Below are 115343 nucleotides of genomic sequence, written 5' to 3'. Positions count from 1 at the left end.
CGAAGTCGAACCGCTCGGCATCCGAGTCATGACCGTGCAACCCAGCGCGTTTCGCACCGAGTGGGCCGGCTCGGCAGCCGAGGTAAGCGAGCCGATCGATGACTATGACGCCACCGCAGGCGCCGCACGCCGCGCTTATCACGCCTCGGTCGGCAGGCAGGAAGGCGACCCGGCGCGTGCGGCCGCGGCGATCTATACCGCGGTCAATGCCGAGCAGCCGCCTCAGCGGTTGCTATTGGGCAATCGCGCGTTCGAAGTGGCGATGGCCAAGCTGTCCGCCATGCAGGAAGAGTTTCGCGCGTGGGAGGCCACGGCGCGTGGAGCTGATTTTCCTGGTCTGGAGCGCTGATAGCCCGACCGGTGTCCGTTGTACCGGGCGCCGGTCGTTCCGTTTTACAGAAGGATATCTTCGGGCCCGCGGATGGCCGCTTCAATCCGTGTTCCGGTCAAGCGTTCCTCGTTCGAGAAACCGTCGTAGTCGGCCAAATCACCAAAACGAACACCCGTCAGCGTTTCGATCTGATCAACGCTGTGTCGATAGGTCTTGAGCGCCCCGAACAGGAGCTCCAGTTTTCCCAGCTCCCGGCGTTGGTCAATCATGTAGGCGCTGGCCGAGGGCTTGCCGTCGTCGCCGAGGAATGCCACGACTTTCCAGAAGGCAGTGGGGATCTGTACGCCCCGGTAGGTCGGATCATCTTCGCGCAGCAACGGCCCGGTGAATACCGTCGCCCTGGCTTTCCAGCGGCGAGTGTTGTCGAGGATATAGTCCTCGAGCTCCAGCCAGGTTTTCTGGTTGAAGGCGGCCATCTGTGGTGAGCAGTTGGTGAAGTGGAAGGTGTCGGCGTTGGCCGTGTGCGCATCCTGGCCCCAGTTGGGGTCCTGGCGCCTGACCAGATGGCCGCGATCGAGCAGGTTGTCGGCATAGAGCTCTTCGCCGAGCTGCGCATCGCTGGGCAGTCGCCCGTCATAGGCCCAGGCATCGCGCCCGCGATCGACTTCGACACTGCTGGCGCCATCGATATTGACACCCGCCACGAGCGCCAATCGTCGACTCCGAGACAGGGTGATGGAGAAATGGGTGTAATCCAGACGATTCATGGCTGCGCCCGTCGGGTGGACGTCCTCTGCCTGGGCTGGATCCAGGGACGGCCAGGGCACGATGAAATCACCCAGGAAGTCGCTGCGATAACCCTCTCGATTTTCCAGCTGTGTTGCCGGAGTGATCCTGGGTTCCGTCTGTCTGCGCAGGGCAGCGGGAGCTGCCTGCAAGGATTGGACAAGCGGTTTGAGATCCGCAAGCCTTGGTCGGTGAGAGACGTTCGTCGCTAGTCCTGGTAACGGCATGGCGCTTCCTCGCTGGGCTCGATGCCAACTATCATGCCGTCAGCAGCATGAAGGTTTGATGATGCGGCTGTTCAGAACGGCCCCAGCTTCAGCGGGTACTGGATGACGACGTACAGCCTGTCGATGTCATCGCCGGCCTGGGCGCTGTTGGCGCGGTGGGTAACGTGGGACAGTTGCAGCGACAGGTCCTTGGCCGGCCCTGATTGCACGACGTAATGCAGGTCCAGGTCGCGCTCCCAATGGCGACCACCGTCCCCCTGCTGCGGGCTGTAGGTTCCAGTGTCGCTGTCGAACGGGTTGTAGGCACCGCCCCTTGGCGCATGGCTGCCATCTATCCCGTTGCCGGTTACGTAGCGGGCCATGAAACTCAGGCCGGGGATACCCAACGTGCCCAGGTCGAGGTCGTAACGAGCCTGCCAGGAGCGTTCGCCCGGGCCATTGAAATCGGCGTATTTGATCGAGTTGGCGAGGTAGATGGAGTCGCCACCGACGAAATCGAAAGGCGTGTCGCCGTTGATTTTCTGATACGCCAAGGTGAATGCCTGGGCTTCATGTCGATATTTGCCGGACAGGCTGAAGGCCGTGTTGTCGATGGCGCCTGCGCTGGCCTGGCCATGGTCGCGGGTGTAGTAGACGTTACCGTCGAGGAACAACTGGCCCAGCGTCGAATGCACATTGGCGTAGTACTGGCGCCAGGTGTCGCTCAGCTCGGAAGCATAGAGCGCGCCGCCCACCGTGCGGCCGCTGAACAGGTCGGCACCGATGAAGTCGATACTGCCGTGGCGGGTACTTGCCCCATAACCAGAGAAATCGCCTTTGGCGGTGGAGGCATCCTGGTTCTTGAAGGCGTTGAAATGACCCGCCTGCAAATCGACCTCAGCGAATTCCTGGCTCGACAGCAACACGCCGCTGGCGTATTCCGGTTGCAGGCGCTTGTCAGCTGTATCGAATACCGGTGTCGCGACGGTCATTTCGCCCAGCGCCAAGGTGGTTCGTGAGGTGTTGAATTTCAGCGCAGCGCCGGCGCTGGAGTATCCGTCCTCACTGCGTCCGTCGTCGTCCAGCGGCAGCAATCCCGTCCCCGAGTGGCCCTTGCCGCCGTCCAGTTTCAAACCGACGAACCCATGGGCGTCGATACCTGCACCGACGATACCGGGCGTGAAGCCGGACTCGAACGTGGCGATGAAGCCCTGGGCCCATTCCGCCTTGTAGCTCTTGCCCGCCGGGGTAGGGGACCGGTAGTCATTGTTGAGGTAGAAGTTGCGGCTCAGCACCTCAAATGACGCCCCTTGCAGGAAACCCTCGGCGGTTTGTCCCGCCAGTGCGGGTGCGCTTCCCGCGAGCAAAGCCAGCAGCCAGATCGGCTTCAGGGCGACCGGTGCTGGCCTGGGTACAATCATGTTTGTGGATGCGAGCGACATGCGACTTTTCCGTGTGAACCAAGGCCTGGACAGAGCGCCATTTTTTGGTGAGGTCGCGCGCAGCGGCGAGTTAAACGTTGTTAATTGCGTAACGCGGGCCCGACCGCACTCCAGAAAGCGCAGCCCGTGCCGATTCAAGGGAGATTGCCTATAGTTTCTGCATCACAGGGACGCCCGCTGCCGCGACGGAACACTGATATGACCGCATCTTCACCTCCTCAAACGTTCAAATCCCTTGGTTGCGCCGAGTGTCGCGACCATTCTGCATTGGGATTTGATTTCACCATGGCGTTCCAACCGATCGTCAATGTCCGCACGCGCACGGCCTTTGCCTATGAGGCACTGGTCAGAGGCGTGAACGGCGAATCGGCAGGTTATATCCTCGGGCTGGTGAATGACGGCAACCGCTACCGGTTCGACCAGGCCTGCCGGGTGAAAGCGATCGAGGAGGCTGCCAGGCTGGGTATCCTCGACATTCCCGATTGTCTGCTCAGCATCAACTTCCTGCCCAACGCCGTGTACCGGGCCGAGACCTGCATACGGGCGACATTGGAGGCTGCGCGTCAAAGCCGCTTTCCGCCGGACAGGCTCATGTTCGAGGTCACGGAAGGCGAAAGGGTGGACGATCCCGAGCACCTCAAGTCGATCTTCCTGGAGTACGAACGCCAGGGTTTCACGACCGCAATCGATGACTTCGGTTCGGGCTATTCGGGGCTCAATCTGCTGGCGCTGTTCCAGCCCCAGGTACTGAAGATCGACATGGCGTTGACCCGAGGCATCGACCAGGACCCGGTCAGGCGCGCGATTGTCGAGGGGATCATCCTGGTCGCCGGCCGGCTGGGGATTACCGTCATCGCCGAGGGCGTCGAGACGCGAGAAGAAAGCGCGACGCTGCTGGAGCTGGGCATCGAGCTGATGCAGGGGTATCTCTATGCGCGACCCGAGACGGGTCGGCTCGCGGTGGGCAGGTTCGATTAGCCAGCAGCAGGCGCCCATGATTGCAGGCCTCACACGCTATTGAAGCGGTGGGCCTGCTTGCTTGTTTCATGTACCCGCCGCGATCACGCGCGCGGATGGTCGCCAGACAACGGCGGAGTCCGCGGCGGGATCATCCGTTTCGAGCCCGTCGACTCGAATGCCGAGGCCAGCTGCAGCAGTTTCGAATCGTCATAGGCACGGCCCGCGAACGTCAGCCCGACCGGCATGCCGATGTCCGCCATGACGCCCATCGGCACGGTGACCGTAGGCACGCCGAGGTGGCGGATGGCGAGGTTGCCGTTGGCGACCCATACGCCATTGCTCCAGGCAATGTCGGCTGACGCCGGGTTGACGTCCGCGTCGGCGGGCCCGACGTCCGCCACGGTAGGGAAGATCACCGCGTCCAGGCCAAGGCGCTCCATCCAATCCTCGAGATCGATCCGGCGTGTCTGTTCGAGGCCGCGCAAGCCATCGGGCAAGGTCGGAATCTGGTCCCACGGCGTGATGCCGCGCTGGGCCATCTTCACGTATTCGTCCATGCCGGCGGCAAGATCATCCTCGCGATTGGGCAGGGTGCCCGGGTCGTGAGGAAAAATCAGCGGTCCGTCGACGTCGGCCAGGCGATTGAGTTTCGGATCGCCGTTGGCCCGCAGGAAATCGTCGAACGCCCAAGCCGACAGGTCCCAGAGTTCATGGTGCAGGAACTCCTTGGACACCAGGCCGCGGGTGAACACGGTCGGCGCGCCCGGGCGATCGCCCTCGCAGTTGGACACCAGCGGGAAATCCACCTCGATCACTTCGGCGCCCTGGGCCTCCAGCGCCTTGCGCGCGGCTTCCCAGAGGGTAATCACCGACGGCCGAGTGATGATTCGTTGCCCGGTCGGGCCGCCAATGCCTGGCTTTTCAGCGGTGCCGGCTTCGGGGTCGGCATTGATGTACATGCGCGGCACGCCGAAACGGATGCCGGCCAGCGCTTCGGGTTTGGCGGCAAGGCTCGGGTACGAGGCGGGACGGACCGAATCGACGGACGGAATCGGCACCCAGGGTTGCAGGCGCCACAGGTCGCCACGGGGGGCGGGGTCGTTCGCCACCACCACGTCCAGCACTTCCAGCAGGTCGGCCATGGTCCTGGCGTAGGGCACCACAACGTCCATCGTCGGCGTCAACGGCCAGTTACCGCGCACCGAGATCACCCCGCGCGAGGGCGTGTAGGCACACAAGCCATTGTTGGAGGCCGGGCCGCGTCCGCTGGACCAGGTTTCTTCAGCAAGGCCGAAGGCGGCGAAACTGGCAGCGGTGGCAGTGCCCGCGCCGTTCGACGAGCCCGAGGCGAAAGGCGCGGTGAGGTAATCCGCGTTATAAGGGCTTTCGGCGCGGCCATACACGCCGCGCTGCATGCCGCCGTTCGCCATCGGCGGCATATTGGTCTTGCCCAGGCAGATCGCCCCGGCGGCGCGCAGGCGTTCGATGGTGAAGGCGTCGCGATGGGCAACCAGGTCCTTGAAGGCCGGGCTTCCAGAGGCAGCGGTAAGCCCCTTCACCAGATAACTGTCCTTGGCGGTATAGGGAATGCCATCGAGGGGGCCCAGAGTCTGGCCTTTGGCCCGCCGGGCATCGGACGCCTTCGCCTCGTCCAGCGCATCGGGGTTGCGAACCACCACCGCGTTGAGGGCGGTAGGCGTGTCGGGACCGTCATAGGCGTCGATCCGGGCGAGATAGGCCTGGACCAGCTCGACCGCCGTGGTCTGGCCGGATTCCAGCGCAGCCCGGAGCTGGGCAATGGAGATTTCGGTGATTTCAATCATGCTGTTACCGCTTCGGCTGACGAAGAACATGAGGCGCGGGTATGTTCAAGTAAAATCCCCGGACGCCTGATGTCGTTCAAGTTAGGGCTGATATCGGGTGCAGACTGTACTACGAGAGCGTGAGCGGAGCACTCTCCCTTCTGAAGTAACAACGGACTCCGTGGCGAGGGAGCAAGCTCCCTCGCCACGCTCGGATGCGCCACTTTCGATTTCCTCTTGTATTCGGAAAAACATATATTCGACTGAACACAAATAGACGGCCCCTTCGAAATGACGATCAAAGTAGGTATCAACGGTTTCGGACGCATCGGTCGCCTTGCCTTGCGCGCGGCCTGGGGCTGGCCGGATTTCGAGTTCGTGCAGGTCAACGACCCGGCGGGCGACGCGGCGACCCATGCGCATCTGTTGAACTTCGATTCGGTGCACGGCCGTTGGAACCGCCAGGCCGACGCCGAGGGCGCCAGCATGATCATCGAGGGGCAGCGCATCAAGGTCACAGCCAACAAAGCGATCGCCGACACCGACTGGTCGGGCTGCGATGTGGTGATCGAGGCCAGCGGCAAGATGAAGACGGTCGCGGTGCTCCAGGCGTATCTCGATCAGGGCGTCAAGCGCGTGGTAGTCAGTGCCCCGGTGAAAGAGCAGGGCGCCTTGAATATCGTCATGGGCGTCAATCACCAGCAGTTCGAGCCGGACCGGCATCGCATCGTGACGGCGGCTTCCTGCACCACCAACTGCCTGGCGCCCGTGGTCAAGGTAATCCACGAGAAGCTCGGCATCCGTCACGGCTCGATCACCACCATTCATGACCTGACCAACACCCAGAGCATCCTCGACCAGCCGCACAAGGACCTGCGCCGCGCCCGGGCGTCGGGCATGAGCCTGATCCCCACCAGCACCGGCTCGGCCACTGCAATCGCCGAAATCTTCCCTGAGCTGCGCGGGCGCCTCAACGGCCATGCCGTGCGGGTGCCGTTGGCGAATGCGTCGCTGACCGATTGCGTGTTCGAGGTCGAGCGAGCCACCACGGTCGAGGAAGTGAACGGTTTTCTCAAGGACGCAGCCGAGCAAGAGCTCAAGGACATTCTCGGTTTCGAGGAGCGCCCTCTGGTGTCCATCGACTATCGCACCGATCCGCGCTCGTCGATCATCGATGCGCTGTCGACCCTGGTGGTCAACGGCACCCAGGTCAAGCTTTACGCCTGGTACGACAACGAATGGGGCTACGCCAACCGCACCGTCGAACTGGCCCGGATGGTTGGCCTGGCCGTCTGAGGAATTGTGATGACAGCCTTGTCAGCCTTAGCGCCGCAAGTGCGGCAGTATCTGCTCGTCACCAGTAATTACTGGGCCTTCACCCTGACCGACGGCGCCCTGCGCATGCTCGTGGTGTTGCACTTTCACGCGTTGGGCTACAGCCCGCTGCAGATTGCCGCGCTGTTCCTGTTCTACGAACTCTTCGGCGTGATCACCAACCTGTTGGGCGGCTACCTCGGTGCCCGGCTGGGCCTGAACCGGACGATGAACATCGGCCTGGGCCTGCAAGTCGTGGCGCTGCTGATGCTGACGGTTCCGTCCGCCTGGCTGACCATCGCCTGGGTGATGATGGCCCAGGCGCTTTCGGGCATCGCCAAGGACCTGAACAAGATGAGCGCCAAGAGCTCCATCAAGCTGCTGGTGCCTGACGGTGAGCAGGGCAGGCTTTATCGCTGGATAGCGATCCTCACCGGCTCGAAGAACGCGCTCAAGGGCGTCGGCTTTTTCCTCGGCGGGGCGTTGCTCGCATGGATCGGTTTCCAGGGCGCATTGTTGGCGATGGCCGTTGTGTTGGCGCTGATCTGGGGCGGTAGCCTGATCCTGCTGAAGAAGGACCTGGGCAAGGCCAAGGCCAAGCCGAGATTTCGCGACGTTCTTTCCAAGAGCCGGGCGATCAATATTTTGTCGGCCGCGCGAATGTTCCTGTTCGGCGCCCGGGATGTCTGGTTCGTGGTGGCCCTGCCGGTCTACCTGAGCAGTGTCTACGGCTGGGATTTCTCGACCGTGGGCGGATTTCTCGCCGCGTGGGTCATCGGCTACGGCATCGTGCAATCCCTGGCGCCGAACATCACCGGCAAGAAACGCGGGCAGGTGCCGGATGGCCGCGCCGCGTTCCTCTGGGCGCTGGCGTTGGCGGGCTTACCGGCGGCGATGGCCCTGGGGCTGTCACAGCAGGCAGTGCTGTTGGGCGGGCTGATGGTCTTTGGCGCGCTGTTCGCGGTGAATTCTTCCCTGCACAGCTATCTGATCGTGTCGTACGCCAAGGAGGACGGCGTGTCGCTGGACGTGGGTTTCTATTACATGTCCAACGCCATCGGCCGGCTGGCCGGGACGCTGCTTTCCGGTTGGGTCTACCAAGGGTACGGGTTGGCGGCGTGCCTATGGATTTCCAGTGCATTCGTGTTGCTCGCTGCCCTGATTTCGTTGGCTTTGCCCCGTCACGCAACGCACTGATTCGCTGCGCTTGCTGTTTCCGTTGGTCCGCAAAGCATCAGGCCCCGTCTTGACAACACTGCGGGACGAAGCAAATACTCGGCGCAAATTCATATAGATGACTAGATAACAAGGTGAATATAGTCCTATGAACGCCCTGTCAAGCGACGCCCGCCTGCCGCTTTATCAACGTTTGCGTGACCAGTTGGCGGAGCAGATCGCCAACAATCGCTGGCGTCCGGGGGAGGCGATTCCCACCGAGGCAGCGTTGTCAGCCGAATACCAGCTGTCCACCGGAACCGTGCGCAAGGCAATTGATGCCTTGGTCAGCGAGGGCATCCTGGAGCGCCAGCAAGGGCGGGGCACCTTCATTCGTCGTCCCCAGTTCCAGTCATCGTTGTTTCGTTTCTTTCGCTTTCAATCGGCGTCCGGTGAGCGTCGGGTTCCGGAGAGTCGCATCCTCTCTGTCGAGCCGGTGGCGGCGCCGTCGGCGGTCGCGCAGGCCTTGGGGTTGCCGGTCGATGCGCCGGTGATCCGCATCGTCCGGGTACGTCTGCTGGAAGTCAAGCCGGTGCTCGCCGAAGAAATCTGGCTGCCCCGCAGCCGATTCCAGTCGTTGCTGGAGATCGATCTGAGCCAGAAAGGGCCGCTGCTCTATCCCATCTACGAGGAAGTCTGCGGGCAGGTGGTTGCCTACGCGCAGGAAACCCTCACCGCCGAATCGGTCAACGAGGTGCACGCGCGCTTGTTGCAGGTTCCGGTCAACAGCCCGGTGGTGGTGATCGAGCGCCTGGCCCGTGATTACGCCGGCAACCCGCTGGAATGGCGCCGTTCGCGCGGGCATGCCGAGCATTTCCGCTACAGCGTCGAGATCCGCTGACGTTGGCGGGCTAGCGGCGTCTCGAACGCCGCTGCCCTTGCCCTGTGTGTTTTTCCTGACTGGCCCTGTAGCGGCGCGGTTCGCTCTCGGCTGCCTTTTGTTCCACTCATAAGGATAAGAATCATGTTCAGTTGGTATCGCCAGATCACTTCGCGGGAGCGCAAGACGTTTTGGGCGTGTTTTGGCGGCTGGTCGCTCGACGCGCTGGAAGTCCAGATGTTCGGCCTGGCGATACCGGCGTTGATCGCCGCGTTCGCCTTGTCCAAGGGCGATGCGGGGCTGATCAGCGGCGTTACGCTGGTGACCTCGGCCCTCGGTGGCTGGGTCGGCGGGACGCTGTCCGACCGTTATGGCCGGGTGCGCACGCTGCAATGGATGATCCTGTGGTTCTCGTTTTTCACCTTCCTGTCGGCGTTCGTCACGGGCTTCCACCAACTGTTGATCGTCAAGGCATTGCAGGGCTTTGGCATTGGCGGAGAGTGGGCGGCCGGCGCGGTGCTGATGGCCGAGACCATCAATCCGAAATACCGCGGCAAGGTCATGGGCACGGTCCAGAGCGCCTGGGCAGTGGGTTGGGGGCTGGCGGTCGGGGTCTTTACGCTGATCTACTCCCTGGTGCCGCAGGACATGGCCTGGCGGGTGATGTTCATCGTCGGCCTGCTGCCATCGTTCCTGATCATCTGGGTACGGCGCAACGTCGAGGAGCCGGACAGCTTCCAGCGCCTGCAAAAGGAACAGGCGATCCCGCAGAGCTTCTTCAAGTCCCTGGGCGGCATCTTTCGCCCGGAACTGATTCGCGTGACCCTGTTCGGCGGTTTACTGGGGTTGGGTGCCCACGGCGGTTATCACGCGGTGATGACGTGGCTGCCGACCTTCCTCAAGACCGAGCGCAACCTGTCGGTGCTCAACTCCGGCGGCTACCTGGCGGTGATCATCTTTGCCTTCTGGTGCGGTTGTGTAGTCAGTGGCTTGCTGATCGATCGCATCGGCCGGCGCAAGAACATCCTGCTGTTCGCGCTGTGCTGTGTGGTGACCGTGCAGTGCTACGTATTCCTGCCGTTGAGCAACACGCAGATGTTGTTCCTGGGCTTTCCGCTCGGCTTTTTCGCAGCCGGCATTCCGGCCAGCCTCGGGGCGTTCTTCAACGAGTTGTACCCGGCGGATGTACGCGGTGCCGGCGTCGGTTTCTGCTACAACTTCGGCCGGGTGCTGTCGGCGGTATTCCCGTTCCTGGTGGGGCACATGAGCGATTCCATGTCCCTGGGATCAGCCATCGGCATTGATGCCGGCATCGCCTACGGCGTGGCTGTGCTCGCGGCGCTTTGCCTGCCGGAAACCCGCGGCCGCAGCCTGGAAGCAACTGCGTCGCCAGCGCCTGGCGTGGCACCTGCCAGCGAGAGCGCCCGGGCCTGATCACTTCAATTTCGATAGATGAGAACCATGCTTGATTCCTGTACTACGTCGATGACCGGCATCGACTGCCATGCCCACGTGTTCAGCCGTGAGCTGGAACTGGCTGCCGTGCGGCGCTACACACCGGCCTATGACGCTACGCTTGCGCAATACCTGGACCAACTGCAGACCCATGGCTTGAGCCATGGAGTGCTGGTCCAGCCGAGCTTTCTCGGCAGCGATAACCGCTACCTGCTCGCCGCGCTGGGGCAGGCGCCGGAGCAATTGCGCGGGGTCGTGGTGGTGGAACCGGATATCAGCCGAGTCGAGCTGGAGGAGATGGCGCGGCTGGGCGTGGTCGGCGTTCGCTTGAACCTGATGGGCACGGCCTCGCCCGACTTTCGAGAAACCCTGTGGAAAGAGTTCCTTGGTCACCTTGCCGAATTGGATTGGCATGTCGAATTGCATGCCCCGGTAGAACATCTGCCGGGACTGATTCGCCAGTTGATGCCGTTCGGCGTCCGCTTGGTGGTCGACCACTTCGGTCGCCCCGATGCCCGTTCGGGCCTTGCCCAACCGGGATATCCCGAGCTGATGGCGCTGGGCGCCAGTGGCCAAGTCTGGCTGAAGGTCTCCGGCATCTACCGGCTGGCGGGCACGGATCGACAGAACCTGGCATTTGCCAGGGCCGCATTGGGCCTGCTGGAGCAGAGTTTCGGCGCCCATCGCCTGGTATGGGGGAGTGACTGGCCGCATACACAACACGAGGCAGTCGTGAGCTTCGATACGGTGATGCGCCAGTTACACGATTTGCAGATTTCTTTGCCGTTTATGCGCGCGCTTATGGTAGAAACGCCCTGCGCGTTGTTCCGGTTTTGAGACTGGCGTGCCATGCAGCCGAATTTTCCTGAACTCGCAGATTGAATAAGGATCTAGTATCCATTGCAGCTGCATGAAAAAATCCGCGCCGGCATGTAGAGGAATCATCCGGGCTGGGTTCGCCGACTCAGGAGCTACCGGGTCGTTGTGTAGCAGGCGCATTCAGCCAGGCGGATTGGGGATAGAGATGTCGACTATTGAAGCGTTTCCCAGGGAGACGCGTACACCGAGCGAATATGAAGGGCTTGTGGCGATGGGCGCAAACGCGCTCGACGCCATTCCTGGCGCGGTGTATCTGTGTGATCACAACGGCTGGCTGGTCCGCTACAACAGCGAGGCGGCCACCTTGTGGGGACGAGCGCCGATATTAGGCGAGGGCGGTGACCGTTTTTGCGGTTCCTATCGCCTGTTCCTGGCCGACGGTACGCCGTTGGCACTGGAAGATTGCCCGATGGCCTGGGCGCTGGAGTCGGGTACGGCGACGCGCAACCAGGAAGTGTTCATCGAGCGTCCTGACGGGACGCGGATCGTCGCGCTGGTGAACATCCGGGCCCTGAGAGATGAGCAGGGCACTATCCAAGGGGCGATCAACTGCTTCCAGGACGTCTCGGCGCACCACGCGATGGCCGAAGAGCTACGGCGCAAGAATGCCGACCTGGAAGACTTCTTCGAAAACAGTGCGGTGGGCCTGCACATCGTCAGCGGCGAAGGCACCATTGTGCGTGCCAACAAGGCTGAGTTGGCCTTGCTCGGTTATTCGGCGCAGGAGTACATCGGCCGCCACATCACCGAGTTCCATGTCGATGAGCCGGTCATCGGCGACATCCTGAGCAAATTGAGCAACGGCGAATGCCTGGAAGACTATCCTGCTCGCCTTCGAGCCAAGGATGGTTCGATCAAGCATGTCACCATCACCTCCAACGGGCGGTTCGAGGACGGCAAGCTTTTCAACACCCGGTGTTTCACCGTGGACGTGACCTCGGTCCATGCGGCCGAGACGGCACGCCAGGAGAGCGACGACCGGTTGTCCGCGACCTACGAGGCGGCGACTATCGGCATTGCCGAAGCCGGGGCGGATGGCCGTCTGTTGCGGGTCAACGATGCGCTCTGCAACATGCTCGGGCGCTCGCGCGAAGAACTGCTGAACATGACTTTCCTGGGGTATACCCACTCCGACAGCACCGACGAAGACGCCGCGCTGTATGCGCGCCAAGTGGCGGGCGAGCTGGATAACTACGTGCTGCGCAAACGGGCCTTCAAGCCTGACGGCGAAACCGTCTACCTGGACATCCACAGCTCATCGGTCCGGGACTCCCAAGGCGTGTTTCGTTATGGCGTGCGGGTTATCCAGGATGTCACGCAGGCGCGGCGCATGGAAAACCAGATCCTCGAAAGCGAGCGGCATATGCGCAACCTGCTCGAGGCGCTGCCCGCGGCGGTCTACACCACGGACGCGCAAGGTCGGATCAATTTTTTCAACCGGGCGGCGGTCGAGTTGTCGGGGCGTACGCCTGAACTGGGCGACCTTTGGTGCGTGACCTGGAAACTGTTCACCACCGATGGCCATTTCCTGCCCCACGACCAGTGCCCGATGGCAGTGGCCTTGAAGGAAAACCGGCCGATACGCGGGGTCGAGGCAGTCGCGGAGCGTCCCGACGGCAGCCGGGTCCCGTTCGCGCCGTATCCCACGCCGCTACACGACGCGCAGGGCAACCTGGTCGGCGCCATCAACATGCTGGTGGACATCTCCGAGCGCAAGCAGGCCGAAGACCGGCAGAAAACCCTGATCGACGAGCTCAACCACCGGGTCAAGAATACCCTGGCCACGGTGCAATCCCTGGCGGCCCAGACCGCCCGCAATGCAGTGGATGCCAAGGATGGTTACAACCGTTTCGAAGCCCGGCTTCTCGCGTTGTCCCGCGCCCACGATCTGTTGACGAGGCGGCATTGGGGCCAAACGCCCCTGGCCTCCCTGGCCCATGAAGTGCTGATGCCCATATTCGGGGCCGACCCTGGCCGTATCACCATCGAGGGTGATGCCATCGACGTCGACACTCGGGTCGCGCTCGGCCTGACCATGACCCTCAACGAACTGGCAATCAACGCCCTCAAGTACGGCGCGATGTCGGTCGAGACGGGCAGGCTTTCGCTGAACTGGAACGTCCAGCCGCAATCGAACGGCACCTTGCTGACCTTGGATTGGCGCGAGCAGGGCGGCCCTCCAGTGTTCCCGCCGGAACGTGAAGGGCTCGGTTCGCGGTTGATGAAGCGCTGCATCGAGCGCGATCTTGGCGGAATTTTTGTCCTGACTTTTGCACCTGAGGGCGTTCTCTGTCGCTTCTCGTTCATGGTCGTTGAGCAGTCGGCATGACCCCGTTTGCTGGTATCAGGGTTCTGCTTGTCGAGGACGAAGGCGCGGTCGCCATGCTGATCGAGGAAATGCTCGAAGAGCTGGGCTGCACGGTGGTGGCGTCAGTCCCACGACTCGCCCAGGCTCGAGAAAAAGCCGACACCCTCGAGGTTGACCTGGCAATCCTGGACGTCAATCTGGCTGGCGAACGGGTGTTCCCGGTGGCTGATATCCTGCGTGCTCGCAGCGTTCCTTTCCTGTTCAGCACCGGATACGGCGCCAGCGGCCTGCCCGCCGACTTCGCCCAATGTCCGGTTCTGCACAAGCCCTTTTCCGAAAACGAATTGCAGCTGAAGATAGCGCTGACGCTGAAAAGTTGAAGTATTTTGCGAGGAGCAACCATGAGCTTGTACGGCCAATACGATCCGCAGAACATCTTTGCGCTGATTCTTCGCGGCGAAGCGCCCTGTTATAAAATCTACGAAGACGCCGATGTGCTGGCCTTCCTCGATATTTTTCCGCAGTCGCGCGGTCATGTGCTCGTCATCCCGAAGGCGGTCCAGGCGCGCAACATCCTTGATGTAGACCCCGCGGTGCTGGGCAAGATGATGTTGGCGGCGCAACGCCTCACACGGATCCTCGTCGACGAGCTGCAGCCGGATGGCGTGCAGATCGCACAGTTCAACGGCGCGCCCGCCGGGCAAACGGTCTATCACATCCACGTCCACATCATTCCGCGCTGGGAAGGCGCGGCGCCTGAGGCTCATGGACGGGGCAAGGCTGATCCGCAGGAGCTTGAAGCGTTGCAGGCGCGGCTGGTGGAGCGTATTCGTTCGCAAGAGTGATGGCTTAGTTTTCCAAGGGGGCACCGAGTGTGCGCCCCACCGCAAAACCCATGACAAATCGTCACCAACCTCATCTGTCCTTGGCTGGTTCACAATCCCTATCGCAGCGGAACATAAACATCAGTCTGCCATTGATCCTGTGGCGTCTCGGGATAGGCGCTCAGGTAGTGGAAAAACAGTGGCTGGTCACGCAGCTCCTCACCGCTCGCGGGGAGCCAGTCGCGGTAGATCGGGTAGATCGTTTCGCCGATATGATCGGGCGACCCCGCATGGCGTACCACGACGTAGCGGCCGCCGGGAATGACGAGTGGGCCTACGCCGAACTCATTCGGCGTCACGTCTTCGTGAATCTCACCGCAGATCGCAAATCGGAAGGCGTGCGCAGGCGTCGTATCGGGATTGCCATAAGGAATGCCGAACGTGCGGCTTGATACCACGGGCGACTGGCCGCTGCGCATGCGCCACTCGATGAACTGGCGGACGCTCGCATTGACCAGCCCGGGCGGTCCGCGGTGCTCAAGGGCCGCTACGTTGATTTCAGGGATTTCGATGATGCGTACTTGCATGAAAAGTGTCCTGGAGAAATGAGGGATGGCAAACACCTTATTCCAGACCTGCCAGTTTGCATTCTTCCTGAACACGCTTGGCGCTGCGCCGAACGCCCGGCCAAACGCCCTGGAGAATGCCTCGGGGCTCTTGAAGCCCGCATCCAGCGCGGCGTCCAGTACCGAATAATCGGCAGACGCGACCAGGCGGTGCGCCGCGCGTCGTAGCCGCATCAGCTGGACGTAGCGCGAAACAGGCACGCCCATGTACGCCGTGAACTGGCGATGAAAGTGAAACGCCGAGAAGTTCGCCACATGACTTAACGTCGTTATCGACAGATCACCCTCCAGATTGGCATCGATATACGCCAGTACAGCGTCGAAGCGTTTTTTGCAGGCGTAATCGTTTGGTAGCTCAGACACGGGGGGGCTCTTGGAGGCGCGGTCGGCGTCAGAGTCGACTATACGCGCAGAGCATGCCTAGCCGCGTTTGCTCAAAAGCGCATAGTCAGGCGCCCTATTGGCTGCCGCTGTCGGCCCCCGGGCTGACTCTCCGATGCCAATACACCCACCGTGGCGAGGGAGCTTGCTCCCGCTCGGTGGCGCAGCCGCCGCAAAACCGAGCAATGCGGTGTGCCTGGTAAAACGGAGATGCTGGTTCAGGGCCGCTTCGCCCGAAGCGTCGGACCGGCTCAGCGGGAGCAAGCTCCCTCGCCACGGTTGATTCATTCATTCGTGTAGATAGGGCAGCCCGCCGCTCTCGTACTGGCTTATTTATGTGATTTCGATATGAGTCCTATGCCATTGCCGTGGTTTATCGATCAATGCTGCACGGGTAGTTTGCTTCTCGACGGTATCCAAAGAGAGGCAAACCCAATGAAGGCAAGCACCTTTTATCTTGCGTTATGCGCGGCGGCGCCTTTTGCCGACGCCGCCGGCCCGGAAAGCGCCAGCGAGTCGCGCAGTTCACAACAGATCAGCCGGGCGGGCAGCCAGGCTTCCGCCGCGGGACCGGCGGACTATTTCAGCGGAAAAGTGCGTGTGGACCCGCTGTTCCCAGCAACGGAAGAGATCAATGCGTCTAGCGCCTACGTCACTTTCGAACCGGGCGCGCGCTCGGCCTGGCATACCCATCCCGCCGGTCAGCGATTGGTAGTGGTCTCCGGCGTGGGCCTGACGCAGGAATGGGGCAAGCCGGTGCAGCAAATCCATCCCGGCGACGTGGTCGTTTGTCCTGCGGGCGTCAAGCATTGGCATGGCGCCGCGCCGGACACCGCCATGACTCATCTAGCCTTGACCGGCACGGTGGAGGGCAAGAATGTGCAGTGGTTGGAGAAGGTCAGCGACGAGCAATACCGCGCCGGTGGAACGCTGACATCATCGGCCAAGCCAGATGCTGCGGTGGTTTCACAAACCCTGTCGGCCAAACAGCGAGCCATTCCGCTGATCGCCGCCGCCATGGCCACGAGCAACATGCCGGCTCTCGATAGCGCCTTGAATACAGGGCTGGATGCGGGCCTCAGCGTCAGCGAGGCGAAGGAAATCCTGGTGCAGCTCTACGCCTACAGCGGGTTTCCTCGCAGCCTCAACGCGCTGGGCGAATTGATGAAAGTCGTGGAGGCCCGAAAGCAACGCGGCGTGCAGGATGCTCCGGGGCGCGAGCCGACTCGCCCGATTCCTACCGGCGATGCATTACTGGCGGCGGGCAAGGCCAACCAGACACGGATCGCCGGCGCGCCTGTCCAAGGGCCGCTGTTCGACTTCGTCCCGGTCATCAACCAATATCTGCAGACGCACCTGTTCGGCGATATTTTCGAGCGCGATAATCTCGACTGGCAAAGCCGGGAGCTGGCGACGGTCGCCGCGCTGGCCGTGACCCCAGGGGTGGAGTCACAACTGCGTTCACATATGGCTGCGAGCTTGCGGGTCGGATTGAGCGCTGCGCAATTGCGCCAATTGATCCAGCTGCTGGACGAGCAGGGCGAGGCCGCTGAGGCACTGGATGCCAGTCAGTCCTCGTAACGCAAGGCTTCGCGCAGCAGCGTGAAGGCCGGTGAAGTCTGGCGGCGACTCGGGTAGTACAGATGATAGCCGGAAAACGGCTCGCACCAATCCTCCAGAACCCGGATCAGCCGGCCTTGCGCGACAGCGTCCTGCACCAGATCTTCCGGCATGAAGGCCAGCCCCAAGCCCTGGAGCGCCGCCTCCAGGCGCATGGCAATCGTGTTGAAAACCAGTTGGCCTTCTACCCGGACTTGCAGTTCATGACCGCTTTTCTCGAATTCCCAGACATACAGGCCGCCATGGGTCGGCATGCGCAGGTTGATGCAATCGTGCGCCGTCAGGTCGTTTGGAATCAGCGGCTTGGGATGTTGGGCGAAGTACGCCGGCGAGCCGACGACCGCCATGCGCATGTCGGGGCCGATGCGCATGGCGATCATGTCCTTGGCGACCTGCGGGCCGAGCCGCACGCCGGCATCGAACCCCTCAGCGACGATGTCGGTAAAGGCGTAGTCGACGATGATCTCGATGTTCAGGTCGGGATTGTCCGGCAGCAGCTTGGCGAGAACCGGCTGGAGCACGGTGATTGCAGAATGCTCGCCAGCGGTGATGCGCAATTTACCGGCCGGTTTATCGCGAAACTCACTGAGCATCGCCATCTCCTGATCGATCTCTTCAAACCGCGGCGCAACCACCCGCAACAGCCGTTCGCCCGCTTCAGTCGGGGCAACACTTCGCGTGGTACGCGACAACAGCCGGACTCCCAGCCGTTCTTCCAGTTGTCGCATCGCCCGACTCAGTGCCGGTTGCGACATGCCAAGCCTGGCCGCCGCCCGAGTGAAACTGCGCTCCTGGGCCACGACTGAGAAGATGGCGAGTTGGTCGTAGCGTTCGGTGGTCATTGAGCCGTCTCTGGTATGAGCTGGGTGAGATTATTGCATTTGCCGGATTGATGAGTTGCGCCTTTGAAGCATGCCTCCGGGCGCGCCGTTTCAATTTTGTGGATGCTTAACCGAATCTGGAAAAGGGAATTCTGTCATCCAATTTTATAACGAGGCGTGGACATGCAATCGACCTTGGCTAGGCATGTCCTGATATTAGGAGTCAACAAACTCCTGCTCAATAATGCAGCCGATCAACCAGACCAACATTGCGGGTATGATCCAGGCCAAAATGATTATCAACAAGATAATCGCTGGCTCGAAGATATCTGATGGTTGCTTGTGGGTGCTAGAGTACATAGTTGCTGCAAACATAAAAAGCGCCAGAACCATCTCAAAAAATACAATGCCAAATGCATTGCCGTGCTCTCTAAGATGTCTATAAGAATCAATAATCCCCCCTTTGGAATAGGATCTGTTGATTGCGAGATTTCTATAGAAAAGGAATAATTTTGAACGCTGAGAATGGCATTTGTAAATTATAATAAGTTGGGCTGAAAAAATGGAGCTCGCCAAGAATATCACCAGCGCAAACCAGATTTTAAATTCCAAGTGCATAGCGCTGACAAAGAAGAATGTTAGGGGTAATATTAGGTTTAACGCCAGAAATAGTATCATTGATTTTTCAGGAGGGCGGAAAAAACGTTCATGTTTTTTTGGGATTAAAAAGCGACCCGCGTGAAATACCAGAATTGGTGCGCTTGATAAGTAAGAATAGACTAGGCCTAACCCTAAAAAAACACCAACTTGAATTAAATCAATTGGTTCTCCTGGTTTCACAAAAATTAGGCTTGATAATGATTTATTTTTTTGTACTAGGAGAAATAAAATGAGCGCGCCCAGTATGGCCCCTACGCTGTATCTGAGGGCATAGAACTCCCAGAAACGAGACGAGTGTTCTTCACCTTGTGCCATTTATATTCCTTAATGAGTTGTCGTCAGAGCGATCAAAGCTGCTAGCGGATTCGATATGATGGCATTTTGGGGCTTGTTGGTAAACCTCGACGCGCTGCGGCTCGCCGTACAACACATCTGTTCCTTCCTCGGTCGAGCAATCTTTGCAGCTAAACGTCACCATAAGCAGAATGATCAAGCGGACCATGACTGCGCAGGCGGGCGAGGACATGGCGAAACTGAAAGAAAGCATGCTCTAGTCAGGAACAAACCACAGTGGTCGCTAAGGTATCGCTATGCTGGATTGCTACGACGGCAGCGGACGATCGTTGTTTGGTCTATTCAGCAACGCAATTACAGAGTTTCGATGGTTTGGGTTGCATCGTTATTTTAGCCGTCCTACGAAAGGCACTCTCGTCACTTCAAATTGCTCTTGAAGAAACTCGTCAACTTATCGAAAGGAATCAGATCGACCCGGTCATAAAGATCGACATGCCCGGCGCCCGGAATGATGACCAGTTCCTTGGGTTGACCGGCAAGCTTGTAGGCCTCTTCGCTGAACTCCCTGGAGTGCGCGTCGGCGCCGGCGATGAACAGCATCGGATGAGGCGAGATGGTCTCGATGTCATTGAGCGGATAGAAGTTCATGAACTTGACGTTGCTGGTCAGCGTCGGGTGCGTGGTCAGGTCCCTGGAAGAGCTGGCAGGCGTGAATTCGCCGCGGGGCGTGCGGTAGAAATCGAAGAATTCACGCTGGATAGGATGGGTGTTTTCGTCCAGTTGATGCACGGTGCCGCTGGTGTAGAGCGTTTCGCCACCGGCGAACTCGACATTACGCTGCTGGGTGGCTTGGGCGATGATGGCGCGGCGTTGATCCAGCGTTTGGGAGTGCTTCAATCCGTTGCGATTGACGCCGCCCATGTCGTACATGCTCACGGTTGCGATGGCTTTCATGCGCGGGTCGATCTTGGCGGCGCTGATCACGAAGCTGCCGCTGCCACAGATGCCGAGAGCGCCAATGCGTTCCTTGTCGACAAAGGGTTGGGCACTGAGAAAGTCCACCGCCGCGCTGAAGTCCTCGGCATAGATATCCGGCGAGACTGCATTGCGCGGTCGTCCCGCGCTTTCGCCCCAGAACGACAGATCCAGGGAAAGGGTCACGAAGCCTTTTTCCGCCAGCTTGGTGGCATACAGATTGGCGCTTTGCTCCTTCACCGCTCCCATCGGATGGCCGACGACGATCGCCGGATTGCGGGTCTTGCCATTGAGCTTTTTCGGAATGAACAGGTTGCCCGCCACGTCCATCTGGTATTGGTTCTTGAAGTTGACCTTCTGTACGGTCACTTCATCACTGGTATAAAAATTGTCTGCGCCGTGGGACATATCGGCTCCTATCGCTGAGAGCGAACTGACGAGAAGGGTCAACAAAACGAGGATCTTTTTCATGGGAGGTCCTGTCGATGCGTAGGCATCAATCGTAGGAGAACGTCACTTGCACCGTCCCCTGGCCCAGCGCTTGAGCCAGTTTTGAGGTGTCGTTCACGTGGCCCAGGCGCGTGTACGCGTAGGTTGAGTTGAAGTCCTTGTAGAAGACGACCAGGGTGTCCTTGCCATACAGCATCAGGTCGCCGTTGCGGATTGTTCCCGGCCGGCTCGCCTGGACGGGCAGCGCTCGGGGGAGGGTGGCGTATTTTTCGTTGCGGTGGAGATCGCTCATCTCCAGCGTCAGCGGGGCTAACGCGGCAAGCGATTGGGCTGCGGTGGCATCGGCCAAGGTGATGGCAAAGCGTTGTTCGCCGACGGTCATCCACATGTCAGGTTTCTCCGCTGTCAAAGAGGCCGACGCGGCATCGCTCCCGGCCATACAGCTGCCAAGCATGAGCAAAGAGGCCAGCAAACCAAGGCTGGCAGAGCGCATCGGGGTTCTGTATCGGGTTCTGTTCATGGGGCCCATGGTGACGCGCGAGCACTGATGCGACTAGCTAATGAGTACTTAACAAGGCTATAAGCATGGCTAATCAATAGCTCTTGAAGTGCTTCGCCATGGTCAAACGTAATCTCAACGATCTGCTGTCTTTCGTCACCGTGGCGAGGGAAGGCAGTTTTACCCGTGCTGCCGGTGCATTAGGCGTCACCCAGTCGGCGCTGAGCCAGGCGATCAGTGGCCTGGAGGCGCGTTTGCAGATCCGCTTGCTGACGCGAACCACCCGCAGCGTATCGCCAACCATCGCCGGCGAACGGTTGCTGCAAGCCATCGGTAATCGTTTCGATGAAATAGAAACCGAGCTGGACAGGCTCACGGAAATGCGCGACAAGCCCGCTGGCACCGTGCGCATCACCTGTGGCGATCACGTATTACGCACGACCTTGCTGCCCAAGCTGACCGGATTGCTGCACGAGTACCCGGACATCAACGTCGAGTTCGATGTGTGTTACGGGTTCCGGGACATCGTCGCGGATCGCTTTGATGCGGGGGTGCGCCTGGGCGATACCATCGACAAAGACATGGTGGCCGTGCCGATAGGCCCTGCGTTGCGGATGGCGGCTGTTGCTTCACCTGAATACTTCGCCAGTTGCGCCATTCCCAGGAGCCCGCGCGACCTGCTCGGCCATCGCTGCATCAACCAGCGTATGCCGACGTCGGGTGGGCTATACGTCTGGGATTTCGAGCGGCGCGGCAAGGAAGTGAACGTCCGGGTGGACGGTCAACTGATCTTCAACACCTCGACGCACCTCGTCGAAGCCGCATTGGCCGGATTGGGGGTGGCGTACTTGCCTGAGGAGGAATTCGAACCGCATCTCCAGGCGGGCCGGCTGGTGCGCGTACTGGAGGATTGGTGCCCGCCGTTTCCCGGGTACTACCTTTACTACCCCAGCCGACGGCAACCGTCGCCCGCGTTTACATTGGTTGCCAATGCATTGCGTAACGTCAACTGACACTGGCGATTGCTGGGGACCGTCAGAAAGTCGTTGCATCGTCTATCTTGTCAGGAACGGTTTTTTCGAAAAGCAAGCTAACCAATAGTCGCTTTCAGAACACGTTTCGTCGTCCACGTGCAATCGCCGCCCCCCGGGAGTGGCAAGCTGTGAAGATGCCCCGGACCAGGTGCGCCAAAGACATCTGGCCGGAGAGCAAGAATGGCGACCGGATTGCCACGCTACCGTGACGTGGGCCGCACGCCCTAGCCAAGACTCCGGATGACTACCGCCACGCGGCGGTGTCGTTCGAGATGCCGAGGTACGTTTATGCCTGATGAGACGCTTCACCTGCCTCTGATTCACAGCGTGCTGGCGCGCAAGAAGGACACCCCCGGTGCCTTGTTGCCCATCCTTCATGCCATCCAGGAAGGTTACGGGTACGTTCCCGACGCCGCCGTCCCTGAAATCGCCCATGCCCTCAATCTCAGCCAGGCTGAAGTGCGCGGGGTAATCAGCTTCTACCATGACTTTCGCACCACGCCGCCGGCGCGCCATACCCTGCGCCTGTGCCGGGCGGAGTCGTGCCAGAGCATGGGGGCCGAAGGCCTGGCTGCGCAGTTGCGCGAACAATTGGCGCTGGACGATCACGGCACCAGTGCCGACGGGGCGATCAGCCTGCGGCCGGTCTATTGCCTGGGCGCCTGCGTGTGCTCGCCGGCCCTGGAGCTGGATGGGGAACTGCACGCACGGCTGACCCCGGAGCGCCTGCGCCAGTTGGTGAACGGTTGCCTGGAGGATGGCCCATGCTGACCCTCTGCATTCCCCGTGATTCAGTGGCCCGCGCCGTTGGTGCGGACCAGGTGGCGGATGCGCTGGTGCGCGAGGCCGAGCGTCGGCAATTGCCGCTTGAAGTGTTGCGCACCAGCTCTCGCGGGCTGTATTGGCTGGAACCCTTGGTAGAGCTTGAAACGCCCGAAGGGCGGTTGGGGTTTGGCCCGGTCACCGCGCAAGACGTGCCAGGCCTGCTCGATGCGCTTGGCCACGACCCGGGCGGCCATCCTTCGGCCTTGGGGCTGGTGGAGAACATTGCTTACCTGAAAAGCCAGCAGCGCCTGTTGTTTGCGCGTGCCGGCATCACCCGGCCCTTGTCCCTCGATGACTATCGGGCCAAAGGCGGGTTCCTCGGCCTGGCCCGGGCGATCCGGATGGACGGCGCCGAGGTGGTTGCCCAAGTACTCGATTCCGGCCTGCGCGGCCGGGGCGGCGCGGCGTTCCCGGCAGGCATCAAGTGGCGCACCGTGCGCGACGCACCGGGCCCGCAAAAATACGTGGTCTGCAATGCCGACGAAGGCGACTCCGGTACGTTCGCCGACCGCATGCTGATGGAAGGCGATCCGTTCCTGCTGATCGAAGGCATGGTTATCGCCGGGATCTCGGTGGGCGCCACCATGGGCTACATCTATGTGCGCTCGGAATACCCGGACGCCGTCAGCACGCTGAACGAAGCGCTGCACATCGCCCGCGAGGCCGGTTACCTGGGCGCCGATGTCGGCGGCAGTGGTCGCGCCTTCGAGCTGGAAGTGCGAGTCGGCGCCGGCGCTTACATCTGTGGCGAAGAAACAGCGCTGCTGGAATCTCTCGAAGGCAAGCGCGGGATGGTGCGCGCCAAGCCGCCGCTGCCGGCGTTGCAGGGCCTGTTCGGCTTGCCGACGCTGGTTCATAACGTGGTGACCCTGGCCTCGGTGCCGGTAATTCTGGAGAAGGGCGCGCAGTTCTACCGGGACTTCGGCATGGGCCGCTCACTGGGCACCATGCCGTTCCAGCTGGCCGGCAACGTTCGTCGCGGCGGGCTGGTGGAGCGGGCATTTGGCCTGAGCCTGCGCGAGTTGGTGGAAAAGTATGGCGGCGGCACCGCCAGCGGTCGTCCGTTGAAGGCCGCGCAAGTCGGCGGCCCGCTGGGCGCGTGGGTACCACCCGCGCAGTTCGACACACCGCTGGACTACGAAGCGTTCGCCGCCATGGGCGCGATGCTCGGCCACGGCGGCGTGGTGGTTGCCGACGACAGCCTGGACATGGCCCGGATGGCCCGGTTCGCCTTGCAATTCTGCGCCGAGGAGTCCTGTGGCAAATGCACGCCGTGTCGCATCGGTTCGACCCGTGGCGTCGAGGTGGTGGATCGCTTGATCGCCAGCACCGATGCCAACGCCCGCCAGGAACAGGCGGCGTTGCTGCAAGACCTTTGCGACACCCTGCAATACGGCTCGCTCTGTGCCCTCGGTGGGATGACGTCCTACCCCGTCGCCAGTGCCCTCAAGTACTTCCCCGCCGACTTCGGTCTGGCGACCACGGAGGCCGACCAATGATCAATATCTTCGATCCAGCCAGCGACATCGACCTGGGCACCCCGGCCCGGGTAAGCGACGTGCAGGTCAGCCTGACCATCGATGGCCGTGAAATCAGCGTTCCCTCTGGCACATCGGTGATGCGCGCGGCGGCCTTGCTCGGAACCACCATCCCGAAACTGTGCGCCACCGACAGCATGGAAGCCTTCGGCTCCTGCCGTATGTGCCTGGTGGAGATCGACGGCATGCGCGGTTACCCGGCCTCGTGCACCACGCCGGTGACCGACGGCATGGTGGTCCGCACCCAGACCTCAAAGCTCGCCACCCTGCGTCGCAACGTGATGGAGCTGTACATCTCCGATCACCCGCTGGACTGCCTGACATGCCCGGCCAATGGCAACTGCGAATTGCAGACCGTGGCCGGGCAGGTGGGCTTGCGCGAGGTGCGCTACGGCTACGAAGGCGCCAATCACCTGGTCGAAGCCAAGGACGTGTCCAACCCTTATTTCGACTACGACCCGAGCAAGTGCATCGTTTGCAGCCGCTGCGTGCGTGCCTGCGAGGAAATCCAGGGCACCTTCGCCCTGACCATCAGCGGACGCGGCTTTGATTCCCGTGTCGAAGCGGCCGGCGGTGACAACTTCCTCGACTCCGAATGCGTGTCCTGCGGCGCCTGCGTCCAGGCCTGCCCGACAGCGACGCTGATCGACAAGAGCGTCGTCGAAATCGGCCAGCCGGAGCGCAGCGTCGTCACCACCTGCGCCTATTGCGGCGTGGGCTGCTCGTTCCGCGCCGAGATGAAAGGCGAACAACTGGTGCGCATGGTCCCGGACAAGAACGGCCAGGCCAACCACGGCCACTCCTGCGTCAAGGGCCGCTTCGCCTGGGGCTACGCGACGCACCCGGACCGCATCACCAAGCCGATGATCCGCAAGCGCATCAGCGACCCGTGGCAGGAAGTCAGCTGGGAGGAGGCGGTCACCTACGCCGCCAGCGAACTGCGGCGCATCCAGCTCAAGTACGGGCGCGATTCCATCGGCGGTATCACCTCCAGCCGCTGCACCAACGAAGAAACCTACCTGGTGCAGAAACTGGTGCGCACGGCGTTCGGCAACAACAACGTCGACACCTGCGCGCGGGTCTGCCATTCGCCGACCGGTTATGGCCTCAAGCAAACGCTGGGCGAATCGGCCGGTACGCAGAATTTCGATTCGGTGATGAAGGCCGACGTGATCATGGTGATGGGCGCCAACCCCACCGATGCGCACCCGGTGTTCGGTTCCCAGCTCAAGCGCCGCCTGCGCCAGGGCGCGCGGTTGATTGTCATCGACCCGCGACGCATCGACCTGGTGGATTCGCCTCACGCCCGTGCCGAGCTGCATCTGCAGCTGCGCCCGGGCACCAACGTGGCGATGCTCAACGCGTTGGCCCACGTGATTGTCACCGAGGGGCTGGTCGACGAGCCTTTCGTCAAGGAGCGTTGCGAGGCGACAGATTTCGCCCGTTGGCGCGACTTCGTCAGCTTGCCGGAAAATGCCCCCGAGATCCTCGGCCCGGTGTGCGGTGTGCCGGCCGAACACATCCGCGCCGCCGCGCGGCTCTACGCCACCGGCGGCAACGCGGCCATCTACTACGGCCTCGGTGTCACCGAACACAGCCAGGGCAGCACCTCGGTGATGGGCATCGCCAACCTCGCCATGGCCACTGGCAATATCGGCCGCGAGGGCGTCGGGGTGAACCCGCTGCGTGGGCAGAACAACGTCCAGGGTTCCTGCGACATGGGCTCGTTCCCCCACGAGCTGCCCGGCTATCGGCACATCTCCAACGAAGCGGTTCGTACCCAGTTCGAGCAGGCCTGGAACGTGACGTTGCAACCCGATCCGGGCCTGCGCATCCCGAACATGTTCGAGGCGGCGCTGGACGGCACCTTCAAGGCGCTTTACTGCCAGGGCGAGGACATCGCCCAGAGCGATCCCAACACCCAGCATGTGACTGCGGCGCTGACGGCTCTGGAATGCGTGATCGTGCAGGACATCTTCCTCAACGAAACGGCCAAGTTTGCCCATGTGTTCCTGCCGGGCAGCTCGTTCCTCGAGAAGGACGGTACCTTCACCAACGCCGAACGCCGTATCTCCCGGGTTCGCAAGGTCATGGACCCGTTGGCCGGAAAGGCCGACTGGGAAGCCACCATCGCCTTGGCCGATGCCCTGGGCTACAAGATGCACTACAACCACCCTTCGGAAATCATGGATGAAATCGCCCGCCTGACGCCGACCTTCAGCCGTGTCAGCTACGCCGAACTGGAGCGTCACGGCAGCTTGCAGTGGCCGTGCAACGATGCCGCGCCGGACGGCACGCCGACCATGCACATCGACCAATTCGTGCGCGGCAAAGGGCGCTTCATGCTCACCGGCTATGTGCCCACCGAGGAGAAGGTCAATGGCCGTTATCCGCTGCTGCTGACCACCGGACGGATCCTCAGCCAGTACAACGTCGGCGCCCAGACCCGGCGCACCGACAACGTGGCGTGGCACGAGGAGGATCGCCTGGAAATCCACCCGACCGACGCTGAGAATCGCGGCATCGCCGAGGACGATTGGGTCGGTATCAGCAGTCGCGCCGGGCAGACGGTGCTGCGCGCCAGGGTCACCGAGCGGGTGGCGCCGGGGGTGGTCTACACCACCTTCCACTTTCCCGAGTCCGGGGCCAACGTGATCACCACCGACAACTCGGACTGGGCCACCAACTGCCCGGAATACAAAGTCACGGCGGTGGAAATTGTGCGGGTCAGCCAGCCTTCCGAATGGCAGAAGCGGTATCAGGCCTTCAGCGATGAACAGCGGCGCTTGCTGAAGGAACGTCGTCACGCCGAGAAAGCCGAGGTGCGCCGATGAGCTCGCAGAACCTGATCAAGATGGCCAACGAGATTGCCCGCTACTTCGCCACGGAGCCTGATCAGTCGCTGGCGGTGAGCGGCATCCGCCAGCACATCAAGAACTTCTGGACGCCGGGCATGCGCAGGGATTTGCAGGGTTGGGAGGAGAAGCATCCGGATGCGGTTTTGCATCCGTTGGTGTTGGCGGCGTTGAAGGAGCCTGAAGCCATGAACTGACATGCGGGGCCCTGTGGCGAGGGAGCTGGCGCCCGCTGCTGAGTACATATCCATTGCTTGGGTAGCGGCTACTTAGGGTTCCGCCCTTACGGCGGGTCACTTTTGGAAGAGCGCCAAAAGTAACCAAAAACGCTTTGCCCCACCACTCGGCACCTCGCCTGGGCTCGGTGTGCCTGAACGAAGGCATTGCTCCGTGGGCACGCCGCGAAGGGCCGTCCCTGGCCCAGCGCGGCTAACCCGGCATCCATGCCGGGTTGCCCACTCCACAACACCTCCGTTCAGCCAGCGTGGTTAACGGGGCGCCCGAGATCAACGTCCACCGCGAGGCGGCCTAGTAGCCGACCTGGATCTTGCTGTCGTACTCCGATCCAACTGGACTGACCCCAAACTGTGGGAGCGAGCCTGCTCGCGAAGGCGGAGTGTCAGTCGATGAAGATGCTGACTGTACTGGCCCCTTCGCGAGCAGGCTCGCTCCCACAGGGTCCTATATGTGTGCCGTGAGATCTGAGTGTCTGTCGAAAATCCAGTGTGAGCGAGCTTGCTCGCGATAGCGGTCGTTCAATGACGAAGGTGTCTGACCTGCTACCGTCATCGCGAGCAAGCTCGCTCCCACAGGTGCATGGCTCAGGCTTTGGATTGGTGAGCTGTCCAGTGTTTCATCTCTTCAGCAATGAAGTGATTGACTAGGTCGCTGTACATCTTTTCGATGACATCCGGGCTGAGGTCCTCGGCCTCGGCCCATTGCCGTCTAATCGCCAGCATCGCCTGGAAACGCTCCGGGGCACGGACCGAGGTCGCCGAAGTCTTGAACTTCGAGGCCGCCAATACGTATTGAAAGCGCTTGCCCAAGAGTTTGATGACAGTCTGGTCCAGGGCATCGATTTCGCGGCGGATGTCTTCCATGCCGGTGCATTGCGCGGGGGACAGCTGGTTGTCGACTTCCATGTAGTTAACTCCGTTTGTTGAACTCTGATGTAACTCCCGGTAGGGGCTCTTTGTGGCGAGGGGATTTATCCCCGCTGGGGTGCGAGGCACCCCTTGGATCAGACACTGCAGTGTGCCTGGCGATATTTGAGTCGCTGACTTAGGGCTGCTTCGCAGCCCAGCGGGAGCAAGCTCCCTCGCCACGGGTTTTAAGTCAACCTTCCAGACCGCGTCGTTCAATGATGCCGAACACGTCGGCCACGTCCTGCACGAGGATCCGGGCAACGTTGGTCAGGGTGTTGATATCACTGGTGGATGAGTCCCGCAGGCTGGAGCAGGCCACCAGCGTCAGGTAATCGAGCGTGGCGTGCAGGCGCTCGCTGACACAGGCGTGGAGTTCGGGCAGTGGCGCGTGAGTGTCGATCAGCAGGACCGGTAGGTGGTGGCGATCGGGGTGAGGGGGGGGTAGCGGGCAGATGCTTGATTGGCGGTCATAAGGTTACTTCCTTCAAGAAAAAAGAAATGCCACCTTTTCGCTGCGAAACAAACGGGTGGCAGCTGCGCGCGGGTTCGCAGACCGAGGAAGGAAAACCCGGCAGACCCGAAGATCTCCCGCGCGCAACCGCCATAAAATGAACGCGGGCAAGTTTGCCTGAATTTCATTCGACGGTGCATTTCCTTTGCAGTCGGGCTGCGAAACCCAGTCGCCAGCCAAAGCCAGCGACGACCCAACTATAGAAGTCGATCCCAACCCCCACAACCGACCTGTAGGACGCACACCGACCCCGTGGCGAGGGAGCTTGCTCCCGCTCGGTGGCGCAGCCGCCGTAAAACCGGGCGATGCGGTGTGCCTGACGAAATGGCGTAGCTGATTTAGGGCCGCTTCGCAGCCCAGCGGGAGCAAGCTCCCTCGCCACGGGTAGTCATTTCCCACAAGATTTGCAGACGGTCTTTTAGCTCAGCGCAAATCCCGAAAAAACGCCCGAATATCCTCCGCCAGCAACTCCGGCTGCTCCAGCGCAGCAAAATGACCACCGCGCGGCATCGGCGTCCAGCGCGTGACGTTATAGCCACGCTCCACCCAACTGCGTGGCGGCAGCGGCAGTTCCTTGGGAAACAACGCGACCCCAAGCGGCGGTTTCACCCGCTCACCGCTGGTGAACAGCAAGGGCCGCTTGCTGCCTTCCACATACGGGCGAAACGACGAACCGATGCAGTTCGTCAGCCAATAGAGCGTCACATTGGTCAGCAGCCATTCATGACTGATGGCGGGGCTCGTATCGCACCACGACAGAATCTTTTCCCCCATCCAGGCCAGCAATCCCGCCGGAGAGTCGCTGAGGCCCACGGCCAGGGTTTGCGGTTTGGTCCGTTGGATGTGCGCATAGGCGCCTTCGGCTTCGCTGAAAGCCGCGGCGCGTTGCAGGTAAGCGGTTTCTTCTTCGCTCAGAGGCGGATCGGTTTCGCCCAGGGGCGGGCGGTAGGCGCCGGGAATGTAGTTGAGGTGGATGCCGGTCAGTCGCTCGGGGAAACGCACGCCCAACCAGGTGGATACGGCCGCGCCTACATCGCCGCCCTGGGCTCCGAACCGCTCATAGCCGAGCCCCGTCATCAGCTCGCTCCACAAACCTGACACCTCGAAAGGCCCGCAACCCGCCTGTTTGAACGGCGCGGAAAAGGTGTAGCCGGGCAAGGACGGCACCACCACATCAAACGCATCGGCTGGATCACCGCCATGGCTGGCCGGATCCGCCAGCAGTTCGATGATGCGCTGCATCTCGATGAACGACCCGGGCCAGCCGTGGGTAAGCACAAGCGGCATCGGATTGGGCCCGACGCCGCGCTGATGGACGAAATGAACCTGCTGCTCGCCGAGCGTGGCGACAAATTGCGGCAGACGATTGAGCGCTGCTTCCTGCGCACGCCAGTCGAAGGTTGTGGACCACTGGAGGAGGAGTTCCCCAAGCACGTCCATGTCCATGCCTTCGCTCCAGCCCTGACCGGCCAGTGGCATCGGTAGCCGAGCGTTTTGCAGGCGATGGCGAAGGTCATCAAGTGCGCTTTCAGGAATATCGATGGAAAAAGGTCTGGCGAACATTTCTGGCTCTCAAGTGGGTGGCAACTGCCCGCCCAGTCATGGGTCTAGCGTAGGCGATTTGTCGGATTCGCGGCAATTGATCTGGCGCCTGGCCCAGCGCTCAACCTTCCTTCCTGATACAAGTGCCCCGAACGCGTTGAATTTTTACCAAGGCCAGCGAGTCTTTGAGAAGAACATGGCGGTGAATCGCAACCAACCGCTGCCGATCATGCTCGCCCCTCGACAATCGCCCCCAGCCAAGGACGCCCAATGACCTTCTTTATTTTCCTCCTCGCCTGCTGCGCTGCAGCAAGCACCGGTGTCATTTTCAAACCGGGCCAGTGGTACGAATCCCTCGTCAAACCCCGCTTCACACCCCCCAACTGGTTGTTTCCCGTGGCCTGGACAGTCATCTACCTGCTGCTTGCCTGGGCCGGATATCGCTTGAGCCTGATCCCGGGGAGCCAATTCGTATTGGCTTTATGGGCGGCGCAGATTGCGCTTAATACTCTGTGGACTCCGGTGTTTTTCGGTGCCCATCAGGTCCTGGCCGGTATGGTGGTGATCACGCTGCTCTGGCTGGTCGTGGCGGTGATGGTGGTGTTGGCGTTGCGCCTGGACGTGATCACCGGGTTGATTCTGTTCCCTTACCTGGCGTGGCTTTGCGTAGCCGCTGCCTTGAACTTCTCCATCCTGCGTAATAACCGCTGATGAGCAGTCGCCCGTTGAATACCGCAAAGCTATGGCCGGCGGACGAAGATGAGCTGGCGCAGGTGCGCAGTTTCAACAGGAAACTGGCGTGGCTGCCACGCTTTCGCATCCGCAATCGTGTCACCCCGCGGGTCATCCAAGCGCTGTTGCGTGCCAGTCAGATCAACGGCGACGGCAAGTTGGGCAAGCATGGGCTGCTGGCTGAAAAACGCCGAATAGGTATTGGCGACGTCGCGGTGCCGGTGCGGATAATCCGGCCGAAAGGAAAAGCCAAAGGCGTCGTACTGGATTTCCACGGTGGCGGCTGGGTCATCGGCAATGCCCAGATGAATGACCCGTTCAACATCGCCATGGTGGAGGAGTGCGGGATCATTGTGGTTTCGGTGGATTATCGGCTCGCGGTCAGCACACCGGTGGAAGGCCTGATGGAAGATTGCCTCTCAGCAGCACGCTGGCTGTTGGGCGAGGAGGAGTTCGCCGATCTGTCGGTGGTCGTTGTGGGTGAATCGGCTGGAGGCCACTTGGCCGTGGCTACGTTGCTGGCGCTCAGGCAATGGCCGGATTTGCTTGGGCGCATATGCGGCGCGGTGTTGTATTACGGCGTCTACGACCTGGCCGGGACCGCGAGCGTTCACGCCGCCGGTCCTGAGACGCTGGTGTTGGACGGGCCCGGTATGGTCGATGCTCTGTGCCTGCTGACGCCGGGCCTGAGCGATGAGGAGCGACGCCAGGCGCCGCTGTCGCCGCTCTACGGTGACTTCACGGGGATGCCAGCGGCGTTGCTGTTCACTGGCGAGTTGGACCCGCTCAGGGACGACACGCTTGGCCTGGCTGAGTTGTGGGGCAGGGCCGCTACGGTTGAAGCGCATCTTCTACCGTCCTGCCCCCACGGCTTCATTCATTTCCCGACGACGATCGCCGAGCGTGTGCTCAGGCACAGTCGCGACTGGATCACGGCCCGGCTCAACGCTGCTTCGACCCCCCACCAATCTGCCAGACATACGGCGGCTCCGTCCCGTTGATCTCCCAGTCGCCGATGATGCGCTCCTTGTAGATCAGCGGGTTGTGCGACGCCGCCGTCCGGGCGTTACGCCAGTGGCGGTCGAGGGCTTTGCTGGTGCTGGTGGCGGAGGCGCCGAGGGCGTTGAACAGGTCGCTGGTGGCGCGCAGTGTCAGGTCGGCGACCACCACCTGGGCCTGGGCCGATTCCAGTTCGGCGAGGAGGTTGGCGGTGTGTTCCGTCTCGGCGTCCAGGTCGAAGCGACTTAGATAGGCCCGCTGCGAGGCATCGGCGGCGCGCAGGGTGGTGGCTTCGGCGGCGTAGACCTGGGCCGAGGCCCTGCCGATCACTTGCTGGACTTGCACATCCTGGCTTACTTCGCTGGCGTTGCCGGTGCTGAATACCCGCGTGCGCTGGCGCACCTGTTCGCTGATGTCGCGGACGGCGGCGCGCCCGGCGCCGGTCTGCACGGCGAGCAACACCAGCTGGTAAAACGCGGTCTGGTATTTGAAGCGGGTGGAGAAGTCGATGAGGTTTTCGGCTTCGACCACGGCGTTCTCGAAGACTGACGTGCCGCTGCCCGTGGTCCGTTGACCAAAACCATCCCAGTCATCGCTTTGCCTGACGCCCGGTTGATGGACGCTGACGGCGGCGATCACGTCGGCGCCGGTGTCGTCGCGTTGGGCATACAGGTCGATCCAGTCGGCAAAGATGCTGCCGGTGCTGTAGTACTTGGTGCCGTTGACCACCCATTGGTCACCCCGGCGGGAAACCCGGGTGATGACCTGGCCGAGTTTCACCGCGCCGATTTCGGTCCAGGCGTTGCCCACCAGGTCACCGTCGACGAAGCGCTTGAACCAGACGTCCTGCGGGCGGGTGGCATGGGCGTTGAGGCGATCCTCGACAAAGGCGAAGTGCCCGCGCAGCGCCTGGGGCAGGTTGGAGTCGGCTTCGGCCAGTTCGATCAGAAGTTGCAACAATTGCGGCAGCGAGGCGCCAGCGCCACCATATTCGACCGGCACCCTTACGGCGCCGAAGCCGGCTTCCTTGAGCCACTTCACCTGTTCGAAAGGCAGGCTGCGGGTCTGTTCGCGTTCCAGCGCCCCGGCCTGGATACGCGCGAAAATCGGCCGAAACCGCGCGGCCAGGGCTTCGTAGTGAGCGCCGGTGGAAAGGACATGCGGCAGGTATTGTTGCTGTGCGGTCATGGCGGTGTTCCTTCTGAGGAAAAGAGGGCGGGCAAGGCCAAGGCCTGCCGTTGCCGACAGCCATTGCACGCTCCATGCCGCTGCTCCTAGCCAATGAAAACCGGGCGTACGCCGGGTTTCCCGGCATAAATGCTGTCGTCCCGCGGGCAATCTGTCCGGCGACTGTTCGGCAGGCAACAGTCCACCTTCTGCGCGGCAGTACGCCGGGTGTTGGCTGTGCAACAGCGATCCAGCAGCTTGCCTGCCGCACGACAGTCGCATAATTGAGTAGTCGAATTAACTGGCTGAAAATAAAGGGAAAATACAAGTGGCACGGTTGCTGCTCTAGCCGTTGTACAAAGGCGACCACGCCTATATCTCAACGAGCCGGGAGTACACGCAATGAGCCAGGACACGATCAAGTTTGCCTACTGGGTACCCAACGTCAGCGGCGGGCTGGTGGTCAGCAAGATCCCGCAGCGCACCGACTGGGGGATCGATTACAACCGCAAGCTGGCGCAGATCGCCGAGGATGCCGGCTTCGACTATGCCCTGACCCAGATCCGTTTTACCGCCGGTTATGGCGCCGAATACCAGCACGAATCGGTGGCGTTCAGTCACGCGTTGCTGGCCGCCACCACGCGCCTGAAGGTCATCGCGGCGGTCTTGCCAGGGCCGTGGACGCCTTCGGTGCTGGGCAAGCAGATCGCAACCATCGACCAGCTCACCGGCGGCCGCGTCGCGATCAACGTGGTGTCCGGCTGGTTCAAGGGCGAGTTCACCTCCATCGGCGAGCCCTGGCTGGAGCACGACGAACGCTATCGCCGTTCCGAGGAATTCATCACCACGCTCAAGGGCATCTGGACCACCGACAACTACACCTTCGCCGGTGATTTCTATCGCTTTCGCGACTACACCCTCAAGCCCAAGCCGCTGCAGCAGCATCCGGAAATTTTCCAGGGCGGCAGCTCACGGGCGGCGCGGGACATGGCTGCGCGGGTGTCCGACTGGTACTTCACCAACGGCAACACAGTGGAAGGGGTCAAGGCCCAGGTCGATGACCTGCGGACCAAAGCGGCGGCCAACAACCACACGGTCAAGGTCGGCGTGAACGCCTTCATCATTGCCCGCGATACCGAGGAGGAGGCCCGCGCGGTGCTGGCCCAGATCATCGACCAGGCCGACCCGGAAGCCGTCAACGCTTTTGGCGACGCGGCAAAACAGGCCGGCAAGGCCAGCCCCGAAGGCGAGGGTAACTGGGCCAAGTCCAGCTTCGAAGACCTGGTGCAATACAACGACGGTTTCAAGACCAACCTGATCGGCACGCCCCAGCAGATTGCCGAACGCATCGTCGCCTTAAAGGCAGTGGGAGTGGACCTGGTACTGGCCGCGTTCCTGCATTTCCAGGAGGAAGTCGACTATTTCGGTAAGCGGGTCCTGCCGCTGGTGCGTGAGCTGGAGCAAGGAAAAGTTACGATCAAGACAGCGGCGGTCGCTTAGGCGGGGAGGCAGCATGGGCACGCTCACTGAAACCTGCGACACGTTGCCCCATTGGCTGCATCGACAGGCGCTGGGGCACGGTACGGACGTCGCCCTGCGCCACAAGCACCTGGGTGTCTGGCAGGTGCGGACCTGGCGGCAGCTGGCCGATGAGGTGCAGCGCCTGGCGAGTGCCCTGCAAGCTCGGGGATTCTCGGTGGGCGCGACCCTGACGATCATCAGTCGCCCGACACCACAGGCGATCGTGGCGGCGCTGGCGGCGCAATGGCTGGGTGGTGCGGCGAGCCTGTTCGATCCGTTGGACGGAGTCGCGGGGCAGGTCGAACTGCTCGGTGAATTGCAGCCGGATTTTGTCCTGGCCGAGGGGTACGAAGAATTGTCGCGTCTAGGCGCGGCGCAGGTGGCCCCCCGCGTGGTGATCTATCTGGACAAGCGCGGACTGTCAGGCTCGGTCGCGTTTGATCAGGCGCTGGATTACGCCACGTTGATCGAGGCGAAGGCGTTCGATGAACGCGTCCCGCTGGCACATGCGCAGCAAACGGCGTTCGTTTTCTATCGCCGGGGGCCACAAGCCATCGAGCAACAACGCATCAGCCACGCCGAGCTGTTGCAACACGGGCAGCAACTGGTACAGCGCGAAGGACTGCGACGGCAGGAGGAAGCATTGGCGGCGCGCGGTTTCGCCTCGGGCGACCAGGCGCGGTATCTGCTCGCGCCCTGGCTGATCGCCGGTTTCCGCTTGAACTTCCCGGAAAACCTGGCGACCCGTGACCGCGACCGACGTGAGTTGGGCCCGACGCTGGTGGCCGGCACCCCGGAAACCTACGAGCGTCTGCACGGCTATGTGCTGGAGCGCCTGCCGGCACCGGGCGATGGGGCACGCAGCCTGGTGGATTGGGCCCTGGCGGCACGTCCGGGGCCGTTGCGAAGGTTCATCGGTCATTGGCTGGTGCGCCGGCCTCTGCGCGACGTGCTTGGGTTTTCACGAATCCACGCACCGTTACTGGTGGGCGATGCGCTAAAGCCTGAGACCCAGGCATTTTTTGACACCTTGGGTATCAACGTCCGCCAGTGGGAGAGTGCGGCCCATTGGGAGGTGCCGACGATTTCGTTGGTGTCCACTGCCAATGAACCGGACGAACGCCAATCACAGCGCGCCTGGAAGGAGGCGACCACATGACCCGAACGGCCGCCACGCAGCTCCTGGAGCTGGACAATATTTCGCTGTCGTTCAAAGGCGTCAAAGCGATCACCGACATCAGCTTCAGCGTTGCCGCCGGCGAGATCTGCGCCTTGATCGGCCCCAACGGCGCCGGCAAGAGCTCGTTGCTCAACATCATCAGCGGGGTCTACCAACCCCAGCAAGGGCGCATACGTTTCGACAATCGCGAGCGCCGCGGCATGCGAGCCCACGACGTGGCGGTGCGGGGCGTCGCCCGGACGTTCCAGAACATCGCGCTATTCAAGGGCATGAGCGTGCTCGACAACGTGCTCACCGGGCGCAACCTCAAGCGTCGCAGTAGCTGGATCGAACAGGCGTTGCGGATCGGGCGGGCCGGTCGCGAGGACGACAGCCAGCGCGAAGCGGCCGAGCGGGTCATCGAGTTCTTGCATTTGCAGCCATGGCGCGATGCGTGGGTGGGCACCTTGCCTTACGGTTTGCAGAAGCGCGTGGAGCTGGCCCGCGCCCTGGCGGCGGAGCCGCGGTTGTTATTGCTCGACGAGCCCATGGCGGGCATGAACGCCGAGGAGAAACAGCTGATGAGCCGATTAATTGTCGACATCAACCGTGAGCTGGGCACCACGGTGGTGTTGATCGAGCATGACATCGGCGTGGTCATGGACATCAGCGACCACGTGGTGGTGCTCGATTACGGTCGCAAGATCGGCGACGGCGCCCCGGATGTGGTACGGCAAAATCCTGAGGTCATTTCGGCTTACCTCGGTACTCGACACTGATTTTTGCAGTTCGATGCCTTTCCCTCAGGAAGGGCCGGCAAGCTGCGCCCGCGAAACAGGAACCTTATGGAATTTTTCTTTGAAGTATTGATTGGCGGGCTGTTGGCCGGGGTGATGTACGCCTTGGTGGCCATCGGTTTTGTGCTGATCTACAAGGCCTCCGGAGTGTTCAACTTCGCCCAGGGCGCGATGGTGCTGTTCTCGGCGCTGACCTTCGTCAGCCTGCTGGAGCGCGGCGTGCCGTTCTGGCTGGCGTTCCTCATCAGCCTGGCGGCCATGCTGCTGATCGCCGTGGCAGTGGAGCGTGTGGTGTTGCGCCCGTTGGTCAATCGATCGCCGATCACGCTGTTCATGGCCACCCTCGGGCTTTCCTATGTCATCGAAGGTTTTGCCCAGGCGCTGTGGGGTGCCCAGGTGCACGGCCTGGACTTGGGCATCAGTGATGAACCGCTGCAACTGGGTGGAATGCTGCTGTCGCAGTTCGACATTTTCGCCGCGCTCACCGCCGCGTCACTGGTGGCGCTGCTGTCCTGGCTGTTCAACAAGACCCGCTTGGGGCTGGCGCTACGGGCGGTGGCCGATGACCCGCTGGCGGCGCTGGCCGTGGGTATTCGTTTGCAACGGGTCTGGATCGTGGTGTGGACGGTGGCGGGATTCGTCGGGCTGGTCGCCGGCCTGCTCTGGGGCGCTCGCCTGGGGGTGCAGTTCTCGTTGTCGCTGGTGGTGCTCAAGGCCTTGCCGGTGTTGATCATTGGCGGGTTCACCTCGATCAGCGGGGCGATTGTCGGCGGGCTGATCATCGGTGCGTCGGAAAAACTGGCGGAGGTGTACCTCGGGCCCTTCATCGGCAGCGGTATCGAAAACTGGTTTCCCTACGGGCTGGCGCTGCTGTTCCTGCTGGTGCGTCCGGCAGGGCTGTTTGGCGAACGCGCCATCGAACGGGTCTAGGAGAGCAGCATGTTTTATCGCGAAGCAGGTCAGTTCAACACACGTTACGCCGAGGACCGCCGGGTCTTTGCCTTGCGCCAGGATCGCCACGGGCTGGCGGCGCTGCTGTTGGTTGCATTCGTCGTGGTGCCGTGGCTGGGCAATGACTACTGGCTCAGCGCGATATTGATTCCGTTTCTGGTGCTGTCCCTGGTCGGGTTGGGACTCAATCTGCTCACCGGCTACGCCGGGCAGTTGTCCCTGGGATCGGCGGCGTTCATGGCCGCGGGGGCGTTCGCCACGTACAACCTTGAAGTGCGTGTCGGCGGTTTGCCGTTGTTGTTCAGTATTGCCTTGGGCGGGCTGACGGCGGCGCTGGTGTCGCTCCTGTTCGGCCTGCCGAGCCTGCGCATCAAGGGTTTCTATCTGCTGGTCTCGACGCTGGCGGCGCAGTTTTTTGTGACGTGGGCGCTGACCCGCTTCGGCTGGTTTTCCAACGACAGTGCGTCGGGGGTGATCAGCGCGCCGCGCCTGGACATTTTTGGTGTGAACCTGGACGCGCCGGCCGGCCGCTATCTGCTGACCCTGACGGTGGTGGTGGGGCTGTTCTGGCTGGCCAAGAACCTGGTACGCAGCGAATTGGGGCGCCAATGGATGGCCGTGCGCGACATGGACACGGCCGCGGCGGTGATCGGCATTCCCCTGGCGAAAACCAAGTTGCTGGCCTTTGCCATCAGCGGCTTTTACCTCGGCGTGGCCGGCGCGCTCTGGGCCTTCGCCTATCTGGGCACCGTCGAACCCCATGGCTTCGATCTCAATCGCTCATTCCAGATCCTGTTCATCATCATTATCGGCGGGCTTGGCAGCCTGCTGGGCAACTTCCTCGGGGCGGCCTTCATCGTGCTGTTTCCGGTGCTGCTTTCCAACCTGGTGTCGCTGCTGCCCGGCGGGCTGATCGATGCTGGCCAGGTGGAAAACCTGCAAAAGATGTTTTTCGGCGCGCTGATCATCCTGTTCCTGATCAAGGAACCGGAGGGCCTTGCGCGCCTCTGGCAACGCCTTCGCCAGCGTGCGCGGCTGTGGCCGCTGCGCTACTGAACAGCGCCACCGTTGACTTCTTTATGGCTCCATAACAAGGAAAATCCGATGTTCAAACGATCATTCGCCAGCACCCTCGCACTGGCCCTGAGCCTCACCGCCGCCGCGTTCACCGTGCAGGCGGACAACGAGCAATATTTCCCGCTGCAAAGCTATCGCGTCGGTCCCTATGCGGCCGGCGGTACGGGGTTTTTTGGCGGCTTCATCGACTACCTCAAGTACGTCAACGCCAACGGCGGCGTGAACGGCGTGAAGCTGACCTGGAGCGAATGCGAAACCGAGTACGTGGTAGAGAAGGGCGTCGAGTGCTACGAGCGCCTGAAGAAAGGTTTGAATGGCGCGCCGGCAGCTGCGACCAACCCGCTGTCAGTGGGCATCGCCTACGCCACGCTGGAACGCTCCACGGCCGACAAGCTGCCGCTTATCACGATCAACCACGGCCGCACCGACTCCACCGATGGCAGCGTCTTTCCCTATGTCTTCCCGCTGCAATTGAACCCGTACTCCGAGGTGTCGGCGATCATCAACTACATCGGCCAGCGCGCCGGTGGCCTGGACAAGCTCAAGGGCCTGAAGATCGTCACCCTGTATCACGGCTCGCCGTACGGCAAGGAAACCAACGAGGTGTTGCAGACCCTGGCGGATAAATACGGTTTTGCGCTGACCTTGCTCGAAGTGCCGCATCCGGGCAACGAGCAACAGTCGCAGTGGTTGAATATCCGTCGGGAAAAGCCCGATTGGGTGATCCTGCGCGGCTGGGGCGTGATGAACCCGGTGGCGCTGAAAACCGCGCAGAAAGTCGGGTTCCCGGCCGATCACATCATCGGCAACATCTGGAGCAATTCCGAGGATGACGCCGCGCCGGCCGGTGCGGCGGCCAAGGGTTTCATCGCGATCACCACGCACCCGTCGGGCACCGGTTTCCCGGTGCTGCAAGGCATCAAGAAGGACGTGGTCGACGCCGGCCATGGCGACTTGGCGGACCCCAAGCGTTTCGGCACGGTGTATTACAACCTCGGCGTGGTCAACGGCATCCTCAACGTCGAGGCGCTGCGCATTGCCCAGCAGAAGTTCGGCCAGCAACCGTTGACCGGCGAGCAGGTGCGCTGGGGCTTCGAGAATCTCAAGCTTGATGATGCACGTCTCAAGGAGCTGGGGGCGCTGGGGTTGGTGCAGCCGTTGCAATTGTCCTGCTCGGACCACGAAGGCGGCGGCGCGGTGCGCTTTCAGCAGTGGGACGGCACGCAGTGGAAGCTGATCAGTGACTGGGTGCAGGCCGACCGCGCGTTGCTGCGGCCGATCATCGAAGCGTCTTCGCAGCAATACGCCAAGGAAAAAGGCATCACGCCGCGCGATTGCAGCAAGGAATCTTGAACCATGGCCGCGACCTGGCGCCCGCGTCCGGTCGCTTTTGCGAGAAGGCGAGACAGCATGACGACAGATGTGCCCATCCTGCAGATTGACGGCATCGAGGTGCTGTATGACCACACCATCCTGGCGGTTCGCGACGTGTCGCTGAGCGTGGCGAAAGGACAGATTGTGGTGCTGCTGGGGGCCAACGGCGCGGGCAAGAGCACCACGCTGAAGGCCGCGTCGAACCTGGTGCGCGCCGAGCGAGGCGAAGTGGTCCGGGGACGCATTGTCTACCAAGGGCAGGACGTGACGCGCAGCGCGCCACATTTGCTGGCGCGCGATGGCTTGGTGCAGGTGCTGGAGGGCCGGCATTGTTTCGCTCAGTTGAGCGTGGAGGAAAACCTGCTGACCGGTGCCCTGGCCCGTCAGGTTCCGCGCCGCCAGCTGCTGGCTGACCTGGAGTCGGTGTACGGCCACTTCCCTCGCTTGAAGTTGCGCCGCAAGACGCTGGCCGGCTACACCTCGGGTGGCGAACAACAGATGATCGCGATCGGGCGCGCGCTCATGGCCCGGCCGCGATTGGTGCTGCTGGACGAACCATCGATGGGCCTGGCGCCGCAGATCGTCGAGGAAATCTTCGAGATCATCCACCAGCTCAACCAGCTCGAGGGCAGCAGTTTTCTGATAGCCGAGCAGAACATCAACCTCGCCCTGCGTTACGCCCATTACGGTTATGTGCTGGAAAGCGGGCGTGTGGTCAGCGAGGGCAGCGCCGAGCAACTGGCGGCGCGCGGCGACCTTGAGGATTTCTACCTGGGCGCACGGGCAGGGTAATCGACGCTCGAACACACAGCGAACCCCGTGGCGAGGGAGCTTGCTCCCGCTGGGGCGCGCAGCGGCCCCAAATGCAGCTGGGTCGGGAGTTCCTGATACACCGCAGCGACAGGTTCGGGGCTGCTTCGCAGCCCAGCGGGAGCAAGCTCCCTCACCACGGGTGGTAGGAGAGTTCAGGTTGAAAGATTGACCACCCGACCATCCCGCGTACTCAGCGCCGGGCGCCGTTTGTTGACCACCAGCTCGCCGATCCGGATCAGCAGGCTGCGGGTGACGTTGCGGCTCAGGCCCAGCAGGCTTGCGGTGTGCACCTGGTTGCAACTGGCGTAGCGGTAGGCGGTGCGCAGCAGGGCAGCTTCGACTTTTTCATAGACATCGCCATGCGCTTGCTCAAGCAGTTGCTCGAAGGCTTTTTCCAGCAGTGCCTCGGTGGTTTGCGGCGTGTTGTCCTGGGGCGCGTCCTGGCGCTCGATGCGAAAGTTCGACAGGTGCAGATCCTGCACGCCGATCACCTTGTTGCGGCAGATCAGCAAGGTGTGATGGATGACGTTTTCCAGCTCGCGAATATTCCCCGGCCACGAGTAGTCGAGCAGTTTGCGCTGGGCCTGGGCGTCCAGCGTCACCTCGCCATGACCGAGCCTGCGGCTGTACTCGGCGATGAAATGGCGAATCAGCGGCAGGATGTCGCCGGGACGCTCACGCAAGGGCTTGAGCACCAGGCTGACCACATTCAGCCGGTAATACAGGTCTTCGCGAAAGTGCCCGGCGTTGATGGCTTTTTCCAGCTGCACATTGGTGGCCGCCAATACCCGCACATTGATCCTGATCGGCTTGCGCGAGCCGAGGCGGACCACTTCGCGCTCCTGTAGAACGCGCAGCAGCTTGACCTGGATCGGCAATGGCAGGTCACCGATTTCATCGAGGAACAGCGTGCCGCCGTCAGCTTCTTCGAACCACCCGGCCTTGGCGGTCAAGGCGCCGGTGAACGCGCCTTTTTCATGGCCGAATAATTCGGCCTCCACCAGCGTCTCGGAAAACGCCCCGCAGTTCACCGCCACGAACGGCTTGTCGCGTCGAGCACTGAGGTTGTGGACGTGGCGGGCGACCAGCTCCTTGCCGGTGCCGGTCTGGCCAATGATCAACACGCTGGCGTCACTGGGCGCGACTTGCTGCAAGTGCGTCAGCAGTGCTTGGGAGCTGGGATCGGCGAACACTTGGGCCGTGGCGCGGATCGAGGTAGCCAGGCCGGGGGAGGGAGGAAGCGTAAGAAGCTGCATGACGGTGGCCCGTTTATGAGAGTGCGCTGATGATTGGGTGAGGACCAACGCTCCTTGGTGGTATCACCGTGCGAAGCCATTGGGCTTAAGGCTTAATCTAAATGATCTAAAAAAAATAAAACAAATAACATAGAGTTATATGCTTAAGGCGATGAGCCGCCTTCGTCGTCAGCCGCAGAGCTTCTACGCAGCAGCGGGTTTGGCGAGATCAGGCAAAAAGGCGGCGCTCACAGGTAACTAACTCGGGAGTGTAGGCGGGTAACGTGGCTCAACGTTACTGCAGAGCCCAATTCGCGAGGGACGGATCAGACATCCAGGGTGTGCCGCTTTGAGGAGGAGCGAAACCAGCAGCACCGACGTTCCCTCGACACGCCTCAATGTCGATAAGAGAATAAAAAACCATGACCAGCCCGAGCTTCAAGGATTCGAACGGCCACTTGGCGCAGGGCTTCAAGCCTCGTCACGTCACCATGCTTTCAATCGCCGGGATCATCGGCGCCGGCCTGTTTGTCGGCTCGGGCCATGCGATCGCGGCTGCCGGTCCGGCCGTCATGTTGGCTTATCTTTTTTCCGGTCTGCTGGTGGTGCTCGTCATGCGCATGCTTGGCGAGATGGCGGTAGCCCGGCCAGACACCGGCTCGTTCTCCACCTACGCCGACCAGGCGATCGGGCGCTGGGCAGGCTTCACCATCGGTTGGTTGTACTGGTGGTTCTGGGTGCTGGTGATTCCCATCGAGGCGCTCGCCGCCGGTCATGTACTCAACCAGTGGTTTCCCTCCGTTGATGCCTGGCTGTTTGCCTCGGTCTCGATCATCGCCCTGGCCGTGACCAATCTGTTCAGCGTGTCCAAATACGGCGAGTTCGAATTCTGGTTCGCCATGGCCAAGGTGATCGCGATCATCGGCTTCATCTCCCTGGGATTCGCCGTGCTGATGGGCTGGATTCCCGAGCGCGAAGCCAGCGGCTTGAGTCAGTTGATGGAAGAGCATGGCGGGTTCGCGCCCAATGGCTTGTCCGCCGTGGTCGGCGCGTTCATCACCATCATGTTCAGTTTCATTGGTACGGAGGCGGTGACGATTGCCGCCGCCGAATCCAGCAACCCGGCACAGAACATCGCCAAGGCCACGCGCTCGGTGATCTGGCGCATCGGCGTGTTTTACCTGCTGTCGATCTTCGTGGTGATTTCCGTGGTGCCCTGGAACGATCCGCTCCTGGCCTCGGTGGGCTCCTACCAGCGAGCACTGGAGTTGATGAACATTCCCCACGCCAAGTTCATGGTGGACGTGGTGGTATTGATTGCCGTGGCCAGTTGCATGAACTCCTCGATCTACATTGCTTCACGCATGCTCTATTCCCTCGGCCGGCGTGGGGATGCGCCGAGGGCGGTGGAAGTGACTTCGTCCGCTGGCGTACCCCGGGTGGCGGTAATAGCCAGTACGGTACTGGGCTTGGGTATCACCTTGTTCAGCTACTTCATGCCGGCCGGGTTGTTCCAGTTCCTGCTCGCCAGCTCCGGCGCCATCGCCTTGCTGGTGTACCTGGCGATCGCCGTGTCCCAGTTGCGCATGCGTCGCAAGCTGCTTCGCCAAGGCGTCGAGCTGGGCTTTCGCATGTGGCTGTTTCCCTGGCTCACCTGGGCGGTGATCGTGTTTATCTGCGCGGCCCTGGCGGTGATGATGGGTACTCCTGAGCACCGCAGCGAAGTGAGCACCACCCTTGGCCTGGCCTTGGTCATTTCCTTTGTCGGCCTGGTGACTTCGCGGCAAGCGCCGCAGCCTGAAGAGGCGGTTTCCCTCGGTTAGCAATCAATAAACCTGTGGGAGCGAGCTTGCTCGCGATTGCTGGAGGTCAGCCAACATTGATTTGTCTGGCCTAAGCAATCGCGAGCAAGCTCGCTCCCACAAGAGAACCGATCCCGAGATCCCTGTCTTCAACTCCTCCAAAATCCCTCGCTCCCTCCGGCAACTTACCCTTGCTTACGCTGTCAGTACTTGGCGCCCGTAGCGCCGACGTTCGCCACCGATGGCGACAATGTCAGCTACATGGCGCTTTTTTTCTGACGCCTTAAGGCAAAGAGCTCGCAATGGATTGCGCCGGGACCGTTTATTCCTTTTGCGGATTGATTCTCTATGGGTTTTTTTCTTGATCCTCGGCATGACATCGACGCCGCTTTGTTGAGTTATCGCCGGGTATTCTGGTCCCTGGCCCTGTTCAGCGGCGTGATCAATCTGCTGGTGCTGGTGCCATCGCTGTACATGATGCAGGTCTACGATCGGGTCCTTACCAGTCGCAACGAAACCACGCTGTTCATGCTGACCTTGATCGCCCTCGGGCTGTTCATGTTCAGTGCGTTGATCGAGTGGGTGCGTGGCGAAGTGATGATCCGCATGAGCGCCGGGCTGGACGATGCCTTGGGCGAGCGGATTTTCGATGCGGCGTTCGCCCGCAGCCTGCGCGAGCACAACGCCAACCCGGCGCAGGTGCTGAGTGACCTGGCCACCTTGCGCCAACTGATTACCGGGCAGGGCCTGATCGCCTTGCTCGATGCACCGTGGTTGCCGATTTTCCTGCTGGTGGCGTTCATCATCCACCCCTGGTTCGGCGTGCTGACCCTGGTCCTCGCAGCGTTGCTGGTCGGCCTGGCACTGTGGGGCGAGCTGGCGACCCGCACGCGCCTGGGGGTGGCCAATCGGCTGGGCGTGCAATCGTCGATCTACGTCAACAGCACCCTGCAGAATGCCGAGGTCATCCAGGCCCTGGGCATGCTCGGGCCGCTGCGCCAGCGTTGGAGCCTGCTGCAGCAACGGATCATCGCGGCGCAGGCGCATGCCAGTGATCGCGGTGCGCGTATCACTTCGGCGACCCGTTTCGTGCGGATTTCCGGCCAGTCCCTGGCCTTGGGTCTTGGCGCGCTGCTGGTGCTCGAAGGGCAATTGTCGGCGGGCATGATGATCGCCATGTCGCTGCTGCTGGGGCGTGCCCTGGCCCCGGTGGAAATCGCCATCGGTTCGTGGAAGCAATTCAACGCCGGTCGCCAGAGTTACCAGCGCCTGAGCCAGCTGCTTGCGCAACATCCTCGCGATCGCCTGCGCATGCCGTTGCCACCGCCCACCGGCGCGGTGCGCCTGGAACAGCTCTATGTGGGGCCACCCGGTGCGTCGCAGCCGCTCCTGCGCGGCATCAATTTCAGCCTCGACAAGGGCCAGGTACTGGCGGTGGTCGGGCCCAGCGCCAGCGGCAAATCGACCTTGGCTCGGGCATTGGTTGGCGTGTGGCCGGCCATGGGGGGCTCGGTACGGCTTGACGATGCCGAGATCAGCCAGTGGTCCCATGACGCCTTGGGCCCGTACCTCGGTTATCTGCCCCAGGACATCGAACTGTTCGATGGCAGTGTCGCCGACAATATCGCCCGTTTCGGCGAGCAGGACGCCGACAAGATCATCGCCGCCAGTCGTCACGCGGGCATTCACGAAATGATCCTGCGATTCCCCAAGGGCTACGACACGCCGCTGGGTCCCGGCGGGCTTGGCCTGTCCGGCGGACAGAAGCAACGCCTGGGCCTGGCCCGTGCGCTTTATGGCAGCCCTTCGCTGATCGTCCTCGACGAGCCCAATTCCAACCTCGACGAAGCCGGCGAACTCGCGCTGGTGCAGGCTATCGGCGTGCTCAAGGCCGCCGGCAGCACCGTGGTGTTGATCACCCACCGGCCCAACGTTCTGGCGGTGGTGGATCACATCCTGGTGCTGAAGGACGGCACCCAGCAGGCGTTTGGCCCGCGCGACCGGGTGCTCAAGGCGCTGATGCCAGGCCCGAGGCCGACGGCCGTGCGGGAGGCGGGTAAAGATGCGTGATTTGAAACCGGCGACTCCAGCCCACGGCGACCACGGCCTGAGCGTGCTCAGCAGCAACACGCTACCCAACGCCAGTACCGATGCCGGCGGCGCGGCGCGCTACGGCGTGGTCTTCCTGGCCCTGACCTTGGGCGGTTTCCTGCTTTGGGCGTGCCTGGCGCCGCTCGACCAGGGTGTGGTTGGCAGCGGCACCGTGGTGGTGGCGGGCGAGCGCAAGGCTGTGCAATCGCTGGTGGGCGGGGTCGTGGAAAAGCTGCTGGTCAGCGACGGCGACCGCGTCAGCCAGGGCCAGTTGTTGGTGCAGCTCAACACGGTGCAGGCGCAAGCGCAGTTGGACGTGACCCTGGGCAAGCTGCTCAATGACCGCAGCATCGAGGCGCGCTTGATGGCCGAGCGCCTGGGCGCCGATGAAATCCAGTGGCCGGCGCAATTGCTGGAGCGCGCCGAGGAGCCGCGCGTCAAGGCGGCCATGGCGCTGCAGAAACAGCTGTTCCTGACGCGCCGCGCCGAACTGGGCAGCCGCCTGCAGATCATCGAACATGAAGTCGGCGCCTTGCAGCAACAGTTGCAGGGCTATGAAGGGGTCAAGCGCAACTACGACGCGCAGATGCGTTTTCAGCAACAGGAGCTTGAAGGTTTGCGCGAGCTGGCCCGGGAAGGCTACGTGCCGCGCAACAAACTCTTCGAGGCCGAGCGCAACGCGGCGCAACTGGCCGGGCAGATCGCTTCCGGCATTGGCGATGTCGGCCGCACGCGCCAGGCAATCAACGAAAGCCGGCTCAAGGCCTTGCAGGCGCAGCAGGAATTCCGGCGCGATGCCGAAACCCAACTCAGCGAGGTTTCGGCCGAGGCCGCCGGTTATGCCGATCAGATCCGCGCCTTGCAGTTTGAAGTGGATAACGGGGCGATCCGCGCGCCGGTGGCGGGGCAGGTCATGGACGTGTCGATCCATACGGTCGGCGGCGTCGCCCAGGCCGGGCAGACGCTGATGCAGGTGGTGCCGCTGGATGCGCCGATGGCGATCACCGCGCGTTTTGATCCGCTGATGGCCAACAAGCTGAGCCCAGGGCTGCCGGTGCACGTGCATTTCACTGCGCTGCAACGGGTGGATACGCCGACGGTGACCGGCACGATCACCACCGTGTCGGCGGACCAGTTGATCGACCAGCAGACCCACCAGCCGTACTTCTCCGCCAAGGTCGAGATTCCCGCCGACACCGTCGTTTCGCTGCAGGGCGCCGGGTTGCTGGTGCGCCCCGGCATGCTTGCCGATGTCACCGTGGTGACCGGCGAACGGACCTTGATGAACTACCTGATGAAACCTTTGCGCGAACGCTTGCTGGCGGCCTTCAAAGAGGAATGAGCATGACCGACCGTTACCGTTATGGCGTCCGTGTGCTGTTGAGCCTGTGCACCAGTTGGGCGGTGATCGGCCCCGTCTGGGCGGCGGAGGGCGGGCTGAGCCTGATCGCCGCCTACGATGCCTCGCGTCTCAACGATCCGACCTTGCAGGCGGCGACCCACGCCTACGATGCGTCGCGGCAGGAGGAGGCGATCGGCCGTGGCGGTCTTTATCCGCAAGTGTCGCTGTCGTCGCGTTATGGCTATGGCGGGCGTACCGATGGCGGCGATGACAGCAGTTACGTCAACAGCAACGATTACCAGGCGAACAGTGTGACCTTGGCGGCGCAGCAGGCGCTCTACGACAAGGGGCGTTGGGCGGCTTATCAGGAAGGCAAGGCGCGGGGGGCGCTGGGTAGCCAACAATTCGATGTGGCCGGCCAGACCCTGTTCGACCGGGTCGCCAAGGGTTATTTCGACGTGGCCCGGGCCGAGAACGAACTCAAGCTGATCGCCCAGCAGAAAACCGCTATCAGTGGCTTGGTCCTCCAGAGCAAAAAGCTCTATGAGGGCGGCCAGGGAGCGATCACCGATATCGACGAGGCCCAGGCCCGGCTCGATCTGGTCGAGGCTCAGGAAACCGAAGCCCAGGCCCGCCGCGTGGCTGCGCTGCGAGCACTGTCGGGGCGGGCCAGCGTGCCGATCGACGACATCCAGGCGATGCGCGAAGAACTCCCCGCTGGCAGCCCGATCCCGCCGGAGCAGGACCTGCCGTATTGGACGACGATTGCCCGTGAGGCCAGTCCGGAGCTGGCGGCGCGGTTGGCGGCGGTCAAAGTCGCCGAGGCCCAGGCCGACAGCCAGCGGGCCGGGCATTATCCGACGTTGTCGCTCACCACTCAGTTGACCCGTCGGGAAACCCGCCAGTACCAGGAGCTCGACCCGCGCCAGGACACCTACTACGTCGGGGTGCAACTGGATATCCCGTTGTATCGCGGCGGCGCGGTGCGTGCATCGGTGGCCAAGGCCGAGGCCCAGCTGGCCGGGGCCCAGTCCGATTACGATGTGCAGCGACAGGAACTGGCCGAGGCTATCGAAACCGACTACCTGGGCGTGGTGGCGGGATTCGCCAAGAGCAAGGCGATGCTACGGGCGGTGGAATCCAACCAGCGGGCGCTGACGTCGACCGAGAAGGGTTTCCAGGGCGGTGTGCGTTCGACGGTAGACATCCTCGATGCTCAGCAACGCCTGTTCCAGGCACGCCGGGACCTGCTCGACACCAAGCTGGACATGCTCGAAAGCTATGTAAGCCTGCACACCCACACCGGCCAGATGAACCGCGCGGTGCTGGAACAGGTGCAAAGCCTGTTCTGAGAAACCGGCAATGGTGCATCGCTTCTGTGGCGAGGGAGCTTGCTCCCGCTGGGCTGCGCAGCGCCCCTATAGCCAATCACCGCGCTGTGTCAGGCTGGACCCCATCAACCTTTTTGGGCTGCTGCGCACCCCAGCGGGAGCAAGCTCCCTCGCCACGGATGTATTGGCATGCACCGTGTGGGAGCGAGCTTGCTCGCGATAGCAGTGTGTCAATCCACAGATGTGTTGAATGTGTCGCCCTCATCGCGAGCAAGCTCGCTCCCACATGGAATTGCTTCATCAATGCTCCCTCGCCACGACAGGCAATGCCGGTGTCAGGTCCAAGACGGAAAGCCCTGAAGCCAGATCCTGTGGGAGCGAGCCTGCTCGCGATGACGGCAGTACTTTCAATGCCGTTCAGCCTGACACAGCGCTTTCGCGAGCAGGCTCGCTCCCACAGGGGACACTGCCCTGAGCCCTAATGCCTCCTGCCCACAAGGATTTGCTTCATGCTGTTGTGGCGAGGGAGCTTGCTCCCGCTGGGCTGCGCAGCAGCCCCCTCGCTCACTCAGGCGGTGAAGTCGCTGGCGTGCAGCTCCTTGACGCCCACCAGTTCGAACTCGAACTCGGCGGTGGCGTCGGCATTGACGCTGCCGTAGAGGATGCCATCGACAAAACGCAGCTGGCCGGTGGCGTTGCTGGCGTCGAAGGCGTTGCTGCCGATGAAGGTAAAGGCATCGATGCCGGCGGTCAGCGGGTTGGCGTCCAGGCCGCTGAAGTCCAGTTTATCCAGCTCAGCCGTCTTGAAGCCATTGATCACATCGCGCGCGGCGCCGACGCCCATGTCCGACAGCGCAGTAAACGCGTAGGTATCCGCGCCAGTGCCGCCGGTGAGGTTGTCGGTGCCGGCGCCGCCGATCAGCCGGTCATCGCCCGAGCCGCCCACCAGCGTGTCATTGCCGGCACCGCCGTTGAGGATGTTCCCGGCACTGTTGCCCGACAGCGTATCCGCGTAGGCACTGCCCGTCAGGTTCTCGATGAACTTCAACGTGTCGAGCCCGGAACCCACGGTGTTCTGCTGCGCGGACGTCGACAGGTTCACGGTCACCCCGGCCAGGGCCCGGTCGTAGGAGACGGTGTCGTTGCCATCGCGTCCGTCCAGGACGTTGTCGCCCACGCCGGCGAACAGCGTGTTGTTCAGCGCATTGCCGATCCCATTGGCGGCCCCGGCGCTGTCGACGTACAGATTCTCCACGTTGTTGCCCAACGTGTAGGTAGCGAGGCTACTGTGGACGCCGTCGATGCCGCCGGACACCTGATTGCTGCTGGTCTCGATCACGGTATCGCTGGCGTTGTCGACGTAGTAGGTGTCGTTGCCGTCGCCACCGCTCATGCTGTCCGCTCCCACCGCACCATCGAGCACGTTGTTGGCGGTGTTACCGGTGATGAAATTGCGCCGCTCGTTACCGGTGCCGTCGATGTCCGACACGCCGGTCAGCACTAGGTTTTCCAGGTTGGCGCCCAGGGTCCAACTGACCGAGGCCTGTACCGTATCGATCTGCGAAGTCGAGGTGTTGGTTTCCACCACGCTGTCGAACGCGTTGTCGACGACGTAGATGTCGTTACCATCGCCGCCGGTCAACGAGTCGGCACCCAGGTCACCGTCCAGTATGTCGTTGCCGGCGCTGCCCACCAGGGTATCGGCCTGGTCGGTGCCGGAAATCTTTCCGCCCTCATTCTGCGCGCCGTCGAAAATATCCTGCACGCTGTTGTTGTCGTTGGGGTTGCCCTGGAAGCCAAGGTCATTGGCGATGTAGTCCGCCAGGCGCTGGCCGACGATTTCCGCTGACTCCTCGTGCAGGTGCCAGACATCGTCGGGATACACCAACGGATCGACCTCATAACGCAAGGGCAGGTCGTTGTAGTCCACCGCCAGTTTCACATCGGCGCGCTCGGCGGCGATGGCTTCCTGGACGGCGCGGACGTAGCCCACACCCTCGACGATGGAAGCAATCTTTTCCTCCGAGTAACCACGGGCACGCGCGGCGTCTTGCTCGTAGTGACCGGTTTCCATCAGGTACACGTTGAAATTGCCGAGTTGGGCGTGCAGGTAATCGAAGACCTTCAGCGTCGACGCCTTGTAGGCCGCCGCAGCCGCGGCCTTGTCGGTGGAGCGGGCGATTTCCTGGGCGGCTTCCTCGCCCTGGCCCCAGATGATACCCATGGTCACGTTGTCGATGGCCTTGAGTTCGGTGAGCTGGTCGCGCAACAAGGTCACGGCGCGCAGCAATGCCGGCCCGGGTTGGTTGGTGTCGGTCAGCCACCAGCACAACTTCAGCTCCTCGGCGCCGAGGGTCGACAAGCCGTTGACCGTGCTGCCACCCACCGCGATGTCGATGCCGTTGCCGTCGGCGTCGCTGAACTGGCTGCGCACGTCATAGGTGGTGTACTTGTTCAGGTCATTGACCAGCATCGAAGTGCCGGACTGATCGTCATCCTCGCTCATGCGCAGCAGACGCGCGTTGGACTGGCCGAGCGTCGGCAGGTAAAGGATGTCTTGCTGGGCGCGTTCGCCGAAGACGAAATCACTGGCGGTCAGGGTGTTGAGATAGTTGCCGTTCAGGGCGATCTCGAAACGGTTGCCATCGGCGTCGGCCTGGCTGGACTTGACATAGGTCTTGTCGCCGGCCGCATTCAACGTCATGTAGAGCGTGCCGTTGCTACCGTCGCCGAGGCCGAGGAAACCCAGCCCGGAGACGTCGATCTTGTCGACGCCGACGGTGAAGTCATAAATCGTGTCCGTGGCCGTGACGCCACCGGTGTCGTAGTCCCGGTAGCTGTCGGACAGGTTGCTGTAGCGGAACGTGTCGGCGCCGGCGTCGCCATACAGTGAGTCCCTTCCGGCGCCACCGTCGATGATGTCGGCACCGGTCCCGGCCTTGATGGTGTCGTTGCCACCCAGGCCGAGGATCAGGTCGGCGCCTGCCGTACCGTTGAGGCTTTCGGCATTGGCCGTGCCGGTGATGGTGTTGGCGGGCGCATCGGCGACCACCAGGGCAAAGCTGTCGCTGACCGATGCGCCGGACGGATCGGTGGCCTTGACCAGCACGTCGTAGTTGCCGGACGCAGTGCTGGTGGGCGTGCCGCTGAAGGTCAGCGTGCTGGCGTTGAAGCTCAGCCACGAAGGCAGGGCGCTGCCATTGGCCAGGGTCGCGGTGTAGGTGAGCACGTCCTGGTTGGCGTCGCTGAAGCTGTTGTTGGCCACGGTGTAGCTGAACGGCGTGCTTTCGCTGGCATTCTGGTCGAGCAGCGGAGTGACCACCACCGGCGCCACGTTGGTCGGGGTGTTCTGGTCGGCAAAGACAAAGTGATTGGCCGTCAGGCTGCTGACAAAATTGCCCGCCATGGAGATTTCAAAGCGGTTGCCATTGGCATCGACCGTGAGGTCCTTCAGGTACGTGCGGTTGGTTGACGAGCTGTAACTGACTTGCAGCGTGCCGTTGAGCCCGTTGCCCAGGCCGGTGTAGCCCAGCGCCGCGACATCGATCTTGTCGGCGGCCACGTCGAAATCGAGGATCTGGTCACTGGCACTGGTGGAACCGGTGCGGTAGCTGTCGAGCTTGGAGGTGTAGCGGAATACATCGGCGCCCGTGCCGCCGGTGAGTTTGTCCGCCCCCGTGCCGCCCACCAGAATGTCGTTGCCCGCTGCGCCGTTGAGGGTGTCGTTGCCGGCGCCACCGAAAATCTGTTCGTTGGCGACGGTGCCGGTCAGCGTGTCGTTGTTCGGCGTGCCGTTGATCACCACCGAGCCGGGCACGTCCTGCACCGCCAGGGTGAAGCTGTCGCTGACGGTGGCGTTGCTGCCATCGGTCGCGGTGACCTGGATCGAGTAGGTGCCCGATGCCGTGTCGGGTGGCGTGCCGCTGAAGGTGCGCGTGGCGGCGTCGAACGTCAGCCAGCTGGGCAGGGCGCTGCCATCGGCCAGTTTGGCGGTGTAGCTGAGGCTGTCATTATCCGGATCGGTGAAGCTGGTGGCCGGCACCACGTAGCTGAAGGGGGTCTTTTCACTGGCGTTCTGGTCCAGCAATGGCGTGGCCAGCACCGGGGCCTGGTTGGTCGGCGATGTTGTCGCGAAGAGGAAGTTGGCGCTGGTCAGGGTGTTGAGGTAATTGCCGTCCAGTGCCACTTCGAAGCGGTTGCCGTTGGCATCGGCCTCCAGGGATTTGATGTAGGTCTTGGTGCCGGCGCTGTTGAGCACCAGGTAGACGGTATTGTTCTTGCCGTCGCCCAGGCCGGTGAAGCCCATGGCGGAAAGATCGATCTTGTCGGCGGCGATGTTGAAGTCGGTGATCAGATCGCCCAGGTTGGCGCCGCCGGTGTTGTAGTTGCGGTAGCTGTCCAGTCGGTTGGCGAACACGAAGGTGTCCGCCCCGGTGCCGCCCGTGAGGGTGTCCATGCCGGCGCCACCGTCGAGCTTGTCGTCGCCCGCGCCACCGCTGAGGCTGTCGTTACCGGCCAGGCCGAGCAAGGTATCGGCGGCGTCGCTGCCCAACAAAGAGTCGCTGCCGGTGGTGCCGGTGATGACCCGATTGAAGATGAAATTGCTCGCCGTCAGGGTGCTCGCCAGGTTGCCCGAGAGAATCAGTTCGAAGCGATTGCCGCTGGCATCGGCGTCGTAGTCCTTGATATAGGTGCGGTCGCTGCTGGCGTTGTAGCTGACTTGCAGGGTGCCGCCACGGCCATTGCCAAGGCCGGTGAAGCCGAGGCCGGCAAGATCGATCTTGTCCTGGGTCACGTCGAAATCGGTGATGGTGTCGTCGAAGCTTGCCGTTGCATTGCGATAGCTGTCGGACTGGCTGGTGAAGCGGAACGTATCGGCGCCCGTGCCGCCGGTGAGTTTGTCGACGCCCGCGCCGCCCACCAGGATATCGCTCCCGGCCGCGCCATTGATGGTGTCGTTGCCGGCCGCGCCGTAGAAAATTTCGCTGGCGGCGGTGCCCGTGAGGATGTCGTTGCCCGCCGTGCCTTGCACGGTGGTCATCGGCACGGTGGCACTGACATAGCTGCCATCGCCATAGACCAGCGTGGCGCCCTTGCTGGTGTGGCTGATGGTGTTGGCGATGATCGCGTTGCGATCGGTGCCGTCTTCGTTGCGCTCGGCGACGCCGTAGGTGGACAGGTTGCTGCCGCTGATGACGTTGCCCTGGATCAGGTTGTCGCTGCCGTTGAAGTACCTGCCGGACACGCCAAGGGTATCGTCGTAGGACTGGATGATGATTTCTGGCACCGCGCCGCCCAACGAGTTGTTGTTGAGCGTGTTGTCGATGACTTCGACATGGTTGCTGCCGTAGATGCGGATCCCGGCGCTGGCGTTGTCATGGATATCGACGCCGGTGACGGTCACGTCGCTGGACAGCTTGACCAGCACGCCTTCGGCGCCGTTGCCGTACACCTCGCCACCGGTGATGGTGATGTTGCTGGGAGAGGGGATGTCTTCGCTGCCGCGCTGCACCACGATGCCGTTGCCGCCGTTGTTGTAGGCGACGTTGTTGGTCAGGGTGAAATCGTGGGTGCTGGTGACGACGTTGAAGCCGTGGCGGTCGTTGTCGTAGGCAATATTGTTTTCGAAGGTGCTGTCGCTCAGGAAGTCGGCGACGAAGCCATCCAGGCCGTTGCCGTGGGACACGCTGTTCTTGATGACCATGTTGACGGTCTGCTCATGCGGGTCGAAGCCGTACCCGGAGCAGTCCTTGATCTCGACGCTGTCGAGGGTGACGTTGGAATCGTAGCCTTCCTCGCCGGGAATATAACCGTTGAACCAGCCATCCACCTTGCCGGTGGTGGCGTCGCGGTTACCGTCGATGGTGAGGTTGCTGACGCCGAAGTCGTGGGTTTCCTCGCCATAGGCCGAGCGGATGATGCCGGTGATCTTGGTGTCCGATCCGTCGGCCAGCTTGACCGTGGTGTCGCCCATGCCGTCGCCGTACAGGTAGACGTTGCTTTTGAGCATCAGGCAGCCATCGGAGGGTTCCTCGCCTCCCGAAACGATGTAGGTGCCGGTGGGCATGTACACCTGGCCACCGCCTGCGGCCGCTGCCGCATCGATCGCGCTTTGAATGGCCGCCGTGTCGTCGGTGACGCCATCTCCTTTGGCGCCAAAATCTTGTACGTTGAAAATCATGGACTTATCTCCGTATCAGGCTAAAAACCTAAGTGACTGCCAATATTCCATCGGCGACCACCGTGTTATGACCCAGCGGAGCGAAAAAGTTGTGACCGCATATCGGCGAAGTGTCAAAAAACTGATAAACGGTTGTGGGGGTTGACCATGTGTAACGTTTCATTGACGCTTTTTGGCGGGAACAATGGTTGCTGTGGGAGCGAGCCTGCTCGCGAAAAACGGTATTCGAGACCCTTCGATGCAAGCTGACAGACCGCTTTCGCGAGCAGGATCGCTCCCACAGGGTGATGAGGCGCTAGCTGCGTCATGTGAAGAGTGCTTTCGTGGCGAGGGAGCTTGCTCCCGCTCGGTGGCGCAGCCGCCGCAAAGCCAGGCGCTGCGGTGTGCCTGGCGAAATGAAGTGATTGCCTGTGGGCTGCTTTGCAGCCCAGCGGGAGCAAGCTCCCTTGCCACGGTTCAGTGTTCGGGTCGCAAAGCTCTTTTCAGAAACGGCGCGGTGCGGCTTTCGTCACAGTCCGCAACGACCTCTGGCGCACCGCACACCACCACGTTCCCGCCCTGTGTCCCGGCTCCCGGGCCGATGTCGATGACCCAGTCGCTCTGCGCCACCACGCGCATGTCGTGTTCCACCACAACCACCGTATGGCCTTCGTCCACCAGGCGATTCAACTGCACCAGCAGGCGATCCACGTCCTGGGGGTGCAGACCGTTGGTAGGCTCATCCAATACGTAAAGGGTCGCGCCCCGAGCCTTGCGTTGCAGCTCGGTGGCCAGCTTGATCCGCTGCGCCTCGCCGCCGGACAGCTCGGTGGCCGGTTGGCCAAGGCGCAGATAGCCCAGGCCGATGTCTTGCAAGACTTGCAACGAGCGCCTGGCCGACGCTTGTTCGGCGAACGCTTCAAGAGCCTGGTTCACCGTCAGTTGCAGCACTTGGGAAATGTCCAGACCCTGCCAGGTCACTTCCAGGGTCTGCGGGTTGTAGCGGGCCCCATGACAGGTCGGGCAGGGCGCGTACACGCTGGGCATGAACAACAGCTCGACGCTGACGAAGCCTTCGCCTTCACAGGTTTCACAACGACCCTTGGCGACGTTGAAGGAAAACCGTCCGGCATCGAATCCCAGCGCCTGCGCCTGTTCGGTGGCGGCGAAGAGTTTGCGCACGTGGTCGAACAGCCCCGTGTAGGTGGCGAGGTTGGAGCGCGGCGTGCGGCCGATGGGTTTCTGGTCGACCTGCACCAGTCGTTTGATTGCGTCGAGCCCGGCGCTGACCCAGCCGCCACTGGTTTGCACCGGTTCGTCTTCCAGGCTCTGCTCCTCGGCTTCCGCGTTGGGGCTGGCCTGGCCCAGATGGGCACCGACCAGGTCCAGCAGGGCCTGGCTGACCAGGCTGGATTTGCCCGACCCGGAAATGCCGGTCACCGCCGTGAAGCAACCGAGTGGAAACGCTGCGCTCAGGTTGTCGAGGTTGTTGCGGGTGATGCCCTCCAGGCGCAGCCAATCCTCGGGTTCGCGTGGGATGCGCGCGGTGGCGCGGTCTTCGGCGAACAGGTAGGCGCGGGTCCGGGACTCGGGCACTTGACCGAGGCCATCGGGTGGTCCGCTGTAGAGGACCTTGCCGCCTTGCTCACCGGCGTCCGGGCCGACGTCGATCAGCCAGTCGGCGCGACGCATGGTGTCGAGGTCGTGTTCGACCACGAACACGGAATTGCCCGCGGCCTTCAGGCGTTGCAAGGCGCCGAACAGCGCCTCGCTGTCGGCCGGATGCAGGCCGGCGGAAGGTTCGTCCAGGACATAGATGACTCCGAACAACTGGGAGTTGAGCTGGGTGGCCAGGCGCAGGCGCTGCAATTCGCCGGAGGACAGCGTCGGCGTGCTGCGCTCCAGGGCCAGGTAGCCAAGGCCCAGGTCGATCAGCGTGACGATCCGCTCCAACAATTCGGCGGCGATGCGTTGGGCCGCCAGGCGCTTTTCCAGGGACAGGTTCGGCGTGTGGCGTGCGTCCGGCCCGCCGGCGTGAGGGTTGTCGCCGCGGGCGGCGCGTTGCTCGCGGGCCTCCCGGGTCTGGCTGTGGGTGAGCACGTCGCCCGGCTCTTCGGGTTGCTCCAGATAGTCGGGGGCCGCGACGGTCTTGAGCACCTCGGCCAGTTCCAGCAGCGCCAGGTTGGACAACTGCGCTATGTCCAGGCCCGCGAAGGTGACGGTCAATGCCTGACGCTTGAGGCGCTTGCCTTCGCACATCGGGCAGGGGCTGGCGCGCATGTATTGCGCCACGCGCTTGCGCATCTGCGCGCTTTGCGAATGCATGAAGGTGTGCAACAAGTAGCGTCGGGCACCGCTGAAGGTGCCTTGATAGCTGGGTTCGAGCTTGCGCTTGAGCGCTTCGCGGGTCTGGGCCGGGGTCAGCCCTGCATATACCGGGACGGTGGGGGTCTCTTCGGTAAACAGAATCCAGTCGCGCTGCTTTTTCGGCAGGTCGCGCCAGGGAACGTCGACGTCATAACCCAGGGTCACCAGGATGTCGCGAAGGTTCTGGCCTTGCCAGGCCATGGGCCAGGCCGCGACGGCGCGTTCGCGGATGGTCAGCGACGGATCGGGCACCATGGACGCCTCGGTCACCTCATGGACCCGCCCCAGGCCGTGGCACTCCGGGCAGGCGCCCTGCGGGGTGTTGGGCGAGAAGTCCTCGGCATACAGCATCGGCTGGTCCGCCGGGTAGCTGCCGGCGCGGGAGTAGAGCATGCGGATCAGGCTCGACAGCGTGGTGACGCTGCCCACCGAGGAACGTGCGCTGGGCGTGCCGCGTTGCTGTTGCAAGGCAACCGCCGGCGGCAGGCCTTCGATGCTGTCCACGTCCGGCACGCCCACCTGGTCGATCAAACGCCGCGCGTACGGCGCGACCGACTCGAAATAGCGGCGCTGGGCTTCGGCATAAACCGTGGAGAAGGCCAGCGATGACTTGCCGGAACCCGACACGCCGGTGAACACCACCAGGGCATCGCGGGGGATGTCCACGTCGACGTTCTTGAGGTTGTGTTCGCGGGCGCCACGCACCCGGACAAAACCGGTGCCTTCGGGCAGAGCCGCAGTTGAAGCAGGGGCGGAGCGTGGGGGCATCGGGCATTCCTTGTGTACGTCGGTGGTGCGCTTCGGGGCGTTGTGGCGTGGACAGTGGACTGGATCACAGCGCTGACCATTATGCGACCGGGCGCGACGATTCTCGTGCAATAAAAATTTACTCCGGGCGCGAGATGAGAGCTCTTGACCGCTTCCGTGGCGAGGGAGCTTGCTCCCGCTGGGCTGCGCAGCAGCCCCAAAACCTCTGCTCGCGGTGTGTCAGGTTCATCGCGGTAAGCCTCCTTGGGGCCGCTTCGCAGCCCAGCGGGAGCAAGCTCCCTCGCCACGGAAGCACCCTCGCAGGTTTCCTTCCTTGATGTTTTCAGTTGCGTAATTGATCGCGGTTTACCAAGCAGTTGGGCGTTTTCCGTAGGAAATCAGGTAATCAGCCTGAATTTCTCCCTGCGTGCGCTGCAAATCAGAAACGCCCTACAACATGAAACAGTCCATCCGCACTAGCATTTCCAGCAGTTTCTGAGCCCTCTATTCCACTCGTCATTTTCACCGGACCGGCATCAGCCGTGGATCCGGCGAGCGCGGGTTCTGCTGCCGGGCATCTGCCTCAGGCTCAGTACCTGCGGGCCAGGATTCGTTGAACAGAGCCCTTGAAAGGAAATGTCTTGATAATGACCAGACTCACCATTGCCCAGCGAATCGTGATGGGTTTTTCCATTGCGCCCATCGCTCTGATCGCCGTGGCGTTGTACGCCTTGTATGACCTGCGGATATTGCGCGACCAGGCCGAACTGGTGGCCCAGCGGGACTGGCCGAGAATCGGCCTGATCATGGCAATTGCCACGGGAGTGCGCGATAACGCAACGAACATCCGTGACCAGTTGATCGACAGGAATGATCCCAAGGTGCAGACGTCCATCGACGATACGCGGCAACGCATCGACAAGGCCCTGGCCACCCTTGACCCGTTGCTGGACCTGCGCCCCGAAGCCAAGGCGGCGTTCGCGACGCTGAAAAAGAGCCGCGAGGTGTACCTGGCGGCTTTCTTGCAGATGCAGTCGTTGATCCACCGCAACGCGCCCCACGAGGCGGCGGTTCAGCTCGAGCGAGCCGTAACTCCGGCGGAGCAGGCAATGTTCGATAGTCTGGACGGGCTGATGGCGATGCAGGACGGTTTTTTTGTAGAGCGTGAGCGCGTGGCCCGGACACGCTACCAGGACGCGCAACTGCACTTGCTGATGATGGTGCTGGCGTGCCTGGCGCTGGTGGCGACGGTCGCGGTGCTGGTGACCCGCAGCGTTACCCGGCCGTTGGGCGGTGAGCCCGGTGATGCGGCGCGGATGCTGGGCCATATCGCCCAGGGCGACCTGACCATCGAGGTGCCCGTGGGGGCGGGCTCGGGCGACAGCATGATGAGTAACATGCACGAGATGCAGCAGAGCCTCCACTCCATGGTCCGGCAGATCGCGACCTCGGTGGATCGGGTCGCCAGTTCCTCCGAGGAGTTGAGCGCCGTGAGCAGCCAGACCAGCAGCTCTCTGCAGTTGCAAGGTATTGAAATCGAACAGGCGGCGGCAGCCGTGAACCAGATGACCGCCGCGGTGGATGATGTGGCGCGCAATGCCATGAGCACCAGCGAAGCGTCGCGGATTTCCGAGCAGACCGCCCTGGATGGTCGTGAGCAGGTCCAGGAGACGGTAGCGTCCATTTCCGTGCTGGCCGACGGCGTGAGCGAAGCCGGGGAGCGTATTCAGCAATTGGCCGGGCGGGTCCAGGACATCAGTTCGGTGCTCGACGTGATCCGCAGCATCGCCGAGCAGACCAACCTGCTGGCCTTGAATGCCGCCATCGAAGCGGCCCGGGCGGGCGATGCCGGTCGTGGCTTCGCGGTCGTCGCGGATGAAGTGAGGGCGTTGGCCCATCGTACCCAGGAATCGACCCGGGAAATCGAGGAAATGATCGGCACGATCCGCCGCGAAAGCGGGGATGCCGTAACGGCGATGCAAAGCAGCAGTGAGCTGGTACAGGCGACGCTGCAAGTGGCCCGGCGCTCCGGCGAAGCCTTGGACGCGATTGCCTGCTCGATCTCGCAAATCAACGAGCGCAACCTGATGATTGCCAGTGCCACCGAACAACAGGCGCTGGTGGCCCGGGAGGTGGACCGCAACCTGGTCAGCATCCGCAACCTGTCCGAGCAGGTCTTGCAGGGAGCCCAGCATACCGATACGGCGGGGCAGGAACTGGCGCACATGGCAGAGTCGCTGCATCAGACGGTGGCGCGGTTCAAGGTGTAGCCAGCGCGGCCACGCGAGCAGCTTTCTTCCTATCGGGACCCACCAATCACCTGAAGGAATGGATAACTGTGGCGAGGGGATTTATCCCCGCTGGGCTGCGTAGCAGACCAAATATTTTTGCGGTCGCTACGCAACCGAGCGGGGATAAATCCCCTCGCCACAATGGATCTCACCGGCCTCAGAGCTTCGGCAACTGCCCGATCCGCCCCATCATCTCGGTCACGACCTGCAGGTCCAGCAGGAACTGCTCGACGGTCTTGAACTCGTTATCGTTGTGCCCGGTGTACTTGACGTCGGGCATGGCCAGGCCGAACTGCACGCCGTTGGGCAGATCATGAACCGAGGTGGCGCCGGCAGACGTGCCGAACTTGTGTTCCATGCCGAGATTCTCGGTGGCAACGGCGAGCAGCGCCTTGACCCATTCACCTTCGGGATTGCGATACATCGGCTCGTCAATGGAGTTTTCGAAGGCCACGGCAACCTTGGATTTCTTCGCCCAGGCCGAAAGTCTGTCGTCAATTTCAGTCTTCAGCGCTTGCGTCGGCTTGCCCACGGGCACCCGCAGGTTGACCGCGAGCTTGAAGGCCTTGTCATCCATCCCGACGTAGGTCAGCGAGGCGGTCAGCGGACCCATGAACGCGTCGGAAAAACCGATACCGAGTTTTTTCCCCAGGTAATCCAGACCCCAGTTGTCGGCGGCATAGCGCGCGGCGTCGGTGATGTGGTTGTGCTTGAGTTCAACGGTGCCGTTCAGGCCATTGATGAACATCAGCATCCTGGCGACCGGGTTGACGCCTGACTCGGGCTCAGAGGAGTGTGCCGAAACGCCGGTGAAGGTCAGCTTGACCGCGTTATCGACGACCTCGCTGGCCACTTGAAAGTCGCCGCCATTGGCCTTCGCAAAGTCCGTGCCCGCCTTGACCAGGCTGGCAGCCAGCTCGGCGGGCTTGTCCGTGGTAAAGGTTGCCACCGAAGTCGACGGGATCTGGTTGGTCGCCATGCCGCCCGTCAACGCCGTGATCTCGGCACCTTGACCCTGTGCCGCCCGGCGCGGGAAGTTCGCCATGACCGTGCCATAGCCTTTCTCGGCAATCACCACCGGGTAGCTGCCATCCAGCGCCAGGTTGTAGTTTGGGGTCGGGTTACGCTCGAAGTAATAAGGAATGGCGTCGCCGGTGGTTTCCTCGGTGGTGTCGACCAGAAGCTTGAAGTTACGCGCCAGTGGCAGCTTTTCTTCATTGATGATCTTCATGGCGTAGAGCGCCACGACGATGCCGTTCTTGTCGTCTTCGGTGCCGCGGCCATACATGCGATCGCCGACCAAGGTGACCTTGAAGGGATCAAGCTTGGTGCCGTCCTTGAGCACCCAGTTTTCCGGCGTGACCGGGACCACGTCGGCATGGGCGTGAATGCCCACCACTTCGTCACCCGAACCTTCGAGGGATATCTCGTAGACGCGGTTGTCGATGTTGCGAAAGTTCAGGTTGAAGGACTCGGCCAGGCTTTTGATCTTGTCGGCGATCTTGAGAAACTCAGGGTTTTCATGCTGGGCAACGCCGTCCTTGCGATAGGTCGGGATTTCCACCAGTTGGCGCAAGGTTTCGGTGGCGGCTTTACCGTACTTTACCCGGGCGTAGATACCCAGCAGGCGATGAATTTCGTTCTGCTGTTCCGCCGACAGGCTCCTGTTGCCCTGGAAGGCGCTGATGGCCGGGCCTAGGTTGGCGGTTTTTGCCACTTCGCTATTGGCGACGCTTGCGAGGAACTGGCGGAAATCGTTGACCGAGCTATCAGTGAAATTTTTTACCAGGGTCGCGCTCTGTTGCGCGGAAATGTTGGCGTAGGCCGACATCGAGAAAGACGACAGGCTGGACAGGACGAGGGTGGCGATAGCGAGACGCTTGAACGGGAAGTTCATGGTGGGAGGCATTCCTTTGCAGGGAAAAAGTGACGGTATGAAACAATCACTTACAACCTAGCATCATGAATGCGCGATAGGGGAGCCCTTTGAACGGGATCTGTCGCCCGGCAAAGCGAAAACGGCGCAGAAATGAAAATCCCCTGTGGGAGCGCAAAGCTGTTCACTTAAGAAAAAATGATGAACCTGTGGCGAGGGAGCTTGCTCCCGCTCGGCTGCGAAGCAGTCGTAAAGCCGGCGGGTGCGGTGTGTCTGATGCTCCGCATTTGGCAGGTTTGGGGCCGCTTCGCGGCCCAGCGGGAGCAAGCTCCCTCGCCACGGGTTTGTGAACAGCGCTACTTGTGGGAGCGAGCCTGCTCGCGAAGAGGACAGCACAGTCAATCGAGATCCATTTGACTCAATGCGCTCCACGCACAATCGTCTTGAGCAAGTCCTCCGGACTGATATGACCGACCACCGGCTGCGCCGTGCTGCCGGGCAACGGCAGGTCAAGGATGTGCCCCTTGATCTTGCCCACCACATGCATCTCGCAGGGTTTGCAGTCGAACTTCAGCGTCAGCACTTCATCACCATGGATCAACTGCATCGGCGCAACCTTGGTGCGTACGCCGGTGACGCCCTTGGCCTGCTTGGGGCAAAGGTTGAAGGAAAACCGCAGGCAGTGCTTGGTGATCATCACCGGGACTTCGCCGGTTTCCTCATGGGCTTCGAACGCCGCGTCGATCAGCTTGACCCCGTGGCGGTGGTAGAAGTCCCGGGCCTTCTGGTTGTAGACGTTGGCCAGGAATGACAAATGCGACTCCGGATAGACCGGTGGCGGCGTGGTCTCGGCCTTGCGTCCGCCCCGTGGGTGCGCCGCGACACGCGCTGCGGTCAAAGCTTCGATGACTTCGCGACGCAGGGCCTTGAGCTGGGAGTTGGGAATGAAATAAGCCTGGGGCGCATCCAGTCTGATCGATGTGGCGTGGTATTCGGTGGTGCCCAACTGGCCGAGCAGGTCTTGCAACTGCTCCAGTGCCTGCTCCGGCTTGTTCGCCAGGCCGAAGGGACCGTCCAGGGCGACGCTGGCGCTGATGCCTTCTTCGCTGGTGGCGGTCAACTCCAGGCGATCTTCGCGCAAGCGAGCGACCCAGGCCAGGCCCACGCGGCGCTCGGCGGAGGTCTTGAGCAGTGCTTGCTGCCAGTTGTGATCGAGGTTGCGGCTCAGCGCATGGTTGGGGCGCAACTGGTACAGGCCGGCCGGCATTTCGTTGGGTTCGACGCGGTAGCGGTAGCGCTGCTTGCCGTCCTCGTCGAGGAACTCGCCCTTGGGCTCGGCAATGTTGGCCCGGAAGCCGACCACTTCGCGCTTGACCAGCACGTTGAGGCCGTCACCGTTGGACAGCGGATCAAAGGTCACCACTTGCAGGTCGCGCTTGCCGACTTTTTCCACCACGCCCACCGGCACGCCGGTGAACGTCGGGGAGTCGAAGGCGCCGATGTCGATCTTGCGCTCGCTGACGAAATAATCGGTGCTGCCACGGTGGAAGGTCTTGTCCGGGTCCGGCACGAAGAAGTGCGCGGTGCGGCCGCTGGAGGCGCGGGCCAGGTCCGGGCGGTCTTCGAGGACATCGTCGAGGCGCTGGCGATAGTAGGCGGTGATGTTCTTCACATAGCCCATGTCCTTGTAGCGACCTTCGATCTTGAACGAGCGCACGCCCGCTTCGACCAGGGCGCGGATGTTCGCGCTCTGGTTGTTGTCCTTCATCGACAGCAGGTGTTTTTCATAGGCGACAACCCGGCCCTGGTCATCCTTGAGGGTGTAGGGCAGGCGGCAGGCCTGGGAGCAATCGCCACGGTTGGCGCTGCGCCCGTTCTGGGCATGGGAAATGTTGCACTGGCCGGAAAACGCCACGCACAGCGCGCCGTGAATGAAGAACTCGATGGCCGCATCGGTCTCGTCGGCAATGGCGCGGATCTCCTGAAGGTTCAGCTCTCGGGCCAATACCAGCTGCGAGAAACCGGCCTGGTCGAGAAACTTTGCCCGGGCCAGGGTGCGGATGTCGGTCTGGGTGCTGGCGTGCAGCTCGATCGGCGGGATGTCCAGCTCCATGACGCCCAGGTCCTGGACGATCAGCGCATCGACGCCGGCGTCGTAGAGCTGATGGATCAACTGGCGGGCCGGCTCCAGCTCGTTGTCGTGCAGGATCGTGTTGATCGTGGTGAACACCCGGGCGTGGTAGCGATGGGCGAATTCCACCAGCCCGGCGATATCGCTCACCTCGTTGCAGGCGTTGTGACGCGCGCCGAAACTCGGGCCACCGATGTACACGGCATCGGCGCCATGCAGAATGGCCTCGCGGGCGATGGTCACGTCGCGGGCGGGGCTGAGCAATTCCAGATGATGTTTAGGCAAGGACATGTTTTTTTAGTCAGGCTGGTCACGGTCGAAGCGCGCATTGTAGCCGTCAGGCGCCGGATCGGCACCTGTGCAGGCCAGTGTTGGCTGAAATCAACCGATATGCGGTCAGGCCTGGGAGGCTCCGGCGCTGCACCAGCGGTTTCGCCCGGTGTTCTTCGCCAGGTACAGGAAGGCGTCGGCGGCCTTGATCAGCATCGCAGGGCTGACGTCCTCGCTGCTCGGTTGGCAGGTGGTGATGCCGGCACTGATCGTCACGATCCCGAGCGGGTGGTCGCCGTGTTCAATGTTCAAGGCCCTGACGGATTCGAGGATCTGCTGCGCCACTTTGGCCGCACCTGCGCTGTCCGTGTTCGGTAGCAGCACGGTGAACTCTTCACCGCCGTAGCGGACGGCCAGGTCTCCCGGTCGCTTGATGGTCTGCCCGATCGCGCCGGCAATTGCCCGCAGGCAATCGTCGCCAGCGGCATGGCCGTATTTGTCGTTGTAGCGTTTGAAGTAATCGACGTCGAGCATGATCAGCGCCAGGGACGAGCCTTGGCGCTTGGCCAGGCGCAGCTCGTCGGCCAGGGCAATGTCCAGCCGCCGGCGATTGCCCAGCCCGGTCAGGCTGTCGGTCAACGCCATGTCACGCATGGCCTGGTGGGCGCTGCGAATCTGCGTTTCCATGGTCATGCGGTAGCGCAACTGGCTCAGGACGATGAGCCCGAACCCCACCAGAATCGCGATGAGGAACACCAGTACCAGGCCGGTCTTGAGCAGGTCACGACGCCACGGGGCAATGATCGATTCCCGCGACAGGCCGGCTTCCACCACCAGCGGGTAGGTGGTCAGGGCCCGGTAGCCATACAGACGCTCGGTGTCGTCGACGACGGCCTTGGCTTCGGCGACGCCCTGGTTGGAAGTCGGCAGATGCTCCCGGAAGATCACGCTGTTGACCAGGCTCTTGCCGATCACCGCCGCGACAAAGGGCCGGCGGACCAGGATCGTCCCGCTGCGCTTGGCCAGGACCAGGGCGCCTTTGCCGTCGATCTTGAAGTCGCCGTAGTAGTCGACGAAATAACTGACCTTGACCGTCCCGAGCATCACCCCGGCGAACGAGCCATCGGGGTTGTTCAAGCGGCGGGAGATGGGGATGATCAGGTCGTTGGTGGAGCGGCTCTTGACCACATCGCCAATCCGTACGCCTCGATCCTCGTGGGTACGGTGGTACTGGAAGTAGTCGCGGTCGGCGTTGTTCGCCATCTCCGGAATCACTTCCTTGTCCGTCACCAGCCATTGGCCGTCCGGGCCGTAGATGAACAGTCCGTGCAACTGCGGCATGATCGCGGCCTGCTGCACCAGCAGCCGATGAATGCGCGGGATGTCCATGTTCTGCAGGCCGTCGCCTTCCACGCGTTCGGCGAGGGCGGCGGTGACCACGTCCACTTGTCGGATGGTGTCCTCGGCGTGTTGGGCCGTCGCCCGCGCCAGGTTCGTCACCGAATCGCGGGCAGACGCAAAAGCCGCCCGATAGTCTCGCCAAGTGCGCCAGCCTTCGACCGCCAGGAAAGCCACGATCACCACGAGCATGAAACTCACGGTCAGCCTGAATGCAGCCCCGGCCCGCACAGCCTGTGGGGAAAAGGCCTGATCGGGGCTTTCAAACCTGGGCTCCGGCCGTTTGCGTCCGAGCATTGATATATCCTTCTACACGACAGGGCTTGGCGCTTCAGCGCGCAGCCTATCCTATTCGATTTCAGCAGGTTAGCTAACTGCGACGAGGCAGCTACAGCTGACGACACACCGTAGGGGAGGAAGGTTTCATGAAAGTGGGCGTGATTTCAGATACCCATGGCCTGCTGCGCCCCGAAGCAATCGCCGCGCTGCAAGGCTGCGAGCGGATTATTCATGCCGGTGATATCGGCAGCCCGGAGATCCTCGAGACGCTGGCCGCCATTGGCGAGCTGCACGTAGTGCGGGGCAACAACGACCTTGGCGCCGATTGGGCAGGGAATATCGCCGACAGCCTGCAATTCGAAATCGGCGGGTGGCAGGTGCTGTTGGTCCATGACATCGCCGATGTGCCGGCGCTGCTCGATGCCGATGTGAGGCTGGTGATCACCGGCCATTCGCACAAACCCTTGGTCGAATGGCGCGGTGATCGGCTTTATCTAAATCCTGGCAGCGCCGGCCGGCGGCGGTTCAAGCTGCCGGTGACGCTGGCGTTGCTGGAGGTAAGCGAACAGGCGATCGAGCCGCGTATCGTGCCGTTGCTCGCCTGATTGGCACGGACTACTTGAAGTATTTGTCCACGTACGCCTGGATTTCCTGGCGCATGAACCGCCCCGATTCATCCGCGCGCTCTTCCCAGCCGAACACGCACGCTGTGACGATGCCGTCGAAGCCGGTCTTGGCCAACTCGCCGAAGAACAGGTCCCAGTCGATCTCGCCCTGGTGCATGTCCATGTGCTGGTGCACGGTCACTTTCGCCCCGGGCGGGTTGACGATGTAGCGCAGCCCCGACGAAGCCTTGTGGTTGTAGGTATCAGCGATGTGGACGTGGGCGATCATCGATCCGGCTTCGGCGATCATGGCTTTCATGTCGTCGCCGAAATAGAACGTGTGTGGCGTGCAATAGAGGAACTTGACGTTGTCCGAGCCGAGGGTCTTGAGCATGTCCAGGGCCGGTTGCAGCGTCTCGCACCAGTCTTCCGGATGAGGCTCGACGTTCAATGTGATCCCCTCCGATTCCAGGATCGGCACCAATTCTTCCATGGAGCGCCACCAGGCCGCTTCGCTGGACTCATGGCTGTGTACGCCGCCGCAACAACTGACCTTGTGCCCGCGATCCGGCGACGGTCCGCGCCCGAACTCCGAGTTCATCGTCGTGCACCCCATCTCCACGGCGACCTGGATCGCTTCCTTCCAGTAGTTCACTGCGGCCCGGCGCTCATCCTCGTGGGGGCTGGCCCAGCGGTACATCGGCAGCAGCGAAGCCAGTTGCAGATCATGCTCGCGCAAGGCTTTCTTGAATTCGGCGATGCGCTCCTTGTGGGCGCGTGGGCGGACCCACCACGGCAGGAAGTCTTCCCGGGGCGACAGTTCAAGGTATTCGAAGCCGAGCTCGGCGGTCTTGCGACACAGCTCCGGCAGGCTCAGGTGACGGTGCATGTAGGGATCGAGGGCGATTTTCATTGTTGTTCTCCATGAGGTAACGCTGATTGCCGGTGACGAGGGAGCTTGCTGTGGCGAGGGGATTTATCCCCGCTGGGGCGCGAAGCGGCCCCGACATACCGTGGTTATATCTCGCAGCAGCAGATCATTTGGGACTGCTTCGCAGTCCAGCGGGGATAAATCCCCTCGCCACAGGTGTTAACTATTCTCAAGCTCAAACAAGGGATTAATAGGCAACCCAGGCTGAATCCTGGTTGGCTGATTCCACGCAACGTTCGACCCAGCGCACGCCGTCGACGCCGGCGTCGATGTCGGGGTAGCGTAGGGCGGCAAGCGCCTCGGCGTCGCCAAGGTCGGCGGCGTCCATGGCCAGGGCGAACCGCCGATACAGGTTGGACCAGGCCTCGAACAACCCTTCGGGATGGCCGCCGCCGATACGGTCATCCAACAGGGCGTCCGGGTGCAGGTAGCTCATGCCGCGCTCCAGGGTTTGCACGGGTTGGCCCTGGACCTCGAAGCTGAGCTGGTTGGGGCGCTCATCCCACCATTCCAGGCTTGCCCGCGAGCCGATCACGCGAATTTTCTGGCCGTGCATGGAACCGGCATTGACCGCACTCGACCAGACCATGCCCATGGCGCCGCCTTCGTATTCCATCAAGGTGTAGGCGTTGTCTTCCAGCGGCGCGCGGCTGGCGACGAAGCTTTGCCGGCTGCACATCAGGCGCTTGATCCTGAGCTCGGGCAGCATCACTTTCGCCAGGTACAGCGGATGAGTGCCGACATCCCCCAGCACATAGCTGGGCCCGGCCTGGCGCGGGTCGACGCGCCACTGGGTCGCCGGGTCCTGCGCCTCCACCGGTGCGCTGTGAAAACCGTGGGCGAACTGCATGTGCACCAGGCGAATCTCACCCAGCTCCTGTGCGGCGATCAGCGCCCGGGCCTGTTCGATCAACTGGTGCCCGGCGTAGCCATACGTGAGGCCGACGATGCGTCCTCTGGATCGCGCCAGGGTTCGCAACGCTTCGGCCTCTTCCAGGGTAAAGCACAGCGGTTTCTCGCAGACCACATGCAACCCGGCTTCAAGCGCGGCGCGGGTGATGGCGTAATGAGTGCCGTTGGGTGTGGCGATCGAAACCGCCTGGATGCCATCGGGCCGTTGCGCCTCAAGTTCGAACAGGCTCAGGTAGTCGGCGTAGCAGCGCGCTGGGTCGATGCCCAACTGTTCGCCAAAGGCCCGGCCCCGGTCGGGGTCGAGGTCCAGCGCGGCGGCAACCAGCTCGAAATGCCGGTCGCGCAGGGCGGCCGAGCGGTGGATGTAGCCGATCTGGCTGTGCTCGCCGCCGCCGACCATGGCCCAGCGGATAGGCCGTGCAAGGGTATTGCTGCCGTTGATCATGAGAGAAGTCCTTGTGGGTCAGAAACCGATGTTGGCGAGGTAGGCGCGACTGGTCGCCACGTCATCCAGGCTGGCCGCGGCGTCACGCGGGTCGCGTTCCTGTTCGACGGTGATGCAGCCGTGGTAACCCAGCTCTTGCACCAGGCCGTGCAACGCCGGGTAATCGATGACGCCACGCCCGATGGGGCACATCACGCCTCGGGCGCAGGCGTCGAAGAAGCGGATGTGTTCGTTCAGCACCTGATCGAAAACCGTCGGGTCGACATCCTTGAAGTGCAGGTAGTCCAGGCGCTGGGCGTAGGTGCGCAGCGAGGCGACCGGGTCCATTCCTGCGTAATAGAGATGACCGGTGTCCAGGCACAGCCCGGCGGTTTCGTGGGGAATGTCATCCACCAGGCGCGCCAGTTCGTCGGCAAATTCGATATGGCCGCCAGCGTGAGGATGGATGACGGCACGGATGCCGTAGGTGTGCCAGGCGATCTCGGCGATGGCGCGAATGTGCGTCATCATTGCGCTCCAGCGGGCATCGTCCAGGCGGGGCGCGCGGTCCGAGTGGCCGGCGGCGTAGTCGCGCGCCTCGTGGCCCCAATCGATGATCACCAGGTAGGGACCGGCAAAGCGCTGGCCGGCTTGCTGCTTCATCGGCGGCAATTGTTTGAGCAGCGCGCAGATGCCGTGGGTCTGACGCAGCAGTTCGGGCAGGTTGTCCGGGTTCACCAGGTCATCGAAAATCGTTCCCGCGACGACTTGCAGCCCAGTCTTGGACAAGGCTGGTTTGAGGATGCCGGCGTCCAGCGGCAGAAATCCGTAGGGCCCAAGCTCGATACCGCGATAACCGGCCTCGGCGGCCTCGTCGAGCACGCGCTGCCATGGCGGCAGGAACGGGTTGTTGATGTCGTCGACGCCCCAGCAGCAAGGCGCGGTGCAGATGTGGATCGGCATGGAGCACTCCGGCGATATTGTTTTTATTGGCTTGGCCCTGATGCTATTGGGTTGCCGGAAAAGCGGCCATGGGGGCGTGGCTTAATCTGTCAAAACCCCTCATGATGCCGAACAGAGGTGTCAAGACATGTCAGAAAAACCACGGCGTAAATTGCGTCCGACCATGGCCGATGTCGCTCGCGAAGCCGGGGTCAGCCTGTCTACCGTCGACCGGGTGCTGAACCTGCGTGCCGATGTGCGAGCCGATACCGCCCAACGCATCGCCATCGCTGCCGCACGACTGGGCTTCCATGCCAAGGGCGTGATCGAGCAGCGTGTGCTCAATGACCGCCCCACGTTGCGTCTGGGGTTTTTATTGCAAAAAAGCGGGGTGCCGTTTTACCAGGGGCTGGCTCACGCGCTGTCAAACGCCGCCGCGACTTGCACCCGCGCGCGGATTCGCGTGGTCATCGGTTATCTCGACGATCTCGACCCGGTCAACGTGGCCCAACGCATCCTGGCGCTGCGCGATCAGGTGGATGGCCTGGGGGTGGTGGCAGTCGATCATCCTCGGGTACGCGAGGCCGTTGGCCAGCTGCGCGAGACGGGCATTGCGGTGGTTGCGCTGCTGTCGGAACTGTCGAGTACCGCCGGCACCGGTTATGCCGGTCTCGATAACCGCCTCACGGGCCGTACGGCGGGCTGGTTCATCAGCCGCCTCGCCAGGCAGCCCGGGCCGGCGGTGGTCATGCTCAGCAGCCAGCGCTTCCAGTGCCAGGAGCTCTGCGAGCTGAGCTTTCGCAGCTACCTGGTGGAGCATTCCAGCGAATGGGAACTGCTAGCCTCGCGCCTGACCCTGGAAGACGACGAATTCGCCTATGGCAACACCCTCGATCTGCTCACGGCTGAGCCCGATCTGGCGGGACTTTATGTGGCGGGCGGCGGCATTGCCGGAGTGCTGCGGGCTTTGCGCAGCTTCCAGGTACAACAACAGCGCCTGCCCGTCGTGGTGTGTCATGACCTCACGCCGCTCACGCGCGAAGCGTTGAAAACCGGCCTGGTCCAGGCAGTGTTGTCCCACCCGGTGGTAGTGCTGGCCGAGCAGGCTGTCGACGCCTTGGTCGAGGCCGCAACGACCGCGCCGACAGGGCCAGTGACCAGGAGAGTGGTTCCGCTTCAGGTTGATGTGCAGGAAAGCGTTTAGCGAAGTGTCCTACAATTCTTATGCATAAGCTGTACAAATGGTGCATGTTGTACAATTATCGGAAGCCTCTGAGAATCCGGAAATTCGTCGATGCACAGCTTTTTCGCAGCCGATAGAGGGCTGCTCGCTATCGTCAGTCTCGCCCTGGCGTTGTTCTGGCTTGATCCGCGTACCCGTGAACCCGAACTGCGTCAGCGTTTGCTCGGGCTTGATCCAACCCGCGCCAGGAGCAGTACGCCATGACTCTCAAGGAGTTGGTCGAGCTGGCTGTTGAGGGACGGGTCGTCGGGCTGGAACTGCTATCCCTGGAGGGCGGCATCTACCTGCTCCGAGCTCAGCTGGATCGACAGACACGCACATTGCTCGATGAGTCGGGACGTACGTTGCATGTGCGCTCCACGACGCATTTGCGTGAGCTGCTGCGTGACGTTCCGCGCTTGCCTTGCATGCTGGTGCAGCAGGTTGTTCACGATGAAATGTGCGGCCAGCGTGAAGAGCCGATCGCGCCGTTACGGTTGCCGATTTTCCTCGATGAGCCTTGGTAAGAACCGCCGCACCGGATCAGCGCGGGTCGGCCAGACGCACGGCCAATGGCAGCCACATCGCCCACAACGGTGCCAGGATCAACGCGGTGCCGGTTACGCCCAGCGGCAGCGTCACGCCAGCCAGCGGAGCGCCGGCGCAATAGGCGAGAGGGCCACCAAGCATGCCCGCCAGGGCGCCACGCCATACGGGTCTTCCTGCCCAGGCCAGGCTATGGCGTAAACCCGTGGCGAAGACCAGCCAGAGCAGGGCCAGCCACAAGGGCAAGGGATTCTCGCTGAATTCGAACAGGCCCAGGGCGCCGAGGCAACAGTCCAAGAGCATCCCGCTCAGTCCGACACGCAACAGCGCCTGGCACTCGCTTTTCGGGTCGGGACACAACCCCAGGTGGACGCCTAACCCGGCAAGCACCGCCAGCAGCCATGCGGGCTGTTGCGCACCCAATACACAGCCCCACCAGCCCAATTGCAGCCAGAGCGCATTGCCTATCAGCCAGCTGCGGCTCTTCATCCTTGCAGGTGTTCCTGCAAGGGCACCGGGCGCGCCGCTGGCGCAGCGAACAGCAGTTGCGCGACACCGATCGCACGCTCCTGGAATCCTCCTTCGCAGTAGCACAGGTAGAACTCCCAAAGGCGCTGGAACGTCTCGTCATAACCCAGCTCCAGCAAGGCCTGGCGTGATTGCCGGAAGTTGTCGTGCCAGTGCCGTAGCGTGCGCGCGTAGTGCTCTCCGAAATCCTCCAGGTGCAACAGGTTGAGCGGCGTCTGGGTGCTCGCGGTCTGCAGCAGGATCGACAGCGAGGGCAACGCGCCCCCTGGAAAGATGTGGCGCTGGATGAAATCCACCGAGCGGCGGGCCTGCTCGTAACGTTGGTCACGGATGGTGATGGCTTGCAACAGCATCAACCCGTCGTCCTTGAGTAGCGCGGCGCAGCAGCGGAAGTATTCGGGCAGGTAGCGATGGCCGACCGCTTCGATCATTTCGATCGACACCAGTTTGTCGAAGCGTCCCTCCAGGTCGCGGTAGTCCTTGCGCAGCACTTCGATGCGCTGTTGCAGGCCGAGCGCCTCGACACGTTGGCACGTGTGCGCGTATTGCTCCTCGGAAAGCGTCGTGGTGGTGACCCGGCAGCCGTAGTGGGTGGCGGCATGGATGGCCAGGCTGCCCCAACCGGTGCCGATCTCCAACAGATGGTCGCCTGGGCGCAGGTCGAGCTTGCGGCAGATGCGCTGGAGTTTGTTGATCTGCGCCTGTTCGAGGCTCTGGTTGGCGTTTTCGAACATGGCCGCCGAATACATCATGGTCGGGTCCAGCAAGCGTTCGAACAGGCTGTTGCCCAGGTCGTAGTGGGCCATGATGTTGCGCCGCGAGCCTTTGCGACTGTTGCGATTGAGCCAGTGCAACCCGCGCAGCAACGGCCGCCCCAGGCGAGCAAGCCCGCTGTCCATCGCGTCGAGCACGCTGAGATTGGCGACGAACAGGCGAGTGACGGCAGTCAAATCATTGCTGCGCCAGTAGCCGTGTATGTAAGCCTCGCCGGCACCGATCGAACCGTTGCCAACGACCATGCCCCAAACGGCGTTGTCGAGTATCTCGATGTCGGCCACCAATGGACTGGTCGCGTCGCCGAAGCTCAGGGGCCCGCCCTCCAGCATCAGGCGCAGGTGGCCATGACGCAAACGGCGCAGTTGCGCGAGTACGGCCTGTTTGAACAGACCGCCGCTCAACGGGCAGAAACCGCTGGTCTTAGTGACGCTCAGGGTGGGTTCGGACATCGTCAGGATCCTCATGGACGGGTTCGCCGACACTCAGGTCGCCATGGCTGGCCTGGTGGTCGTGCAGGGGCGTGCGTTTGAAAAGCAGGCGCAGCGCCTGCCAGTAAATGGCGCTTACGGTGCGCAGGCTCATCCACGGGAAGGCCAGGAAATAACGACGCAATGCCGGGGCGTCCAGGGGCCCACGTTGCAAGGCAAGGTCGGCCTCGAACACCTTGTGGCCGGCACGCCAGTTCTCCATGCGTACGCGGATGCGGGTGTCCTGGATCAAGAAGCGCATGCGGTAATCCATGTCCCGTGGCAGGAAGGGCGAGACATGGAACGCCTTGGCGACCTGGAACGCATGGGGCTCGCCAGGCCTTACCGGCAACACATAATGGTGGCGCTCGCGCCAGGGGGTGTTGCGCACTTCGCAGAGAATTGCCGCCAGGCGCCCGTCGGCTTCGTGGCAGAAATAGAAGCTCACCGGGTTGAACGACAGGCCCCAACTGCGCGGCTGGGTCAGCAGGTGGATTGCGCCTTGGGGAGTTGATCCCAAAGCCTGCTCGACGATCGTCCGCACCGCTTGGATCAGGGAAATACCTTCACGGGTCAGGGCCGGCAGGTAATCACGCTCACGCCAGCACAACGGGGCCATGCGCCACGGGCGCAGCAAGCGCGACAGGCCGAGTACCTGTTGCTGCTCGGCGAGGTCCAGGTAAAGCATGCCGATCGGGTAACGAAACGCGTGCACCCGTGGCGTCTGGCGCCGGTGGCCGATCCAGCCGTGACACAGGCTGCTGTTCAAAGGGTTTCTCCGAAATGCCGCGCCACGGCAAGCGCGCTGACCACGCCATCCTCATGAAAACCGTTGGCCCAGTAGGCACCGCAGAAATAGCTGTGCTGGCGTCCTTGCAGATCGCCCTGGCGTGCCTGTGCGGCCACGCCGGCAAGGCTGTATTGGGGATGGGCATAGTCGAAGCGCGCGAGTACCTGGGCCGGGTCCACCGACTCGCTTTGGTTGAGGCTCACGCAAAACGTCACGGGGGCATCCAGGCCCTGGAGAATGTTCATGTTGTAGGTCAGTGCAGCCGGCGCCTCGGGCGGGCCGCCAAGCCGATAGTTCCAACTCGCCCAGGCCTTTCGGCGCTGCGGCAACAGGCGGGTATCGGTATGCAGCAGCACCTCGTTGCGGGCGTAGGCCAGCGCACCGAGCACCTCGGCTTCAGCGACGCTGGGCGTTTCCAGCAAAGCCAGGGCCTGGTCGCTGTGGCAGGCGAATACCACCTTGTCGAACCGCTCGATACCACGACGGCTGTGCACGGTGACCCCATCGGCGTCGCGGCTTACCCGGCGCACCGGGCAATCGAGGTGGATGTGCTCGCGAAAGCCCGCGCACAACGGCTCGATATAGCCGCGCGAGCCGCCGTCGATCACCCGCCATTGCGGACGCTGATCAACCGACAGCAGGCCGTGGTTGTGACAGAAACGCAGGAAAAACTGCAGCGGGAATTCCAGCATTCCAGCCGGCGACATCGACCAGATCGCCGATCCCATGGGGACGATGTATTGCTCGATGAAACGTCGGCCGTAACCTTGCGCGTGCAGGTAATCTCCCAGCCGGGTCGAGGCATCGATGCGCTGCGCCAGCAGGTCTGCGGTCGCCCGACGGTTGAACCTGAGGATGTCCCGGAGCATGCCCCAGAACCCCGGCGACAGCAGGTTGCGGCGTTGGGCGAACAGGCTGCCCAGGGTGTGGCCCTTGTATTCCAGGCCGCTGGCCGGGTCGTGCACCGAAAAGCTCATCTCCGTCGGGCGCGAAGCCACGCCCAACTGGTCCATCAGGCGAATGAAGTTGGGGTAGGTCCAGTCGTTGTACACGATGAAGCCGGTGTCCACGCCGTAGCGCCGGCCTGCCCATTCGACATCCACCGTATGGGTATGCCCGCCGATCCGGTTGTCGGCTTCGAACAGGCTGACCTGATGCTGGCGAGACAACAGATAGGCGCAGGTGAGGCCCGAGATACCGCTGCCGATAATTGCGATGCGCATGCGTCAAGCCTCCCCGGATTTGCGCGCCAGGCGCCGGCCGAGCGCCAGCCGCCAGCGTGCGGGCAGGTGCCCGAGCAGACGCATGACCACGATGAACAACCCCGGAAACGCGATTTCCAGAGGGCGGGCAGGCAGTCGCCGCGCGATGTGCCGGGCCGCGCGTTCGGCCGGCCAGCACATGGGCATCGCGAAGTCATTGCGCTGGGTCAGCGGCGTATCAACGAATCCGGGACTCACCAGCGTGACGTCGATGTCCTCGGCGGCCAGGTCGATGCGCAACGATTCGAACAGGTAGCGCAGCGCGGCCTTGGACGCGCCGTAGGCACCGGCGCGTGGCAGGGCCAGCCAGGTCACTGCGCTGCACACCGCGACCAGGTGCGGGTTCTGGCCTCGACGCAACAAGGGCAGGGCGGCTTCCAGGCAGTGGCAGGTGCCCAGCAGGTTGGTATCGAGCACCCGTTCCACCAAGCGCGCGTCGAAGTGTCCCGGCTCCAGGTATTCGCACGTGCCGGCGTTGAGAATCACCTGATCGAGGGCGCCCCATTCGCGGTCGATGTGCTGGATGATCGCGACTACCTGATCCCGGTCGGTCAAGTCACCCGGAAGCACCAGGACCAGATCCTGATAACGCTCGGCCAATGCTTGCAGCGGGCCGGCTTGCCGCGCGCTCAACGCCAGGCGATGACCTTGTTCAAGCAACACCTTCGCCAGTTCGGCACCGATGCCGCTGCTGGCACCGGTCAGCCAGATGCGGCTCATGCCAGCCTCCGCTTGAGCCAGCGAATGAGCGGCCCGAACACGGGCAAGTGCTCGTAGAGCAGGGCGCCGGCATCAAAGAAGTCCCGGTGCGAATAAACCCGATCGTTCCAGCGCAGGTAGCTGCAGCCGGGCAGTTCGACCGGCGCTCCGCCGTTCAAGCGTGGGTGACGAAAGCGCAGGGTCCAGCGCAGGTAACCTTCGCCGGGGGCGGTTTCGTCATAGCCATGGAAGTCGTAGTGCAGGTCGCTGACATTGGCATAGAGCTGCGCGAAATATTCACGCAGGGCAGGCAGGCCTTCGATCCGGTGCAACGGATCCTGGAACCGCACGTCGGCGCTGTAGAGCCTGTCGAGCTGGTCCAGGCGACTGGCGTCCAGTGCGGCGAAGGCGTGGGCGAAACCCTTGAGGTATGCGGACATGTCAGGCTCCGAAAGTTGTACATAATGGTGTGCATGTACAAGTTTTCGGAGCGTACTGCATGGGTTGTACGAGTTAAAGTGTTTTGTATAAGTATTTTACGATTTTGTACAATTTACTCAGGCCTGGGCTGGATACCCAGCCGGTCAACGCCAACACGAGAAACTTGAGCTCAAGGCGTTTCCGGCTCGACCGGTCTGAATGCACCGTTAAAGCGCTTTTATCTGCCCGTTTTTGCCCGCGCCGCCCTTGCTTGGCGCAGTTTTTTGCCTGCCAGTTTTTTCCTTCCCAGCCGCAATAAAAAGCCTCGTTTCGCAAATCCCCACCTGCCAACACAATCGCCTCGACAGCTCGTTTCGAACAACAAGAAATCACAACCCGACGCGGCGCCATGCCGACCTGAACCAGACCCTCTGCCGGAAGTGCCCAGACATGCCCGTTGAAACCCTACTTATCGATACGCTTGTAATAGGCGCCGGCCAGGCCGGTGTCGCCATGAGTGAACATTTGAGCCGCCAAGGCGTGCCGCATCTGGTGGTGCAGCGCAACCGCATTGCCGAAGCCTGGCGCACGGCGCGCTGGGATTCGCTGGTTGCCAACGGCCCGGCCTGGCATGACCGCTTTCCAGGACTGGAATTCGAAGGGCTTGATCCGGATGCCTTTGCTTCCAAGGACCAGGTGGCCGAGTACTTCGAAGCCTATGCGCGCAAATTCGACGCACCGATCCGCACCGGCGTGGAGGTGCGCAGCGTCGAGCGCAATGCCGGTCGCCCGGGCTTCGCCATTGAAACGTCGGACGGCCGAATCGAGGCTACTAACGTGGTGGTCGCCACCGGGCCATTTCAGCGGCCCGTCATCCCGCCCATCGCGCCTGACATGGCTACGGTGACGCAAATTCATTCGGCGCAATATCGCAACCCCGCGCAGTTGGCCGAAGGCGCCGTGCTGGTGGTCGGCGCCGGGTCGTCGGGGGTGCAGATCGCCGATGAATTGCAGCGCGCCGGCAAGCGGGTCTACCTCTCGGTGGGCGCCCATGATCGTCCGCCGCGGGCCTATCGCAACCGTGACTTCTGCTGGTGGCTGGGGGTGCTGGGCGAGTGGGACGCCGAAGCGGTCAAGCCGGGCAAGGAGCATGTGACCATCGCCGTGAGTGGCGCGCGGGGCGGGCACACCGTGGATTTCCGGCGGCTGGCCCATGAGGGCATCACGCTGGTGGGACTGACCCGGGCGTTCAACGGCAGCACGGTGAGTTTCGAACCCAACCTCAATGAAAACATTGCCCGTGGCGATGAAAACTACCTGGCCCTGCTTGACGCCGCCGATGCCTACATCGAGCGCAACGGCCTGGACCTGCCGCCCGAGCCCGAGGCACGCCGGCTGTTGCCCGACCCCGAATGCATGACCCAGCCGATCCTGGAACTGGATCTGATCGAGGCGGGCATCAGCACCATCATCTGGGCCACCGGGTATTCGGTGGATTACAGCTGGCTGAAAGTCGATGCGTTCAAAGCCGACGGCAAGCCACGGCATCAGCGCGGGGTCTGCAGCGAGCCGGGCCTCTATTTTGTCGGCCTGCCATGGCTGTCGCGGCGGGGCTCGGCGTTCATCTGGGGCGTGTGGCACGACGCCCGGCACATCAGCGACCACATCATCAAGCAGCGCACGTATCTCGATTACCGGGATGCCTCCCAGCGCCAGTCGCAACCTTCGAAAACCAGCCTCATGGGAGTCCGTTGATGCCTACTCATACTCGCATCCGCATGTTCAACACCAAAGACACCTATCCGAACCAGACGCTGGACAACGACCTGTGCCAGGCGGTTCGCGCCGGCAATACCGTGTACGTGCGCGGTCAGGTCGGCACCGACTTCAACGGCCAACTGGTGGGCCTCGGCGACCCACGGGCCCAGGCCGAACAGGCCATGCGCAACGTCAAGCAACTGCTGGAGGAAGCCGGCAGCGACCTGAGCCATATCGTCAAGACCACCACCTACCTGATCGACCCGCGCTACCGCGAGCCGGTGTACCAGGAGGTCGGCAAATGGCTCAAGGGCGTGTTCCCGATTTCCACCGGGCTGGTGGTCAGCGCCCTCGGCCAGCCGCAGTGGCTGATGGAAATCGACGTGATTGCGGTCATTCCCGAATAAGGAGCACGACATGACGTTTTCCATCGTCGGACGCTGCGCCGAGACCGGCCAGCTGGGCATCGCCATCAGCTCATCGAGCATCGCCGTCGGCGCCCGTTGCCCCTGGCTGCGGGCCGGTGCCGGTGCCGTGTCGAGCCAGAACATCACCTTGCCGGCCCTGGGGCCGTTGATTCTTGATGAACTGGCCGCCGGCCAGACGGCGCAAGAGGCGCTGGACCATGCCTTGGCGCGTAACGGCTATAGCGAATACCGCCAGGTCGCGGTGGTGGATGCCCAGGGACGTACGGCGGTCTTCAGCGGTCGCCACGCCTTGGGTATCCACGGCGCCCAGATGGGTGAACAGTGCGTGGCGGCCGGCAACCTGCTGGCGGGTGAGGGGGTGATCGCGGCCATGGTCGCGGCGTTCGAGCAGGGTGAGGGCAGTCTCGCGTCACGCCTGCTTGGGGCGTTGCAGGCTGGGCAGGCCGCAGGTGGAGAGGCCGGTGCGGTGCATTCGGCAGCGCTGTCGGTGGTCGATGACCTGACCTGGCCCATCGTCGATCTGCGGGTGGACTGGGCCGACGAAAATCCCATCGGCGAACTGGAAAAACTCTGGCTCGCCTATCAACCGCAACTGCAGGATTACCTGACCCGCGCGCTCAACCCGACCCTGGCACCGAGCTACGGAGTGCCGGGCGATGAGTGAGTTGCGCAGTCGCGCGCTGCTCGCCGAGTTGGTGGGCTTTGCCACCGTCAGTCGTGATTCGAACCTGGCGCTGATCGAGTTCGTCCGCGATTACCTGCAAGGCCTGGGCGTGAACAGTGAGTTGATCTACAACGCCGAGCGCACCAAGGCCAACCTGCTGGCGAGCATCGGCCCGTCGGTGCCTGGCGGTGTGGTGTTGTCCGGGCATACCGACGTGGTGCCGGTGGACGGCCAGGCCTGGACGGTTGATCCGTTCTGCCTGAGCGAGATGGACGGCAAGCTGTTCGGGCGCGGTACGGCAGACATGAAAGGCTACCTGGCCTCGGTGCTGGCGGCGGTGCCGACATTCCTGTCCAGCCCGCTCAGGCGGCCGCTGCACCTGGCGTTTTCCTATGACGAAGAAGTCGGTTGCCTGGGCGTGCGCAGTCTGCTGGAGGTGTTGCCGCAACGCATCCCGCAACCGGCCTTGTGCCTGATCGGTGAGCCCACCGAGCTGCAACCGGTGCTCGGTCATAAAGGCAAATTGGCGATGCGTTGCCACGTCCGAGGCGCACCGTGTCACTCGGCCTACGCGCCTTATGGAGTCAACGCCATCGAGCAGGCGGCGCGCCTGATCGGTCGCCTGGGGGAGATCGGTGCGGAGCTGGCCGAACCGTCGCGACACGATGGGCGCTTTGATCCGGCTTACTCGACCGTGCAGGTCGGCGTGATCCAGGGCGGGACCGCATTGAACATCGTTCCGGCCGACTGCCGCTTCGATTTCGAGGTGCGCGCCTTGCCGGATTTTGCCCCGCAGGGGGTGGTCGAGAAGTTGCAGGATTACGCCGAACAGGCGCTGCTGCCGAGGATGCGCGCGGTTAGCGCCGACACCGCGATTCGTTTCGAACACCTGTCCGCCTACCCGGGCCTGGCGACTGCGCCGGACAGCGAAGCCGCGCGTCTCATAGCCCGGCTGTGCGGCAGCGAGGCCTTCGGCACCGTGGCGTTCGGCACCGAAGGTGGGCTGTTTGACCAGGCGGGTATCCCGACGGTGGTGTGCGGACCCGGCAGCATGGACCAGGGGCACAAGCCCGACGAATACGTGAGCGTTGAGCAAATGGCTGCCTGCGACCGGTTGATGGACCGCCTGGCGAATTACCTCAGCGAACCCAATGACGTTTGATCCAAGGAATTACCCGTGAACGAATTTAATGACTGGAAGGCTCGGGCCGCCCGACTGCGCCTGCGTGACAAGGCGCTGATTGACGGCGTACCGCACGAAGCTATCGGCGGCGGCCGGTTCGAGGTGATCAACCCGGCCAATGGCGCGCTGCTGGCGACGGTCGCCGCCTGCGCCGAAGCGGACGTCGACCTTGCGGTACTCAGTGCGCGCAAGGCATTCGAGCAAGGCCCTTGGGCGCGCATGGCGCCGAGCGAGCGCAAAGCGGTGCTTCTGCGTCTGTCGCAACTGATGCTCGCCCATCGCGAGGAATTGGCGCTGCTCGACTCCGTCAGCATGGGCAAGCCGGTGATGGACGCCTGGAATATCGACGTGCCTGGCGCCGCCCATGTGTTCGCCTGGTATGGCGAAAGCCTCGACAAACTCTACGATCAGGTCGCCCCCTCGGCGTCGAATGTCCTGGCCACGATTACTCGCGTACCGCTTGGCGTGATCGCGGCGGTGGTGCCATGGAATTTCCCGTTGGACATGGCCGCCTGGAAGCTGGCGCCGGCCCTGGCGGCGGGCAATAGCGTGGTGCTCAAGCCCGCCGAGCAGTCACCTTTTTCGGCCTTGCGCCTGGCTGAACTGGCCCTGGAAGCGGGTGTGCCGCCGGGCGTGCTCAACGTTGTACCCGGGCTGGGCGGGCAGGCGGGCAGGGCGCTCGGCTTGCATCCGGACGTGGATTCGCTGGTGTTCACCGGCTCCACGGAGGTCGGCAAGTGCTTCATGCAGTACTCGGCGCAATCGAACCTCAAGCAAGTCTGGCTGGAGTGTGGTGGCAAGAGCCCGAACCTGGTATTTGCCGATTGCCAGGACCTGGATCTGGCCGCGCAAAAAGCCGCCTTCGGAATCTTTTTCAACCAGGGCGAAGTCTGCTCGGCCAACTCGCGGCTGCTGCTGGAACGGTCGATTCACGACGAATTCGTTGAGCGCCTGCTCGATCAGGCGCGGCAGTGGCAGCCCGGCAACCCCCTCGATCCGGCGAGCCGCGCCGGGGCCATCGTCGATACACGGCAGACCGCGCGAATCATGCAATACATCCAGCAGGCCCAGGCTGATGGCGCAAGGCTGGTTTGCGGCGGACGCCAGTTGAGCATCGACGGCTCGCGCAATTTCATTGAGCCGACGATTTTTACCCACGTGCAACCCGCCATGCAGCTGGCCCGGGAGGAAGTGTTCGGGCCGGTGCTGGCGATCAGCGTATTCGATGACGAAGAGCAGGCCATCGCCCTGGCCAACGAACATATCTATGGGCTGGCAGCCTCGGTGTGGACCGACGATCTGAACCGCGCCCATCGCGTAGCGCGACGTTTGAACGCCGGCACTGTTTCGGTGAACACCGTGGATGCGCTGGACGTCAGCGTGCCCTTTGGCGGCGGCAAACAGTCGGGCTTTGGCCGCGATCTTTCGTTGCATGCTTTCGACAAGTACACGCAACTCAAGACCACCTGGATCCAGTTGCGCGACTGACCGCATCCAGGTCTCCAGTGCAATCGATCTGTTCTTCCTAAAACAACAAAACGGAGCAACCGATGGACAGTTCCTCGAGCGTGCCGCTACACACCGTTACTCCCGCCGTGACCGGCCCGCGCAAACGGCTCGGCCTGAGTGCCCTGCTCGCGGTGGCCGTGGGCCTGGTGGTGTCCCAAGGTGTCATGGTGCTGATGTTGCAGGGCGCCGGAATTGCCGGCTTGGGGTTTGTGATCCCGTTGACCCTGGCCTGGCTGCTGGCCCTGAGTTACGCCTGCTCGTTTTCCGAACTGGCGCTGATGATCCCTCGCGCTGGCAGCCTGAGCAGCTACACCGAAGTCGCCATCGGCCAGTTCCCGGCCATCCTGGCGACCTTCTCCGGGTATGTGGTGGTGGCGATGTTTGCGCTATCGGCAGAGCTGCTGCTGATGGAGTTCATCATTGAAAAGGTCTACCCGCATTCGATGCCGCCGCTGAGTGTCGCGCTTGGCGTTTTATGTCTGTTCACCGTGCTCAACCTGTTCAATATCGACATTTTCTCGCGGCTGCAGACTGTTCTGGCGCTGGTCATGACCGTGATGTTGTTGGTGATGGGGCTCGGCGCCCTGACAAGTGACGGTGCCAGCAGCGTGTCTACGCTGGTCGCGCCTTCCGGCTGGAATCCCATGGGCCTCGGGGTAATTGCCCTGGCGGCGATGGCGGTGTGGGGCTTCGTCGGGGCGGAGTTCGTCTGTCCGCTGGTGGAGGATACACGGCGTCCGGAGCGCAACATTCCAGCTTCGATGATGATCGGCCTCACCGTGATCTTCGTCGTCATTTGCCTGTACTGCCTGGGGGCGCTGCTCACTGTTCCCCAGGCGGAGCTGGCCAGTAACGGGCTGCCACATTACCTGTTCGCGACCAGCGTTTTCGGCGAGGCTGGACAGGTGTTCCTGGTGACCGCCGCCATCACTGCGACGTGCAGCACGCTCAACAGTTCACTTGCCGCCATTCCACGAATGTTGCTGGGTATGGCCCGTAGCGGTCAGGCGTTCGGCGTCTTCAAACGCCAGGGCAAACGCAGCGGCGCGCCCTGGGTCGCGGTGCTATTCGTGGCGCTGGTCACCGGCTTGCCGCTGTTGCTGATGCACGACAGCCCCGACGCCATCAACCTTCTGCTGCTGGCTGCCGCCCTGGCCTGGCTGCTGGCTTACATCATCACCCACATCAACGTGATCGCCCTTCGCCGGCGCTATCCCGATGCGCATCGGCCGTTCCGTACGCCGTTTTACCCGCTCCCCCAGCTGTTCGGCATCGCCGGCATGCTCTTCGCCATCTGGCACGTATCTCCCAGCCCCGAGATGACGATTCCGATTTTTACCAGCGCTGGTGTGGTGCTGGGCATCGTTTCGTTGATCGCGGTGGTTTGGATCAAGTGTGTGATGGGCAAACCACTGTTCAAACCCGAGCCGTTGGCATCTGCCCAAGGCACCGAAACCGACAAGATCAACAAGCAAGGAGACCTTCAATGAACGCGCCACTGAACCCCACCCGCAGTACCCGCGAATATCAGGCCCTGGATGCGGCGCACCACATTCACGCGTTTCTCGACCAGAAAGCCCTCAACGCCGAAGGGCCACGGGTGATCGTCCGCGGTGAAGGCCTGGCGCTGTGGGACAACGACGGCAAGCGTTACCTCGACGGCATGTCGGGCCTGTGGTGCACCAACCTCGGGTACGGCCGCCAGGACCTGGCGGCCGCGGCCAGCCGTCAGTTGGAGCAATTGCCGTACTACAACATGTTTTTCCACACCACCCATCCGGCGGTGGTGGAACTGTCCGAACTGCTGTTCAGCCTGCTGCCCGATCACTACAGCCACGCCATCTACACCAACTCCGGCTCCGAGGCCAACGAGGTGCTGATTCGGACCGTGCGCCGTTACTGGCAGATCCTCGGCAAGCCGCAGAAAAAAATCATGATCGGTCGCTGGAATGGCTATCACGGTTCAACCCTGGGGGCCTCGGCCTTGGGCGGCATGAAATTCATGCACGAGATGGGCGGGGTGATTCCGGATGTGGCGCATATCGATGAGCCTTACTGGTTCGCCCACGAAGGTAACCTGACGCCCGCCGAATTCGGCCTGCGCGCGGCCCGGCAGCTGGAAGAAAAAATCCTTGAGCTGGGCGCCGAAAATGTCGCGGCGTTCGTGGCGGAACCGTTCCAGGGCGCCGGCGGGATGATCTTTCCGCCAGAAAGCTACTGGCCGGAAATCCAGCGCATCTGTCGTCAATACGATGTGCTGTTGTGCGCCGACGAGGTGATCGGCGGCTTCGGTCGAACCGGCGAATGGTTTGCCCATGAATACTTCGGTTTCGAACCCGACACCTTGTCCATCGCCAAGGGCCTCACCAGCGGCTACATCCCCATGGGCGGCCTGATCCTGTCCAAACGCATGGCCGAAGTGCTGGTCGAGCGGGGCGGGGTATTTGCCCACGGCTTGACCTATTCCGGGCACCCGGTGGCGGCGGCGGTGGCGATAGCCAACCTCAAGGCCCTGCGCGACGAGGGCATCGTTGCCCAGGTCAAGGAAGACACCGGCCCGTACTTGCAGCGCTGTTTGCGGGAAACCTTCGATGGCCATCCGCTGATTGGCGAGATCCAGGGCGCCGGCCTGGTCGCGGCCCTGCAACTGGCCGAAGACAAGGCCAGCCGCAAACGCTTCGTCAATGAAAACGAAATGGCCTGGCAATGTCGCACCTTCGGTTTCGAGGAAGGCCTGATCATCCGCTCCACCCTGGGCCGGATGATCATGGCGCCGGCGCTGGTGGCCAGCCATGCCGACATCAATGAACTGGTCGACAAGACCCGTATTGCTGTAGATCGCACCGCCCGCGCATACGGTCGCCTCTGAGTCCGTCGCCGGCTCGTGCGGGCGAGCCGGCATTTTCGAGGAACCGCTTCATGTCCATATCCTTGCGTTGCAACATTGCGTGTGCCCTGGCGTTGCTGAGCAGCAGCGTCCTGGCCGCGCCACCAAGCCTGACCGTGATCTCATTCGGCGGCGCCACCAAGTTGGCCCAGGACAAGGCCTACTTCCAACCTTTCAACGCCAGCGGTGCAGGAAACATCGTCGCCGGCGAATACAACGGCGAGTTGTCGAAGATCAAGGCCATGGTCGCGGCCGGGCACACCAGTTGGGATGTGGTCGAGGTGGAAAGTCCCGAGCTGCTGCGCGGTTGTGAGGAAGGCCTGTTCGAAAAACTCGACCCGGCGGCGATCGGAAAAGCTGCGGATTTTGTTCCGGGTGCGCTTACCGAATGCGGCGTGGCGACATATGTCTGGTCGATGGTCCTGGCCTACGACCAGGGCAAACTCGCCAAGGCGCCCCAATCCTGGGCGGATTTCTGGAACGTGAGCGAGTACCCGGGTAAACGCGGATTACGCAAGGGCGCCAAGTACACCCTGGAAATTGCCTTGCTGGCGGATGGCGTCAAGGCCGAGGATCTGTACAAGGTGCTGAACACGCCGGAAGGGGTGACGCGGGCTTTCGCCAAGCTCGACCAGATCAAGCCGAACATCCAGTGGTGGGAGGCGGGTGCGCAGCCGGCGCAATGGTTGGTGGCCGGGGACGTTGCCATGAGCGCCGCCTACAACGGGCGCATCGCCTCGGCACAGAAGGAAGGCATGAAACTGAGCATCGTCTGGCCGCAAAGCCTGTATGACCCAGAGTATTGGGCGGTGGTCAAAGGTACGCCGAACAAGGCCCTGGCCGAGAAATTCATTGCCTTTGCCAGCCAGCCGCAGACGCAGAAAGTCTTCTCGGAAAACATCCCCTACGGACCGGTGCATCGCCAGGCACTGGCCTTGCTGCCCGCCGAAATACGCGAGCAACTGCCCACCGCCGAGGCCAACCTGGCGCAAGCGCGTGCGGTGGATGCCGAGTTCTGGGTGGACCATGGTGAAGAGCTTGAGCAGCGCTTCAATGCCTGGGCGGCTCGCTAGATAGTAGATAGCACGACAAAAATTGTGGCGAGGGGATTTATCCCCGCTGGGCTGCGAAGCAGCCCCAAAAAAACGGGCGCGGCCTATCTGATAGACCGTGAGCACAGATTGAGGGGCTGCTGCGCAGCCCAGCGGGGATAAATCCCCTCGCCACAGAGGAAAGCAGCGTGTCAGGCGACGGCCGGGTGGATGGCCTACGCCAGCCACTCGCCGAACTGCTCCTTGCAATAATCCACGAACAGCTGCGCCGGCTTGGTCAAGTGCGTGCGCTTGAGCCAGCCGGCCACCAGCGCTGAACCTGTCACGTCCTCGGCAATGTTGACGCATACCACTCGCTGCCCGTCGTAGGTACAGGTCGATTGCGGCCGCGTGACCAGCACGGCGAAGCCGAATCCCTGGCCGACCATGCCGCGCACCATCTCGATGGAGGGCGAACTGAAGACGATGTTCGGCGTCAGGCCCAGTTCTTCGAAGATACTCACGAAATAGGTCCGGCTGGGCTGCACGTCCAACAGGATCATCGGTTCGAGCGCGAGATCCCGCAATGACACCTGGCCCTGATCGGCGAAACGATGCCCCTCTGGCAGCAACGCATAGGGCCGCTGCGGCGCGGTGAGCGCTTCGGTTTCGATGGTGCTGTCGAGATCGTGCTCATAAAAAATCGCCAGGTCGAAACGTCCCCCCGTCAAACCCTGGACCAGTTCCTGTTGCTCGCCATCCTGCACACGGATTTCCACCCCGGGAAAGCGCTCCCGGAACCCGGCGATCAGCCGTGGCAAATAGAGCGGGGCGACGGTCTCGAAGCAGCCGATGTCGATCTGCCCGCTGACGACATCGTTGTCCGCCAGCGCGTTCTGTTCGAACTCCCGGGCCATGCGCAGCAGTTCCTGGGCCTTGCGATAGAAACGCGCACCGGCGGGCGTCAGCGAGACGCCCTGGGCGTGATGGCGGATCAGCAATTGCACGCCGAAACTGTCCTCCAGGCCTTTTACCGCCGTGGCAATCGATGGCTGGGCGATGTACAGCTTGCGCGAAGCTTCGGCGACGCTGCCGCATTCAACGGTGGTGACGAAATACTTCAACTGACGTAGGGAGTAGGACGCCACGACACACCTCGATCCGGATTTTTGCCTACCTTACCGTGTGTCGCTCATGCAGGGCGATGGACGTTGCAACGGATTTTGCTGGGCAGTGGCGATATCCAGGCTGGCTTGCCGCGCGGGTAGAAAAAACGCCCGCCGAAAAACCCCTGGCAGGCGTCTGGGAAAGACCGGCGCGGAAGATGGACTGGCCGGGCCGGGCGCGTGAATCAGGCGAGAGGAATCAGGCTACGGGAATCGACGGATCGGCTGCCGCCAGGGCGGTTGCCCGATCGGCGGCGGGCGGGTAGATCCACACCGAGTTGATCTGGGTCTTGAGCTCCTTGGCCTCCTCGCCAACCAATTTGAGCTGGCGGTCCCAGCCTTCGGTGTACACCGCGCCCCAGGCGCCCAGGTCCAGGCACGTCACGTACTTGGGCTGGCTGTAGGTCATCGGCGCGACGCCGAGCAGGTCGGCGGCAACGTTGTTGCCCGCATAACGACCCAGGGCGATGGCATGCTGGCAGGACATGACCGCGTAGTTGCCCAAGTCGTCGGTGGCGGCATAGGCCACGTCGCCGCTGGCGTAGATATCGTTCTGCCCGAGCACCTTCAAATGCCCGTTCACATGCAGACGGCCCTGGCGGTCGCGGGTGGCGGGCACCTGTTCGGTGAGGGGGCTCGCGCGAAAGCCTACGGTCCAGATGACGGTGCTGGACTCGATACGCTGGCCATCCGAGAGGGTGACGCCGCCGGCATCCACCGATTCGACCGAGGCATTGAGGATCCACTCGATGCCCAGGTGCTCGGACGCTTCGATGATCGAAGGGCTGATTCCCTCACCCAGTGCTGCACCGATTTTCGGCCCGCGGTCGACCACGATCACGCGGATATTGGCGTCGCTGCCGAGGACGGCGCGCAGGCGGGCGGGCATTTCGGTGGCGGTTTCGATACCGGTGAAACCACCGCCGGCGACGACGACGGTATTGCGTGCGGGACTGTCCGGCAGGTTCCCGAGCGAATTGAGGTGGACCTCGAGGCGTGTTGCCTGTTCGATCTCATCGACATCGAACGCGTGTTCAAGCATGCCTTGCAAGTCGGGGCGAACCAGCTTGCTGCCCGCTGCCAGTACCAGTCGGTCGTAGCCCAGCGTCGCGAGGCTGCCGGCCACGTTGCGGTAGCTGATCTGCTTGAGGCTGACATCGATGTTCTCGGCCACGCCCTGGACGAAGTTCACGCCGACCGCATCGAACAGCGCGCCCAGCGGTGCCATCATGGTGTGGACGTTCGGCTCGTAGAAACGCGGGCGGATACGCAGTTCCGCCTGGGGGGCGAGGACGCTGATCCGTACGTCGTTGCGATCATGCTGGTCGAGGAGGCGGGCGGCACTGAGTGCGCTCCATACGCCGCCGAAACCGGCGCCGACAATCAAGATGTGCTGTTTCATGATGAGCTCCCGAAGACGAAAATCGATACGTTGAATTGTTTGAGGTTTCAGCGTGACCGTGTTGCGAGGTACCCGAAGGTGTGGGGCCTGATGGTTGGAGGCATCGGGCGCATTCAGTTTCGGTTCGCTGCGGGAGATGGTAGGGGGTGGCTCTGGGTTCGACACTTCTACATAGGGTCAGTGGGGGTATACACAGGTATTAGGGGCGGGGTGTATATCCGTTGCTGCGGTCGTGGCGGCTTATGGTTCCGCTCTTACAGCGGGTCACTTTTGGAAGAGCGCCAAAAGTAACCAAAAGCGCTTTGCCCCACCACTCGGTGCCTCGCCTAGGCTCGGCATGCCCTCACTCCGGCATTGCTCCGTGGGCCGCCGCGAAGGGCCATCCATGGCCCAGCGCGGCTAACCCAGCATCCATGCCGGGTTACCCACTGCGCAATGCCTGCGTTCGGCCATCGTGGTTAATGGGGCGCCGAGATCAAAATCAAAAGCAGAGCAAGAGCAAGAGCAAGAGCAAGAGCAAGAGCAAGAGCAAGAGCAAGAGCAAGAGCAAGAGCAAGAGCAAGAGCGGGGCACATGCCGGCATTTATGCAACTGTCCCACCGCCATCGCGAGCAAGCTCGCTCCCACTTTGGATTTTCGGCAAACGCAGATTTCATGTTCCACATTGAGCCACTGTGGGAGCGAGCCTGCTCGCGAAGGGGCCAGCCCCTTCAACATCTTCATTGACTGACCCACCGCCATCGCGAGCAAGCTCGCTCCCACATTGGATTTTTGGCAAACGCAGATTTCATGTTCCACATTGAGCCACTGTGGGAGCGAGCCTGCTCGCGAAGGGGCCAGCCCATCCAACATCTTCATTGGCTGACCTACTGCCATCGCGGGATATCCATACCAATCTAAACCGACCGTTCAAGAATCGACTCGATGCAAGCAACCAACTCCCCACACCTGAACGGCTTGGGAAAAACCGCCACCGGGCCACAACCCCCCGGTATGGCCAGCGCGGGCGCAACAGGCAGGCCCGTGATGAAAACAAGCGGAATGTCGATCCCGCGGGCGTAGAGCTCATCGCATAACTGAATGCCCGTCATGCCCGGCATCTGTATGTCCGACAGCACGCACGCGGTGTTTTCAAACCCGGCTGAAGACAGGAAGGCGACGGCACTGGCATAAGTCCTGACGCGATACCCGTGAGAGCGCAGCAAACCATCCAATGCAACTCGAACCGATTCATCGTCATCGATAACAGAAATAATTGCAGTGTCGGACATTTCGAAACCTGGCAGTAATATCAGGTCGCTATTAAAGCGCCCCTATCACTGCAAGATACGCTGTCCAAAAGCCGCGCCTAGTATACGTGGGTATGAACTTTCAACGATCGCGGCCCGGCTCCAGGGCCTGGGCCATGCGCACCAGGTCGGCAAACGAACGCGCAGCCATCTTGCGCATGGCCTGGCCTCGGTGGATCTTGACGGTGATCTCGCTCAAGCCTATTTGCCCGGCGATCTGCTTGTTCATCAGGCCCGACGCCGCCAGTGCCATCACCTGGCGCTCCCGGGCGGTCAACGTGGCGTAACGGTCCTGAAGCGCCTGCTGGCCACGCTCGGCCTCGCGGCGCAGTCGGTCGCGCTGATGGGCGGCGGACACCGCATCGATCAGGTCCTGTTCGCGAAACGGTTTGGTCAGGAAATCCACCGCGCCGGCCTTCATGGCCCGCACGGTCATGGCAATGTCGCCATACCCGGTCATGAATACGATCGGCAGATGAATTCCGGCATTCGCCAACTGCTGCTGGAAGTCCAGCCCGCTGGTGCCGCGAAGGCGCACATCGAGCAACAGGCAACTGGGTGCGTCGGGACGTGGATGGCCCATGAAGTCCGTCACCGAGTCGAACAGTTCGACCAACAGGCCAATGGAACGCAGCAGACTGCGAAGGGCTTCGCGCAGCGATGCGTCGTCGTCGACCACGTAGACAATCGGTTCATGGGCAAGGGCAGGGGGCATGGCGTGGCTCGGGTTCATGGCAGGGGTCCGCAACAGGTCAGGCTTTGGCTAACAACGGCAACGAAAATGTGAACGAGGTGCCTTGGCCTGTCTCGCTGGTAGCCCAGATCCTGCCGTCATGGAAATCGATGATCGAGCGACAGATCGACAGGCCTATGCCCAGGCCATTTTTCCGGGTGGTGAAAAACGGGTTGAACAAGGAGGGCAGTATCTCGGCCGTTATGCCAACCCCTTGATCGGTCACCGCCAGCAACACATCGTGCGCGTGCGTCCAGCTGCGCACATAAAGGATTCGGTCGCGCACCGGTAGCGTTTCCATGGCGTGGCAAGCGTTGGAGACCAGGTTGATGATCACTTGCTGCAGCTGGACCCGATCAGCGTCGACCAGGCTTGCCGCCGTCAGGTCCACCTTCAGGCTGACTTGGTGCTGAGCCAGCTGATGGCGCACCAGATCCAGGGCTTCGCTGACGATTTCGTCCAGTCGCTCGGGCCGGCGCAGAGGGTCGCATTTGCGCGCCATTGCCCGGGTCCGATTGATGACTTCACTGGCGCGGCAGGCGTTGGCGACGATCCGGTCCAGCGAGTCTAGGGCCTCCTTGAGGTCGGGCACCGGACGGTCGAGCCAGCGCCGACAGGCCTCGCCGCTGCTGGTGATGGCGGTCAACGGCTGGTTCACTTCATGGGCGATGGAGGCGGCCATCTCGCCCAGGGCGGTCAGCCGGGTGGCATGGGCCAACTGGGCCTGGGCTTCGATCAGGTAGGCCTGGTTATGCCGCAGGCGGTCCGAGGCATGCTTGCTGCGCAGTGCGAGAAACGCGATGGCTGACAGGGCTGTCAGGCAACGGAAGAACCCGGTGGTCGATTCCCAGCGGTGGTAACCGCCGTTGTACAGGAACATCGCCGTCAGCAGGAACATGCACATCAGCGCAACGGTGATCACCAGGTTGATTGAAAACAGGTTGGCCGCCATCAGCAGCAAGGTGATGTACAGCAGCGTCGGCGCCAGGTCGGAATGGGTTTCGGAATTGATGATGACAATCCCGCAGGCCACGACCAGGCCGACCGCCCAGCCCAGGGCGTTGACCAGCGGGTGAGTGCTGATGCCCATTGAAGGGCTCGACGCCTTTGGGGACGGCTGATACCGAAGGCTGTCGTAGATGCTTTTGAACATCATGGCGGGTGTGGGCACGCTGCAACCTTTCTTTTGTCTTGTCGGTCCGGTCCCGGTGGCGGTGGACACGGGGGCATCGTCTTGAATCTTAAAAGCTGCCCCTCGCCTCGTGGTAGGACATAAAACCCTGAAATCCTGCCAACCCGGGCACTCGTCCCGTATACCCAGGTATCAATCGGTGGACCCAAAGCGTCAACGCAGCGTCCTCCCGTACGACAGACGCCGGAGGGGCCGAGGCATAACCTTCCAGGCAGGCCGTCGCTGTCGAGCCGCGCAAAGCGGCCCAGGCACGACGTTTCTTTCCCGCCTCATTGGCCCTGCGCCTGGAATGGCTACCATGATGAACAGAAATGACCTGCGTCGTGCTGACATCAATCTGCTGGTTGTCTTCGAAACCATGATGCATGAGCGAAATGTCACCCGTGTCAGCGAGAAGCTGTTTCTTGGCCAACCGACCGTCAGCGCCGCCCTGGCGCGGTTGCGCCTGATGTTCGACGACCCCTTGTTCATCCGCGCGGGCCGGGTGATGGAGCCGACCTTCCGGGCGCAGGAAATCTTTTCCAACCTGTCGCCGGCGCTGGATGGCATCGCGGCTGCCTTGAGCCGCTGCCAGGCGTTCGATCCCGCCACCAGCGACGCGACATTCCACATCGGCCTGTCCGATGACGTCGAATACGCGCTGCTGCCAGACCTGCTGCACCGACTGCGTATCGAGGCGCCGGGCGCGACATGGGTGGTGCGCCGGGCCGATCAATGGCAGATGTGCCAACTGCTTGCGAGCGGGGAAATTACCATCGGTATCAGCCATACCCTGGAGCTTCCGGCCAATGCCCGGCGCAAGGCGCTGCGTCCGATACGGCCGATGTTGCTGCGCGCCGATGCACGTCCGGGCGAGCTGACGCTGGACGAATTCTGCCGCCGTCCCCATGCGGTGGTTTCATCCATGGGGCATGTCATCGATGATTCCGATCGGGCCCTGAGCCAGGTGGAGCGGCAGCGGCGTGTGGTGCTGAGCGTGCCGCAATTCAGCGCCTTGCCGGTGTTGTTGGCGCGCAGCGAGATGATCGCCATCGTGCCCGACTACGTCGCTCGGGCAATGGCCCAAACGACCGGCTTGCGCGCGGAACCGGCGCCCATCCGGTTGCCCGAGCGCGAGCTGTCGATGGTCTGGCGAGGCACTTCACATAACGATCCGGGAGAACGCTGGCTCCGTTCACGCTGCTGTGCGTTCATCGGCGAGCAGGCCGAAGCACAGGCTCAAGCCAGGCGCGTAGCCTGACACGACAGCGCGGTTCACCTCAGCGGGAGAAGCGGTTGCGATAGTCCCGTGGCGAAATCGAGAGGTGGCGTTGGAAGGTGTAGCGCATCCGTTCTTCGTCGCCGAAGCCGCACGAACGGGCGATCTGATCGATGTTGCGCTCGGAGTCCTCCAACAGTCGTCTGGCCGCTTCGAGCCGGAACATCTCGACGGCCTTGGCCGGGGTGCGTCCGGTCTGGCGCTTGTAGACCCGGGCGAAGTTGCGCGGGCTCATGCGTGCTTGCCGGGCCAGGCGTTCGATGCTCAGGTCGGCCTCATCCAGGTGCTCGGCGAGCCAGGCGTGCAGTTCATCGAATCCGGCGCTGTCCTGGGTCTGTGCCAGCAGCAACTGGCTGAACTGCGCCTGCCCACCGGGGCGCTTGAGAAAAACCACCAGCTCCCGGGCCACTTGCAGCGCGACATCGCGACCGCAATCGGCTTCCACCAAGGCCAGGGCCATGTCGATGCCGGCGCTGACGCCCGCCGAGGTCCAGACGCTGTCCTGCTGGATAAAAATCGCGTCGAGGTCCACTTCGATCAAGGGGAAGCCACTCTTGAGCATTTCGCACATGGCCCAATGCGTGGCGGCGCGGCGGCCATCGAGCAAGCCGGCCTGGGCCATGAGGAAGGTCCCGCTGCACACCGAAGCGGTGCGGCGGGCCTTGGTCGAGGCCGCGCGCAGCCAGTCCACCAGCTCGACACAGTCGATCATCGCCTGACGGATGTTCGGCGCGCCAGGCACGATCAGCGTGTCGATGACGGCGTTGTCGAACTCACCCAAGGCGCAGGTTTGCACGACCAGCCCTTCGGCGGTCTGCATCAGGCCGCCTTCAAGGCTGGCGGTGTGCATCCGGTAGCCGGGCAGGCCACGTTCGGTCATGGCTTTGGTGGCCGCCCAGAACACCGTCTGGGCGCCGGTCAGGTCGAGCAGGCCCATCTGCGGATAGGCGAGGAACACCAGCGCGCGCGGTTGGGATACGGACCCGGCGGCAATGCGGATGTCACAGGTCATCTCGTTCATGGTCGCGCGGCTCGTTTCAAGAAAGGGCGGGTTCGGAGGGGCAGCGGCTGCGCCTCGGTGTCCCTGGGTGATTAATCCTCCGCCCGGACAATGTCAAGTCGGCCGCGTTGAATCTTCAGGTGCTATCGTTATGCGATACAGGTATTTAAATTTTATTTTTTATAGCTTTAAAGTCGGCGCCTGAATTTATCCATAAGAGGCCACGGCCATGGCGTTCAAGCGTCCCGTATTTTTTCTTTCCCTGGCGACGAGCCTGCTGATCGGGCCGCTGGCCCATGCCGAAGGCAAGATCAGCATCGCCCAGCAATTCGGCATCGGTTATCTGATCCTCGATGTCGTGCGTGACCAGCAGCTCATCGAGAAACATGGCAAGGCCCAGGGCCTGGACATCAAGGTGGACTGGAACAGCATCTCCGGCGCCACCGCCATGAACGAAGCGTTGCTGACCGGCGCCCTCGACGTGGTGTCGGCCGGGGTGCCGCCGATGCTGACGATCTGGGATCGGACCCGGGGCAAGCAGAACGTCAAGGCCATCGCCTCGCTGGGCTCGATGCCCAACTACCTGTTGACCAACAACCCTGAGATCAAGACGCTCAAGGACTTCACCGACAAGGACCGGATCGCGGTCCCGGCGGCGGGTGTCGGCTTCCAGTCGCGCACGTTGCAGATCGAGACGGCCAAGGTGTTTGGCGATGAGCACTACAAGAAATTCGACGACATCTCGGTCAGCCTCCCGCACCCGGACGCCACGGCCGCGTTGATCGCGGGCAAGTCGGAAATCAATTCGCACTTCTCCAGCCCGCCGTTCCAGTACCAGGCGTTGCAGAACCCCAACGTGCACAAAGTCCTCAGCTCCTATGACGTGCTCGGCGGGCCGGCCACGTTCAACGTGCTCTACACCACGGAGAAATTCCACGACGAAAACCCGAAGACCTACAAGGCGTTCTACGCCGCGCTGGTCGAAGCCCAGAGCATCATCAAGGCCGACAAACCTGGCGCCGCCCAGACGTATATCCGGGTAGAGCAATCCAAGCTGCCATTGCCCCTGGTGGAGAAGATCGTCAGCGACCCGGAAATCGATTTCACCGTGGTGCCGCAACGCACCTATATCTACGCCGACAAACTGCATGAGCTGGGTGTATTGAAGAACAAGGCCGACAGCTGGAAGGACTACTTCTTTGAAGAAGCCCACGGCGGCGCAGGCAGCTGACTAGCCGTTTTCGGCACAATCGAGCGAGTCACCCGGGAGACGGAATGGAACTTGCCTGATCTTCGATCCATAACCCTGGAATCAGCGAAGGTCGGGTGAATGAACGACGACATGGCGGATGGGTTGCCGACGCGGCCGATCAATCGGTTCCGCACCGGCGACATCGACGAGCACGCGCGGAACATGGGCGGTTGGCAGGTAAGCTACGACCAACTGACGCCAGGGCGCTTCGAAGGCGAGTTGATCGAGTTCCGCGCGGATTGGATGCAACTGGTGCGCGACCGCTCTAATCAGGCCATGACCAAGCGCGGCATGGCGTGGGAGGGCGCGATTACTTTCAGCGTACCGCTGCGCGCGGACGGGCCGGTGTTCTGCTGCGGGCACCCGATTGTCGAGCCGAGCCTGATGGTCGCCCATGGCCGCAACCTGCCCGACCTGCGCACCCCCCAGCACTTGGACCTGCTCGGCGTCGCCGTCAAGGAGCAGGCCCTGGAGCACCTTCTGGAGCGTCAGGGCAGCGCCTTTCGAATTACCGATCTTCCCAAGTGTTACCGTCTCGGCGATTCGACCTTGCCCGCTGAGCTGGCGGCGCTCTTCGACGAGCTCGAAGGGGGCGGCCATGGGCGTGAGTCATTGTTGGGCTTCGAGTCGATCCGCCGCGGCCTGCGCGATACGGTGATGCTGCATCTTTTGGAGCTGGTGGCGCCCGACCAGGCGCCGCCGCTGACCCCGACGGCCCGCAAGCGCATGGTCGACCGGGCCCGGGAATATGCCCTGGCCCATGTCGACGAGCCGCTGTCGATCCTCGACCTGTGCAACCACATCGGCGCCAGCCGGCGTAAATTGCAGTACTGCTTCCAGGAAACCCTGGGCATCAACCCGGTGGCCTATTTAAGGGCGCTGCGCCTCAATGCCGTGCGCCGGGAGCTGCGCGCTGGCGACCAGACCAGGGGCGTGCAGGAGGTGGCGGCACGCTGGGGCTTCTGGCACCTGAGCCGTTTTTCTAGCGACTATCGGACCCTGTTCGGCGAAACCCCTTCACAAACCCTGCGGCGCACGCATCTGTGCTGAAAACGGATAACGGCTGGCGGACCGGCTCCCTAGGATGACCCCATCACCACATGGTTGGGACGGGGCATTCGATGAATCAGAACAAAAAGAAAAACCTGCAACGTAATGCGTGGATCACCGTGGGGCTGATCGGCGCCTGCGCCATGGCCAATGCCACTGAAAGTGGCGCGCCGACCACCGCGGTCGGGGTCTACGATTTCGGCGCCGGCATGATGCCGCCAGCCACGCCCTTCGGCACGGTCGGGCTGCGTACGGCGTTCTATTCGGCCAACGTGCAGAAGGATCGCCACGGCAATTCCCGCGACAACAATCTTTCCCTCGACGTGCTGTCCATCGGCGTGGCTTACCTGCACATGACCGATTACACCGTGCTTGGCGCCCAGTATGGTTATGGCGCGGTGGTGCCGTTCTTCAAGATGGACGCTTCGGTACGGGTGCAGACGCCGGTCGGTCCGCTGGACCTTGAAGCCGATCCGTTTCGCCTGGCGGATATCCAGGTGCTGCCGGTGATCCTGCAATGGACGCTGTCGCCGAACCTGTTCGTCAATGCCCAGTTCCAGATCCAGGCACCGACCGGCGACTACGACGAGGACCGCCTGATCTCGCCAGGGCTGAATCACTGGACGTTCTCGCCAATCCTCAACGCGACCTATATCTCCGACACCGGCTTCGAGGTGTCCTCCAGCTTCGAAGTCGACGTGAACACCCGCAACCCCGCCACCGATTACAAAAGCGGCGTCGAGTATCGCCATGAATTCGCCGTTGGCCAGCATATCGGCCCCTGGACGCTGGGTGTGGGCGGCTATTACTACCGCCAGTTCACCGACGACGACGCTCCAGGGCTTGAGGCGGGCAATCGCGCACGGGTTATCGCGGCGGGGCCGGCGGTGGGCTATTTCAAACCGGGCGTGCCGCCGGTCTGGCTGCACGTCTACAAGGAATTCGACGCGCGAAACCGCGCCGAGGGCTACACCACGGCCCTGCGCATTTCTCACAGTTTCTAGGGGGCCGTCATGAACTCATCAAATTCCATTTCAACGGCGTCGCCGCGTCAGGCCGTTGGCCGGCGTGAAGGGCTGGTGCTGATGCTCGGCAGCAGCCTGACCATCATGGGCTCGGTGATGGTCACGCCGATTCTGCCTCGGCTGGGCGCGGAGTTCGGCCCCATCGAGCCTCGCGCCGATTTGTTGGTGCCATTGGCAATCACCGGGCCGGCCCTGGCGATTGCGCTTTGCGCGCCCCTGGCCGGCTGGTTGGCCGACCGGGTCGGACGCAAGGCCTTGCTGGTCATCGCCACCTTGCTCTATGCGGTGCTCGGCGCGTTGCCGGCGCTGCTCGACAACCTGCCGGCGATTGTCGGCGCGCGCTTGCTGTTTGGCTGTGCCGAGGCGGCGGTCATGACCTGTTGCGCGACCTTGATTGCCGACTATTGGCACGGCGAGGAACGCTTGCGCTACGTCAACCGGCAAGTGGTGACCATCGGCCTGGTGGGAGCGCTGTTCTTCGTCGTCGGCGGGGCCCTCGGGGAACATTCGTGGCGCTCGCCGTTCCTGCTGTACCTGCTGCCGTTGTTGCTGGTGCCGGCCATGATGAAAATCCTCTGGGAGCCGCCGGTGGCCAAGCTGCGGACGGTCGACGCGCGCCCCGATGAACCGGCGCCGGGCAAAGTCGCGGTGCTGCAGCTGGTGGTGGGCTACCTGATGATCGTGAGCGGCATGGTCCTGACCTTCGTCATGCCGATCCAGGCCCCCACGCTGTTGGTCGGCCTGGGCGTGACCTCCAGCACCCTGATCGGCCTGGCGGCGGGGTTGAGCCTGTTGGCGACACTCGTTGGCTCGTTGACGTGGCCGTTGCTGCGCCGGCGCCTGGGCATTGCCGGTTGCAACGCGCTGTTGCTCGCCCTGATGGGCCTCGGGCTGTGCCTGCTGGTGCGCGCGCACAGCTACAACGCGGTGCTGCTGGCAGTGTTCGTCCAGGGGTTGGGCGCCGGGCTGCTGGTGCCCAACGTGATGGCGCCGGTGATGAATGCGCTCACCGCCACCACCCGTGGCCGAGGCCTGGGCGGGTTCACCTCGTTTCTCTATATCGGCCAGTTCATCAGTCCGTTGGTGGTGGCATTCGTCGGTGCCTTTGCCGGTGACCTTCGCCAGTCCATCCAATGGCTGGCCTTCGCCAGTCTCGCGGCAGCACTGCTCTGGGTGGCGGTCGGTTTACGCACGCGCGGCCATCGACAGGCGGACGTCGCCGGATCTCGTCAATCGTCATGAACAAGGAATCTGAAACCATGAGTCTGCAAGACATCCACCAGTTGATGGACAGCGAAGACGGGACCGCCCTGGCCGAGTGGGTCAGACGCGGTGAGGTCCAGCCCGGCGAGCTGCTGGAGACGGCTATCGAGCGCCTGGAGCGGGTCGAACCGCAGCTTAACGCCGTGGCGGAACGGCTCTACGATTCGGCCCGGGAGGCGGCGCGTACGCCTCAGGCCGGGCAGGGCCTGTTTGCCGGCGTTCCAACCTTGATCAAGGATCTGTTTTCGCCGGTCCAGGGCGCGGCGATGACCAACGGCTCCCGTTCGCTGGGCGCCTGCCGCGCGGATTTTGAATCGGAAGTGGTGACACGCCTGAGACATGCCGGATGCCAGGTGTTGGGAACCAGCACGTCGCCTGAGTTCGGCACGTCTTACTCCACCGAATCGGCGCGCTTCGGCGCCACGCGCAACCCGTGGAATACCGAGCGCAGCGCCGGCGGCTCCAGCGGCGGCGCGGCTGCATTGGTGGCGGCCCGGGTCGTGCCGTTCGCCCACGGCAACGATGGCGGCGGTTCGTTGCGGGTGCCGGCATCGTGCTGCGGGGTGTTCGGCTTCAAGCCCAGCCGCGGATTGCTGCCGTCGGGGCCGATGATCGGCGAAGGCTGGGCGGGGATGGGCACGCCCCATGCCATCACCCTGTCGGTGCGCGACAGCGCTGCGTTGCTGGATGCCACCGCCGGGATTGATCCGGGCGCGCCGTATGCCGCGCCGCTCCAGGCGCAGCCTTACGTGACGGCGCTGCAGCGCGATCCAAAGCCGTTGCGCATTGCCCTGGTCGAGCAACTCGGCCCCTGGGGGACCTCCGCGCAAAGCCTGCAAGCGGTCGGCGAGGCCGCCAGATTGTGTGAAACCTTGGGCCATCGCGTCGAACCGGTGAGCTTGCCGGTGGTGTTGCCGGAGTTTCTTGATCAGGTCTTCACCATCATTGGTGCGAGTACCCGCCATTACGTCGACCTGCTTGGGCAGATGCGCGGGGCCGCGGTGCAGGCGGAGGAACTGGAAGTGCGCACCCGGATCATCCTGCGCGACAAGGGCAACGTCAGTGGCGCCCAATACGCGGGCGCGGTGGAGTGGATCCATGCCCTCGGCCGCCGGCTGGCGCTGTTCATGGAGGATTACGACGTGATCCTCAGCCCGGTCCTGAGCCGCGAACCGGTACCGATTGGCGAGCTGGACGTGCAAGACGTCTGCATCAGCCTTGAGCAGCTCATCGAACGATTCCACAGCTATTCGCCGTTCACCGCGCTGTTCAATGCCAGCGGCCAGCCGGCGATGTCGGTACCGTTGTCCTGGAGCGCAAGCGGCCTGCCGCTGGGCGCGCATTTTGCCGGGCGGTTCGGCGAAGAAAGCACCTTGCTGGCCCTGGCCGCCCAACTGGAACGCGCCCAGCCGTGGCGTGGGCGTGTACCGCCGGTCAATGCTCACCGCAGATGAAAACTGCACCCACACCTCATGTGGGAGTGTTGGGCGGGATGGTGGCGGCGTAGCGGAACCTGTGTGGGAGCGAGCCTGCTCGCGAAGGCATCGTCAGGTTCAACATCGTCTTTGACTGAACGTCCGCTTTCGCGAGCAGGCTCGCTCCCACAGGTGATGAGTGTTGGGCCGGGATGGTGGCGGCGCAGCGGAACCTGTGTGGGAGCGAGCTTGCTCGCGATGGCGTCGTCAGGTTCGACATCATTTGTTGACTGACAGTCCGCTATCGCGAGCAAGCTCGCTCCCACAGGGGCTTTGTGCGCAGCGAGCATGGGGGAATCAAGGCAACCGGAGCTCAATACCGAATCATCACCGACTTCAGCTCGGTGTAGTCATCAATGAACGCGCTGCCGAATTCCCTGCCGATACCCGAAGACTTGCTCCCGCCGAATGGCACGGCGGGGTCGAGCAGGGTGTGCATGTTCACCCAGACGGTGCCGGCTTCAATGGCGGGCACCATGCGCAGGGCCTTGCCCAGGTCGTTGGTCCAAAGGCTGGCGCTCAGCCCGTAGGGCGAGTCGTTCATCAGGTCGAGTAGTTCCTCCTCGGTGTCGTAGGGCAGGAAGGTAGCGATCGGGCCGAAGGTTTCTTCATTGAGCAGCGCATCATCTCGGTGATTGGCAAGGATGATGGTCGGCTCGACGTAGCAGCCAGGCCTGTCGATCAGCTTGCCGCCGTGAATAATCGTATTGTTCTGTGCCCGCGCCCTGGCGAAATACTCGCCGAGTTTCTGCTGATGCTGACGGTTGGTCACCGGACCGAATTGCGTGGCTTCATCCAGCGGCGAGCCGATGCTGAGCTGACTCAGGCGTTCGGCGAGCTTGCTCATGATCGGTTCGATCTGCGAGCGGTGGACAAAGAATCGCTCGGCCGCCGCGCAAATCTGCCCGGAGTGCAGGAAACCCGCCTCGATGATGCCATTGACCGCCACTTCGGGATCCACATCGGCAAGGAATCCAGCGGCATTTTTGCCACCCAGTTCCAGTGTCGCCCGGGTCAGTCCGGCGCCCATCGCCGCTTGGCCCACGGCGATGCCGGTAGGCACCGAGCCGGTGAACGACACCTTGTTGGTGCCTGGATGCTCGATCAAGCCCTTGCCCACCAGACCGCTACCCGTCACCACGTTCAACGCGCCCGCCGGCAGACCGGCTTCCATGGCCAGTTCAGCGATGCGCAGGACAGTCAGCGGTGTGAACTCGCTGGGCTTGATGATAATGCTGCAACCGGTCACCAACGCCGAGGCGAGTTTCCAGATGGCGATCATCGTCGAAAAATTCCACGGCACGATGCCGACCACCACGCCCACCGGTTCGCGCAGGGTGAACGCCGTGTAGCGTTCGCCAGCGAAGGAGGGTAGCGACGGGGTAATGGTCTGGCCGCTGATCTTGGTCGCCCAGCCCGCGTAGTAACGCAAGAAGTGCGCAGCCTGGTCGACTTCGAAGGCGCGAGAGATATGGATGATCTTGCCGGATTGGCAGGTTTCGATCTGTGCCAGCTCCTCGCGGTGTTGCTCCATCAGGTCCGCCAGTTTCAGCAATACATGCCCACGGACCGCTGGAGCAGCCTGGGACCATTGCTTGAAACCGCGCCGGGACGACTCGACCGCCGCATCGATATCGCCAGGACCGGCGTCGCTGACCTGGGCGATGACCTGGCCCGTGGCCGGGTTGATCACGTCCAGGGTCTGTCGGCTCTGGCTTTCGACATAAGCACCGTTGATGAACAGCGCGTGGTGTCGCCCAAGGAAGGCTTGGACCTCGGGCAGCAGGGCAATATCGCTCATGGGAAGTTCCTGTTCGCAGGCAAGGGAAAGCCCCGAGACTAACCCTTGGAAGGCCGGGCGGGCTTGACCGTGGCTGCCGCGTCGCATGTCTGTGGCTGCCATTTCCGCAGTTGGCAGGCACAAGCAAAACCTATGCAGCCAGATGCAAGCCTGCACCGCCCGTTTGCGGTCAGATCAGTGCTTCGAATCAATCGCACAGGGGCAGAAAATGTTTCTCCAGACCGGCAAGCAGAAATTGGCGTTGATCGAACAGGTGCGGCGGATACTGGCTGGCGAAACCGCTGACGCGCCTGCGCTCGTGGCCTATCCGCAACTGCGGGCCAGTCTTGAACAACACGCCCGGCAAACAGCGGATGCGGCTGAACGTTTACGCCAGGCCGAGAGCGAAGTGAACGAGCAGGCATCAAGACACCAGCACGTCGAACAGGCGTATGCGTTGGCTCGCCAACAACTGGATCAGGCAGGAGAACGTGAGCAAGGGCTTCAGGCCCGGCTCGAGCAGCTTGAGCGGGAATCCCGACAGCACTTTCAGGAGGCGCAGATCTGGGAGCTGCTGCAATCGACCCTGACCGAAGGCTGCTGGGACATCACCGTGGTCAACGGCGATTTGCAGCACCCGGCGAGCGGCATGCGCTTTTCCAGTCAGTTCCGCTCATTGCTGGGGTACGGGCCGGACGAGTTGCCGGACGGCTGGGACGCCCAGGTCGGCATCACCCATCCCGATGACCTGCCAAAGATCATGGCGATCTTCGACCGGGAGATTCTTGGCAGCCAGGGCTGTGGCGAATACGTTTTCGAATATCGGATGCGACACAAGAGTCGCGATTACATCTGGTGCCGCGAGCGCGGCCGCGCCGTGCGCGACGGGCAGGGGCGGCTGGTCCGGGTGCTGGGCGCGGTGCGGGACATCAGTGATGAGCGTTCGGCCCAGTCTACCCATCAGCGCATGCTGGAGCAGAACCAGGTCACTTACGCGCAGATCGCCACGGTGGTGGGCGTGATCAAGGGCATTGCCGACCAGACCAACCTGCTGGCGTTGAACGCGGCAATTGAAGCGGCCAGGGCGGGCGAGGTCGGGCGCGGCTTTTCGGTGGTGGCCGACGAGGTGCGCAAGCTGGCGGAAAGTACCCGCCAGGCCACGCACCAGATCCAGACCATGTTGCACCAGCACAAGGGCTGAGGCTCAGAACGGAACCGCCACCACCAACTGGCTGTAGACATTGGTGCCGTTGCCGCCCACCTGATTGCCTCCGTTGCTGGCGTCTTTCTCTGGCTTGTACAGGCCCAGCAGCGGCGTGATGATCAGGTGCTCGTTGGCTGCCCATTCGACGTACAGGTCCAGCTCACGACCGTCGAGGTTCAGCGCTTGAGCGGTGTGCAGGGTCTTGTAGTCGAAAAACAATGCGCCGATCGTCACGGTCTCGGTTGGCTTGAGCTTGAGGCCGACGTGCTGGATGGCCGTGTTGCTGTTGAACGGGCCGGCGTAGTTGCCCGCCACTTCGCCTTGGAACCAGGTGCCATAACCTCGGTTCGTGCCGGTGAACATCGAGTCCCAGTTTTTTGAATAACGGCTGTAGCGATAGGTCAGGTCGGGGCTCCAGGGCAGCTCGGCGAAGGTATAACCGGCTTCGGTGTACCAGGCTTTCTGAGGACCGGCGTCCTTGTCTTGCCAGGCATATTCGAAGGAGAAATGCGCGTTTTCGATACCGGCATCGCCCGCGCCGCGCAGGCTGTAGATGTCCATGCCGTCGCGTTGTTTCTGGAAGTCACTGGCGTAGTGCTCATCCACGTCGATGCCATGGATGTAAGTCAGGCCGAGGGTGCCGGGTGCGGCGGTGTATTCCAGGGTGCCGGCGGCCATCTCGGTGTTGGCCTGGGCGCGATTGTCGGACTTGAACCACAACAGGCTCCCATGCACGCCGTCCTTGCCGCCCAGGCGCAGCACGGCGGTCTTGTCGAAGGCGTGCCGGGCTGCAAGGTAATAGGCGCCGCCGCGATTGAGTTCGCCATCGGCCACGCCCTTGCCGACGTTCAGGCCGTCGTCGTTGATGATGAAACCGTCGCCGAGGGTAATCACCTGGCGACCGAAGGACAGGTCGACGCCATCCTTGCCCAGCAGCGGGAGCAGATCGCCGGAGCGCCAGCCGGCGAAGGCCTCGTCGAATTTCGTGGTGCGTTCGGAACCGTCGCTCAGGCCCGCCGCATCGCCATCGCCCCAGGTGCCGGAGCTGACCAGGTTGGCGGTCCCGTAGAGGCTTCCGCGGCCGTCGAGTGTCTGCTCGATACTCAGGCCATACTTGATGAACCCTTCGCGCCAGCTCGAACCGCCGGCGCTGCCGTCATAGTTCTTGCGGCTGTTGAACAGGCCGTAGACCGCGAGAAAGTTGCCGGTGACGGTGGTGTCATCGTCGGCATAAAGCTCGAAGGCCTGGGCCGATGAGCCTGCCGCCAGCAAGGCGATACCCAGGCCGATGGCCTGGCGTGGCAGGCGTGATTGACGAGTGTGCTCCATGGTGTTTTCCCCAGTGCGATAGGACAGCGGAGCGCGCATTAGGGAGAGCCTGGGCCGCGAAGTCTTTTACCAGCCTGCCAAGGTATTGATCCTGGCCGCCAGGGCTGTGGCAGTGGCAGGCAGCTACAAGACCGGCGGCAGGCAGGGGCAAGACGCTCGGGGCGAGGGCGGCGCACAGTGATCCTGCACGCAACGCCGTTTTAATCAGGGACTGGCTGGGGAAGGCTTGAACGCCAGTGCCCGGACGGCGGTAGCACCCATACTAAAAATCCGTTTTTCGAGGATCCGCACCATGTCGATCAATGACAGGCTCACCGAGCATCTGAACCGGGGTACGGTGGGTTTTCCCACTGCGTTGGCCAGCACCATTGGCCTGATCATGGCCAGCCCGGTCATCCTGACCGCCACCATGGGGTTCGGCATCGGTGGCAGCGCCTTCGCCATGGCGATGCTGATCGCGGTGGTGATGATGCTGGCCCAGGCAACGACGTTCGCCGAAGCCGCATCGATATTGCCGACCACCGGCTCGGTCTACGACTACATCAACTGCGGCATGGGGCGCTTCTTCGCGATTACCGGCACTTTGTCGGCGTACCTGATCGTGCATGTCTTTGCCGGAACGGCGGAAACCATCCTGGCCGGGGTCATGGCCCTGGTGAATTTCGAACACCTCAATACCCTGGTCGAATCGGCCGGTGGCTCCTGGTTGCTGGGCGTGGGTTTCGTGGTGGTGTTTGGCGTACTCAATGCATTCGGCGTCAGCGCTTTTGGCCGCGCCGAAATCATCCTGACCTTCGGCATGTGGACGACCCTGATGGTGTTCGGCGTGTTGGGGCTGATCGCCGCGCCGGCGGTAGAGCTTGAGGGCTGGTTCGGCGCGTCCGTGGTCGGGACTGATCTGGTCACGGTGCTGTCGCTGGTGGGCATGGCAATGTTCATGTTCGTCGGATGCGAATTTGTCACGCCACTGGCGCCGGACCTGCGCCAGTCAGCCAGGACCATGCCGAGGGCGATGATGCTGGGCCTGTTCAGCGTCGCGGCCTGCATGTTCATTTATGGCGCGGCGATGAAGCGCCAGGTGGAAAACGTGCTGCTCGATGCCACCAGCGGCGTGCACCTGCTGGACACGCCCATGGCGATTCCGCGCTTCGCCGAGCAGGTCATGGGCGACATCGGACCGATGTGGCTGGGGATCGGCTTCCTGTTTGCCGGCGCCGCGACCATCAATACGCTGATGGCCGGGGTGCCGCGCATCCTCTATGGCATGGCGGTGGACGGCGCACTGCCCAAGGTCTTCACCTACCTGCATCCCCGTTTCAAGACGCCGTTGCTGTGCATCCTGGTGGCAATGCTGATCCCGTGCCTGCATGCGCTGTGGCTCGGCGGTAACACCGATAACATCATGCACCTGGTACTGGCGGCGGTGTGTGCCTGGAGTTTTGCCTATCTGCTGGTGACGATTTCGGTGATCAGCCTGCGCATCCGCCGTCCCGATCTGCCCCGGGCCTACCGCTCGCCGTTTTTCCCGCTGCCACAGATCCTGTCCAGCGTCGGCATCGTCCTGGGCATGTGGTTCATCACGCCGCCGGGCATGAATCCGGCAGACATTTATGTGCCCTTTGCCGTGATGCTTGGCGGTACCGCGGCCTACGCCCTGTTCTGGACCCTGGTGGTGCAGAAGGTCAATCCATTCAAGCCGGCGACCGTCGAAGACGTGCTGGCCAAGGAGTTTTCCCATGAGCCAGGGCAACCTGTCGGCGAGTTTATCGAGCCTGCTGCAAAAGCTGTCTGAGCTGTTCAGTGCCCGTCGCGCTCCGGCCGGTTATCGACCCGGGGTAACGCTGGAGCATTTGCGACGCAACCTCGGGCTGGCGCGGTTTGAGCTGTCGATGCCGGGGGCGGCGACGGTGGTCACCGACGATGGCGGCCTGCAACTGGAGATCGTCGAGCGCACCGAGTCGCAGTTGCTGATGCACGTGGTAACGACCGAGTTTGTGTTGCACGTGCCTGCGTCGAGAGAGGGCAACGCGCGCCTGCAATTGCACCATGGCGGAGCCATTCGGCGCAGCGGCATTCGTTGCCGCCAGTTGAAGGGAGGTGACGCGCTGTCGGTCCGGCTGCGGACGGCCATCGAAGGTGATCGTGCGCTTTACGCCGCCCTGATGCCGCTGGACTTCAAGCGCCTGGACATCGAGCTGCAAGGCCGGCAATGGTCTGTGCGATTGGAGCATGTGGGCGGCAGCGAAGTGGTCAACCGGATGCCCTCGTTCCGCCGCTACATCGCGCTGAGCCCGTTGCAGCGCGATGCCTTGTTCGCAACGCTGGGCGGGCTGCGGAGGGTACTCTCGGCGTTCTGAGTTTTCGTTTTGCCTGGCATCATTCCTGCTACTGCTCTGGCGATCAGGTACTTGTTGCGTGCATTTAGATAACATGTTAACTATTGCCGCACAAAAACAATAAGCCACTGTGGAGAGCGCCATGAGCATGCAACAGGCTGGGCAAGGCGGGCTGGACACCTGGAATCGGGACCTGCGCGCGACATGCGGCCATTTCGAGACGGAGCTGGCCTTCAATCGCGCGTTGTTCATTGGCGAAGTGTCGACCTTTCAGCGCGGCGGCCTCTCGCTCGCCAACCTGCGCACCAACGCCGGTTCCATCAGGCGCCAGCTATGCAAACCGGATCACGATGATGACCAGGACTGTTTTCTGGTCAGCCAGCGCAGCGGTTATTCGCGTATCACCCAAAATGGCACGAGCATTCAGCTGGCCCCCGGCGAGCTGTTGCTGATGGATTCGGTGGGGTCCCTTGAAATCAGCCCGTTCGGCCTGATCGAGCATGCCGTGTTGTCGTTATCTCGGCGGGACGTCGCCAGGCGACTGGGCGGCGACAGCAAGACCTTCGGCAAGGTTTCTTCAAGCAAGGCTTGCGGGAGAATGCTCCACGTATTGGTGGACCAGCTCTGCAAGGACACCCCGGACGGCGAAAGCAGCGCCGGGGAGGGCGAAGCCCTGCAAAACGCCTTTGTCTCGCTGCTGGGGTCGGCGCTGGAGCAGGAAACCGACCTGTGCGGCGACAGCGTCGGGTTGCAAGGCAGTCATCTGCGCAGCTACGTACAGAAAGTCATTGATGAATGCCTGACCCAGCCCGGTCTCAGCCCGGTCGGCCTGGCCAACCGCTTGAACATCTCGGTGCGACACCTGTATCGCTTGTTCGAAGAGCAGGATGACAGCGTGTGCCGCTACATCCAGCGCGCCCGCCTCAAGCGCAGTGCCGATGACCTGGCCAATCCGTTCCTGCGAGATGAATCGATCACCTCGATTGCCTACAAATGGGGCTTCACCGATTCGGCGCACTTCAGCCGTTCGTTCAAGAAACAATTCGAACAGTCGCCCAAGGCGTTCCGCTCCAGCCAGTTGCAGCAGGCGCAAGGGGTGGCCTGAGCCACCGCCTTCGCGAGCAGGCTCGCTCCCACAGGGTGACCGGGTTGATCCGGCTCAGGTGATCGACACAAAACAGTGTGGGAGCGAGCCTGCTCGCGAAGGCGGCGGTTGGTCCAGCAACGATGCCAGCTGAGCCACCGCCATCGCGAGCAAGCTCGCGGAACTCAAACCTCCGGCAAGGTCGAGCCGCCATCGACGATCAGGGTCTGGCCGGTGATGTAGGCAGCCAGGTCCGAGGCCAGGAACAGCATGGCTCCGGCGATGTCCGACGGTTTGCCGAGTCGCCCCAGCGGCACTCGACGGGCGATGTCGTGGTTGACTTGGGCGTCCCCCAGGTTGGCCATGGCCGGTGTTGCGATCATCCCCGGCTCGACGCCATTGACGCGGATATTTTCCGCCGCCAGCTCCAACGCCGCATTGCGGATGAAGCCGTTGACCCCGGCCTTGGACGCCGCATAGTGGCTGAGGCCCGGGTAGGCTACGCGCGGGCCGGTCACCGAAGAGGTCACCAGCACGCAGCCCTGACCCTGGCGACGGAACATCGGCAACGCGGCCTGGGTCAGCCAGAACAACGCTAACAGATTCACCGCCAGCGTTCGCTCCAGCACCGCTGGCGTGATTTGGGCGAAGGGCGTCAGGGGAAAATAACCAGCGTTGTGCACCAGCACATCCAGCCTGCCGGTGCGTTGTTCCAGCCCGGCGATCATCCGCGTAATGGCCGTGGCGTCGGCCAGGTCGACCCCCATGGCATCCACCGGGTAACCGCTGGCGCGCAGGTCGCTGGACACAGCCTCGGCCCCCGCCAGGTCCAGGTCGGCAATGACCACTCGCGCCCCACGCCAGGCAAACCCTTCGACGATGGCCCGGCCGATGCCTTGCGCGCCGCCGGTCACCAGCACCGTCTTGCCGGAGAAATCCAGATCATCATGCATTTGCTTGCTCCATTCGGCTGAAGGCTAGCGTCGGCACATCGACGATGCTGGATCCGCCATCGGCCACCAACGTCGCGCCGGTGATGATCGAAGCATCCGTCGAGGCCAGGAAATGACAAACCCGGGCGATTTCCTCGGCGCTGGCCGGCCTGCCCAACGGCACATCGGCGCAGACCCGCGCATAAGCCTGTTGCAGATTCTCACCGTGAAGCTGCATCAAGGCCTGCATCTCTTCATCGGCCATCGGCGTGCGTACCCAACCAGGGCAAACCGCGTTGACGCGCACACCGCGTGGTCCGTAGTCCCGCGCCAGCGAGCGATTGAGCCCGAGCAGCGCATGTTTGGCGGTGGTGTAGCCGCAGACCAGCGGTCCGGCTGCCAGGGAGGCGATGGAGGCGACCAGCACGATATTGCCGGCACTCTCCATCAGCAGCGGCAGGCAGGCACGAGCGCTGTAAAAGGCACTGTCCAGGTTGCTCCGCAGCGCCGCTTCCCACGCCGACGGGCTGGTGTCGGTGGCGCTGCCCTGGCCCAGCCCGCCGGCGCAAGCCAGCAGCACGTCAAGTCGGCCAAAACGTTCGCGTATCTGTACGACGAAACCGTCCCACGTCGCCGGGCACGCCGCGTCGCCCACCAGCACCAGGCCACCGATTTCCTCTGCCAGTTGCTCCAGCGGCTCGCGGCGCCGGCCGATCAGCACCAGATTGGCGCCCTCGGTGGCGTACAGGCGGGCGCAAGCGGCACCGATGCCGGTGCCGGCACCCGTGATTACAACGGTGCTTGGCTCAGGCATCGGGGTACTCCGTCTGGTTGAGCACCTGGCAATAGGAGCTGACCGGGAAATTCGAGAACTCGTCGAAGGATGCGCCGGCATAACCGAAAATCTTGCCGTCGCTGCGGTGTTGCTGCAGGTCGATCAGCACCAGACCCAGGGTCGGGATGATCTTCTCCCGCCAGACGAACAGGTACAGTTGATCGGCAATCTTGTAGGTGTCGCAGCGGTCGGTGTCGCACAGGCCTTGTTCAACGCCCTTGAGGCACTGCCAGGAATAAAACCGCTGGTTGAGGTAGATGTGTTCGTAGACTTCACTCGGGCTGTAGCGATACAGGTTGCGCAGCCCCACCAGTTCGCTCGTCGGTGCGTGAGGGCAGAGGCCCGGTTGCCACGGGCGGTCCAGCGTGCCGTGGAGGAACTCGACTTCCACCGAGGTCAATGGTTTGCCGGCCAATGCGCGGCTGTAGAGGCCTTCGCGAGTTTGCGCCTCGGCGGGCATGCGCCCGATCACGGCGGTGAACGCGGCGCTGGCGGTATCGAGCACCAGGCTCACCGACCACGTCTGGCCACCTTCACGCTTGATGAAGTCGACGAGGTACAGGCCCGGACGCACCGACGTGGCTCGATACGGCGCGGTGCCGGTGGAATGCCCGTCGGCTGCTGCCCAGCTCAGCGCGTCCTGTTCGAAGCGATGTTCGATCTGCCAGCCATTGGCAAAGTGCAGGGTAAAGGTCTTGCCGTCGAGGTCGGCGAGGTTCGGCAGGATGAAGGCTTCGGGGGCAAAGCCATCGGCCAGGGCGCCGACGGTGATCCAGTCTGAAGAGGTACTCATTGCAAGGCTCCGGTGGTTGAATGTGCCACTCGGATCATGGCGCCTGGCAGAGCGTCGGCCTATCAACCAAAGGGTTGAGCAAAGCTCTTGTGGCGAGGGAGCAAGCTCCCTCGCCACGGGGCGGTGCCACCGGCCCGGTGTTACAGGAAAAGGCTGCTGACCAGCTCGGTACGATTGCTCACGCCGGTCTTGCGGAACAGGTTGATCAGGTGGGTCTTGACCGTCGGCAGGCCGATGTCGAGTGCTCGGGCCAGTTGTTTGTTACTGGCGCCCTCGCGCAGCAACAGCGCAATCTGCCGCTCCTTGGGCGTCAGCTGGCTGAGGCCGTCGTCCGCGCTGGGCAACTGGGCCACCGCCAGATGCAGCAACGTTTGCAACGCACTGAGCTGGCTCAATTGCTGGCCGGTGAACGCGCCTTGTTCGGCGGTGCGCAGCATTGAAATCGCCGCTTGCGGCTGGCCGGCGCGATGGACGAACACTTCAACGACATCCACCACGCCATAGCGCTGCAGGAAACGCTGGTAGCAATGATTGTCGCGGACCGGTTGGCGGGCCATGGCCAGGCTCAGCGGGACGACGCTCGGACTGGAGAGACAGTTTCGCGGGCGCAGCGGATCGAACGCGCAGTAATGGTCGAGATAGTCCTGGTGCATCTCGCCACTCATGCCGTGCAAGCTGAAATCGTAGGCCTGCAAATGCCGGTCTACGCGATAGAACGCCGCCCGGCTGGCGGGAATGAGTTGCGTGAAGGCGTTCAGGCAATGACTTGCGATGTCTTGTACCGCGATGACATTCATTTTCCAGACTCCGCCAGGAGGCTGCCGACGGGGGCCGGCAGCCGGAATCGGTCAGGCTACCGCGAAGTAGTGTTTCACGAAACTTTCGCTGACCACTTCCCACAGGACGGGCGTGCCCTTGGTCACGAACCAGCTGTCGCCGGCCTTGTAGCGGGTGCTCTGGCCGGTGGCTTCGTCGGTGAGAACCACTTCGCCGGTGACCACGGTGGCCTGTTCGGCGAACGGATAGACCATGCGGAACTTGCCTTGTGTGGTGCCGAAGTAGGCGCTGCTGACCGGGTCGGTGGGCGCACCGAAGGTCATCTTGCCGAAGGCTTTGACTTCGCCTTCGAGAATCTGCGAACCGAGGTCGGCAACGGTGCCCCAGGCGTCCAGATCGGACAGTTGGATGTTTTTTTCGAGGGTGGTAAGCGGCATGGGATATTTCCTGACGAGTAAAAAGTAACGAAGTGTGGCGAGGGGATTTATCCCCGTTGGGGCGCGCAGCGGCCCTGAAAACTGACATCCGCACTGTTTATATGGCTGCTTCGCAGCCAAGCGGGGATAAATCCCCTCGCCACAGGGTTTGGGTTCAGCGGCTCATCTCAACGACGACCATTCCAGTAACCCGACAACTGATGCCAGGACTTGCCGGCGGTCAGCAATAGCGGACGGATCGCGTCCTTGCCGATGATGGTCGGACGGTTGATCGAGCTGACCAGGTCGTAGCGCGCCGAGCCTTCGCTCATGCCTTCGGCCAGCACCTTGCAGATGATGTGGCTCGGCGTGACGCCGAAACCCGAGTAGCCCTGGACGAAAAACGCATTGCTGCGGCCGGGCAGGGTGCCGACCTGGGGGAACAGGTTTGGACTGCAGGCCATGGGGCCGCCCCAGGCCAGGTCGATCTTCACATCCTTCAGGTAAGGGAAAGTCTTCAGCATCAGGCGCCGGTTCCACGCCTTCAGATCCTGCGGGATATGCTCGACCAACGGGGTTGCCGCGCCGAACAGCAAGCGGTTCTCGTTGGTGACGCGGTAGTAGTCGATCACCGGCCGGATGTCGCTGTAGGCGCCGCGAATCGGGCTGATGCGCTGGATCAGCTCATCCGACAGCGGCTCGGTCATCATCTGGAACGCATAGGTGTTGATGGTCGAGCGATGCAGCTCCGGTTCCAGCTTGTTCAGGAAGCTGTCGCAGGCCCACAACAGCTTGCTGGCCCTGACCGAGCCACGGCCGGTGCGCACGGTGATGCGTTCGCCATAACTGACCTCAAGCGCCGGGCTGTTCTCGAAGATCCGCACGCCGTGGCTGACGAGCGCCTTGGCTTCGCCCAACAGCAGGTTCAGCGAATGCACATGCCCACCGCCCATGTGCAGTAATGCGCTGCCGTACGCGTTGGACCCAATGATCTGCTGGACGTCGGAGCCGCCGAGAAAGCGGATCTCGTGCTTGCTGTTGATCGACTTGAAATCTTTTTCCCAGGCCCGCAGGGTCTTTTCCTGGCGAGCGTTGAAACCCATGTAGCCATAGCCATGGCAGAAGTCCGCATCGATATCGTATTTGGCAATGCGGTCCTTGATGATTTCGGCGCCCAGGTCGCTGATTTCGAAGACCTGGCGCAGCCCCTCTTCACCGACGTCCTTCTTGATTTTTTCCAGGTCATGACCAATGCCGGCCATGATCTGGCCGCCGTTGCGTCCGGTGCCGCCGAAGCCCAGGTAGCGCGCCTCCAGCACCACGATGTTGGTAATGCCTTTCTCCGCCAGCTCCAACGCGGTGTTGATGCCGGAGAAACCGCCACCGATGACCACAACGTCGGCTTCCACGTCCTGTTCCAGGGTCGCAAAACTGAGGTTGTATTTCTTGGTGGCCGTGTAATAGGTGGGCGTTTCGATATTGATCATGACGCAACCTGACAAAGTGAAGGAAAGCTCCGCTTGCAGGGCCTGAGCCAGGCGCTGCGAGGGATGGCTCTATTAAGGGGCCTGGCGGGGGTAGCTGTCTTGATCATCCGTGCCGGTTATTTGACCGAGCGCGCCATCGCGGTATCGCGCACCATGAAAAGTACAATCTTGGATCTGGAAGGTGCATTTTTCAGCGGCTCCGGTGAACCCATACTGGACCGGCCTTAATCATTGATCCCGCTGTTTGTGCAGCCGCCTGGCCGGCGGGCAAGGGCGGGATCGGCAGACGCCAGATAATAAAAGAGCCCGTCCATGAAAAAGCCAAACCCGCTGCTCGAAGACCTCAAGCCAATCCTGCCGGTCATCGCCGCCAACGCCTTCCAGGCCGAGAAGGACCGTACCGTTCCCGCCGAGAACATTGCCCTGCTCAAGAGCATAGGCATGCACCGGGCCTTCCAGCCGAAAAAATACGGTGGCATGGAGATTTCCCTGCCGCAGTTCGCCGATTGCATCGCCCTGCTGGCCGGCGCTTGCGCAAGCACCGCCTGGGCCATGAGCCTGTTGTGCACCCACAGTCATCAGCTGGCATTGTTCCCGGCCCAGACCCAGGAAGAGGTCTGGGGTGACGATTCCGATGCTACCGCCAGCAGCAGCATCGCGCCTTTCGGCCGCACCGAGGAAGTCGAGGGCGGCGTGACGTTCAGCGGTGAAATGGGCTGGAGCAGCGGCTGCGACCATGCCGAATGGGCCATCGTCGGTTTCCGCCGCAAGAATGCCGAAGGCACCCAGGATTACTGCTTTGCGGTGTTGCCTCGCCGCGATTATGAGATTCGCGATGACTGGTACGCGGTCGGCATGCGTGGCAGCGGCAGCAAGACGCTGATCATCAATAATGCCTTTGTGCCGGAGCACCGGATCCAGAAAGCCAAGGACATGATGGAAGGCAAGTCCGGCGGCTTTGGCCTGTACCCCGATAGCAAGATTTTCTACGCGCCGTATCGTCCGTATTTCGCCAGCGGCTTCTCTACCGTCAGCCTCGGCGTCGCCGAACGCATGCTGGAGGTCTTTCGCGAGAAAACCCGGACCCGCGTGCGGGCCTACACCGGTGCCGCGGTCGGCGCCGCCACGCCAGCGCTGATGCGCCTGGCCGAGTCCACCCACCAGGTGGCCGCGGCTCGGGCTTTCCTCGAAAAAACCTGGGAAGACCACGCCGAGCACAGCGAGCGGCATCAATACCCGAGCCGCGAGACCCTGGCGTTCTGGCGGACCAACCAGGGTTATGCGACCAAGATGTGCATCCAGGCGGTGGATCGCCTGATGGACGCCGCGGGCGGCGGCGCGTGGTTCGAAACCAATGAACTGCAACGGCTGTTTCGCGATGCGCACCTGACGGGCGCCCATGCCTACACCGACTATGACGTCTGCGCGCAGATCCTGGGCCGGGAATTGATGGGCCTGGAGCCCGATCCCAGCATGGTTTGATCGTCTGCCCGGCAAACCCGGTTCCAATAACAACAATCGAGGCCGTCGACTGAGGCGGCCGGGAGTCTTGCATGTCCGATATCTGTGAAACTGCTTTCGACACCCGCGCGTTCCGCCGGGCCCTGGGCAACTTTGCCACCGGCGTGACCGTGGTCACCGCCGCGACCGAGGATGGGCGCAAGGTCGGCGTGACGGCCAACAGCTTCAATTCGGTATCCCTCGACCCGCCACTGATTCTCTGGAGCATCGACAAGCGTTCCAGCAGCCACGGTGTATTCGAAGCCGCGAGCCATTTCGCCGTCAACGTGCTGGCCGCCGACCAGATCGACCTGTCGAACAACTTCGCCCGGCCCAAGGATGACCGCTTCGCCGAAATCCAGTTCGAGGCCGGCGAAGGGGGCGCGCCGGTGTTCGTCGATTGCTCGGCGCGTTTCCATTGCGAGAAGTTCCAGCAGGTCGATGGCGGTGATCATTGGATCATGATCGGCAAAGTCGTCGCGTTCGATGATTTCGGGCGTTCGCCGTTGCTCTACCATCAGGGCGCTTATTCGATGGTCCTGCCGCATACGCGCATGACTCAGCGCGGCGAAGGCCAGCCGCCGAGCAGTCATTTCCAGGGTCGCTTGAGCCATAACCTGTATTACCTGATGACCCAGGCCCTGCGGGCCTACCAGGCCAGTTACCAGCCGCGCCAGTTGTCTACCGGACTGCGCACCAGCGAGGCGAGGATGTTGATGGTGCTGGAGAACGACGCTGGCCTGAACATGGCC

Annotated in this window: 94 protein-coding genes and 4 pseudogenes (2 of these 98 cut by a window edge); 57 read left to right on the top strand and 41 right to left on the bottom strand. The window is 62.6% G+C overall.

Annotated elements, in window-relative coordinates:
* Nucleotides 1-349 carry the end of an oxidoreductase gene (locus PSH78_RS14360; protein ID WP_305494907.1) on the top strand. It extends 491 nt beyond the left edge of the window, so the window shows 349 of its 840 coding nt (coding positions 492-840); its start codon lies beyond the left edge, outside the window; it ends in the stop codon at nucleotides 347-349.
* Nucleotides 350-393: 44 nt separating this feature from the next.
* Here the strand turns inward: PSH78_RS14360 and PSH78_RS14355 are convergent, their stop codons facing one another.
* Complete coding sequence (locus PSH78_RS14355) at nucleotides 394-1344, bottom strand: DNA/RNA non-specific endonuclease (RefSeq protein ID WP_305494905.1); 951 nt, start codon at nucleotides 1342-1344, stop codon at nucleotides 394-396.
* 71 nt (nucleotides 1345-1415) lie between these two features.
* A complete protein-coding gene (locus PSH78_RS14350; RefSeq protein ID WP_370871122.1) occupies nucleotides 1416-2744 on the bottom strand; it encodes an OprD family porin in 1329 nt (442 codons plus the stop codon).
* Nucleotides 2745-2963: 219 nt separating this feature from the next.
* On the opposite strand from PSH78_RS14350, the gene PSH78_RS14345 reads away from it, so the two are divergent.
* Nucleotides 2964-3743, top strand: a complete 780-nt coding sequence (locus tag PSH78_RS14345; RefSeq protein ID WP_305494902.1) for an EAL domain-containing protein — start codon at nucleotides 2964-2966, stop codon at nucleotides 3741-3743.
* A gap of 83 nt (nucleotides 3744-3826) precedes the next feature.
* Here PSH78_RS14345 and PSH78_RS14340 read toward each other — a convergent pair whose 3' ends face one another.
* Nucleotides 3827-5548, bottom strand: a complete 1722-nt coding sequence (locus tag PSH78_RS14340; RefSeq protein ID WP_305494901.1) for an amidase — start codon at nucleotides 5546-5548, stop codon at nucleotides 3827-3829.
* Between the two features lie 270 nt (nucleotides 5549-5818).
* On the opposite strand from PSH78_RS14340, the gene PSH78_RS14335 reads away from it, so the two are divergent.
* From PSH78_RS14335 to PSH78_RS14300, 8 genes are all read left to right on the top strand, one after another.
* A complete protein-coding gene (locus PSH78_RS14335; RefSeq protein WP_305494899.1) occupies nucleotides 5819-6823 on the top strand; it encodes an ArsJ-associated glyceraldehyde-3-phosphate dehydrogenase in 1005 nt (334 codons plus the stop codon).
* A gap of 9 nt (nucleotides 6824-6832) precedes the next feature.
* Nucleotides 6833-8038 carry an organoarsenical effux MFS transporter ArsJ gene (gene arsJ, locus PSH78_RS14330; protein WP_305494898.1) on the top strand — a complete coding sequence of 402 codons (1206 nt, stop codon included), beginning with the start codon at nucleotides 6833-6835 and terminating at the stop codon, nucleotides 8036-8038.
* Between the two features lie 127 nt (nucleotides 8039-8165).
* A complete protein-coding gene (locus PSH78_RS14325; RefSeq protein WP_305494897.1) occupies nucleotides 8166-8897 on the top strand; it encodes a GntR family transcriptional regulator in 732 nt (243 codons plus the stop codon).
* Between the two features lie 123 nt (nucleotides 8898-9020).
* Nucleotides 9021-10310 carry an MFS transporter gene (locus PSH78_RS14320; RefSeq protein ID WP_305494896.1) on the top strand — a complete coding sequence of 430 codons (1290 nt, stop codon included), beginning with the start codon at nucleotides 9021-9023 and terminating at the stop codon, nucleotides 10308-10310.
* Between the two features lie 27 nt (nucleotides 10311-10337).
* On the top strand, nucleotides 10338-11168 hold the full coding sequence (locus tag PSH78_RS14315) for an amidohydrolase (RefSeq protein WP_305494895.1): 831 nt from the start codon (nucleotides 10338-10340) through the stop codon (nucleotides 11166-11168).
* Between the two features lie 187 nt (nucleotides 11169-11355).
* Nucleotides 11356-13539, top strand: a complete 2184-nt coding sequence (locus PSH78_RS14310; RefSeq protein ID WP_305494893.1) for a PAS domain S-box protein — start codon at nucleotides 11356-11358, stop codon at nucleotides 13537-13539.
* Nucleotides 13536-13898 carry a response regulator gene (locus PSH78_RS14305; RefSeq protein ID WP_305494892.1) on the top strand — a complete coding sequence of 121 codons (363 nt, stop codon included), beginning with the start codon at nucleotides 13536-13538 and terminating at the stop codon, nucleotides 13896-13898. The genes PSH78_RS14310 and PSH78_RS14305 overlap by 4 nt, the downstream gene beginning before the upstream one ends.
* 21 nt (nucleotides 13899-13919) lie before the next feature.
* The gene (locus PSH78_RS14300) at nucleotides 13920-14363 is read left to right on the top strand and encodes an HIT family protein (protein ID WP_305494890.1); all 444 of its coding nucleotides are present in this window, start codon (nucleotides 13920-13922) and stop codon (nucleotides 14361-14363) included.
* A gap of 98 nt (nucleotides 14364-14461) precedes the next feature.
* Here the strand turns inward: PSH78_RS14300 and PSH78_RS14295 are convergent, their stop codons facing one another.
* Entirely contained in the window at nucleotides 14462-15331 is an 870-nt protein-coding gene (locus PSH78_RS14295; protein ID WP_305494888.1) for a GyrI-like domain-containing protein, read from the bottom strand.
* A 453-nt stretch (nucleotides 15332-15784) separates the two neighbouring features.
* Here PSH78_RS14295 and PSH78_RS14290 point away from each other — a divergent pair, with 453 nt between their 5' ends.
* The gene (locus PSH78_RS14290; protein WP_305494887.1) at nucleotides 15785-16930 is read left to right on the top strand and encodes a carboxymuconolactone decarboxylase family protein; all 1146 of its coding nucleotides are present in this window, start codon (nucleotides 15785-15787) and stop codon (nucleotides 16928-16930) included.
* Here PSH78_RS14290 and PSH78_RS14285 read toward each other — a convergent pair.
* The 4 genes from PSH78_RS14285 to PSH78_RS14270 form a co-directional block, all read right to left on the bottom strand.
* The gene (locus PSH78_RS14285) at nucleotides 16918-17811 is read right to left on the bottom strand and encodes a LysR family transcriptional regulator (protein WP_305494885.1); all 894 of its coding nucleotides are present in this window, start codon (nucleotides 17809-17811) and stop codon (nucleotides 16918-16920) included. The two genes, PSH78_RS14290 and PSH78_RS14285, sit on opposite strands and share 13 nt — an antisense overlap.
* Nucleotides 17812-18006: 195 nt before the next feature.
* The gene (locus PSH78_RS14280) at nucleotides 18007-18765 is read right to left on the bottom strand and encodes a hypothetical protein (protein WP_305494883.1); all 759 of its coding nucleotides are present in this window, start codon (nucleotides 18763-18765) and stop codon (nucleotides 18007-18009) included.
* 396 nt (nucleotides 18766-19161) lie between these two features.
* Nucleotides 19162-20190, bottom strand: a complete 1029-nt coding sequence (locus PSH78_RS14275; RefSeq protein ID WP_305494881.1) for an alpha/beta hydrolase — start codon at nucleotides 20188-20190, stop codon at nucleotides 19162-19164.
* Between the two features lie 25 nt (nucleotides 20191-20215).
* Nucleotides 20216-20557 (bottom strand): cyclophilin-like fold protein, encoded by a 342-nt coding sequence (locus tag PSH78_RS14270; protein WP_370870918.1) that lies wholly within the window; start codon nucleotides 20555-20557, stop codon nucleotides 20216-20218.
* Nucleotides 20558-20787: 230 nt separating this feature from the next.
* On the opposite strand from PSH78_RS14270, the gene PSH78_RS14265 reads away from it, so the two are divergent.
* The 5 genes from PSH78_RS14265 to PSH78_RS14245 all read left to right on the top strand — a co-directional run bounded on the left by PSH78_RS14265 (nucleotide 20788) and on the right by PSH78_RS14245 (nucleotide 27117).
* The gene (locus PSH78_RS14265) at nucleotides 20788-21681 is read left to right on the top strand and encodes a LysR family transcriptional regulator (RefSeq protein WP_305494878.1); all 894 of its coding nucleotides are present in this window, start codon (nucleotides 20788-20790) and stop codon (nucleotides 21679-21681) included.
* 309 nt (nucleotides 21682-21990) lie between these two features.
* Nucleotides 21991-22473, top strand: a complete 483-nt coding sequence (locus PSH78_RS14260; RefSeq protein WP_305494876.1) for a formate dehydrogenase subunit gamma — start codon at nucleotides 21991-21993, stop codon at nucleotides 22471-22473.
* Nucleotides 22467-24026, top strand: a complete 1560-nt coding sequence (locus PSH78_RS14255; protein WP_305494874.1) for an NADH-quinone oxidoreductase subunit NuoF — start codon at nucleotides 22467-22469, stop codon at nucleotides 24024-24026. Before PSH78_RS14260 ends, PSH78_RS14255 begins: the two co-directional genes overlap by 7 nt.
* Entirely contained in the window at nucleotides 24023-26899 is a 2877-nt protein-coding gene (gene fdhF / locus PSH78_RS14250) for a formate dehydrogenase subunit alpha (protein WP_305494872.1), read from the top strand. The genes PSH78_RS14255 and fdhF overlap by 4 nt, the downstream gene beginning before the upstream one ends.
* The gene (locus tag PSH78_RS14245; RefSeq protein WP_305494870.1) at nucleotides 26896-27117 is read left to right on the top strand and encodes a formate dehydrogenase subunit delta; all 222 of its coding nucleotides are present in this window, start codon (nucleotides 26896-26898) and stop codon (nucleotides 27115-27117) included. The genes fdhF and PSH78_RS14245 overlap by 4 nt, the downstream gene beginning before the upstream one ends.
* Before the next feature lie 624 nt (nucleotides 27118-27741).
* On the opposite strand, the gene PSH78_RS14240 is transcribed toward PSH78_RS14245, so the two are convergent.
* The 3 genes and pseudogenes from PSH78_RS14240 to PSH78_RS14230 all read right to left on the bottom strand — a co-directional run bounded on the left by PSH78_RS14240 (nucleotide 27742) and on the right by PSH78_RS14230 (nucleotide 30139).
* Nucleotides 27742-28062: an isochorismate lyase gene (locus tag PSH78_RS14240; RefSeq protein ID WP_305494868.1), complete on the bottom strand. Its 321-nt coding sequence runs from the start codon at nucleotides 28060-28062 to the stop codon at nucleotides 27742-27744.
* A 193-nt stretch (nucleotides 28063-28255) separates the two neighbouring features.
* Nucleotides 28256-28536: pseudogene (locus PSH78_RS14235) on the bottom strand (fructose-bisphosphate aldolase).
* Between the two features lie 463 nt (nucleotides 28537-28999).
* Nucleotides 29000-30139: an epoxide hydrolase family protein gene (locus PSH78_RS14230; protein ID WP_305494866.1), complete on the bottom strand. Its 1140-nt coding sequence runs from the start codon at nucleotides 30137-30139 to the stop codon at nucleotides 29000-29002.
* Here PSH78_RS14230 and PSH78_RS14225 point away from each other — a divergent pair.
* From PSH78_RS14225 to PSH78_RS14215, 3 genes are read left to right on the top strand one after another with little or no spacing between them, the layout of a single operon-like run.
* Nucleotides 30117-30392, top strand: a complete 276-nt coding sequence (locus tag PSH78_RS14225; RefSeq protein ID WP_305494865.1) for a hypothetical protein — start codon at nucleotides 30117-30119, stop codon at nucleotides 30390-30392. The genes PSH78_RS14230 and PSH78_RS14225 overlap by 23 nt on opposite strands.
* Nucleotides 30389-30829: a TspO/MBR family protein gene (locus PSH78_RS14220; RefSeq protein WP_305494863.1), complete on the top strand. Its 441-nt coding sequence runs from the start codon at nucleotides 30389-30391 to the stop codon at nucleotides 30827-30829. Before PSH78_RS14225 ends, PSH78_RS14220 begins: the two co-directional genes overlap by 4 nt.
* A complete protein-coding gene (locus tag PSH78_RS14215; protein ID WP_305494861.1) occupies nucleotides 30829-31851 on the top strand; it encodes an alpha/beta hydrolase in 1023 nt (340 codons plus the stop codon). The genes PSH78_RS14220 and PSH78_RS14215 overlap by 1 nt, the downstream gene beginning before the upstream one ends.
* Here PSH78_RS14215 and PSH78_RS14210 read toward each other — a convergent pair.
* A complete protein-coding gene (locus tag PSH78_RS14210) occupies nucleotides 31793-33037 on the bottom strand; it encodes an acyl-CoA dehydrogenase family protein (protein WP_305494858.1) in 1245 nt (414 codons plus the stop codon). The genes PSH78_RS14215 and PSH78_RS14210 overlap by 59 nt on opposite strands.
* Nucleotides 33038-33418: 381 nt before the next feature.
* Between PSH78_RS14210 and sfnG the strand changes: the two genes are divergently transcribed.
* The 7 genes from sfnG (at nucleotide 33419) to PSH78_RS14175 (ending at nucleotide 40687) form a co-directional block, all read left to right on the top strand.
* The gene (gene sfnG / locus PSH78_RS14205) at nucleotides 33419-34516 is read left to right on the top strand and encodes a dimethylsulfone monooxygenase SfnG (protein ID WP_305494857.1); all 1098 of its coding nucleotides are present in this window, start codon (nucleotides 33419-33421) and stop codon (nucleotides 34514-34516) included.
* A 13-nt stretch (nucleotides 34517-34529) separates the two neighbouring features.
* Complete coding sequence (locus tag PSH78_RS14200; RefSeq protein ID WP_305494856.1) at nucleotides 34530-35696, top strand: AMP-binding protein; 1167 nt, start codon at nucleotides 34530-34532, stop codon at nucleotides 35694-35696.
* On the top strand, nucleotides 35693-36475 hold the full coding sequence (locus PSH78_RS14195) for an ABC transporter ATP-binding protein (protein WP_305494855.1): 783 nt from the start codon (nucleotides 35693-35695) through the stop codon (nucleotides 36473-36475). Before PSH78_RS14200 ends, PSH78_RS14195 begins: the two co-directional genes overlap by 4 nt.
* Before the next feature lie 66 nt (nucleotides 36476-36541).
* Nucleotides 36542-37423, top strand: coding sequence for a branched-chain amino acid ABC transporter permease (locus PSH78_RS14190; RefSeq protein ID WP_305494854.1), 882 nt, complete (start codon nucleotides 36542-36544; stop codon nucleotides 37421-37423).
* A 9-nt stretch (nucleotides 37424-37432) separates the two neighbouring features.
* Nucleotides 37433-38500, top strand: coding sequence for a branched-chain amino acid ABC transporter permease (locus PSH78_RS14185; protein ID WP_305494853.1), 1068 nt, complete (start codon nucleotides 37433-37435; stop codon nucleotides 38498-38500).
* 48 nt (nucleotides 38501-38548) lie between these two features.
* The gene (locus PSH78_RS14180; RefSeq protein WP_305494852.1) at nucleotides 38549-39874 is read left to right on the top strand and encodes an ABC transporter substrate-binding protein; all 1326 of its coding nucleotides are present in this window, start codon (nucleotides 38549-38551) and stop codon (nucleotides 39872-39874) included.
* A 57-nt stretch (nucleotides 39875-39931) separates the two neighbouring features.
* Nucleotides 39932-40687, top strand: a complete 756-nt coding sequence (locus tag PSH78_RS14175) for an ABC transporter ATP-binding protein (RefSeq protein ID WP_305494851.1) — start codon at nucleotides 39932-39934, stop codon at nucleotides 40685-40687.
* Nucleotides 40688-40860: 173 nt separating this feature from the next.
* Here the strand turns inward: PSH78_RS14175 and PSH78_RS14170 are convergent, their stop codons facing one another.
* On the bottom strand, nucleotides 40861-41964 hold the full coding sequence (locus PSH78_RS14170) for a sigma-54-dependent Fis family transcriptional regulator (protein WP_305494850.1): 1104 nt from the start codon (nucleotides 41962-41964) through the stop codon (nucleotides 40861-40863).
* 401 nt (nucleotides 41965-42365) lie between these two features.
* On the opposite strand from PSH78_RS14170, the gene PSH78_RS14165 reads away from it, so the two are divergent.
* From PSH78_RS14165 to PSH78_RS14150, 4 genes are all read left to right on the top strand, one after another.
* On the top strand, nucleotides 42366-43766 hold the full coding sequence (locus PSH78_RS14165) for an amino acid permease (protein ID WP_305494849.1): 1401 nt from the start codon (nucleotides 42366-42368) through the stop codon (nucleotides 43764-43766).
* Between the two features lie 327 nt (nucleotides 43767-44093).
* The gene (locus PSH78_RS14160) at nucleotides 44094-45815 is read left to right on the top strand and encodes a type I secretion system permease/ATPase (RefSeq protein WP_305494848.1); all 1722 of its coding nucleotides are present in this window, start codon (nucleotides 44094-44096) and stop codon (nucleotides 45813-45815) included.
* Nucleotides 45808-47178 (top strand): HlyD family type I secretion periplasmic adaptor subunit, encoded by a 1371-nt coding sequence (locus PSH78_RS14155; protein ID WP_305494847.1) that lies wholly within the window; start codon nucleotides 45808-45810, stop codon nucleotides 47176-47178. The genes PSH78_RS14160 and PSH78_RS14155 overlap by 8 nt, the downstream gene beginning before the upstream one ends.
* A 2-nt stretch (nucleotides 47179-47180) precedes the next feature.
* Nucleotides 47181-48530, top strand: coding sequence for a TolC family outer membrane protein (locus PSH78_RS14150; RefSeq protein ID WP_305494846.1), 1350 nt, complete (start codon nucleotides 47181-47183; stop codon nucleotides 48528-48530).
* 547 nt (nucleotides 48531-49077) lie between these two features.
* Here the strand turns inward: PSH78_RS14150 and PSH78_RS14145 are convergent.
* Both PSH78_RS14145 and PSH78_RS14140 read right to left on the bottom strand, forming a co-directional pair.
* Nucleotides 49078-54690 carry a putative Ig domain-containing protein gene (locus PSH78_RS14145; protein WP_305494845.1) on the bottom strand — a complete coding sequence of 1871 codons (5613 nt, stop codon included), beginning with the start codon at nucleotides 54688-54690 and terminating at the stop codon, nucleotides 49078-49080.
* 456 nt (nucleotides 54691-55146) lie between these two features.
* On the bottom strand, nucleotides 55147-57804 hold the full coding sequence (locus PSH78_RS14140) for an excinuclease ABC subunit UvrA (RefSeq protein ID WP_305494844.1): 2658 nt from the start codon (nucleotides 57802-57804) through the stop codon (nucleotides 55147-55149).
* A 626-nt stretch (nucleotides 57805-58430) separates the two neighbouring features.
* On the opposite strand from PSH78_RS14140, the pseudogene PSH78_RS26645 reads away from it, so the two are divergent.
* Together PSH78_RS26645 and PSH78_RS14135 are read left to right on the top strand one after the other, a co-directional pair.
* Nucleotides 58431-58868: pseudogene (locus PSH78_RS26645) on the top strand (MCP four helix bundle domain-containing protein); the annotation flags it as partial.
* A 24-nt stretch (nucleotides 58869-58892) separates the two neighbouring features.
* Entirely contained in the window at nucleotides 58893-60053 is a 1161-nt protein-coding gene (locus PSH78_RS14135; RefSeq protein WP_370871121.1) for a methyl-accepting chemotaxis protein, read from the top strand.
* 178 nt (nucleotides 60054-60231) lie between these two features.
* On the opposite strand, the gene PSH78_RS14130 is transcribed toward PSH78_RS14135, so the two are convergent.
* The 3 genes from PSH78_RS14130 to PSH78_RS14120 form a co-directional block, all read right to left on the bottom strand.
* Entirely contained in the window at nucleotides 60232-61971 is a 1740-nt protein-coding gene (locus PSH78_RS14130) for a dipeptidase (RefSeq protein WP_305494842.1), read from the bottom strand.
* A 397-nt stretch (nucleotides 61972-62368) separates the two neighbouring features.
* On the bottom strand, nucleotides 62369-64372 hold the full coding sequence (locus PSH78_RS14125) for a U32 family peptidase (protein WP_305494841.1): 2004 nt from the start codon (nucleotides 64370-64372) through the stop codon (nucleotides 62369-62371).
* Nucleotides 64373-64477: 105 nt separating this feature from the next.
* Nucleotides 64478-66046, bottom strand: coding sequence for a sensor domain-containing diguanylate cyclase (locus PSH78_RS14120; RefSeq protein ID WP_305494840.1), 1569 nt, complete (start codon nucleotides 66044-66046; stop codon nucleotides 64478-64480).
* 128 nt (nucleotides 66047-66174) lie between these two features.
* On the opposite strand from PSH78_RS14120, the gene PSH78_RS14115 reads away from it, so the two are divergent.
* On the top strand, nucleotides 66175-66633 hold the full coding sequence (locus tag PSH78_RS14115; protein ID WP_305494839.1) for a metallophosphoesterase family protein: 459 nt from the start codon (nucleotides 66175-66177) through the stop codon (nucleotides 66631-66633).
* A 10-nt stretch (nucleotides 66634-66643) separates the two neighbouring features.
* Here the strand turns inward: PSH78_RS14115 and PSH78_RS14110 are convergent, their stop codons facing one another.
* The 3 genes from PSH78_RS14110 to PSH78_RS14100 all read right to left on the bottom strand — a co-directional run bounded on the left by PSH78_RS14110 (nucleotide 66644) and on the right by PSH78_RS14100 (nucleotide 69863).
* Nucleotides 66644-67546: a sugar phosphate isomerase/epimerase family protein gene (locus PSH78_RS14110; protein ID WP_305494837.1), complete on the bottom strand. Its 903-nt coding sequence runs from the start codon at nucleotides 67544-67546 to the stop codon at nucleotides 66644-66646.
* A gap of 205 nt (nucleotides 67547-67751) precedes the next feature.
* Nucleotides 67752-68921 (bottom strand): Gfo/Idh/MocA family protein, encoded by a 1170-nt coding sequence (locus PSH78_RS14105; RefSeq protein WP_305494835.1) that lies wholly within the window; start codon nucleotides 68919-68921, stop codon nucleotides 67752-67754.
* 18 nt (nucleotides 68922-68939) lie between these two features.
* Entirely contained in the window at nucleotides 68940-69863 is a 924-nt protein-coding gene (locus PSH78_RS14100; protein ID WP_305494834.1) for a TIM barrel protein, read from the bottom strand.
* Nucleotides 69864-69990: 127 nt separating this feature from the next.
* On the opposite strand from PSH78_RS14100, the gene PSH78_RS14095 reads away from it, so the two are divergent.
* From PSH78_RS14095 to PSH78_RS14085, 3 genes are all read left to right on the top strand, one after another.
* Complete coding sequence (locus tag PSH78_RS14095) at nucleotides 69991-71046, top strand: LacI family DNA-binding transcriptional regulator (RefSeq protein WP_305494832.1); 1056 nt, start codon at nucleotides 69991-69993, stop codon at nucleotides 71044-71046.
* Nucleotides 71047-71136: 90 nt separating this feature from the next.
* Complete coding sequence (locus PSH78_RS14090; RefSeq protein ID WP_305494830.1) at nucleotides 71137-71289, top strand: hypothetical protein; 153 nt, start codon at nucleotides 71137-71139, stop codon at nucleotides 71287-71289.
* Nucleotides 71286-71591 (top strand): DUF6482 family protein, encoded by a 306-nt coding sequence (locus PSH78_RS14085; RefSeq protein WP_305494828.1) that lies wholly within the window; start codon nucleotides 71286-71288, stop codon nucleotides 71589-71591. The genes PSH78_RS14090 and PSH78_RS14085 overlap by 4 nt, the downstream gene beginning before the upstream one ends.
* A 16-nt stretch (nucleotides 71592-71607) precedes the next feature.
* On the opposite strand, the gene PSH78_RS14080 is transcribed toward PSH78_RS14085, so the two are convergent.
* Genes PSH78_RS14080 through PSH78_RS14055 form a run of 6 tightly spaced genes read right to left on the bottom strand, consistent with a single transcriptional unit; the run spans nucleotide 71608 to nucleotide 76573 of the window.
* Nucleotides 71608-72099: a DUF2878 domain-containing protein gene (locus PSH78_RS14080; RefSeq protein WP_305494826.1), complete on the bottom strand. Its 492-nt coding sequence runs from the start codon at nucleotides 72097-72099 to the stop codon at nucleotides 71608-71610.
* Nucleotides 72096-73364 (bottom strand): cyclopropane-fatty-acyl-phospholipid synthase family protein, encoded by a 1269-nt coding sequence (locus PSH78_RS14075; RefSeq protein ID WP_305494824.1) that lies wholly within the window; start codon nucleotides 73362-73364, stop codon nucleotides 72096-72098. Before PSH78_RS14075 ends, PSH78_RS14080 begins: the two co-directional genes overlap by 4 nt.
* A complete protein-coding gene (locus PSH78_RS14070; RefSeq protein ID WP_305494822.1) occupies nucleotides 73336-74151 on the bottom strand; it encodes a DUF1365 domain-containing protein in 816 nt (271 codons plus the stop codon). Before PSH78_RS14070 ends, PSH78_RS14075 begins: the two co-directional genes overlap by 29 nt.
* Nucleotides 74148-75395: an NAD(P)/FAD-dependent oxidoreductase gene (locus tag PSH78_RS14065; RefSeq protein ID WP_305494821.1), complete on the bottom strand. Its 1248-nt coding sequence runs from the start codon at nucleotides 75393-75395 to the stop codon at nucleotides 74148-74150. Before PSH78_RS14065 ends, PSH78_RS14070 begins: the two co-directional genes overlap by 4 nt.
* 3 nt (nucleotides 75396-75398) lie before the next feature.
* A complete protein-coding gene (locus PSH78_RS14060) occupies nucleotides 75399-76154 on the bottom strand; it encodes an SDR family oxidoreductase (RefSeq protein ID WP_305494820.1) in 756 nt (251 codons plus the stop codon).
* Entirely contained in the window at nucleotides 76151-76573 is a 423-nt protein-coding gene (locus tag PSH78_RS14055) for a nuclear transport factor 2 family protein (protein WP_305494819.1), read from the bottom strand. The genes PSH78_RS14060 and PSH78_RS14055 overlap by 4 nt, the downstream gene beginning before the upstream one ends.
* Nucleotides 76574-77003: 430 nt before the next feature.
* Here PSH78_RS14055 and PSH78_RS14050 point away from each other — a divergent pair, with 430 nt between their 5' ends.
* The 8 genes from PSH78_RS14050 (at nucleotide 77004) to PSH78_RS14015 (ending at nucleotide 86055) form a co-directional block, all read left to right on the top strand.
* The gene (locus PSH78_RS14050) at nucleotides 77004-78308 is read left to right on the top strand and encodes an NAD(P)/FAD-dependent oxidoreductase (protein WP_305494818.1); all 1305 of its coding nucleotides are present in this window, start codon (nucleotides 77004-77006) and stop codon (nucleotides 78306-78308) included.
* A complete protein-coding gene (locus tag PSH78_RS14045; RefSeq protein WP_003201555.1) occupies nucleotides 78308-78718 on the top strand; it encodes a RidA family protein in 411 nt (136 codons plus the stop codon). The genes PSH78_RS14050 and PSH78_RS14045 overlap by 1 nt, the downstream gene beginning before the upstream one ends.
* Nucleotides 78719-78728: 10 nt before the next feature.
* Complete coding sequence (locus PSH78_RS14040; protein ID WP_305494817.1) at nucleotides 78729-79403, top strand: DUF1028 domain-containing protein; 675 nt, start codon at nucleotides 78729-78731, stop codon at nucleotides 79401-79403.
* A complete protein-coding gene (gene argE, locus PSH78_RS14035) occupies nucleotides 79396-80565 on the top strand; it encodes an acetylornithine deacetylase (RefSeq protein WP_305494816.1) in 1170 nt (389 codons plus the stop codon). Before PSH78_RS14040 ends, argE begins: the two co-directional genes overlap by 8 nt.
* A gap of 15 nt (nucleotides 80566-80580) precedes the next feature.
* On the top strand, nucleotides 80581-82074 hold the full coding sequence (locus PSH78_RS14030) for an aldehyde dehydrogenase (protein ID WP_305494815.1): 1494 nt from the start codon (nucleotides 80581-80583) through the stop codon (nucleotides 82072-82074).
* Between the two features lie 62 nt (nucleotides 82075-82136).
* Entirely contained in the window at nucleotides 82137-83585 is a 1449-nt protein-coding gene (locus tag PSH78_RS14025) for an APC family permease (RefSeq protein WP_305494814.1), read from the top strand.
* Nucleotides 83582-84964 (top strand): aspartate aminotransferase family protein, encoded by a 1383-nt coding sequence (locus PSH78_RS14020; RefSeq protein WP_305494813.1) that lies wholly within the window; start codon nucleotides 83582-83584, stop codon nucleotides 84962-84964. Before PSH78_RS14025 ends, PSH78_RS14020 begins: the two co-directional genes overlap by 4 nt.
* Nucleotides 84965-85014: 50 nt before the next feature.
* The gene (locus PSH78_RS14015; RefSeq protein ID WP_305494812.1) at nucleotides 85015-86055 is read left to right on the top strand and encodes an ABC transporter substrate-binding protein; all 1041 of its coding nucleotides are present in this window, start codon (nucleotides 85015-85017) and stop codon (nucleotides 86053-86055) included.
* A 194-nt stretch (nucleotides 86056-86249) separates the two neighbouring features.
* Here the strand turns inward: PSH78_RS14015 and PSH78_RS14010 are convergent, their stop codons facing one another.
* From PSH78_RS14010 to PSH78_RS13990, 5 genes are all read right to left on the bottom strand, one after another.
* Complete coding sequence (locus tag PSH78_RS14010) at nucleotides 86250-87161, bottom strand: LysR family transcriptional regulator (protein WP_305494811.1); 912 nt, start codon at nucleotides 87159-87161, stop codon at nucleotides 86250-86252.
* Nucleotides 87162-87378: 217 nt separating this feature from the next.
* On the bottom strand, nucleotides 87379-88581 hold the full coding sequence (locus PSH78_RS14005) for an NAD(P)/FAD-dependent oxidoreductase (RefSeq protein WP_305494810.1): 1203 nt from the start codon (nucleotides 88579-88581) through the stop codon (nucleotides 87379-87381).
* Between the two features lie 896 nt (nucleotides 88582-89477).
* A complete protein-coding gene (locus tag PSH78_RS14000; protein WP_305494809.1) occupies nucleotides 89478-89852 on the bottom strand; it encodes a response regulator transcription factor in 375 nt (124 codons plus the stop codon).
* 100 nt (nucleotides 89853-89952) lie between these two features.
* Complete coding sequence (locus PSH78_RS13995) at nucleotides 89953-90603, bottom strand: response regulator transcription factor (protein ID WP_370870915.1); 651 nt, start codon at nucleotides 90601-90603, stop codon at nucleotides 89953-89955.
* 19 nt (nucleotides 90604-90622) lie between these two features.
* The gene (locus tag PSH78_RS13990; RefSeq protein WP_305494806.1) at nucleotides 90623-91693 is read right to left on the bottom strand and encodes a sensor histidine kinase; all 1071 of its coding nucleotides are present in this window, start codon (nucleotides 91691-91693) and stop codon (nucleotides 90623-90625) included.
* 400 nt (nucleotides 91694-92093) lie between these two features.
* On the opposite strand from PSH78_RS13990, the gene PSH78_RS13985 reads away from it, so the two are divergent.
* On the top strand, nucleotides 92094-93035 hold the full coding sequence (locus tag PSH78_RS13985) for a LysR family transcriptional regulator (RefSeq protein WP_305494805.1): 942 nt from the start codon (nucleotides 92094-92096) through the stop codon (nucleotides 93033-93035).
* A 19-nt stretch (nucleotides 93036-93054) separates the two neighbouring features.
* Here PSH78_RS13985 and PSH78_RS13980 read toward each other — a convergent pair whose 3' ends face one another.
* Complete coding sequence (locus tag PSH78_RS13980; protein WP_305494803.1) at nucleotides 93055-94074, bottom strand: GlxA family transcriptional regulator; 1020 nt, start codon at nucleotides 94072-94074, stop codon at nucleotides 93055-93057.
* A 208-nt stretch (nucleotides 94075-94282) separates the two neighbouring features.
* Between PSH78_RS13980 and PSH78_RS13975 the strand changes: the two genes are divergently transcribed.
* The 5 genes from PSH78_RS13975 (at nucleotide 94283) to PSH78_RS13955 (ending at nucleotide 100097) form a co-directional block, all read left to right on the top strand.
* The gene (locus PSH78_RS13975; RefSeq protein ID WP_305494802.1) at nucleotides 94283-95284 is read left to right on the top strand and encodes an ABC transporter substrate-binding protein; all 1002 of its coding nucleotides are present in this window, start codon (nucleotides 94283-94285) and stop codon (nucleotides 95282-95284) included.
* Nucleotides 95285-95383: 99 nt separating this feature from the next.
* On the top strand, nucleotides 95384-96355 hold the full coding sequence (locus PSH78_RS13970) for a helix-turn-helix domain-containing protein (protein WP_305494800.1): 972 nt from the start codon (nucleotides 95384-95386) through the stop codon (nucleotides 96353-96355).
* A 71-nt stretch (nucleotides 96356-96426) separates the two neighbouring features.
* Nucleotides 96427-97359: a transporter gene (locus PSH78_RS13965; RefSeq protein WP_305494799.1), complete on the top strand. Its 933-nt coding sequence runs from the start codon at nucleotides 96427-96429 to the stop codon at nucleotides 97357-97359.
* A 9-nt stretch (nucleotides 97360-97368) separates the two neighbouring features.
* Nucleotides 97369-98622 carry an MFS transporter gene (locus PSH78_RS13960; protein ID WP_305494797.1) on the top strand — a complete coding sequence of 418 codons (1254 nt, stop codon included), beginning with the start codon at nucleotides 97369-97371 and terminating at the stop codon, nucleotides 98620-98622.
* 17 nt (nucleotides 98623-98639) lie between these two features.
* Complete coding sequence (locus tag PSH78_RS13955) at nucleotides 98640-100097, top strand: amidase (protein ID WP_305494796.1); 1458 nt, start codon at nucleotides 98640-98642, stop codon at nucleotides 100095-100097.
* 334 nt (nucleotides 100098-100431) lie between these two features.
* Here PSH78_RS13955 and PSH78_RS13950 read toward each other — a convergent pair whose 3' ends face one another.
* A complete protein-coding gene (locus PSH78_RS13950) occupies nucleotides 100432-101919 on the bottom strand; it encodes an aldehyde dehydrogenase family protein (RefSeq protein ID WP_305494795.1) in 1488 nt (495 codons plus the stop codon).
* Between the two features lie 85 nt (nucleotides 101920-102004).
* Between PSH78_RS13950 and PSH78_RS13945 the strand changes: the two are divergent.
* Nucleotides 102005-102790, top strand: a pseudogene (locus PSH78_RS13945) (PAS domain-containing protein); the annotation flags it as partial.
* A pseudogene (locus PSH78_RS26640) lies at nucleotides 102776-103087 on the top strand (methyl-accepting chemotaxis protein); the annotation flags it as partial. The pseudogenes PSH78_RS13945 and PSH78_RS26640, both read left to right, overlap by 15 nt.
* A 15-nt stretch (nucleotides 103088-103102) precedes the next feature.
* Here the strand turns inward: PSH78_RS26640 and PSH78_RS13940 are convergent.
* Complete coding sequence (locus PSH78_RS13940) at nucleotides 103103-104431, bottom strand: alginate export family protein (protein ID WP_305494792.1); 1329 nt, start codon at nucleotides 104429-104431, stop codon at nucleotides 103103-103105.
* 292 nt (nucleotides 104432-104723) lie between these two features.
* Here PSH78_RS13940 and PSH78_RS13935 point away from each other — a divergent pair, with 292 nt between their 5' ends.
* The 3 genes from PSH78_RS13935 (at nucleotide 104724) to feaR (ending at nucleotide 107872) form a co-directional block, all read left to right on the top strand.
* Nucleotides 104724-106223, top strand: coding sequence for an APC family permease (locus tag PSH78_RS13935; protein ID WP_305494790.1), 1500 nt, complete (start codon nucleotides 104724-104726; stop codon nucleotides 106221-106223).
* Nucleotides 106168-106788, top strand: a complete 621-nt coding sequence (locus PSH78_RS13930; protein ID WP_305494788.1) for a DUF3156 family protein — start codon at nucleotides 106168-106170, stop codon at nucleotides 106786-106788. The genes PSH78_RS13935 and PSH78_RS13930 overlap by 56 nt, the downstream gene beginning before the upstream one ends.
* A gap of 121 nt (nucleotides 106789-106909) precedes the next feature.
* Nucleotides 106910-107872 (top strand): transcriptional regulator FeaR, encoded by a 963-nt coding sequence (gene feaR, locus PSH78_RS13925; RefSeq protein ID WP_305494786.1) that lies wholly within the window; start codon nucleotides 106910-106912, stop codon nucleotides 107870-107872.
* A 164-nt stretch (nucleotides 107873-108036) separates the two neighbouring features.
* On the opposite strand, the gene PSH78_RS13920 is transcribed toward feaR, so the two are convergent.
* The 6 genes from PSH78_RS13920 to PSH78_RS13895 all read right to left on the bottom strand — a co-directional run bounded on the left by PSH78_RS13920 (nucleotide 108037) and on the right by PSH78_RS13895 (nucleotide 113091).
* Nucleotides 108037-108804 carry an SDR family oxidoreductase gene (locus tag PSH78_RS13920; protein ID WP_305494785.1) on the bottom strand — a complete coding sequence of 256 codons (768 nt, stop codon included), beginning with the start codon at nucleotides 108802-108804 and terminating at the stop codon, nucleotides 108037-108039.
* Nucleotides 108797-109597, bottom strand: a complete 801-nt coding sequence (locus PSH78_RS13915; RefSeq protein WP_305494783.1) for an SDR family NAD(P)-dependent oxidoreductase — start codon at nucleotides 109595-109597, stop codon at nucleotides 108797-108799. The genes PSH78_RS13920 and PSH78_RS13915 overlap by 8 nt, the downstream gene beginning before the upstream one ends.
* The gene (locus PSH78_RS13910) at nucleotides 109590-110411 is read right to left on the bottom strand and encodes a molybdenum cofactor biosynthesis F family protein (RefSeq protein WP_305494781.1); all 822 of its coding nucleotides are present in this window, start codon (nucleotides 110409-110411) and stop codon (nucleotides 109590-109592) included. Before PSH78_RS13910 ends, PSH78_RS13915 begins: the two co-directional genes overlap by 8 nt.
* Before the next feature lie 140 nt (nucleotides 110412-110551).
* The gene (locus tag PSH78_RS13905; protein ID WP_305494779.1) at nucleotides 110552-111208 is read right to left on the bottom strand and encodes a helix-turn-helix transcriptional regulator; all 657 of its coding nucleotides are present in this window, start codon (nucleotides 111206-111208) and stop codon (nucleotides 110552-110554) included.
* A 51-nt stretch (nucleotides 111209-111259) separates the two neighbouring features.
* On the bottom strand, nucleotides 111260-111625 hold the full coding sequence (locus PSH78_RS13900; RefSeq protein ID WP_305494777.1) for a cupin domain-containing protein: 366 nt from the start codon (nucleotides 111623-111625) through the stop codon (nucleotides 111260-111262).
* Nucleotides 111626-111792: 167 nt separating this feature from the next.
* On the bottom strand, nucleotides 111793-113091 hold the full coding sequence (locus tag PSH78_RS13895) for an FAD-binding oxidoreductase (RefSeq protein WP_305494775.1): 1299 nt from the start codon (nucleotides 113089-113091) through the stop codon (nucleotides 111793-111795).
* A gap of 312 nt (nucleotides 113092-113403) precedes the next feature.
* Between PSH78_RS13895 and PSH78_RS13890 the strand changes: the two genes are divergently transcribed.
* Together PSH78_RS13890 and PSH78_RS13885 are read left to right on the top strand one after the other, a co-directional pair.
* Nucleotides 113404-114573 (top strand): p-hydroxyphenylacetate 3-hydroxylase oxygenase component, encoded by a 1170-nt coding sequence (locus tag PSH78_RS13890; RefSeq protein ID WP_305494774.1) that lies wholly within the window; start codon nucleotides 113404-113406, stop codon nucleotides 114571-114573.
* A 71-nt stretch (nucleotides 114574-114644) separates the two neighbouring features.
* Nucleotides 114645-115343 carry the 5' portion of a p-hydroxyphenylacetate 3-hydroxylase reductase component gene (locus tag PSH78_RS13885; RefSeq protein WP_305494772.1) on the top strand. Its footprint extends 243 nt past the window's final position, so the window shows 699 of its 942 coding nt (coding positions 1-699); the start codon lies at nucleotides 114645-114647; the stop codon falls past the right edge of the window.

The organism is Pseudomonas sp. FP198, assembly GCF_030687895.1.
In the GTDB taxonomy this organism is placed as follows: Bacteria; Pseudomonadota; Gammaproteobacteria; order Pseudomonadales; family Pseudomonadaceae; genus Aquipseudomonas.
The sequence above is the reverse complement of the archived record's forward strand: the minus strand, read 5'-3'. Positions and strand labels throughout refer to the sequence as shown.

Coding starts and splice junctions, on each gene's coding strand:
- PSH78_RS14355 (WP_305494905.1), bottom strand. CDS start 1,344: ATGCCGTTACCAGGACTAGCGACGAACGTCTCTCACCGACCAAGGCTT.
- PSH78_RS14350 (WP_370871122.1), bottom strand. CDS start 2,744: ATGATTGTACCCAGGCCAGCACCGGTCGCCCTGAAGCCGATCTGGCTG.
- PSH78_RS14345 (WP_305494902.1), top strand. CDS start 2,964: ATGACCGCATCTTCACCTCCTCAAACGTTCAAATCCCTTGGTTGCGCC.
- PSH78_RS14340 (WP_305494901.1), bottom strand. CDS start 5,548: ATGATTGAAATCACCGAAATCTCCATTGCCCAGCTCCGGGCTGCGCTG.
- PSH78_RS14335 (WP_305494899.1), top strand. CDS start 5,819: ATGACGATCAAAGTAGGTATCAACGGTTTCGGACGCATCGGTCGCCTT.
- arsJ (WP_305494898.1), top strand. CDS start 6,833: ATGACAGCCTTGTCAGCCTTAGCGCCGCAAGTGCGGCAGTATCTGCTC.
- PSH78_RS14325 (WP_305494897.1), top strand. CDS start 8,166: ATGAACGCCCTGTCAAGCGACGCCCGCCTGCCGCTTTATCAACGTTTG.
- PSH78_RS14320 (WP_305494896.1), top strand. CDS start 9,021: ATGTTCAGTTGGTATCGCCAGATCACTTCGCGGGAGCGCAAGACGTTT.
- PSH78_RS14315 (WP_305494895.1), top strand. CDS start 10,338: ATGCTTGATTCCTGTACTACGTCGATGACCGGCATCGACTGCCATGCC.
- PSH78_RS14310 (WP_305494893.1), top strand. CDS start 11,356: ATGTCGACTATTGAAGCGTTTCCCAGGGAGACGCGTACACCGAGCGAA.
- PSH78_RS14305 (WP_305494892.1), top strand. CDS start 13,536: ATGACCCCGTTTGCTGGTATCAGGGTTCTGCTTGTCGAGGACGAAGGC.
- PSH78_RS14300 (WP_305494890.1), top strand. CDS start 13,920: ATGAGCTTGTACGGCCAATACGATCCGCAGAACATCTTTGCGCTGATT.
- PSH78_RS14290 (WP_305494887.1), top strand. CDS start 15,785: ATGAAGGCAAGCACCTTTTATCTTGCGTTATGCGCGGCGGCGCCTTTT.
- PSH78_RS14285 (WP_305494885.1), bottom strand. CDS start 17,811: ATGACCACCGAACGCTACGACCAACTCGCCATCTTCTCAGTCGTGGCC.
- PSH78_RS14280 (WP_305494883.1), bottom strand. CDS start 18,765: ATGGCACAAGGTGAAGAACACTCGTCTCGTTTCTGGGAGTTCTATGCC.
- PSH78_RS14275 (WP_305494881.1), bottom strand. CDS start 20,190: ATGAAAAAGATCCTCGTTTTGTTGACCCTTCTCGTCAGTTCGCTCTCA.
- PSH78_RS14270 (WP_370870918.1), bottom strand. CDS start 20,557: ATGTGGATGACCGTCGGCGAACAACGCTTTGCCATCACCTTGGCCGAT.
- PSH78_RS14265 (WP_305494878.1), top strand. CDS start 20,788: ATGGTCAAACGTAATCTCAACGATCTGCTGTCTTTCGTCACCGTGGCG.
- PSH78_RS14260 (WP_305494876.1), top strand. CDS start 21,991: ATGCCTGATGAGACGCTTCACCTGCCTCTGATTCACAGCGTGCTGGCG.
- PSH78_RS14255 (WP_305494874.1), top strand. CDS start 22,467: ATGCTGACCCTCTGCATTCCCCGTGATTCAGTGGCCCGCGCCGTTGGT.
- fdhF (WP_305494872.1), top strand. CDS start 24,023: ATGATCAATATCTTCGATCCAGCCAGCGACATCGACCTGGGCACCCCG.
- PSH78_RS14245 (WP_305494870.1), top strand. CDS start 26,896: ATGAGCTCGCAGAACCTGATCAAGATGGCCAACGAGATTGCCCGCTAC.
- PSH78_RS14240 (WP_305494868.1), bottom strand. CDS start 28,062: ATGGAAGTCGACAACCAGCTGTCCCCCGCGCAATGCACCGGCATGGAA.
- PSH78_RS14225 (WP_305494865.1), top strand. CDS start 30,117: ATGGAAAAAGGTCTGGCGAACATTTCTGGCTCTCAAGTGGGTGGCAAC.
- PSH78_RS14230 (WP_305494866.1), bottom strand. CDS start 30,139: ATGTTCGCCAGACCTTTTTCCATCGATATTCCTGAAAGCGCACTTGAT.
- PSH78_RS14220 (WP_305494863.1), top strand. CDS start 30,389: ATGACCTTCTTTATTTTCCTCCTCGCCTGCTGCGCTGCAGCAAGCACC.
- PSH78_RS14215 (WP_305494861.1), top strand. CDS start 30,829: ATGAGCAGTCGCCCGTTGAATACCGCAAAGCTATGGCCGGCGGACGAA.
- PSH78_RS14210 (WP_305494858.1), bottom strand. CDS start 33,037: ATGACCGCACAGCAACAATACCTGCCGCATGTCCTTTCCACCGGCGCT.
- sfnG (WP_305494857.1), top strand. CDS start 33,419: ATGAGCCAGGACACGATCAAGTTTGCCTACTGGGTACCCAACGTCAGC.
- PSH78_RS14200 (WP_305494856.1), top strand. CDS start 34,530: ATGGGCACGCTCACTGAAACCTGCGACACGTTGCCCCATTGGCTGCAT.
- PSH78_RS14195 (WP_305494855.1), top strand. CDS start 35,693: ATGACCCGAACGGCCGCCACGCAGCTCCTGGAGCTGGACAATATTTCG.
- PSH78_RS14190 (WP_305494854.1), top strand. CDS start 36,542: ATGGAATTTTTCTTTGAAGTATTGATTGGCGGGCTGTTGGCCGGGGTG.
- PSH78_RS14185 (WP_305494853.1), top strand. CDS start 37,433: ATGTTTTATCGCGAAGCAGGTCAGTTCAACACACGTTACGCCGAGGAC.
- PSH78_RS14180 (WP_305494852.1), top strand. CDS start 38,549: ATGTTCAAACGATCATTCGCCAGCACCCTCGCACTGGCCCTGAGCCTC.
- PSH78_RS14175 (WP_305494851.1), top strand. CDS start 39,932: ATGACGACAGATGTGCCCATCCTGCAGATTGACGGCATCGAGGTGCTG.
- PSH78_RS14170 (WP_305494850.1), bottom strand. CDS start 41,964: ATGCAGCTTCTTACGCTTCCTCCCTCCCCCGGCCTGGCTACCTCGATC.
- PSH78_RS14165 (WP_305494849.1), top strand. CDS start 42,366: ATGACCAGCCCGAGCTTCAAGGATTCGAACGGCCACTTGGCGCAGGGC.
- PSH78_RS14160 (WP_305494848.1), top strand. CDS start 44,094: ATGGGTTTTTTTCTTGATCCTCGGCATGACATCGACGCCGCTTTGTTG.
- PSH78_RS14155 (WP_305494847.1), top strand. CDS start 45,808: ATGCGTGATTTGAAACCGGCGACTCCAGCCCACGGCGACCACGGCCTG.
- PSH78_RS14150 (WP_305494846.1), top strand. CDS start 47,181: ATGACCGACCGTTACCGTTATGGCGTCCGTGTGCTGTTGAGCCTGTGC.
- PSH78_RS14145 (WP_305494845.1), bottom strand. CDS start 54,690: ATGATTTTCAACGTACAAGATTTTGGCGCCAAAGGAGATGGCGTCACC.
- PSH78_RS14140 (WP_305494844.1), bottom strand. CDS start 57,804: ATGCCCCCACGCTCCGCCCCTGCTTCAACTGCGGCTCTGCCCGAAGGC.
- PSH78_RS14135 (WP_370871121.1), top strand. CDS start 58,893: ATGTTCGATAGTCTGGACGGGCTGATGGCGATGCAGGACGGTTTTTTT.
- PSH78_RS14130 (WP_305494842.1), bottom strand. CDS start 61,971: ATGAACTTCCCGTTCAAGCGTCTCGCTATCGCCACCCTCGTCCTGTCC.
- PSH78_RS14125 (WP_305494841.1), bottom strand. CDS start 64,372: ATGTCCTTGCCTAAACATCATCTGGAATTGCTCAGCCCCGCCCGCGAC.
- PSH78_RS14120 (WP_305494840.1), bottom strand. CDS start 66,046: ATGCTCGGACGCAAACGGCCGGAGCCCAGGTTTGAAAGCCCCGATCAG.
- PSH78_RS14115 (WP_305494839.1), top strand. CDS start 66,175: ATGAAAGTGGGCGTGATTTCAGATACCCATGGCCTGCTGCGCCCCGAA.
- PSH78_RS14110 (WP_305494837.1), bottom strand. CDS start 67,546: ATGAAAATCGCCCTCGATCCCTACATGCACCGTCACCTGAGCCTGCCG.
- PSH78_RS14105 (WP_305494835.1), bottom strand. CDS start 68,921: ATGATCAACGGCAGCAATACCCTTGCACGGCCTATCCGCTGGGCCATG.
- PSH78_RS14100 (WP_305494834.1), bottom strand. CDS start 69,863: ATGCCGATCCACATCTGCACCGCGCCTTGCTGCTGGGGCGTCGACGAC.
- PSH78_RS14095 (WP_305494832.1), top strand. CDS start 69,991: ATGTCAGAAAAACCACGGCGTAAATTGCGTCCGACCATGGCCGATGTC.
- PSH78_RS14090 (WP_305494830.1), top strand. CDS start 71,137: ATGCACAGCTTTTTCGCAGCCGATAGAGGGCTGCTCGCTATCGTCAGT.
- PSH78_RS14085 (WP_305494828.1), top strand. CDS start 71,286: ATGACTCTCAAGGAGTTGGTCGAGCTGGCTGTTGAGGGACGGGTCGTC.
- PSH78_RS14080 (WP_305494826.1), bottom strand. CDS start 72,099: ATGAAGAGCCGCAGCTGGCTGATAGGCAATGCGCTCTGGCTGCAATTG.
- PSH78_RS14075 (WP_305494824.1), bottom strand. CDS start 73,364: ATGTCCGAACCCACCCTGAGCGTCACTAAGACCAGCGGTTTCTGCCCG.
- PSH78_RS14065 (WP_305494821.1), bottom strand. CDS start 75,395: ATGCGCATCGCAATTATCGGCAGCGGTATCTCGGGCCTCACCTGCGCC.
- PSH78_RS14060 (WP_305494820.1), bottom strand. CDS start 76,154: ATGAGCCGCATCTGGCTGACCGGTGCCAGCAGCGGCATCGGTGCCGAA.
- PSH78_RS14055 (WP_305494819.1), bottom strand. CDS start 76,573: ATGTCCGCATACCTCAAGGGTTTCGCCCACGCCTTCGCCGCACTGGAC.
- PSH78_RS14050 (WP_305494818.1), top strand. CDS start 77,004: ATGCCCGTTGAAACCCTACTTATCGATACGCTTGTAATAGGCGCCGGC.
- PSH78_RS14045 (WP_003201555.1), top strand. CDS start 78,308: ATGCCTACTCATACTCGCATCCGCATGTTCAACACCAAAGACACCTAT.
- PSH78_RS14040 (WP_305494817.1), top strand. CDS start 78,729: ATGACGTTTTCCATCGTCGGACGCTGCGCCGAGACCGGCCAGCTGGGC.
- argE (WP_305494816.1), top strand. CDS start 79,396: ATGAGTGAGTTGCGCAGTCGCGCGCTGCTCGCCGAGTTGGTGGGCTTT.
- PSH78_RS14025 (WP_305494814.1), top strand. CDS start 82,137: ATGGACAGTTCCTCGAGCGTGCCGCTACACACCGTTACTCCCGCCGTG.
- PSH78_RS14020 (WP_305494813.1), top strand. CDS start 83,582: ATGAACGCGCCACTGAACCCCACCCGCAGTACCCGCGAATATCAGGCC.
- PSH78_RS14015 (WP_305494812.1), top strand. CDS start 85,015: ATGTCCATATCCTTGCGTTGCAACATTGCGTGTGCCCTGGCGTTGCTG.
- PSH78_RS14005 (WP_305494810.1), bottom strand. CDS start 88,581: ATGAAACAGCACATCTTGATTGTCGGCGCCGGTTTCGGCGGCGTATGG.
- PSH78_RS14000 (WP_305494809.1), bottom strand. CDS start 89,852: ATGTCCGACACTGCAATTATTTCTGTTATCGATGACGATGAATCGGTT.
- PSH78_RS13995 (WP_370870915.1), bottom strand. CDS start 90,603: ATGAACCCGAGCCACGCCATGCCCCCTGCCCTTGCCCATGAACCGATT.
- PSH78_RS13990 (WP_305494806.1), bottom strand. CDS start 91,693: ATGGGCATCAGCACTCACCCGCTGGTCAACGCCCTGGGCTGGGCGGTC.
- PSH78_RS13985 (WP_305494805.1), top strand. CDS start 92,094: ATGATGAACAGAAATGACCTGCGTCGTGCTGACATCAATCTGCTGGTT.
- PSH78_RS13980 (WP_305494803.1), bottom strand. CDS start 94,074: ATGAACGAGATGACCTGTGACATCCGCATTGCCGCCGGGTCCGTATCC.
- PSH78_RS13975 (WP_305494802.1), top strand. CDS start 94,283: ATGGCGTTCAAGCGTCCCGTATTTTTTCTTTCCCTGGCGACGAGCCTG.
- PSH78_RS13970 (WP_305494800.1), top strand. CDS start 95,384: ATGAACGACGACATGGCGGATGGGTTGCCGACGCGGCCGATCAATCGG.
- PSH78_RS13965 (WP_305494799.1), top strand. CDS start 96,427: ATGAATCAGAACAAAAAGAAAAACCTGCAACGTAATGCGTGGATCACC.
- PSH78_RS13960 (WP_305494797.1), top strand. CDS start 97,369: ATGAACTCATCAAATTCCATTTCAACGGCGTCGCCGCGTCAGGCCGTT.
- PSH78_RS13955 (WP_305494796.1), top strand. CDS start 98,640: ATGAGTCTGCAAGACATCCACCAGTTGATGGACAGCGAAGACGGGACC.
- PSH78_RS13950 (WP_305494795.1), bottom strand. CDS start 101,919: ATGAGCGATATTGCCCTGCTGCCCGAGGTCCAAGCCTTCCTTGGGCGA.
- PSH78_RS13940 (WP_305494792.1), bottom strand. CDS start 104,431: ATGGAGCACACTCGTCAATCACGCCTGCCACGCCAGGCCATCGGCCTG.
- PSH78_RS13935 (WP_305494790.1), top strand. CDS start 104,724: ATGTCGATCAATGACAGGCTCACCGAGCATCTGAACCGGGGTACGGTG.
- PSH78_RS13930 (WP_305494788.1), top strand. CDS start 106,168: ATGAGCCAGGGCAACCTGTCGGCGAGTTTATCGAGCCTGCTGCAAAAG.
- feaR (WP_305494786.1), top strand. CDS start 106,910: ATGAGCATGCAACAGGCTGGGCAAGGCGGGCTGGACACCTGGAATCGG.
- PSH78_RS13920 (WP_305494785.1), bottom strand. CDS start 108,804: ATGCATGATGATCTGGATTTCTCCGGCAAGACGGTGCTGGTGACCGGC.
- PSH78_RS13915 (WP_305494783.1), bottom strand. CDS start 109,597: ATGCCTGAGCCAAGCACCGTTGTAATCACGGGTGCCGGCACCGGCATC.
- PSH78_RS13910 (WP_305494781.1), bottom strand. CDS start 110,411: ATGAGTACCTCTTCAGACTGGATCACCGTCGGCGCCCTGGCCGATGGC.
- PSH78_RS13905 (WP_305494779.1), bottom strand. CDS start 111,208: ATGAATGTCATCGCGGTACAAGACATCGCAAGTCATTGCCTGAACGCC.
- PSH78_RS13900 (WP_305494777.1), bottom strand. CDS start 111,625: ATGCCGCTTACCACCCTCGAAAAAAACATCCAACTGTCCGATCTGGAC.
- PSH78_RS13895 (WP_305494775.1), bottom strand. CDS start 113,091: ATGATCAATATCGAAACGCCCACCTATTACACGGCCACCAAGAAATAC.
- PSH78_RS13890 (WP_305494774.1), top strand. CDS start 113,404: ATGAAAAAGCCAAACCCGCTGCTCGAAGACCTCAAGCCAATCCTGCCG.